The organism is Streptomyces sp. NPDC007205, assembly GCF_040634095.1.
GTDB lineage: Bacteria > Actinomycetota > Actinomycetes > Streptomycetales > Streptomycetaceae > Streptomyces.
Genome location: NZ_JBEYEW010000001.1, coordinates 1 through 114,039, shown reverse-complemented (window position 1 = coordinate 114,039; position 114,039 = coordinate 1). Strand labels below are relative to the sequence as shown.

Below are 114,039 nucleotides of genomic sequence, written 5' to 3'. Positions count from 1 at the left end.
ACGGCCTTCTCCCCGACCATGAGCACCCCGATCATCGGGTTCACGGCGGGCATGGTCGGGAACACGGACGCGTCGGCGATACGGATGCCGTCGAGACCGCGGATCTTCAACTCGGGGTCGACCACGGCGAGTTCGTCGTCCGTGGCGCCCATCTTGCAGGTGCCGGCCGGGTGGTAGACGGTGTGTGCGACCTTGCGGGCGTACTCGCTCAGCTCGGCGTCGCCGATGACCTCGGGGCCGGGGCAGACCTCGCGCTTGAGCCAGCCGGCGAGCGGCTCGGTCTTCGCGATCTCACGGGCGATGCGGATGCCGTCGACGAGGGTCCGGCCGTCGTAGTCGTCCTCGTCGGTGAAGTACCGGAAGTCCAGGGCGGGCTTCACGGACGGGTCGGCGCTGGTCAGGTACAGCCGGCCGCGGCTCTTCGGCTTGGGGATGTTCGGGGTCATGGACACCCCGAACTCCGGCCGCTCGTAGCCCAGTCGCTCGGGGTTGTCCGTGAACGGGATCTGGTAGAAGTGGAACATCAGGTCCGGGCCCGGGCTCTCGGGGTCGCGGCGCACGAACAGGCCGGCGTCGGAGTCCATCGCCGAGTTCTCCGGGATCGGGCCGTCGGTCTCCCAGACGATGACCGACTCGGGGTGGTCGAGCAGGTTCTCGCCGACGCCCGGCAGGTCGTGCACGACGGGGACGCCGAGGGCCTCCAGGTCCGCCCGCGGGCCGATGCCCGAGTGCAGCAGCAGGCGCGGGGAGTCGACGGCGCCCGCGCACAGCACGACCTCGTTACGGGCGCGGATCAGCAGTTCCCCGCCGTCCTCGGTGCGCACGTGGACACCCTCGGCGCGCGTGCCGTTCAGCTCCAGCCGGTACGCCCAGGTCTCCAGCAGGATGGTCAGGTTGGGCCGCTCGTCCATCACCGGGTGCAGGTACGCCACCGACGCCGAGGACCGCTTGTTGTTCTCGGGGTGGTAGGCGAGGTCGAAGAAGCCGACGCCCTCGGTGAACGGCTTGCGGTTGAAGCCCTCGACGCGGGGTACCCCGAGTGCCGACCGGGCGGCGTCGACGAAGTCGCGGGCGATGGCGTTCCGGTCCTTCTCGTCGACGGAGACGATGTTGTTCTTCAGACGGGCGAAGTAGGCCTCCATGGGGACGGCGCCCCAGCCCTTGGCGCCGGCCTCCTCCCACTCGTCCCAGTCGGAGGGCAGCGGCTTGAAGGAGATGAGGGTGTTGTGCGAGGAGCAGCCGCCGAGGACGCGGGCGCGGCTGTGCCGGATGTGGGAGTTGCCGCGGGGCTGCTCGACCGTCGGGTAGTCGTAGTCGAGTTCGCCGCCGAGCAGGCCCATCCAGCGGCGCAGGGTGAGGACGTCGTCGCGGCCGACGTCGCTCGGGCCGCCCTCGATGACCGCGACGGTGACGTCGGGGTTCTCGGTGAGGCGGGAGGCGATGACGGAGCCTGCGGTGCCGCCGCCGATGACGACGTAGTCGTAGACGTGGGGGGTGTGGGACATGGCGGTACTACTCCAGGGGGTGTTTCCGGGGGGAGAGGCGGGGCTCAGCCGGCGAACCAGCGCACCGGCTTCGGCGCGAGGTTCTGGTAGACGTGCTTGCTCTCGCGGTACTCGGCGAGCCCTGCGGGCCCCAGCTCGCGGCCGGTGCCGCTCCTGCCGAAGCCGCCCCACTCCGCCTGCGGCAGGTAGGGGTGGAAGTCGTTGATCCAGACGGTGCCGTGGCGCAGCCGGCCGGCGACGCGGCGGGCCCTGCCGGGGTCGGTGGTCCACACGGCACCGGCGAGGCCGTACTCGGTGTCGTTGGCGAGGAACACCGCCTCCTCCTCCGTGCGGAAGGTCTCGACGGTGAGGACCGGCCCGAAGACCTCCTCGCGTACGACGGTCATCTCGCGGTGGCAGGCGTCGAGGACGGTCGGCTCGTAGAAGTAGCCGGACTCGGGGCGCTGCTCCGACGGCTCGGGCCGCTTGCCGCCGCAGCGCAGTACGGCGCCCTCGTCGAGCGCGCCGGCGACGTACGCCTCGACCTTGGCGCGCTGCTGCTCGGAGACGAGCGGGCCGCACTCGACGCCGGCCTCGGTGCCCCGGCCGAGCCTGATCCGCTGTGCCCGGCGGGCGAGTTCGGCGACGAAGCGCTCCCGGACCGACTCCTCGACGATGAGCCGGGCGCCGGCCGAGCAGACCTGGCCGCTGTGGATGAAGGCGGCGTTGAGGGCCTGGTCGACGGCGGTGTCGAAGCCCTCCTCGGTGGCGCAGGCGTCGGCGAAGACGACGTTGGGGTTCTTGCCGCCGAGTTCGAGGGCGACCTTCTTCACGGTCGGGGCGGCGGCCTGGGCCACCCGGGTGCCGCTGACCAGCCCGCCGGTGAAGGAGACCAGGTCGACGCCCGGGTGCTCGGCGAGCCGGGCGCCGACGGTGTGGCCGGGGCCGGTGACGATGTTGGCCGCTCCGGCGGGCAGGCCCGCCTCGGCCAGCAGCTCGATCAGCGCGATGGTGGTCATCGGGGTGATCTCGCTGGGCTTGATCACGAAGGTGTTGCCGGCGGCGAGTGCCGGGGCGATCTTCCAACTGGCCTGGAGGAGCGGGTAGTTCCAGGGGGTGATCAGCGCACACACGCCGACCGGCTCATGGACGACGACGCTGTGGATGTCGGGCGAACCGGCGTCGACCACCCGGCCCGGCGCCTCGGCGGCCACCAGGTCGGCGAAGTAGCGGAAGGCGTCGGCGACACAGTCGATGTCGACCCGGCCCTCCTCGACGGTCTTGCCCGCGTCCCGGCTCTCCAGCAGGCCCAGCTCCTCGCGGTCGCGTACGAGGAGGTCGGCGACGCGGCGCAGCAGCGCGGCACGCTCGGCGACGGGGGTGCCGGGCCAGGGGCCGTGGTCGAAGGCCCGGCGCGCGGCGGTCACCGCACGCTCGGCGTCCTTCTCGTCGCCCTCGGCGACCACGGCGAAGGGCCGGGCGTCCGCGGGGTCGAGGATCTCGCGCGTCGCGCCGGAGATCGCTTCCAGCCACTCGCCTCCCGCGTGGATGGTCGCCTCGGCCTGTCGTTCCGTTCTGTCCGCCATGATCGGTGTTGCCTTCCGTTCCTGTTCGGTGCCCCTGTGTCACACGCGTGTCACGCTCGGGGACCGTCGCCGCCTGCCCAGGACCCGGTCCTCGCATGCGCAATCCATGGCCGAAAGTGCGCCGCGTCACTGAAAATGCGGTCGAAAACGGACAAAACCAGAACACCAAGCACTAGGTGTACTGACCCGCAGGGTTGTTTACGCGGGTGATGGGCGGCCGGCCGCCTCCTGGGCCATCAGCTCCCTGACGCAGCCGCGCAGCCAGGCGTGGGCGGGGTCGGCGTCGTGACGGGGGTGCCAGGCGAAGCCGACGCCGACCGCGGGGAGCGGCAGCGGGATCTCGAAGGTGACCAGGCCGAGGGTGTCGGCCAGCGAGCGGCCCCAGTGGCTGATCAGTCCGACCAGATCGGTCTCGCGCACCACGAACAGCGAAGCGGGATAGGTGCCGACGCTGCCCACCACACGCCGCTTCAGGCCGAGTTCCTCCAGCGCCTCGTCGATCGGCCCGCGCTGCCTGCCGCGCCGGGACACGATCAGATGCCCGGCCTCCCCGGCGAACCGCTCGGGGGTCAACTCCCCCGTGAGCAGCGGATGTCCGGCCCGTACGACACCCAGCATGTGTTCCTCGTACACCGTCTCCACATGCACCTCGGGCGCGGTCGTGTCGATCACCCCGACCTCCAGGTCGGCGGTGCCCTGGCGCAGGACGGGGACGTCCACATGGCTCTCGGAGAGAAACCGCAGCCGGACACCGGGGGCCTCGCGGGCGGCGCGGGCGAAGAGGGCGGCGCCGTGGGCGGCGGCGACCGAGTCGTGACCGAGGATCGTGAACGTGCGGGTCACCGTGCGCAGATCGGCGTCCCGGCCCGGCGCGAACAGGGCCCGGGCCCGCTCCACCACCGCGCTCACCTCGGCCCGTACGGCCAGCGCGTGCGGGGTGGGCACCATCCGCCGTCCGGCGCGCACCAGTACCGGATCGCCGAGCGCCTTGCGGATCCGGCCGAGCGTGCGGCTCATGGCGGGCTCCGACAGATGCAGCCGTTGGGCGGCGCCCTGCACGCTCTGCTCCTCCAGCAGCACGTCCAGCGCGACCAGCAGATTCAGGTCCAGCCCGGCGGATTGCGTCATGTGCAGGTATCCCTTGCAAAGGTTGCACTGGAAAGCAGGTCACCGGCGAGCCTACGGTGGGAGCGCATCCCACACCACCCACCGAAGCTCCCGGGAGGAGCCGTGCCCGCGCACGCCCTGAAACGCCCCACCCTGCTCGCGCTGTGCGCCTGTGTCCTGGTCGCCCAGAGCATGGTCGCCGCCATCAACCTCCTCATCCCGCAGCTGAGTTCCTCGTCCCTGCAGCCCTCGCACACCGAGATCATGTGGACGGTCGACGCCTACGTCATCGTCTTCGCGGGCCTGCTCGTCCCGGCCGGCGCCCTCGGCGACCGGTACGGCCGCAAGGGCGCCCTGCTCACCGGGCTCGCCCTGTTCGCGGCGGGCGCCGCCACCAGCGCGTGCGCGACCGGCCCGGCCTTGCTGATAGCGGGCCGGGGCCTGTCCGGCGCCGGGGCCGCCCTCGTCACCCCCGCCACCCTCTCGATCCTCATGCACCTGTCCGCGCCGGAACACCGGGCCCGCTCCATGGGCGCCTGGACGCTGTCGATCGGCCTGGGCGGCGCGGCGGGAAACCTGGGCGGCGGCATGGCCGGCCAGTTCCTCACCTGGCGCGCCCTGTTCGCGGTCATGGTCCCGCTCGCCGCCGTACTCGCCGTGGCGGTGTCGGTGACGGTCCCGCGCACCGACCGCTCCAGCCGCAGCAACCCCGACCCGCTCGGCACGCTGCTGCTGACGGCGGGCCTGGTCGCGGTCCTGTTCGGCATCATCGAGGGGCCGGCCTACGGCTGGACCTCCGCCCGCATCCTCGGCGCCTTCGCGGCGGGCGCGCTGCTGATCGCCGCCTTCACCCGGCACGCCCTGCGCTCCCCCGCCCCGCTGTTCGACCCGCGCGTCTTCGGCTCTCGCCGCCTGCGCGCGGCCTCCCTCGGCACGGCCACCGGCTTCTTCGGCCTGTTCTCGCTGTTCTTCGTCAACGCGCAGTATCTGCAGGGCGTGAAGGGCTTCGGGGCCGCCGTCACCGGGGTGGCGATCCTGCCGCTGGTGTTCGGGATGGCCGTCACCCAGAAACTGGCGACCCGCTGGGCCGGCCACCCCCGCGCGGTCATCGGCGCGGGTCTCGCCCTGATCGGCCTCGGCCTGCTCGGCGCGTCCACGGCCGACGCGGGCACGCCCTACTCGGTGTTCGTCTGCTGGCTCCTGACCATCTCGGCCGGCGCCGGACTGTCCATGCCGGCCCTGACCCTGGGCGTCGTGACATCCCTCCCGCCCCACCAGGCGGGCCTGGGCTCAGGCCTCGGCACGACCGCCCGGGAGACCGGCGCCGCACTGGGCGTGGCCGTCACCGGCACGGTCCTGTCGGCCCACACCGACCTGCTGCATGGCATGGGCCCGGCACTGCGGACGGTCGGGGTGGTGGTGCTGGCGGCGACGGCACTGGTGACAGCCGGTTACGGACAGCGCCCCCAAGGGGCACGGGGCCCTGTCGATATGCGGCTCCGCCGCGGGACGCGAGCAACCAGGACGGACCCGCACCCGACGGCAACGCCGCAGACCCACGGCGGGTAGCCGAACCGCAGACGGCAAACGCTCGGCACCCCTACGGCGGGATGCCGAGCGTCAGCTGCTCCTGCAGAACTCTCAGATGAGGCCCAGCGAGCGAACCGCCTCGCGCTCCTCCACCAGCTCGTTGACGGAGGCGTCGATGCGGGCACGGGAGAACTCGTTGATGTCCAGGCCCTGGACGATCTCGTACGTGCCGTCCTTGGTGGTGACCGGGAACGAGGAGATCAGGCCCTCCGGGACGCCGTAGGAACCGTCCGACGGGATACCCATGGAGGTCCAGTCGCCCTCGGCGGTGCCGTTGACCCAGGTGTGGACGTGGTCGATCGCGGCGTTGGCGGCGGAGGCGGCCGACGAGGCACCGCGGGCCTCGATGATCGCGGCACCGCGCTTGGCGACGGTCGGGATGAAGTCCTCGGCCAGCCACTTCTCGTCGTTCACGACCTCGGCGGCGTTCTTGCCGGCGACGGTGGCGTGGAAGATGTCCGGGTACTGGGTGGCGGAGTGGTTGCCCCAGATGGTCAGGCGCTTGATGTCGGCGACCGTCGAACCGGTCTTCTTCGCCAGCTGCGTGAGCGCACGGTTGTGGTCCAGGCGGGTCATCGCGGTGAAGCGCTCGGCCGGGACGTCCGGCGCGGCGGCCTGGGCGATGAGGGCGTTGGTGTTGGCCGGGTTGCCGACGACGAGGACCTTGATGTCGTCCGCGGCGTGGTCGTTGATGGCCTTGCCCTGCGGCTTGAAGATGCCGCCGTTGGCCTCCAGCAGGTCGCCGCGCTCCATGCCCTTGGTGCGCGGGCGGGCGCCCACCAGCAGGGCTACGTTGGTGCCGTCGAAGGCGACGTTCGGGTCGTCGGTGATGTCGATGCCCTGCAGCAGCGGGAAGGCGCAGTCGTCCAGCTCCATGGCCGTGCCCTCGGCGGCCTTCAGCGCCGGGGTGATCTCCAGGAGGCGCAGCTTGACCGGCACGTCCGCGCCGAGCAGCTGGCCGGAGGCGATGCGGAAGAGCAGGGCGTAACCGATCTGGCCGGCCGCGCCGGTGACGGTGACGTTCACGGGAGTGCGGGTCATGGCGTTCTCCGTATGACAGCTGGCGGTGGGGCGTCCCTGCCCCGGGCGGATGATCGATCTCTTGGCATCAAGAGAGATCCAGCGGTCAGGCTATCGCGCATCCGGCATGCGAGACGTCCGGGGCCGTGTGGATCAGCCCACAAGTCGGACACGTACCGGACGAACTGGCGGCCGCCCGTCCGGGAGAGGGAGGGGACGGAGCGGCCGCCAGGTGGGGGTACCGATTGCCGGACTCCCGTGGGGGTACTCCTCGCGTGCCCAGGATCCGCCCCGCCATGCGCCCGCCCCGGAATTTCTCCCGCTTACTTCGCGCACGCGGATACTTCGTGCACGCCGCTACTCGTGTGCACGCCGTTACTCGTGCACGCCGTTACTTCGTGCACCCCGTCCGCCCGGAGGCGAGGTCCGCGCAGGCCTTGGCCTCTGCCGCGTTCTTCACGGCGACCATCGGGGTGTAGGCGATGGTGTCGCCCACGGTGGTGGTCTCGCCGGTCTGCCGGACCTTGCCGGCGGTGATCCGGACCTTGTCGCCCTGGGCGGCGCCGGTGATCCGGCCCCAGGCGGTGCCGCAGGCCTTGCTGTAGCGGACCTCCAGGGTGGTGGTGCCGACGGTGACGGTCCGGGCGGTGGTGACCAGGTCGCCGCTGCAGCCCATCACCTCGGCGTCCTTGCCGTTGCAGGCGGAGCCGGTGCACTTGACCCCGGGTGGCGTGCTCGCGTTCGGGGTGGCTCTCGGGGACGGCGGCTTGGCGGTGTTCTCGTGCTTGGCGCCGCCCCGCTGGGTGAAGAAGAAGACGGCGGCGATGACGACGAGCACGCCGACGAGCCCGGCGACGAACATGACCACCCGCTGCCGCCCGGCGTTCCCCGGGGCCGGGGCGCCACCGCCGGACCGGGGGGCCGGTGCCTGCGGCTGCTGCCCGTCGTCCGGGTTCGGCGTGTCCGGGATCCGGCCGGCACCGCCGGGCAGGGCGCCGGGCCGGAAACCGTTCGCGGCGCCGGCGCCGGCACCCGCGCGCGCCCCGGTTCCGGGTGGGGCGCTCACCGGGGACGGGCCCTGATACCCGGCCAGCTTCCAGGAGTTGCCACCGGATGCCCCGCCGTCTCCGGTCCCGTCACGGTCAGCCGGACCACGCCCCGCACCGTCGTCACGGTCGCTCGGACCCCAGCCCACGCCGTCACGGTCAACCGGACCCCGGCCCCCATCACGGTCAGTCGGACCACGCCCCGCGCCGTCACGGGCGGCCGGGCCCCGGCCCGCGCCGTCCCGGGCGTCGGCGTCAGGGGCCGTCGGCTGTGGGGGAATCGTCGGGGAGACGCCCGCCGGACCGGCGATGCCCATGGCCGGACCGAGGCCCTCCCCCTTGCGGCCGGACGGGCCGCCGGACGCCTCCGCCGCGCCGAAGTCCCCGAGTGCCGCGCGCGCCTGGGAGATGCGGATCGCCTCCATGGTGCGGTCATGCCGCATCTCCGCCCGGCTCCAGGCGCGTTCGGCCAGCTCCCACATCGTCGTCAGGTGCACGGGGCTGGTGCCGGTGACCTCGGCGAGCGCGACGACCGCGCCCTTGGGCGCGAGGAGCCGGCCGCCCAGGTAACGCTCCCAGGACGTCTTGCTGTAGCCCGTGCGGTCGGCGAGTGCCGCGACGCTCATGCCGCTGCGGTCCACGAGCCGTCGCACCTGGCTGGTGAACTCCTTGATCTGCGGGTCCAGATCATCAGGCAGGTCTTTCCAGCGAGGCATCGATTCCCCCCTTGCTCTCCCCCGGGTTTCCCCGTCCTGGCTACCCACAAGGATGCCCTGCCTGAGGATCCCAGTTCCCGGGGTGGGGGCGCGCGGGAGCACGGACGGCGCGCGGACACCGTAGCGGAACGGTCACTTCCGTGCCACAGCGCATGGACAGGCGTTGAACAGGCGGTTCATGGGCGGAAGGCTGAAGGACGGCGGCGGCTCGTCCCTCCTCGGGGGAGGGGACGAGCCGCCGTGTCTGCGAGCACCTCTACTGGCTGATGGTGAAGTGCAGGGTGTCCTTCAGGAAGGGGACCTGCAGCCACGGTTTGGGCTGGGCCATCATCGCCAGCAGGACGATCGTGAGGCCGAGAACGCCGTACGTGACGATGTCCGTGAAGCGGGAGCGTACGGCGAGCATGCCGACGCCGGGCAGTATCCATCGCATGACCGCCCCCGCCAGCAGTGCGGCGCCGATCAGCAGGGTGCCGAAGCGGAACACGTCGAGCGCGGTCAGCAGCAGGCCGAGCGCGACCCCGCCGAGCACCACGAGCAGGGGCCACTGCCGCGCCGGGGCCGGGGCGTCGCCGGGCGCGGCCCGGCCGCCGCCCTCGGGCCGCGCGGTGTCCCGGGTGATCCGCGGGAAGCGGCGCGTGGTCCGCCGCGGCCGCCCCTGCGCGTCCGGGGCGCTGATCGCGTCGCGCACGGGCGGCTCGCCGCCGTGCGCCCGCTCAGCCGACACTGCGCTCCGCCGCCTCGACCACGTTGACCAGCAGCTGCGCCCGGGTCATCGGGCCCACCCCGCCGGGGTTCGGAGAGATCCAGCCGGCCACCTCGACGACGTCCGGGTGCACGTCCCCGACGATCTTGCCCTCGGCGTTGCGGGAGACACCGACGTCGAGGATCGCGGCGCCCGGCTTGACGTCCTCGGCTCGGATCAGATGCGGCGAGCCGGCGGCCGCCACGATGATGTCGGCCCGCTTCAGGTGGGCAGACAGATCGCGGGTGCCGGTGTGGCACTGGGTCACGGTGGCGTTCTCGCTGCGCCGGGTGAGCAGCAGCGGCATCGGCCGGCCGATGGTGACACCGCGGCCGACGACCACGACCTCGGCGCCCTTGATCTCCACGCCGTGGGCCCGCAGCAGCGAGAGGATGCCGTTCGGGGTGCAGGGCAGCGGTGCGGGCTCGTTGAGCACCAGCCGGCCGAGGTTCATGGGGTGCAGCCCGTCGGCGTCCTTGGCCGGGTCCATCAGCTCCAGGATGCGGTTCTCGTCGATGCCCTTGGGCAAAGGCAGCTGCACGATGTAACCGGTGCAGGCCGGGTCCTCGTTCAGCTCGCGGACGACCGCCTCGATCTCCTCCTGGGTCGCCGTGGCGGGCAGCTCGCGCTGGATGGAGGCGATGCCGACCTGTGCGCAGTCGCGGTGCTTGCCGGCGACGTACTTCTGGCTGCCGGGGTCGTCCCCGACCAGGATCGTGCCGAGGCCGGGCGTGACGCCCCTCTCCTTCAGCGCCGCCACGCGGGCGGTCAGATCGGACTTGATCGCGGCTGCGGTGGCCTTGCCATCGAGAATCTGGGCGGTCATGCACCCATCCTCGCGGATGACCCGGCCCCGGTTCCAATCCGGGTGGCGGGGCGCCGTACCGCCTTGTCGGCAGATGATCGATGATGTTGCACTTGCACAACACCTGGGGCTTCCGGCTGGACAAGTCAGTAACCGGTCAAGAACGATGAGCAGCACAGTGCAGCGGGCAGCTCGACGGGGGGACGGATTGCACCTGTAGAAACTCTCCTCCGTACAGTGCCGCGCCTCGTCCCCAGCACTCGATCCAACGGAGGAAACACCGCCATGAGCTTCGGCGACCAGAACAATCCCTACGGCGCCCCGCAGGGCCAGCAGCCCGGCTACGGCTACCCGCAGCAGCCCCAGGGCGCCGGTTACGGCTACCCGTCGGCGCCCCCCGTCCAGCAGGAGTACGGCGTCGGCGCCCCGATGGCCGCCATGCCGGGCAACGTCAGCGCGGCGCGCGTGATGTTGTGGGTGATCGTCGGCCTGCAGGTGATCGGTGTGGCGCTGTTCACGTTCTACGCCATTGCCGTGAACCACGCGAAGAACGAAAGCACCCTGCAGGACGACTCCTCCTTCCAGCGGGTCGCCGACTACGGCACCGGCATCCTGCTGGTCATGGCTGTGTTCGCGCTCGCCTGGGGCGTGTTCGCGGCCGTGCTCGCGGCGAAGTTCAACACCGGCGGCAACGGCGTCCGCATCACCACCCTGGTCTTCGGCATCATCACCGGCGTCCTCGGCCTGTACCCGTTCGTCGTGGTGGGCCTCGTCCACACGGTGCTCGCCATCCTGATCGCCTGCTTCGTCGGCGGTGCCAACGGCAAGGCCTGGTTCAACCGCGCCCGGTACTGAACCCGCCCGCGCGACGGAACAGTTCGCGCCAATTCAACATCGAGGGCCGTGTCTCACCCGTCCAGGGGGAGGCACGGCCCTGGTGTCTCCCCCTAGTCTGGCTCGGGTAGCCGTACCCGGCCGGGGTGGCCGCAAGGCACGGGGAGCCGCACCTTGTACAGCATCATCGTCGTACCTCCGCCGACCCCGGAGGACCGGCAGGACCGCACCCAGATCCGCCTCGCCCCCGGTGAGCGTCTCAGCTTCGGACGGGCGCCGGGCAACGACCTGAGGATCCCGCACGACGGGGTCTCCCGCCGGGCCGGCGAACTCGGCGCCCAGGGCGCGTTCTGGATACTGAGCAACCTGTCCGCGCGGCACACGTACGTCGTGGAGAACCCGGAGGGCGCCGGAGAGCACATCAAGGTCGGCCCGGGCAGGCTCGACGCGCCCGTCCCGTTCGAGTTCTCGCGGATCGTGCTGCCCGCCGCCGGGGAGCTGCTGACGATCGAGGTGTGGGCGCCGCGCCACGACTATCTGCGCGACGGCGCCGGTCCGGACGGCGACACCACCGCCCCGGCCTTCTCCGTCGACCGCACCAAGCGCTACTTCGCCGTCCTGGCCGCCCTGTGCGAGCCGCGGCTGCGCGGTGACCCGCACGCCCCGCTGCCCACCGTCGACCAGGTCGTCGACCGGCTGCGCCCCGCCTGGCCGGCCGCCTCACGCACCTCGGTGCAGTGGAACATCGACTACCTGGCGGTCAAGCTGCGGCTCAAGCCCGGCCCGGACACCGCGGACACCGGTCCACGCCTCAACGGCAAGAAGGAGTCCCTGGTGTCCCTGGCGCTCCGCTTCGACCTCGTACGGGAGGACGACCTGGTCGTCCTGTCCGGGTCCGGGTCCGTGAGCCGGGCGGCCCGGTGACCGAGCCGTACGCCGTACCGGTGCCCAGGGGCTACCGGGTCGGCGTCTGGGAGGTGCGCGAGCCGATCGCGACGGGTGCCTTCGGCAGCGTGTACGCGGGCCGGCGCACCGGCGACGACACTCCCGAACTGCCGCGCACCGCCGCCCTGAAGTTCCTGCCCACCGGCACCGGCACCCCGCGCCAGCTGGCCCATCTGCGCGAACTCATCGAGCGCGAGGTCGGTTTGCACCGCCGGCTCAGACGGCCGCGGCTGATCCGGATGTACGAGACCCTCGTGGTGGACGACCCGGCCCGCCCCGCCCTCGACGGCGCCACCGTCCTCGTGCTGGAGCGTGCCGAGGGCTCCCTGTCCGCCCTGCTCGCCGTCTCGCCCCGCCCGGACGCCGGGTCCGCCCTGCTCGCCCAGATCTGTGAGGGGCTGGCCCAGCTGCACCGGGCCGGCTGGGTGCACGGGGATCTGAAACCGGCCAATGTGCTGCTCATGGCGGACGGTTCGGCACGGCTCGCCGACTTCAACATGGCCGCCGAGCTGGAGGGCACCCACGCCTACACCCCGGCCTTCTCCACCCCCGACTACACCCCGCCCGAGCTGCTCTGGTCGGAGATCGGCGAACGGGGCCGCCGTATCCGCCCCTCCGCCGACGTCTGGGCCTTCGGTGTGCTCGCCCACCTCGTCCTCACCGACTCCTTCCCGCTGTCCGGCGCCACCCCGACGGCCCGCCGCGACGCGGCCGCCGCCTACGCCCGCGGCACCGACGAACTGCGCCTGTCACCCGAACTCCCGGAGGCCTGGCGGGAGATCGTCCGTGACTGTCTGGCCCGTACGCATGGCGCACGCATCACCACCGAGGCGCTGCTGCGCCGCGTCGAGACGGCGGCCGGCACGGGCCGCTCGCCGCGCCTTCCCCGGCTGTTACCGCGCCGCAGGCACCGGCAGGCGGTGATCGCCTCGGCCGCTGCCGCCACCGCCGCCGTCGCGGCCCTCGGCTACGGCATCAGCACCTGGGCGGCCGGCGACGGCACCCCGGACGCCAAGGCCACGGCCGCCTACGGCGCCTCCGAACTCCGCACCGACCAGGGTGTTCCGGCGCAGTACCGGCGGCTCATCGTGGACGCCGCCCACGCCTGCGGAAAACCGGCCGTCACGCCCCCGCTCATCGCCGCGATCCTGAAGTCCGAGAGCAACTTCGACCCCGATCTCTCCGATCCCGCCAACCAGGAGTTCGGCATCGCCCGGTGGACCCCTGGCGTGCTGCGCTGGTGGATGCGGGACGACGGCATCCCCGCCTCGGCGACCCCCGCGCCGCCCCTGACCCCCTCCGTGTCCATTCCGGCCGTGGGCCGCTACCTCTGCTACATCGAGCCACGCCTGAAGGCGGAACTTCCCGGCGACAAGCGGGTGTTGGTCGCCGCCGCCTACCAGTCCTCCTACGGGAAGGTGAACAAGGCGGGCGGCATTCCCCCGCAGCTCGGCGCCTTCTGCAGCCGTGTCGCCCACTTCCTCCAGGAGTACGCCCCTCCCGGCAGGAAGTGACCCTCAGAGTTCACAGGTACCGGGCTACGGGATACGGCGGCACGGTGGTACCACTCCGCCACGGCAGCACGGCGGAGGGACCGACACCACTCGTTCACATGGGGGAACTCGTGAACATCGCCAAGCCCGCCGCACTGCTCGTCGCGGCCACCGCCCTCCTCGCCGGCTCCACGGTCGCGGCGACCGCCGCCACCACGCCGGACGGCACCCGGGTCACCAGCGTCCAGCAGGTCGCCGACCAGGTCCTCGCCGGCCACCCGAAGCCGCTTTCGGCCTCCGCCGACCAGGTCCGGTACAACGGCCTGACCCTCACCAAGGCTCCGCGGGGGACGGCCGCCAAGAAGGACCTGGACTGCGCCTACGGGCACCTGTGCATGATCGTCCGGGGCACCAAGTTCGACTTCTACAAGTGCCAGACGTGGACCGTCTCCAACTGGACCGGCGACGGCCCGTTCACCAACAACCAGACGCCGGGCACGGTCGCCAGGTTCTACAACCAGGACGGCAGCGTCCGCTGGACCTCCACGGCGTACGAGGCCGGCACGGCGACCTGGGACCCGATCTACTCCCTGCGCCCCTGCTGAGCCGACGCCCAACGGCCGGCGCCCAGCAGGACCGGCGGTCTCCGGCTCCCTCGGGGGAGGGCCGGAGACCGTCCGCAATCACCGCTCAGTGGAAGAAGTGGCGCGTGCCCGTGAAGTACATGGTCACGCCCGCCTTCTTGGCGGCCTCGACGACCTGCTCGTCACGGATCGAGCCGCCCGGCTGGACGATCGCCCGGACACCGGCGTCGATGAGGATCCCGGGGCCGTCGGGGAAGGGGAAGAAGGCGTCGGAGGCCGCGAAGGAACCGCGGGCCCGCTCCTCGCCGGCCCGCTCGACGGCCAGCTTGCAGGAGTCGACGCGGTTGACCTGGCCCATGCCGACGCCGACCGAGGCGCCGTCCTTGGCGAGCAGGATGGCGTTGGACTTCACGGCGCGGCACGCCTTCCAGGCGAACGCCAGCTCCTTCAGCTCCTCGTCGCCGAGCGCCTCACCGCTGGCCAGCGTCCAGTGGGCGGGGTCGTCGCCGTCGGCCTGGAGCCGGTCGGTGACCTGGAGCAGCACACCGCCGTCGACCTGCCTGGCCTCGACCCGGTTGCAGGGCGCGCCCGGGGCCTTCAGCACGCGGATGTTCTTCTTCTTGGTGAGGGCCTCCAGGGCCCCTTCCTCGTAGCCCGGGGCGACGATGACCTCGGTGAAGATCTCCGCGACCTGCTCGGCCATCTCCTTGCTGACCGGACGGTTCACGGCGATCACGCCGCCGTAAGCGGAGACCGGGTCGCAGGCGTGCGCCTTGCGGTGCGCCTCGGCGACGTCCGAACCCACCGCGATACCGCAGGGGTTGGCGTGCTTGATGATCGCGACACAGGGCTCGTCGTGGTCGTACGCGGCACGGCGGGCGGCGTCCGTGTCCGTGTAGTTGTTGTACGACATCTCCTTGCCGTGCAGCTGCTCGGCGTCCGCGAGCCCGCCGCTGCCGTCGACGTACAGGGCGGCCGGCTGGTGCGGGTTCTCGCCGTAGCGCAGGGTGTTCTTGCGCTCGTAGGTGGCGCCGAGGAAGTCGGGGAACTGCGACTCGTCGACCGGCGCGTACGAGGAGGCGAACCAGGAGGCGACGGCCACGTCGTAGGCGGCGGTGTGCTGGAAGGCCTCGGCGGCCAGCCGCTTGCGGGCGGCGAGGTCGAAGCCGCCGTCCTTGACGGCCGCGAGGACGTCGGCGTACCGCTCCGGGCTGGTGACCACGGCGACCGACGGGTGGTTCTTGGCGGCGGCGCGGACCATCGACGGCCCGCCGATGTCGATCTGCTCCACGCACTCGTCCTCGCTCGCGCCCGAAGCGACGGTCTCGCGGAAGGGGTAGAGGTTGACGACGACGAGGTCGAACGGCTCGACACCCAGCTCGGCGAGCTGCTCGCGGTGGCTGTCCAGGCGCAGGTCGGCGAGGATGCCCGCGTGCACCTTCGGGTGCAGGGTCTTGACCCGGCCGTCCAGGCACTCGGGGAAGCCGGTCAGCTCCTCGACCTTGGTGACGGGGACGCCGGCGGCGGCGATGCGGGAGGCCGTGGAACCGGTGGAGACGAGTGCGACACCGGCCTCGTGCAGCCCGCGCGCGAGCTCTTCCAGCCCGGTCTTGTCGTAGACGCTGACGAGCGCGCGACGGATGCCCCGCTTGCCGCTCTCGATGCTCTCGGCGGTCACTGGATAACTACCTTTCGTCCCTCGATGCGATAGCCGTTGCGGGCGAGCCGCCCCACGACCTCGACGAGCAGCCTTCGCTCGACTTCCTTGATGCGCTCGTGCAGCGCGCTCTCGTCGTCCTCGTCCCGGACCTCGACCACGCCCTGCGCGATGATCGGGCCGGTGTCGACGCCGTCGTCGACGAAGTGGACGGTGCAGCCGGTGACCTTGGCGCCGTACGCGAGTGCGTCACGGACGCCGTGGGCCCCGGGAAAACTGGGCAGCAGGGCCGGGTGCGTGTTGACGAACCGCCCGCCGAAGCGCGCGAGGAACTCCTTCCCCACGATCTTCATGAACCCGGCGGAGATCACGAGGTCCGGCTCGTACGCGGTCACCGCTCCGGCGAGGGCGGCGTCCCACTCCTCGCGGCTCGCGTGGTCCTTGACCTTGCACACGAAGGTCGGCAGTCCCGCCCGCTCGGCGCGGTCGAGCCCCTCGATGCCGGCGCGGTCGGCCCCTACGGCGACGATCCGCGCGCCGTACCGCTCGGCTCCGGTGCGCTCGATCTCGTCCAGCAGCGCCTGCAGATTGGTGCCGGATCCGGAGACCAGCACGACGAGGCGCTTGACCGCGGGACCAGCGGGGGTGGCGGCCACGATGGGGCCCTTTCTCGGGGTGGCGATGTGTCCGGTCGGCGGCTGCCGTGCAGTTGTACGTTCGCACGAACGCTTCGCACCCCGTCATACGGGGAAGTCTACGAAGCGGCCGACCGTCAGCAACGATACCGGCACTCGGGAAGGCCCCCACGGGACGGGGGAGTGGCCGGAAGGTAGCGTTCGCAAGGAATCACGAAGGGGAAGCCTCGGGAACGCGGTCGTCGTGCGGTGCGTTGTCGGGGTGGAAGCTCATGTGGGACAGCCGTAGTCACCCAGGGGAAGACGCTCTTTTGATGCCCGATCGCAGCCCGCGACTCCTCACGTTCCCTCCGCGCCCGGCCCAGGGAGGCGAGCGTGGCGCCGTGTTGCTGCGGGAGCGGCCGGCCTCGCCTCCGGAGGCTCCGCAGGACGGTCGGGGCGGTCAGGGCGGCCAGGGCGGTCAGAGTGGCCGCGACGGCGACGGGCGGGGCGGGCAGCAGGACGACAACCCGTTCGCACCGCCGCCCGAGGGCACCCCGGACCGGCCCTGGCGGCCCCGCCACCCGCAGGGCCACCAGGGCGCCGGTCCCGGCTCCGGGGGCGGCTCCCCGTGGGGCGGCCAGTGGAGCGACCGCCAGCCCGGACGCTCCCCCGGCGGCTTCGGCGAGCGGCCCGGCGGCGGCCCCCAGGGTCCCGGTGGACCGGCCGGTTCCGGCATGCGCTGGGACCCGACCGACCCCACCCAGCGCCGCGCGCGCTTCGCCCTGCTGTCCGGCATGTGGGCCGTCTTCTTCGCCCTGTTCAGCTGGCCGTACGTGGCCCTGCTGCTGGGCGCGCTGGCCCTCTACTGGGGCGTCAGCGCACTGCGCGCCAAGCCGGGCAGGCCGAACCCGGACTCCCCGGCAGCACCGCCCGCCCCCGGCCGCCCCCAGACGACAGCGGCCATCGGCGGCCTGATCACGGCGTCCCTGGCCCTGGTCCTGGTCGCCTCGACCTTCACGGTCCAGCTGGTCTACCGCGACTACTACACCTGCGTCGGCGACGCCCTCACCCACGAGGCCAAACAGTCCTGCGACAGCCTGCTGCCGCGGGAGTTGCGGGGAGTTCTGGGGTCCGCCAACGACTGAGCCTGCGGCGCCGCGGGTGGGCCGGCGGCCCGGCTGGGCTCAGCGAGGGGCGCGCGGCTGACGGGCTCGGCGACTGGGCGCGGGCGGCCTCGCGGGGCCTGGTGATCGGCAGGGCTCGGCGATCGGGTGCGGATCGGGTGCGAGCGGCCCGGCCAGGCTCGGTGATCGGGCGCGGGCCGAGGTCGTGGTGGGTGGTCGGGGGCCATGGGGTCAGTAGGTTTCCGGCCGGGGTTCCGTGGTGTCCGTGGCCGGCTCGGCGGAGTCCGGGATGTGTTCGGTGGGGGCCGGGTGGGGGTGTTCCGGAGGGAGCGGCCAGGCGGGTGCGGTCGGCGAGGAGCCTGGCTGAGCAGCGTCCGACGTGTCGCCCGAGGCTGCGGGCTCGCGTACGGGCGTCCAGCGTGAGGCGCGCGTGAGGTCGTCGGGCCAGTCCGGAGCGAACGGGTCGTCGGCCGGGAGGATCTCGTACGGGTCCTCCTCCGCGGCACCGGTCGCGGCGGGCATGGTCTCGGGTCGGGCAGGGTTCCTGCCGGTGCCCGGTTCCTTGTCCTTGGCTTTCACAGCCGCGTCCTTGGCTTTCGCGCCCGCATCCTTGGCCTTCGCGCCCGCATCCTTGGCTTTCGCAGCCGTCTTGCCCTGGTCCTGCCCCTCCTCCTCGCTGCTCCGACCCCCCTCCTCGCCTTGGTGCTCTTCGTCGGCCTCGGCCGTGTCCTCGCTCTTCGCCTGCTCCTCCGCCCTCCCCTGCTCGTTTCCGGTTCCGTCGGCCACCGTCCCGGAGTTCGTCGCAGACACCCTGCCGTCCTGCCCCGCCCCCGTCCCCGCCCCCTGCGCCGGGATCTCCGCGCCCCGCGTGCGCCCACGCCACACTCGCCACCCCCGTACGACCAGTGCCACAGGCATCCCGAACACCACCGTCCAGGCCGCCACCGCTGCCCCGGTCCGCCACCACACCGGCCCGAAGCGGGCCAGCGCCGCCACGCCCAGCGGACCGCCCGCCAGCTCGGCGAGCAGGGCGAAGGCCGCCGCGCACACCGTCGCGGTCAGCAGCATCACCCCGGCGGTACGGACGGCCGACCACCGAGCCACGGCCGCTTCACCCGGCTGCGACCGCTCCACGGCCCCGCGCGCCACGAACCACCCCGCCGTCACCCCGGCCGCCACCGGCACCAGCCCCGCCAGCCAGTTCGGCAGCGACCCGGCACCCGCGTCCGGCACCGCCGCCAGCAGCGGGAACGGCGGCAGCAGCGGCGCCGGATCGGAGGCGAAGGGGTTCACCCCATGTCCGGCACCGAGGAGGAACCCGGGACCGAGGGCGTAGGACGCGGCCCACACCGCCGCGTTGGGAATCAGCGCGATACCGAGCAACAGCACCGCACACCGTCCCGTCCAGCCCTCGGTCAGCTGGAGGAAGGACGCCTGCGCCGCCCCGTTGTGCCACACCAGCGACACCCCGAGCACCAGCGCCCCACCGCCGAAGAGCACCGCCGTTGCGGCCCCGGTGGCCCGTACGGCCGTACCCACCCGGGTGCGCGCGTCCGCGCCGAACACCACCCGCCGCACCGGCCCGGGCAACACCGTCAGCATCTTCAGCACCGGCTCGCGGGGACGGCCGTACGCCGACCACACCCCGGCCGCCGCCGCGCCCGCCGCGACCAGCGGCAGACACGCCGTCACCCAGGGCCACGCGGGCCGCAGTTCGCCGCCCGAGCAGTACAGCGCGATCGCGCCGCCGACACCCAGATAGCCGAGGACGACCCCGGTCCACACCGTGCGCGCCGGTACGGGCGGCGGGCCGTCGGCGTCGTCGGGCGCGTCCACTGCGTCCCGGGCCGCCCGGTACACCCGCCACACGGGCAGCGCCAGCAGCAACAACGGGGTCACGCCCACCGGCATGGGCACACCCGAGAGCGTCTCGGTGCGGACCAGTTCGACGCCGTGCGCCAGCAGCCACAGCGCCGCGGCGACGTGCAGCGCACCGCCCGGACCGCTGTCGGGATACGGCGAGCTGACCCACAGCACCATCAGCAGCGCGGCGAACGAAGCGAATCCGAGTCCGGCCGCGACCGCGCCGGCCAGGAGGCTCGCGGCCAGTCCGGGCTCACGGTCTCGCATCCGGGCGAGCAGGGGCGACAGCGACGGTCGGCGAGCGGTCAGCAGAGTCACCCCGCCATGCTGCCAATGCCACCCGCTTTCCCCACGCAACAGGCGAACTTCCGATGTGTCGCCCAATATATGTTTATGTTCTTTTTCGCACGGAAGGGCGCATGGTGACGACGACTCAGAACACCGACGGCCCGATGCCGCCGCCGTCCGAACGCCGACGGCTGCGCGAGTCCCGGTCGCTGACGAAGGCTCAGGTCGCCGCGCGGGTCGGCGTCAGCCGCTCGACGATTCGGGCGTGGGAGTCCGGCCGCCGCGTTCCGCACGGACGCGAGGGCGAGGCCTACGCCAGGCTGCTGCGGACGCTCGCCGCACCGGCGGCGGCCGGGGAGACGACAACGGCCGAGCCGGCCCCGGAAGGGCCCCCTGTGGCCGCCGCGGCCCCTGCCCCTTCCCCTATCGCTGTCCCCGCCCCTACCGGAGGCACGACACCGGTCGCCGCAGCCCCCCTGACGCCGGCTCAGGCCTTCGACGCCCTGTATGCGTTCTGCGCCCCCGCCCTCGTACGCCAGACATATCTGCTCACCGGGCGGCGGGAACTGGCCCGCGAATCCGTGGAGCGAGCCTTCCAGCTGGCCTGGCAGCGCTGGCCCGAGCTGGCCCGGGACCGGGATCCGGGCGGCTGGGTGCGGGCGGTGGCGTACGACTGCGCGCTCTCGCCCTGGCACCGCTTCCGGCCCCGCTACCGGCACCCGGAGCCGCCGCCCGCCGATCCGGCCGACCGTGCGCTGCTGAACACCCTGCTGACGCTTCCGCCGTCCTACCGGCGCACGCTCGTCCTCTACGACGGTGTGGGCCTCGACCTTCCGGAGACGGCGGCGGAGACGGAGGCCAGCACGCCGGCTGCCGCGAGCCGGCTGACCCACGCACGGGATGCGGTGGCCGCGCGGCTGCCGGAACTGGCCGACCCCGCGAAGCTGCACCACCGGCTGCTCGAAGTGGCCTCGAAGGAGCGGTTGGGCGCGGGCAGACCCATGGTGATCCGCACCGGCTGCGAGCGGCGGAACGTGTTCTGGACCCGGGCGGCGATCGCGTTCACCGTGACGATCGTCGGCGCGACGACGCTCACGCTGCGGACGGCTCCGACGCACTACGAGGCCCCGATCGCTCCGGCGCAGGCGGTACAGGGAGTGCCGGCGGCGGGGGTCATGGGCCCGCTGTCGCGGGAGGAACAGGCACTGCGCGCAAAGCTGCGGGCTGCCGCGAGGGGGCCGGAACGACTGGCACCGGAACCTGGGTGAGCCGTGAGCGGCACCCACTCGGCGTGACCGCGCAAACGTCGGCAGGCCCGCCCCGGCGAACGGGGCGGGCCTGCCGACGCTCGGCTGACGTGTCTCAGCCGGCCAGGATCTCGCGGGCCAGCTTCGCCGTCTCGGTCGGCGTCTTGCCGACCTTGACACCGGCGGCCTCCAGGGCCTCCTTCTTCGCCTGGGCCGTACCCGACGAACCCGAGACGATGGCGCCGGCGTGACCCATGGTCTTGCCCTCGGGCGCGGTGAAGCCCGCGACGTAACCGACGACCGGCTTGGTCACGTTCTCCTTGATGAACGCGGCGGCACGCTCCTCGGCGTCGCCACCGATCTCACCGATCATCACGATGAGCTCGGTCTCCGGGTCGTCCTGGAACGCGGCCAGGGCGTCGATGTGGGTGGAGCCGATGATCGGGTCACCACCGATACCGACGGCCGTCGAGAAGCCGATGTCCCGCAGCTCGTACATCATCTGGTACGTCAGCGTGCCGGACTTCGACACCAGACCGATGCGGCCCGGCTTGGTGATGTCGCCCGGGATGATGCCGACGTTCGACTGACCCGGGGTGATGATGCCGGGGCAGTTCGGGCCGATGATGCGGGTCTTGTTGCCCTTCTTGCCGGCGTACGCCCAGAAGGACGCCGAGTCGTGCACGGCGATGCCCTCGGTGATCACGACGGCCAGCGGGATCTCGGCGTCGATGGCCTCGACGACCGCGTCCTTGGTGAACTTCTCCGGCACGAAGATGACGGAGACGTTGGCGCCGGTCTTCTCGATGGCCTCCTTGACGGTGCCGAAGACCGGTACCTCGGTGCCGTCGAAGTCCACGGTGGTGCCCGCCTTGCGCGGGTTCACGCCGCCCACGACGTTCGTGCCGTCACCCAGCATGAGCTTGGTGTGCTTCATGCCGGTGGCACCGGTCATGCCCTGGACGATGACCTTGCTGTCCTTGTTGAGCCAGATAGCCATGGTGTGTTGGTGTCCTCGTCCTGAGTGCTTACTTGGCGGCGGCCAGCTCGGCGGCCTTGTCGGCCGCGCCGTCCATGGTGTCGACGCGCTGAACCAGCGGGTGGTTGGCGTCGGTGAGGATCTTCCGGCCCAGCTCGGCGTTGTTGCCGTCGAGGCGGACGACGAGCGGCTTCTCGACCTTCTCGCCGCGGTCCTCCAGGAGCTTCAGGGCCTGCACGATGCCGTTGGCGACCTCGTCGCAGGCGGTGATGCCACCGAAGACGTTCACGAAGACGGACTTGACGTCCGGGTCGCCCAGGATGATCTCCAGGCCGTTCGCCATGACCTGGGCGGAGGCGCCACCGCCGATGTCCAGGAAGTTGGCGGGCTTGACGCCACCGTGCTGCTCACCGGCGTACGCGACGACGTCCAGGGTGCTCATGACGAGACCGGCGCCGTTGCCGATGATGCCGACCTCGCCGTCGAGCTTGACGTAGTTGAGGTTCTTCTCCTTGGCGGCGGCCTCGAGCGGGTTGGCCGCGGCCTTGTCGTGGAGCTCCTCGAACTCGGGGTGACGGAACTCGGCGTTGTCGTCGAGCGACACCTTGCCGTCGAGGGCGATGACGTCACCGGAGGCGACCTTGGCCAGCGGGTTCACCTCGACGAGGAGGGCGTCCTCCTTGATGAAGGTGTCCCACAGCCTCACCAGGACGTCGGCGACCTTGTCCGCGACCTCGGCCGGGAACTTGGCGGCGGCGACGATCTCCTGGGCCTTGGCCTTGTCCACACCGTCGATGGCGTCGATCGCGATCTTGGCGACGGCCTCGGGGCGGGTGGCCGCCACCTCCTCGATCTCCATGCCGCCCTCGACGGAGGCGATGGAGAGGAAGGTGCGGTTGGCACGGTCGAGGAGGAAGGAGACGTAGTACTCCTCGAGGATCTCCGGAGCGGTCTCGGCGATCATGACCTTGTGGACCGTGTGGCCCTTGATGTCCATGCCGAGGATGTCCGTCGCGCGGGCGACGGCCTCGTCCGCGGAGGCGGCCAGCTTCACACCACCGGCCTTGCCGCGACCACCGACCTTCACCTGCGCCTTGACGACGGACTTGCCGCCCAGACGCTCGGTGATCTCGCGCGCCGCCTCAGGCGTGTCGATGACTTCACCGGCCAGCACCGGTACATCGTGCTTGGCGAAGAGGTCCCTCGCCTGGTACTCGAACAGGTCCACGCGCTTCCGTCCCTATCAGTGATCTCGCGGTTCGTTGGATGCGTGGGCGTGCCGCGAAGGGCAACGTGACGTCCGCTTGTCACAAGGGAGGCGCACACGGTGTCCGAGCGCGCGGCATGTCCGTCTCGCAGGTTATCGCCGCTTGCGGGGGCTCCCTAAATCGAGGGTCACACACGAGCGGTGATACCTGTCACATGATGCCGGTTTTCCTGGCACGCCGTGCCGATGCATGCGGGCCGATCGGGGGATTCGGAGGGATGTGCGAGGCCTCACCGGGCTGAGGCTGACCGGGTGAGGCCTCCGGACGGCCCCGGTGAGACCTCTGGAGGGCCCCGGTGGCGCCGCTCGGAGCGGTCGGGGCGGTAGTCCTGCCTCTTTTCCCTGCCTCTTTTCCCTGCCTCTCCGCCTTGCCTCTCCCTTCCACCGCCCGGCGTCACGCGGTGTCCGGTATCGGCAGCGGCCGTTTTTCGAGCGCTGCGGCCATGACCTCGGGGAACAGGTCGGGCGTGCAGGCGAAGGCCGGTGCGCCGAGCGTGGCGAGCGCCGCCGCGTGCTCCCGGTCGTACGCGGGCGCCCCCTCGTCCGACAGCGCGAGCAGCGCCACGAACTGCACCCCGGACGCCTTCATCGCCGCCACCCGCTTGAGCATCTCGTCACGGATGCCGCCCTCATAGAGGTCGCTGATCAGCACGACCACGGTCTCGGCGGGCCGGCTGATCTGGGACTGGCAGTAGGCGAGCGCCCGGTTGATGTCCGTGCCACCGCCGAGCTGGGTGCCGAAGAGGACGTCGACCGGGTCGTCCAGCTGGTCGGTGAGGTCGACGACCGCCGTGTCGAAGACGACCAGCCGGGTGCTGATCGACCGCATGGAGGCGAGGACCGCGCCGAACACCGACGCGTAGACCACGGACGCGGCCATCGACCCGGACTGGTCGATGCAGAGCACGACCTCCTTCTTCACCGACCGAGCGGCGCGCCCGTATCCGACGAGCCGTTCCGGCACCACCGTGCGGTACTCGGGCAGGTAGTGCTTGAGGTTGGCCGCGATGGTGCGGTTCCAGTCGATGTCGTGGTGGCGTGGGCGGCTGATCCGCGCACTGCGGTCGAGGGCGCCGGTGAGGGTGGCCCGGGTGCGGTTCGAGAGCCGCTTCTCCAGGTCCTCGACGACCTTGCGCACGACCGCGCGCGCCGTCTCCTTCGTCGTCTCCGGCATCGCCTTGTTCAGCGACAGCAGCGTGCCGACCAGGTGCACGTCCGCCTCCACCGCCTCCAGCATCTCCGGCTCCAGCAGCAGCGAGGCGAGGCCGAGCCGGTCGATGGCGTCGCGCTGCATGACCTGGACGACGGACGCCGGGAAGTACGTGCGGATGTCCCCGAGCCAGCGCGCCACGGACGGGGCCGAGGCACCGAGCCCCGCCGAACGCTCACGCCCCGCCTGCGGCTTGTCCCCCTTGCCGTACAGCGCGGCGAGCGTGCCGTCCATCGCCGCGTCCCGTCCGGACAGCGCACATCCGGTGCCGTCGGCCTGGTCACCGCCGAGCACCAGGCGCCACCGTCGCATCCTCTCCCCCGCCGGATCGCCGGAGTCCGCCGACCTCAAGTCGGTCGTCATGCACCCACCTCCGCAAGCCTGTCGTCCTCGCTGGAGCCACACCCGGCCACATCCCGCACGGCCGCCTCGTCCAGGCCGAGCAGCAGCCGCAGCACCGGCAGCACGGCGTCGGCACGCTCGGTGTCCGGCTCAGCGGCGAAGCCGGGCGTCAGGGGCCCGTGGGCCGCCGCCCGGCCGGCCGACGGGTCTCCGGGGCCCCGCCGGAGCAGTTCACCGAGCGTTCTGCGCATCCCCGGCTCATACGCGGCGAAGGTGCGCCGCAGCAGCGGCAGTACACCCGTGAACGCCTCCGCCGGCACCCCGGTCAGCCAGGTGTCCACCAGCCCGAGCAGCCGTTCGTCGTGCACCAGCAGCAGCCCGCCCGCGCCGCCGACGAAGCCCTCGATCCAGGCGGCCGCGTCTGCGGGCGGCGTCCCCGGAGACAACGCGAGCCCCATCAGCCGCGCCGCCTCCTCCGGCCGCAACGCCCCGTCGTCCAGCAACAACCGCGCGGCCCGTCCCCGCAACACACCGGGCACGCTGTCTCGCGACGACAACGTCCGCAGCACGGCCCGCCACCGGTCCCGCAGACCGCCGCGCCCGGCTCCGGAGACGGCACGGGTGGGCGACGGGGATCCGTCCGCGCGAGCGAAGCCGAGGGCGGGGGAAGCGCCTCCACCGGTGCCGGCACGCTGATCTGCGCCCACCGCGGCCGGGCCACCGCCGAGCGCCACCGCTTCTTCAGCGCCCACGCCGGTCCCGCCGCCCTCCTCCCTGCGCGCACCGCCCCGCCCGCCGGCACCCGCCTCCCCACCGGCACCAGCGCGCGGCGTCACCCCCGCACCAGCACCAGCACCAGCACCAGCACCAGCACCAGCACCAGCACCAGCCAGCGTCTCCGACAGCAACCCCACCGCCGAGTGCACGGCGTCCACATGGCCGCGCATCTCCTCCGCGGCGGCGCTGTCGAGGGCGGCGCACGCCGGGGGCAGGCCGACGAAGACGCGTTCGGCGAGGCCCGCGGCGACGCCGGCCAGCGCACCGGTGTCGGTGCCGCGCACGTCGCCGTAGCGCAGGGAGCGGACCAGGGCCGGCAGGGCCTGGGCGAGCTGGCCGACGTCCGTGTCGAGCGCCGCCCGGTCGGCGAGCACCCGCATGACCACGGGCAGGGCGTCCGGCAGACCGGCGAGCAGGCACTGCTCGGCCAGCGCGGTGACGTCGGCCAGGGTGTGCGCGGTCGTCGCGTCCGCCTCGGCCTTGGCCTGCGCCGCCGCCAGTACGGTCGTCCCCCACACGCCCGCCTCGGCGACCCGCACCGACAGCTCCGGCTCCCAGCGCAGCCGCCAGGTCTCCCGGAAGGTGCCCGTGCTCCCCCGTGACCGCGCGGGCTCGCCCCAGCCGACGCCGAGCAGCCGCAGCCGGTGCAGCAGCCTGCTGCGGCCGGTGTCGGTGTCACCCCGCAGGTCCAGTTCCAGTTCGCGTTCCCGCGCCTCCGGTTTGATCCGCAGCGAACGCTGCTGCCGGGCCAGGTCGCGCTGCAGCGGCACCGCCGGCGCCGACTCCGGGACCTCGCCGAGCACGTCCCCGACCACCAGCCGGTCGTGCACCAGCGCCAGCGCCACGTCCGAGCCGTCGCCCATCACCGCGCGCACGGCGTCGGTGGTCTCGCCCAGCCCGGGCAGCGGGCGGCCACGCAGCGCCGCCAGCGTCTCGGCGAGCCGGACGGCCTCGATGACATGAGCGGAGGAGACCATCCGGTCCTCCTCCCGCAGCAGCCGCGCCACCTTGGTCAGCCAGCGCTCGACCGGCCGGTCGGGGGCATGGAACAGATGGCCGTACCAGCCCGGCGAGTCGATGCCCGCGCCGTACCCGCTGGACCGGGCGAGTCTGCGGTGTGTCCATGGCACCCAGGTCAGGTCCGCCTTCACCTTGGGCAGCCCCTTCAGCAGGGCCCGGTCGGCGGCGACGGTGGTCTTCACGCGCAGCGCGGGCACATGCCAGGCCCCGCAGACCACGGCCAGCCCGCCCCCGAACTCCTTGCGCGCCGCACGCAGCCGGAGCCGCATGTGCGCCTCGCGGACCAGGTCCCGGGAGTGCCCGCCGGCGCCGTAACGCTCCCGGAGTGCGCCCATGGCCTCCTCCAGTGCGGCGAACGGGGCGAAGGGGTCCCGCTCGGCCGGGCCCCGGTGCTCGACGACGTCCTCCCACCAGCGTTCGGGGTCGTCGTGTCCGGCGGCTTCGGCGAGTGCGGCGAGCGGGTCGACACGGACCTGTTCGCCGCCGTCCTGCCCGCCTCCGTCCTGCCTGCCGCCGTCCTGCCTGCCGTCGCCGCCCCTGCCATCTTCGGCGCTCTCCGGGACCGCGGCGCACCTCTCCCACGCGAGCGTGTGCGCGGCCGGCAGGTCGATGAAGTGGGCCGGGACGTCCTGTTCGAGGGCCCAGCGGATCGCCACCCATTCCGGGCTGAACTCGGCGAACGGCCAGAACGCCGAGCGGCCTGGCTCGTCCACGGCATGGGCGAGCAGGGCCACGGGAGGACGCAGGTCCGGGTCGGCGGCCAGCGGGATCAGCGCATCGGCCTCGGGCGGGCCCTCGATCAGGACGGCCGCGGGCCGGGCGGCGTCCAGCGCGGCGCGCACGGCGCGGGCGGAGCCGGGGCCGTGGTGCCGCACGCCCAGCAGGAGCGGCCCGGAGTCGCCGGGCTGGGGCCGGCAGGTGCCGGTCACGCGCTCACCTCCCGGCATGCGCGGTAGAAGTCCGTCCATCCCCCGCGCTCGCGGACGACGGTCTCCAGGTACTCCTGCCAGATGACCTTGTCGGCCGCGGGGTCGCGGACCACGGCTCCGAGGATGCCGGCGGCGATGTCGCCCGGGCGCAGCACGCCGTCGCCGAAGTGCACGGACAGGGCGAGGCCGTTGGTGACCACGGAGATCGCCTCAGCCGTGGACAGGGTGCCGCTGGGCGACTTGAGCTTGGTACGGCCGTCGGCGGTGATGCCGTCGCGCAGCTCCCGGAAGACGGTCACCACCCGGCGGATCTCCTCAATGCCCTCGGGCCCGGTCGGCAGGTCGAGGGAGCGGCCGATCTGATCGACCCGGCGGGTGACGATGTCGACCTCGGCGTCGGCGCTCTCCGGCAACGGCAGCACCACGGTGTTGAAGCGGCGGCGCAGCGCGCTGGAGAGGTCGTTGACGCCTCTGTCCCGGTCGTTGGCGGTGGCGATGAGGTTGAAGCCGCGGACCGCCTGGACCTCCTGGCCGAGCTCCGGGACGGGCAGCGTCTTCTCGGACAGGATCGTGATCAGGGTGTCCTGCACATCGGCCGGGATACGGGTCAGCTCCTCGACGCGGGCCGTCATGCCCTCGGCCATGGCCCGCATGACCGGGCTGGGCACGAGGGCGTCACGGCTGGGGCCGTGCGCGAGCAGCTGCGCGTAGTTCCAGCCGTAGCGGATCGCCTCCTCCGGGGTGCCGGCCGTGCCCTGCACGAGCAGGGTGGAATCGCCGCTGACCGCGGCGGCCAGGTGCTCCGACACCCAGGTCTTGGCGGTGCCGGGCACGCCGAGCAGGAGCAGGGCGCGGTCGGTGGCGAGCGTGGTCACGGCGACCTCGATGATCCGGCGCGGGCCCACGTACTTGGGTGTGATCACCGTGCCGTCCGGCAGGGTGCCGCCGAGCAGATACGTCGCCACCGCCCACGGCGACAGCTTCCAGCGGGCCGGGCGCGGGCGGTCGTCCTGAGCGGCGAGCGCGGCGAGTTCGGCGGCGAAGGCGTGCTCGGCGTGCGGTCGCAAGGCGTTCTTGCTCGGTTCGACAGATGTGGCGTCCACGGACACAGACATGGCTGAGGCCCCCTCCAGCTCGGCCGGTTCGGATCTGGCATCCACCGTGCACCACGCCACTGACAATCGCCGTGACCTGCACAAACGCCCACGCCGGACCGATTGTCAGTGGCTGGACCTACCGTCGGAGACATGACTGAGCAGGGGGTGCGCTGGACCGCGGAGCAGGTGTGGGCACTGGCGCCTGACGCCGCGTCACGCAAAGCGGGAGGCAAGCTCGGCACGGCCGGTCCGTGGTCCGAGGTGGGGAGCGGAGAGGGGGCGGTGTGGGGGCTGTGCAAGGGCAGCGGCAGCAGGCCGTATCAGACGGTGGTCGATCTCGCCGACGCGGCGGGACCGGCGTACAAGTGCAGTTGCCCCAGTCGTAAGTTCCCGTGCAAGCACGCGCTCGGGCTGCTCCTGCTGTGGGCAGGCGGCGACGGATCGGTGCCGGCGTCCGCCGGGCCGCCGGACTGGGCCGAGCAGTGGCTCGCGGGCAGACGCAAGCGCGCCGAGAGCAAACCGGCCCGGAGTGAGGGGAGTTCACCGGCCGGGCCCGCCGATCCCGAGGCGGCACGGCGGCGGGCCGAGCGCCGGGCCGAGCGGGTCACCGCGGGCGCGACGGAGCTGGAGCAGCGCCTCGCGGACCTGCTGCGCGGCGGCCTGGCCGCGGCCGAGCAGGCGGGGTACGGCCTGTGGGACGAGACGGCGGCCCGCATGGTCGACGCGCAGGCGCCCGGACTTGCGGCGCGGGTGCGGGAGTTGGGGGCGATACCGGGGTCCGGTGCGGGCTGGCCGGCCCGGCTGCTGGAGGAGTGCGCGCTGCTGCACCTGCTCGACCAGGGCTGGCTGCACCGCGAGCGGCTGCCGGACACCCTCGCGGCCACGGTCCGCTCCCGGCTGGGCCTGCCCGCCACGGCGGACGGCGCGCCGGTCCGCGACCGCTGGCTCGTCCTCGCCCAGTACGACACGGTGGACCCGAAACTGACGACCCGCCGGATATGGCTGCACGGCGCCGCTTCGGGCGGTACCCGGCTGCTGCTGTCCTACGGCGCGGCCGGCCGGGCCCCGGAGCTGTCGCTGCCGGTCGGCCTGGCTCTGGACGCGGAGCTGTCCGCCCATCCGGGCGCCGGTCGGCCCCGGTCCGCGCTGGGCGAGCGGTACGCCGCGCCCGCACCGGCCGCGTTCCGTCCACCGGGCACGACCACGGCCGAGGCGGCGGCCCGGTACGGCGAGGCGCTGCGGGACGACCCCTGGCTGGAGTCGGTCCCGGTGACACTGGACCGGGTGATACCGGTCCCGGACGGCGACCTGTGGCAGCTGGCCGACGCCGACACGGACTCCGCCCTGCCGCTGACCCGGGCCGCCCGCTCCCGCCCCGGCCTGTGGCGGCTGGTCGCCCTGTCCGGTGGCGCCCCGGTCACGGTCTTCGGCGAGTGCGGCCACCGCGGCTTCACACCGCTCACGGCCTGGCCGCAGGGCACGGGCGAGGCGGTGCCGCTGTGCTGACCGGCGTGCCGCCGAGGCGCCGGCGGCCCTCGGACAGACACAGGGGCCTTCGGACACACAGGGTTCGGACATCCACAGGGAAGGGAAGGCGATGAACGGGACCACCTCGGCCGACGCCACCGCGACTGCCGCAAGCTCCTGGGAAGACCTGGTCACCACCGCTCTCCTCGGCACCGACCGGCGCCCACCGGCGCACGCCGTGTCCGGCCGGGAAGCCCCCCTGGCGCTGCTCGACGAGGCCGCCGTGGCGACCGTACGGCGGCGGGCCGGGCTGCGACCCGCCCGGGTAGCCCGCCGACCGGAACCGGCGCCCGGGGATCCCCGCCCGGCCCTGCCCGCCGCGGCGGCCCGCAGACTCGCCACGCTGCTGGCCGACCGCTCCGGCGGCGGGACCGGGGGCCGCCGGGGCAGCTCCCCCGACCTCATGGAGCTGCTCCCCCAGTGGCTCGCGGCGGCCAACGCTCACGGGTACGCGGCACCCGCGCAGGCGCTGCCCGCCCTGCTGGACGCGGCCAGGGGCCGCACGGACCTGCGGCCGGCGGCGCTGGCGTTCGCGGGCCCGCGGGCGCTGTGGCTGGCCCGGCTGAACGCGGACTGGCGCTTCGCCCTGCGCGCGGCCCCCGGCGGCGGCACCGCACTGCCCGGCCCCGGGGACGACGAGGAGGTGCGGCGGCTGTGGCGGGAAGGCCTGTTCGCCGAGCGGGTGGCCCTGCTGGGCGCGCTGCGCGCCGCTGCGCCCGCGTTCGCGCGTGAACTGCTGGCATCGACCTGGCCGACGGAGCGGGCGGAGGACCGGCTGATGTTCCTCGACTCGCTGCGCACGGGCCTGTCCGCCGCGGACGAGCCGTTCCTGGAGCAGGCGTTGGCCGACCGCAGCCGCAATGTGCGGGCGACGGCGGCGGAGCTGCTGTCGGCGCTGCCCGCTTCGGCGCTCGCCACGCGCATGGCCGTACGGGCCGTGGCGTGTGTGGCACTCGACCGCACGGGGAGCTCGCCGGCGATCGCGGTGGAGGCGCCGCTCGAGTGCGACTCCGGCATGGAGCGTGACGGTGTGGTGGCCGCACCTCCCGCCGGCAGAGGGGAACGCTCATGGTGGCTGGCGCAGTTGGTGGAGGCGGCACCGCTCGGCGTCTGGCAAGAGCGGCTCGGCGGCCGGACGGCGCGGGAGATCGTGGCGCTGCCGGTGACGGACGGCTGGCAGGGCGAACTGCACGCGGCCTGGTGCCGGGCGGCTGTGCGGCAGCGGGACGCCGAGTGGTCGAGGGCGCTGCTCGGCTCGCCGTCGGCGCCGGAGGCCGGCGGGCCGGGCGCGGTGTCACTGGCCGAGCGCGCGAAGCTGCTGGCCTCCCTGGAGCCGGCGCAGCGGGCCGCGTGGGTGGCGGGATTCATCGCGACACACGGCCTGTCGGAGGCGTTCCAGCTGCTCGGGGTGTGCGCGGTGCCCTGGGCCCCGCCGCTCGGCCGGGCGGTCGTGGACGCGCTGAACATCGCGCGGGACGCGGGCAGTTACCCATGGAGCTTCAGCGGGGTGATGGGCCTGACGGAGCGCTGCCTGGACCCCGCGGAGGCCACCCGGCTGGAGGGGCTGCTGGCGATACCCGACGAACGGGAGGACGCGGCGCCGGGGGCCGGGGGTTACTGGGCAGAGGCGTTCCAGCGACTGGTCACCACGCTGCGGCTGCGGGCGGAGATGGCCGAGGAACTGATCCCGGCCGGAAGAACGGGCCGGCCCGAGGGCACCCCCTCCGGTCGCGACTGAGGACGCGGCCGTCGGGCCGACCGGGGGCCTGGGGGCGGAGCCCGCAGCGCCACCGGCCCCCGCTCACCGCAACCGTCGGCTCAACCCCCCGACGCGGCCGGCTGACGGACGTTGTTCCGCACCCACTCCACGATCGACGCGGTCGTCGCACCCGGCGTGAAGATCTCCGCGACGCCCTTCTCCTTCAGCGGCGGGATGTCCTCGTCCGGGATGATGCCGCCGCCGAAGACGAGGATGTCCTCGGCGTCGCGCTCCCTGAGCAGGTCGATCACCGCGGCGAACAGCGTGTTGTGCGCGCCGGAGAGGATGGACAGACCGATCGCGTCGGCGTCCTCCTGGATGGCGGTGTCCACGATTTGTTCCGGCGTCTGGTGAAGGCCCGTGTAGATGACCTCCATACCGGCGTCACGCAGGGCACGCGCGATGACCTTGGCCCCGCGATCGTGGCCGTCGAGCCCCGGCTTGGCGACCACCACGCGGATCGGACCGGCTGCCACACCCATCACTGCCTCCATCAAACGACCACGGAAGCGATCGCTTCCGTCCGTAACGACAAGTACCGCACTTTTGGCGCGTTCCGCCACCCGTCGCGAAGTGAACGAACGTTATCTCCAGCATCCCGCAACCGGCAGTTTTACGGTGCGCGGCGAGGGGGAAATCACATGGTGGGACATCAGGGCACACGGGGGCTCGAGCCGACCTCCGGCGTGCCGACAGGAGGTCGGCCATGAAGGTCACCGGGGTACTGCCGCTCTTTCTCCCGCTCTGCCGCCGTCTGTGGCCCGGCAGACTGGCCGGACTCTCGGTGGCGTTGCTGAAGGCGACCGCTCTGGAGGCCGCGATCCTGACCGGCCACCTCCTGCTGTATCCGACCGGCCTCACCCAGGAACGCCGCCACCCCGTCCTGCCCGCCCAGGACGGCACCGCCCAGCTTCCGGTCCGGTCCGGCCCGCCGGTGGTGCTGCTGCACGGCTTCATCGACAACCGTTCGGTGTTCGTGCTGCTGCGCCGCAGCCTCGCCCAGCACGGCAGGCAGCGTGTCATATCGCTCAACTACTCCCCGCTGACCTGTGACATCCGCGCGGCGGCCGAGCTGCTCGGCCGGCACATCGAGGAGATCTGCGAGCGCACCGGCAGCGACCGGGTCGACATCGTGGGGCACAGCCTCGGCGGGCTGATCGCCCGCTACTACGCGCAGTGCCTCGGCGGCGACCTGCGGGTGCGCACGCTGGTCACGCTGGGTACGCCGCACTCGGGGACCAGCGCGGCGCCGCTGGCCAACGCCCATCCGATCGTGCGCCAGATGCGGCCCGGTTCGGGGGTCATCGAGGAACTGGCCCGGCCCGCGCCCGGCTGCCGTACGCGGTTCGTCAGCTTCTGGAGCGACCTGGACTCCGTGATGGTCCCGCTGGAGACGGCCTGTCTCGAGCACCCCGACCTCGACACGCAGAACGTCCGGGTGACCGGCATCGGGCATCTCGCCCTGCCCGTGCACCCGGCCGTCGCGGCCGGAATACGCACGGCACTCGACACCCCGCACCCGGCGGACCGGGTCGCCGACGGTCTGACGGTGGCGTGACACCGACGCACAGGTGACAAACGGCCATCCCACGTCGAACACCAATCGAACCCTGGGCCAAACTCGTGTCCGGCACCCCCCGAAACACCGCCGAATGCCCGTTAACCGCCAACGCGAAACCAGCCGAAGATTGTCGCGCCCAGGTACCGGCGGGTACAGTCGCCGCACTGCTCTGGCAGCCCCTGTTGTCGAGGCGAAAGAGAAGTTGGTGAACGACCGTCACCCGTCGGGGACCATGACCACCCCGGCCCCGGCTTCCGACGCCTCCGCCGCGCACTACGCGGCGTACGGGACACATGAAGCCCCCTACGGCGACCTCACCACGTACGGCGGCTACGGCGCCAGCGGTTTTCCGGACGGCACCGGCTCCTTCTCCACCGACCCGCTCTTCGGCGGCCTGCCCGGCCAGCAGACCAGCAGCGCGTACGAGACCGGGCAGTGGCAGACCGGCCAGAGCCTGAACTACGACCCCTACGCGGCCCAGCACCACGCCGCCTACGACTCCGGTGTCTACGACACCACCGCCTGGACGGTCCCCGCCCAGGCGACCGGCAATGACATAAGTGGCCAGTGGGATGCGAGCGCCTGGCTGCAACCCGACCAGTCCGGTGGGGCCGACCCGACCCAGCAGTGGGAGTGGGGCACCCAGACCTTCGAGACGGGCGCGCACGACGCCACCCGGTGGAACTCCGGCGGCCAGGGCGCGACGGCGGAGCCGGACCAGTCTGGCGAACCGTTCGGCCAGCAGGCCACCGCCCTCTTCGAGCAGGCCGGCGAGCAGGTCACGGCCTTCGGGCAGGTGCCGTATCAGCACGAGGCGCCGTACGAGGACACCGCCTTCGCCGGACAGCGTTCCGCGGACTCCGCGAACGACGAGCCGGACGGTACGGGTGAACTGCCCGCGGTGACCGGCCTGCTGGACGACCAGGAAGAGACCACCCCCGCGTCCGCGACCCGCGCCGGCTCACGCAGCGCCGCGCGCTCCCGCCGTCGTACACCCGCCAAGCGCTCAGCGCTGCTGACCGTCGCCGTGCCCTCGGCCTGTGTGATGGGGGTCGCAGGGATCGCCGCCGCCTCGGTCGGCACCCTGACCGACGGCGGTGGCAAGGACACCACGGCCTCCGCCTCGGACGCGCACGCGGTCAAGCCGTCGGTCGCCAACAGCAAGCTGGACAGCCAGCTCCGGACGCTGTCCGCCGGTGCCGACGACTTCGCCGACCGGGCGAGCCGGACGCAGGAGCGGATCGACCTCAAGAACCAGCAGGAGCTGGAGAAGAAGAAGGCCGCGGCTCAGGCCGCACTCAAGGAGCGGCTGCGCCCGAAGTTCGTGCTGCCGGTCACGCAGAGGGGGCTCAGCGCCTACTTCGGCCAGGCGGGCGTGAACTGGATGTCGGTGCACACGGGCATCGACTTCCCCGTCTCCTACGGCACCACGGTGATGGCCGCCACCGACGGCGTCGTCTCCACGAAGTGGAACAGCGCCTACGGGAACATGATGATCGTGACGGCGAAGGACGGCACGGAGACCTGGTACTGCCACCTCTCCGGCTACCGCGTCGATTCCGGTACGACCGTCAAGGCCGGCCAGCCGATCGCCTACTCCGGCAACTCCGGCAACTCCACCGGTCCGCACCTGCACTTCGAGGTACGGCCTGCGGGCGGGGATGCCATAGACCCGCTGCCGTGGCTGAGGAGCCACGGACTCGATCCGACCTGAGCATCCAGTGGGCCCTCGCCGCACGGCGAGGGCCCTTCCGCTCTTACAGCTTCTCCACCGGCGCGTACCGCAGCAGCAGCCGCTTCGGCTTGGCGTCGCCGAAGTCGATCGTCGCCTCCGCGTTCGCGCCCGTGCCCTTCACACCGACGACCGTGCCGAGCCCGAACTGGTCGTGCGTGACCCGGTCCCCCACGGCCAGCGCCACCACCGGCTTCTCCGCCGTGCGCCGCGTGGCGAAGCCGGACGCGCCCGACGCCGAGGAACGCGAGCGGGTCGAGGACAGCGAGGCAGCGATCCCGGAGGCCGGGCCGGAGGACGCCGGTGCCGTCGCTCCCGTCCGCTTCCACTCGACATGGGCGGGCGGGATCTCCTCCAGGAAACGGGAGGGCGGGTTGTACGACGGCTGGCCCCAGGCGCTGCGCATCGCCGACCGCGTGAGGTAGAGACGCTCCCGCGCACGCGTGATGCCGACGTACGCCAGACGCCGCTCCTCCTCCAGCTCCTTGGTCTGGCCGAGGGCGCGCATGTGCGGGAAGACGCCGTCCTCCATGCCCGTCAGGAAGACGACCGGGAACTCCAGGCCCTTGGCGGTGTGCAGGGTCATCAGGGTGATGACACCGCCGCCGTCCTCCTCGTCGGGGATCTGGTCGGAGTCGGCGACCAGGGCGACCTGCTCCAGGAAATCGGCCAGCCCCACCGGTTCGCCCTCGCCGCGCTCCTGCTCGAACTCCAGGGCCACGGCCGCGAGTTCCTGGAGGTTCTCGATACGGGTCTCGTCCTGCGGATCGGTGGAGGCCTGCAACTCGGCGAGATACCCGGTGCGTTCGAGGACCGCCTCCAGGACGGTGGCCGGTCCGGCGCCGGACTCGGCGATCGTGCGCAGGTCCTCCATCAGCGTGTTGAACCGCCTGACCGCGTTGGTGGAGCGCGCGGCCATGCCGTACGCCTCGTCCACACGCTTCAGCGCCTGCGGGAAGCTGATCTTCTCGCGCTGGGAGAGCGCGTCGATCATCGCCTCCGCGCGGTCGCCGATGCCGCGCTTGGGGACGTTGAGGATGCGGCGCAGCGGCACCGAGTCCTCGGGGTTGGCGAGGACACGCAGGTAGGCGAGGACGTCCCGGACCTCCTTGCGCTCGTAGAAGCGGACACCGCCGACGACCTTGTAGGGCAGGCCGACACGGATGAAGACCTCTTCGAAGACTCGGGACTGGGCGTTGGTGCGGTAGAAGACGGCGACGTCGCCGGCCTTGGCATCCCCCGCGTCCACCAGGCGGTCTATCTCCTCGGCGACGAACTGCGCCTCGTCGTGCTCGGTGTCGGCGACGTAGCCGGTGATCCGCGCGCCCTGGCCGGCGTTGGTCCACAGGTTCTTCGGGCGGCGGGACTCGTTGCGCTCGATGACCGCGTTGGCGGCGGACAGGATGGTCTGCGTGGAGCGGTAGTTCTGTTCCAGCAGGATCGTCGTCGCGTCCGGGTAGTCCTCCTCGAACTGGAGGATGTTGCGGATCGTCGCACCCCGGAAGGCGTAGATCGACTGGTCCGCGTCACCCACCACGCACAGTTCGGCGGGCGGGATGTCGTACTCGCCGGGCGGGGTGTCCTCATCGTGTTCCCCGGTGCCGACGAGTTCCCGTACCAGCGCGTACTGGGCGTGGTTGGTGTCCTGGTACTCGTCGACCAGGACGTGCCGGAAGCGGCGGCGGTAGTGCTCGGCCACGTCCGGGAAGGCGCGCAGCAGGTTGACCGTCGCCATGATCAGGTCGTCGAAGTCGAGGGCGTTCGCCTCGCGCAGCCGCGACTGGTACAGGGCGTAGGCCTGGGCGAGGGTCTTCTCGAAGCCGTCGGTGGCCTGGGCGGCGAAGTCCTCCTCGTCGATCAGCTCGTTCTTCAGGTTGCTGATCTTGGCGCTGAAGGACTTCGGCGGGAAGCGCTTGGGGTCGAGGTCCAGGTCACGGCAGACCAGGGCCATCAGGCGCTTCGAGTCCGCGGCGTCGTAGATCGAGAACGACGACGTGAAGCCGAGCTTCTTGCTCTCCCGGCGCAGGATGCGCACGCACGCGCTGTGGAAGGTCATCACCCACATCGCGTTCGCGCGTGGGCCGACGAGCTGCTCGACGCGCTCCTTCATCTCGCCCGCGGCCTTGTTGGTGAAGGTGATCGCGAGGATCTGGCCCGGGTGTACGTGCCGCTCGGCGAGGAGGTGGGCGATGCGGTGGGTGAGCACACGGGTCTTGCCGGAGCCGGCGCCGGCGACGATGAGCAGCGGGGAGCCGGCGTGCACGACCGCGGCGCGCTGGTTGTCGTTCAGCCCTTCCAGGAGGGCCGCCGCGTCGAGCGCGGGGCGGGGGGCGCCGTCGCGGTAGTAGGCGTCCCGGTCCGGTGGCGCGTCGAACTTCCCGCCGAACAGATCGTCCGGAAGCGGCTCCGGACCGTGATCGTCCTCGGGCGGCGGCGGGGGCTCCTCCTCGCGCCCGCGAGGGGGCTGGAGGTCCGCCAGGAAGCTGTCGTCAAAGAGGCTGCTCATCGCTCTACGAGTCTAGGGCGCCCCACCGACAACCGGTCGCCGTCCCGAGAAGTCGGGCCCGCGGGCGGAGCGGCGACGTCCGAGGACACCGCCCTTACGCTGCGGAATCGTCCGATGACGTGAACGTGATACGGAGGTCAGATCACGAAAATGTATCGGACATATCACGCACCAACCTTCACACTAGTCACACCAGTTGGCTAGGTTGCCGTCAGGCCGCGTGCGCGGCCTCCGCCGAGTCCGGCGCGCCCGCACGGCGCCCGGAGCCGGGGACCCACCGATCCTGGGGTGAATCGGCCGACTCCCGCCCGGGACGAGGCCGTAGGGCAACCCTTCCGAACCCCCGCCCGAACCCGACAGCTAACCCGGTAGGCGGCTCACTGGAAGGAGTCGCCTCCCTTGGCGTCGCACCGCAAGACGCGTCCCGGCGGAACCATCGGGACGGGCCTCCGCACCCCCGCCCTCGCCACCGCCGCCCTCACCTCCATGGCCGTGCTCTCGCAGACCGCAGAGGCCGTCCCGAGCACCGATCGCACCAAGCCGAGCCTGGAGGAGGTCGAGAAGAAGGTCGACGACCTCTACCGCCAGGCGGAGTCGGCGACCGAGAAGTACAACGCGGCCAAGGAGCGGACAGGAAAGCAGCGGGGCCGGGCCGACGCCCTGCGCGACGATGTCGCCCGGCGCACCGAACGCCTCAACAAGGCCCGCGAGGAGCTGGGCTCCTTCGCCGCGGCCCAGTACCGCACCGGCGCCGCCTCTCCCGGCACGACCACCTTCCTGCTCGCGGACAGCCCGCAGGACTACTTCGACCAGAGCCAGCTGATGAACCGGCTGACCTCGCGGGAGAAGAGCGCGGTCGACGACTACATCGGCGAGCAGGCCGCGACCATGAAGAAACGGCGGGAGGCCGCGGAGAGCCTTCAGTCGCTGACCGACTCGCAGCACGACCTGCAGACCGCCAAGGCCACCGTCCAGAAGAAGCTCGCCTCCGCGCGCGAGCTGCTGTCGCAGCTGACGGCCCAGGAGAAGGCGCGGCTGGCCGCCGTCGAGCGGGAGAAGCAGCAGGAGGCGGCACGCAAGGCGGCCGAGCTGGCGAAGCGGCAGGCAGCCCGGCAGCAAGCCGCCTCGTCCTCGTCGCCGTCCTCGTCGTCCGGATCCGGTTCGACGGGCTCCGGCTCGACCGGGTCCACGACATCCAGTTCGTACGACACGAAGGCCGAGAAGGCGATCGCCTTCGCCCGCGCGCAGATCGGCAAGCCGTATGTGTGGGGCGCCACCGGGCCGGACTCCTACGACTGCTCGGGCCTCACCCAGGGCGCCTGGAGGGCGGCCGGAGTCACCCTTCCGCGCACCACGTACGACCAGGTCGATGCGGGCACCACGGTGTCGCTGGCCAATGCGCGGCCGGGCGACCTGGTCTTCTTCTACGACGACATCAGCCACGTCGGCGTCTACATAGGCAACGGCATGATGATCCACGCCCCGAAGCCGGGCGCGTACGTCCGTGAGGAGTCGATCTACTACGGCGGGGAGTCGATCATCCACAGCGTGGTCCGGCCAGGCTGACCGGGCCGGCTGTCCTCGCCCCACACGCGCGTACCGGCGTTTTCGCCCTCCACGCGCGCGTGCCCTTCCCCGGCGGGGACCGTGCGGCTCCCTAGCATCGGGCGCATGCCCGGCATCTCAGGTCTGCGTACGTGGTGGGCGGAGCGGCCTCCCGCGGCCGGAGCCGCCGTGATGGCGACCGGCATCCTGTCGGTGGGGCTGCATCTGACCGGCGCCGAGGCGCTCTCCCGGGTGACGCTCGCGATGACCGGCGTCGGCTGGTCGGTGCTGGCCGCCGACTTCGTCCTGCGGCTGCTCTGCGAACGGCAGCGCTGGGTGGCCGAGGCGGAGAGTCCCGGCGCGCTCACCGCCGTCGCCGCGACCACCGTGCTCGGCACCCGCATCTCGGCGCCGGGCCGGCAGGCCGTGGCCGAGGCGCTGCTGGCGCTCGCGGCACTGCTCTGGCCGGTGCTGCTGGTGCTGGTCGTCCGGCACTGGAGGCGGCGCATGCCGGGAGCGGTGTTCCTGTGTTGTGTGGCCACACAGGGGCTCGTCGTACTGGCCGCGACGCTGGCCGCGGCCGAGCGCACGGCGTGGCTCTCGCACATCGCACTGGTGCTGTTCTGGCTGGGGCTGGTGCTCTACGGCCTCGCGCTGGCCCGTTTCGACGCCCGGCAGGTGCTGGAAGGGGCCGGCGATCACTGGATCGCGGGCGGGGCGCTCGCGATCTCGGCGCTGGCGGGGGCAAAACTGCTCGTCGCCGGGGATGCGGGCCTGTATGCGGCGGGCGTGTATCTGTGGGACGAGGACGACCGCGGTGTGCTGCGCACCGTGACGGTCGCTCTGCTCGTCCTGGACCTGGCCGGGTGTCTCGTGCTGCTGGCCGCCGAGGCGGTGCGGCCCCGGCGCGGCTATGACGTGCGGCGGTGGGCGACGGTGTTTCCGATGGGGATGACGGCGGCGGCGGCGCTGACCGTCGCGACCGTCCTCGGCGTCCCGTGGCTCAGATGGCCGGGACGGGTGCTGCTGTGGGTGGCGGTGGCGGTGTGGCTCGCGGTCGCCACCGGTGCGGTGCGCGCGTTCAGGTCCACAGCACGGCGATGAAGACATTCACCGCTGTCAGCGCACCGACCAGCCCGAACTGGGTCTTGTCCACTGTCTCCTCGTCGCGCTTCACATAGACCAGTCCGAGGATCACGATCAGCAGCGCCAGCTTCACGCCGATCTTGATGGTGTTGATGTGGTGGTCGTCGGCCTGGTTGAGGCCGACCAGGGCCACACCGGTGACCAGCATGGTCAGCGCGCCGTGCAGCATCCCGGGCACGAAACGGGCCGTGCCCCGGCCCATCGCCTTCATCTGGGTGAGGAAACCGCCGAGCAGCGCGGCGATGCCGATGATGTGCAGGCCGACGAAGAGATGGATGAGTACGTCCATGGGGCCGGAGCCTAATTCGTTGGTAACAGCCCCAGGGACGGCAGGGTGCCGTTCCCGGGGTGTTCGAGTGGTGAGGGCCGCCGCATGACGCCCCAGCTCTCGGCTCTTATGTGTCACCGGGTCCGCCGGACACAGCCACGGATGTGGATATATGCGCCCCATAGCAGCCCACGGCTCCCGTCCGTCCCGTTTTCCGCACTTCGGTCACCACGCTGCGTGAAGGCGACGTCTCCGGACCGGCGACACGGTCACATACGGTCGCGTCCGGGTCCGTCGAGGCCAGTTCCGTACACCGCGTTACCCACTTGTCATCGTCGGGCCTAGCGTCCTCCCCCAGGTGACCGGCTTCCCACCGCCGCCCGGGCCAGGGGCGGCCGTCGGCCACCACCGCCGAGAAGGTCCGGCGGTGGTCCGCTCCCCCTGTGCGGGCCGCCGCCGGACGTCGTACGGACCACTCGGTCGGGCCGCCCGGCCAGACCCCTCGGTCGTACGAGTCGTACGGAAGGACGTGACGGCCCAGGTGGCAGCGCACCGCAAGCCCCGGCAACGCTCGATCGGCGGCCCTACGGCCCGGACGGCCGCCACACTCGCCCTGGCGGGCGCGGCCACCGCGGCGGGGTTCGACGGCACGGGCCACGCCGAGCCGCAGCTGACACCGGCCCAGGTGAAGGCCAAGGTGGACAAGCTCTACCAGGAGGCCGAGGCCGCCACCGAGAAGTACAACGGCGCGAAGGTGGAAGCGGACACGGCGCAGCGGCGCCTGAACGCGCTGCGGGACGAGACCGCCCGCAAACAGGAGAAGCTCGACACCGCCCGGGAGGCGCTCGGTTCGATCGCGGCGGCGCAGTACCGCGACGGCGGGTTCGCACCGGCCTGGCAGCTGGCCCTGTCCGGCAATCCCGACCGGTACCTGGACAACGCCGCGTTCGCCGAGCGGGCCGGCGACCGGCAGGCCGCCGCCCTGTCACGGGTGCGCGAACAACTGCGGGAGATCGAGCAGTTGCGCGGCGCCGCGCGCGTCGAGCTGACGTCGCTGCGGTCACGGCAGGCGCAGCTGAAACGGCAGAAGAGGACCATCACCGGCAAGCTGGACGAGGCCCGGCGGCTGCTGGGGCAGCTCACTCCGCAGCAGCGCAGCGAGGCCACCGGTGACGGCGTCGCGCCGGGACGTGCCTCCCGCTCGGCCTCCGACGCCCGTGAGGCGCTGGAGCATGCAGAGCCGGCCACGGCCCCGAACGCGCGCGCCGCGGCGGCCGTCTCCTACGCCTACGCCAAGCTGGGCAGCCCTTATGTGTGGGGCGCGTCCGGCCCGGACGCCTTCGACTGCTCGGGCCTGGCCCAGGCCGCCTACCGCTCCGCCGGCATCTCCCTGCCCCGCACCACCTACACCCAGATCAACGCGGGCCGGCGCGTGTCCCGCTCCGAACTCCAGCCGGGTGACCTGGTCTTCTTCTACTCCGGCATCAGCCACGTCGGCATCTATGTGGGCAACGGGCAGATGATCCACGCGCCGAACCCCTCGGCCCCCGTCCGGCTGGCCCCGGTCGACCTGATGCCGTTCGCGGGAGCCACCCGGGTGGCCTAGGCCTTGTCGTGGGGCGGCGCCGCAGGGGGGGTCAGACCAGCCGGCGGGCCGTCGCCCAGCGGGTCAGTTCATGGCGGTTGGACAGCTGGAGCTTGCGCAGCACCGCCGAGACATGGGACTCGACCGTCTTCACCGAGATGAACAGCTGCTTGGCGATCTCCTTGTAGGCGTAGCCACGGGCGATCAGCCGCAGCACCTCGCGCTCGCGCTGGGTGAGCCGGTCCAGGTCCTCGTCCAACGGCGGGGCGTCGGTGGAGGCGAAGGCGTCGAGGACGAACCCGGCCAGCCGCGGGGAGAAGACGGCGTCCCCCTCCTGGACACGGAAGATGGAGTCGACCAGGTCGGTACCGGTGATGGTCTTGGTGACATAGCCGCGGGCGCCGCCGCGGATCACACCGATCACGTCCTCCGCCGCGTCCGACACGGACAGCGCGAGGAAGCGGACCGGCCGCTCGGTGTCCGCCGTCAACGCCGCGCACCGGCGCAGCACTTCGACACCGCCGCCGCCCGGCAGGTGGACGTCGAGGAGGACCACCTCGGGCCGGGTCGCGGTGATGACCGTGACCGCCTGGTCGACGTCCGCGGCCTCGCCGACCACCTCGACGCCGGTCTCGGCGGTCTGCCCGATCTCGGCCTGGACGCCGGCGCGGAACATACGGTGGTCGTCCACGAGCACCACCCGTACATGCCGTCCGCCCCCGCCGCCGTCGGCGGCCCCGGACCCGGTCGCCTCGGGGGCTCCCGCCGTGCCGTTCGCCTCGGTCGCGTCGCTCATGACGTCTTCTCCGCCCTCTCCATCTCCAGCTCGACCTCCGTGCCGCCGCCCGGCACCGGCCGCAGCCGGGCCGTGCCGCCGTAGCGCTCCATGCGGCCGATGATCGATTCTCTGACACCCATGCGGTCGGCGGGTATCGAGTCGGGGTCGAAGCCCGGACCGCGGTCGCGCACGGACACGAAGACCGTCTTTCCCTCGACCTCGGCATAGACCTGTACGGCGCCGCCCTCGCCACCGTACTTGGCGGCGTTCACCATCGCCTCGCGCGCGGCCTGCATCTGTGCGCCGGTTCTCTCGTCCAGCGGGCAGTCGCCGACGATGACGACCTCGATGGGCACCCCGTGCTTGTCCTCCACCTCGGCGGCGTTGCGCCGCACGGCCTCGGCGACCGTGTCCGGCTCGTCGGCCTCGTCCTTGCCGGTGCCCTCCGGCTTGTACAGCCAGGTGCGCAGGTCGCGCTCCTGGGCGCGGGCGAGGCGGCGCACCTCGTTCGCGTTGTCGGCGTTGCGCTGGATCAGGGTGAGGGTGTGCAGCACGGAGTCGTGGACATGGGCGGCGACCTCCGCGCGCTCCTGGGCACGGATGCGCATCAGGCGCTCCTCGGACAGGTCCTGGGTCATGCGGACCAGATACGGGCCGGCGAGGAGCGTGATGCCGACGAGGACGGCGAGGGCCGCCTGGAGGACCGCGCCGAGGTGGGCGGCCGAGCCCTGCAGCACGAAGACGGCTGAGACACCGGCCGTGACGAGCAGGACACCGCCAGCCGCGCGCAGCAGGGTGAGGGTACGGCGCCGGCGGCCGACCTCGACCCAGCGGGCCCTGCGGGCGTTGTCCGCCTGGCGCCAGACGAGGGCGACACCGGCCGCGACGAGGACGGCGGGCACCAGGTACATCTTGGCGCCGTTGCCCAGATTGACGCTGCTGACGAAGACCACGGACACGACGACCATGAGGAGCAGCGCGACGATCTGGCCCTTGTCCGGCTTGCGGGCCACGAGTCTGCGGCGGCCGTCCGGCGCGGTCTCGCTGCCGAAGAGCGACTGCTTCTGCTCCACGACGCCGCCGACGCCGAGCGGGACCCAGAACCAGAACGCCGCATACAGCAGCGCGCCGAATCCGTGGGCCATGAACAGGCCGACGAAGGCGAGCCGCACCCAGATGACGGGCAGCCCGAGGTGCCCGGCGAGGCCCCGCGCCACTCCGCCGAGCCAGCGTCCGTCGCTGCTGCGGTAGAGCTTGCGCGGCGGCCGCGGGTCGTCGACTGGCAGGCTTGCGGCTTCCGGCATGCCAACGATGGTCACATGGCCGGCGGGGCCGGGCATCAGGGTCGCCCCCCGAGACGCCCCTGATCTTCGGCGGGGTCGGGTCGGGGAGCACCGGACGGCGGCGCTCCGGCGCCGTTCGAACGGTTCCCCGCCCGGTCTCAGGGCCGATTTCAGGGTTCGCCCAGGGTCGTCCCGACTGCCGCGGCGGCGGACGGGCGGTCACCATGGACGCATGACGGATCACGAGCACGCCGCGACGGGTCCGGGACCCGGCCCCGGCCCGCGCCCGGACCCGGGCACCGGACCGACGGATGCCGCGCCCGCCGCGACGGACAGGACGGGAGTGGCCGACGCCGGCACAGACACCCACGCCGACGCACCGCAGCAGGAGCAGGAACAGCCGGCCTCCGGAGCCACCGAGCGGTTCCGGCGCGACCGTCGGCACAAGATGATCGCGGGCGTGTGCGCGGGCCTCGGCCGGCAGACCGACATGGACCCGGTCATCTTCCGGATCACGCTGGCCGTGCTGTCCGCGACCGGAGGCATCGGCCTGATCTTCTACGGCTTCGCCTGGCTCCTCGTGCCGTACGGCGACGAGGAGCAGAACGAGGTCCGCAAGCTGCTGACGGGCCGGGTCGACGGCCAGGCGCTCGCCGCGGTGCTGTTCGCCCTGGTCGGCTGCGGGATCTTCCTGACCATGCTGAGAAACGGCGGGGTGCTGACGTTCGCCGTGGTGCTCTCCCTGCTGCTGGCGGGCGCCGGGTACTGGTCGCGGCGCCGTGGTGCTCCCGACACCGACCCGCTCGCCGCGCAGGCCGCCGCCGACGCCCCGCCGGAGGCGCAGGCCCCGCCGGTCGTCACCACCTATCCGTCCTGGTGGCGGGACCCGATCGTCAAGGACGGCACGCATGTCGGCGGCACCGGCTATCTGTGGGGGCCCGGCGACGCCCGCCACCGGGACCTCACCTCGGTGCTCGACGTCGGCATCGCCACCCCCTGGACCCACCACGGCTCCGTACAGCCGCGGCCCGCCGCGCCTCCGAGACCGCGCGGTCCACGCTGGATCGGCGGCTGGGTGTTCCTGCTCGCTCTGGTGGCGGGCGGCCTCGGCACCGGGCTGACATGGGACACACATCCGCTCGGCACCAGTCTGCAGACCGGTCTGGCGTGCGCGCTGGGGGTCTTCGGCCTGGGCGTCGCGGTCAGCTCGTTCCTGGGCCGCACGGGAGCCGGGACGGTGTTCCTGGCGGTCGTCACGGCAGCGCTGCTCGCCGGGGCGGCGGCGCTGCCCAAGGACATCACCACCCACTGGAGGGACGTCTCCTGGACGCCCGCCGCGACGGCGCAGGTACGGCCGGACTACGACCTCGGCACCGGGCGCGGCACGCTGGACCTGAGCCGGGTGCATCCGGGCAAGGGGCGGACGGTCACGACGGACGCCCATGTCGGTGCGGGGCTGCTGAAGGTGATCGTGCCGGCGGACGTGGCCGTGCGGATGACGATCGACGTGGGAGTGGGCGACATCCGGTCGCCCGAGGAGAGCGGGAAGGACGTGGACGTGCAGCCCGGCAGGCACACAGACATGACGCTGGCTCCGGCCAGGGGCGCCAAGGACACGGGCACGCTGGACCTCACGCTAGGGGCCGGTGTGGGACGGGTGGAGGTCAGTCGTGCTGCGTCATGAGTTCCAGCCCGGGAAGCTGGTCGCCGGGCTCTTCCTCACCGCCACGGGCGCGGTCTTCGCGGGAGACGCGGGCGGTCTGTGGGAGACACCGTGGTTCGCGGTCGTCCCGCTGGTATTGGGCGGCCTCTGTCTGGCCGGTGCCACGGCAACCGTGGCCCGGGGCATACGCAGACGGGGCGGTGCCGGGGGCTGAGCCCTCTGCTGGACGTGCCGCGATGCGCCGTCCGTCGCGCATAGCGGCGGTAGCCGCACATCGGACAAGGACCTAGGGGTAGCCGCCCAGCCGCCGGCGGCGCCGGGCTCGCCAGGCCGCGTCGAGGGAGAGGTAGGGGGCGCCGGCGAGGATCAGGGGGAGCCAGGCCATCAGGTAGGCGAGGTCGTTGCCGTAGTAGTAAGGACTCGTCGCCCAGCTCACGGTGAGCCACAGGCTGAGCGAGATCAGCGCGCCGCCGAGCGCGGCGAGCCGGCCGAGCAGACCGAGCAGGGTGCCGATGCCGACGGCCAGTTCACCGAGGGCGATGCCGTAGCCGAAGGCCACCGGGGCCTTCAGGGCCAGGTCGACCAGGGCCGGGACGGCGGCGGAGTCGCGGGCCGCGCGCATGGTGTCGCCGACGGACCCGGCGCCGCCGGACTTCATGAAGGCGCTGTCGGTGAGTTTGTCCAGGCCCGCGTAGAGGAAGGTGACGCCGAGGAAGATCCGGAGGGGCAGAAGTGCGTAGTGGGTGGCGGTGTCCCGCCAGCCGCGGCGGCCGTTCAGGCCGGTGGTGTGCGGGTCCGTCCGGATGCCGTGGGTCATCGTCGCCAGCCGCCTTTCGCCCGCCGTTGAGCCCCTCACTGACCATACGTATGAAACGGGGAAGCGGTTCAATTCCGACCCGGGTCTTTTCCGGATTTCGAGGTGGGTGGTGTGCGTCGGTCACTCGGTCACTCGGTGACCTGGACGATGCACCGGTTGGTCGCGACCCCGGCCGCGGTCACCACCTGGACCTCCACCGCCCCGGGTTCGACCTCGGCCGGTACGGGCACGGTCAGGACGCTGTCCGTGGGGTTGCGGAAGCCGCCGGCGACGGGGACCAGCGGCACGTGCACATCGACGGCGCCGATGCGGACCACCATGCGGGCCAGCCGGTCGGCGCCGCGGGCGCCGGGCGGCACGAAGCCGGCACCGCGGATCTCGATGTCGTCGCCGGTGCGGATCGGCCCGTCCAGGTCGCCGGGCTCACGGACCCGGACCACGGACAGGACGACCGGGCGGCCGCCCTCGGCGTACTTGCCAGCCAGGTAGGTCGCGGCCGAGACCAGCACCACCACGCCCAGCCCCCAGGGCAGATCGGGCAGCTGGTCGGGGCTGCGGGCCAGCCGTACGGCGGCGAACAGCAGGGCGACGGCACTGATGGCGACGTACTGGATGTCGGCGAAGGCGCCCCGGCCGGAGTCGTCGGTGAGCAGATCGGCGGCACACGGCCGGTGCGCCGGTACCTTCTGCAGCCGCTGGGCGAGAACGCGCAGGGCCACCACCCGGCGGACCAGGACGGCGATGCCGCACACCACCGCCAGGACGGTCACCACGCCGGCGCCGCGCGCGAGGCCGAGGCCGGAGATCAGCGCGTCGCGTCGGGCGTGGTCGGAGGCGGCGGCCAGCCGGGCGGCCAGCAGCAGGACGGCGTAGCCGACGAACAGCACCCAGCAGGCGGCGACGGTACGGGAAGTGGACATCCGGTTGTCCTCGCCGATCACCGGGGCCAGTGCCCCACCACGCGCCCGGTGCAGCCAGGAGGCGGCGCTGAGCGTGAGGGCGACGACCAGCGCGGCGGCCAGCGCCGCGGTGCGGGCGCCGGTCCAGCCCGCGCCGACCGCGGTGAGCGCCTCGCCGAGCAGCAGCGCGAGGACCGCGCCCCACACCGCGCACACCGTCCGCAGCCACAGCCGGGCGAGCCAGGCCTCGCCCTCGGCCCGGCCGCGTTCGGCGACGGCCTCCGCCCGCTGGGTCAGTTCCTCGGAGACCCACTGGCGGGACGCCGAGGCGGAGTGCGCCACGGCCGTCGGCAGGCCCTGCCCGGCCGCGTACTCGTCCCGCAGGCGCAGGAACGCGGCGACGGCCCGCCGGTGCCCTTCCCGGACGCCGTGCGGGCAGTCCCCGCAGGCGCAGCCGCCCTCATGGATCGCCTCGGCACCCGTACCCTGTCTCGCCTCCTGCACCGCCACGCCCGGCGCCCGCCTTCCCCACGACCTTCCGGCACGGCCGGCGGTCCCTCGTCGGAAGACCTCGCTGCCGCGCAACTGCCTTGCGTCGAAAGCGAATTGTGCCCTACGGGGGGCCGCCCGGGGCCGTCGAGCCGGGTCACGGCGGGTGAAGTACGGGCCGCCGTGTTGACCCGGCCGTGCGAATTTCCGTATGGCCGAGATCATCCGAGCTGCACCGGGAGGACGTGCTCGCGGACGAGGAGTTCGCGAGAACCGAGGCGGCGGTGCTCAGGGGGTTCAGCTGAGCAGGTCCGGTTCGGTGCGGCTGATGTCCTGCCACAGGGGCTGGTAGTTGATCCAGGCCACCAGGTCGCCGCCGAGCTGTTCGCGGGTGGCGACGGCCAGTTTGTGGTCGATGAGGACCGGGCGGCCGGCCGCCCTCGCCATCAGCTGCACCTGGCAGGACCGTTCCATGGACATGAACCACCAGGCCGCCGCGTCCACCGAGTCGCCGACGGTGAGCACTCCGTGGTTGCGCAGCACGAGCGCCTTGCGGGAGCCGAGGGCACCGGCGATGCGGCGGCCTTCCTCGGTGTCGACGGTGACGCCGGTGTAGGCGTCGTAGAGCGCGACGTCCTCGTAGAAGGCGCAGCTCTCCTGGGTGATGGGGTCGATCAGCTCACCGAGCGCGGCCAGGGCGCGGCCGTGCACGGAGTGGCAGTGGGCGACGGCGACGACGTCCGGGCGGGCGGCGTGGACCTGGGCGTGCACGGTGAAAGCGGCCTGGTTGACGTGATAGCGGCCCTCGATGACCTGCCCGTCCTGGTTGACGAGGACCAGATCGCTGACGGTGACGTGCTTGAACGGCATCCCGAACGGGTTGACCCAGAAGCAGTCGGTGAACTCCGGGTCGCGGGCGGTGATGTGCCCGGAGACCCCGTCCTCGAACCCGGCCCGCCCGAAGATCCGCAGGGCGCCCGCGAGCCGCTCCTTGCGATGCCGGCGCTCGTCCTCCACCGACTCGTGCATCGGCGGCATGGCGAACTGCAGCTGGTCGGTGGGCAGCGGCAGGGGCGGGGTGGGCCCGTGCATAGGTCCTCCAGCGGGCGGATTGCGGTACGCGCCGGAAGTTACCGCCGGTCAGCACAAAAGGGCAGAGCTGTTTTGTAAAGATGACGTACGCGACGGATTCACGACAGAGGTTGTCCGGTTTACCGGTGAGACTTGCGCGCATGAACTGGGCATCCTTCACCACCGCAGAACCCGGACTGGCAGCGATCACCGAGGAGCGGTTCGGCGCCTTCCGCCACCACGTCCTGGCCACCGTCCGCCAGGACGGCTCGCCGCGCACCTCGGGCCTGGAGGTCCGCTTCACGCACGGCGAGCTGTGGCTCGGCATGATGCCGGGCTCCCTCAAGGCCCTCGACCTGCGCCGCGACCCGCGCTTCACGCTCCAGGCGAACCCCGGGGACGGCACCGAGATGGCCGGCGGGGACGTGCGGATCGGCGGCTGGGCGTACGAGGTCGAGGACGGCGAGGCCAAGGCCGCGTACGTGAAAGAGGTGGAACCGCCGCAGCCGTTCCACCTCTTCCGCACCGAGCTGACGGAGGTCGTACGGACCTACGTCGAGGACGAGAACCACCTCGTCGTCCAGGTCTGGAAGCCCGGAGAGCCGGTGCGCACTCTCAAGCGGACGTGACCTTGGAGAACCGCGGGACTACTCCCACTCGATGGTGCCCGGCGGCTTCGAGGTCACGTCGAGGACGACGCGGTTGACGTCCCGGACCTCGTTGGTGATCCGGGTCGAGATCTTCGCGAGGACTTCGTACGGCAGCCGGGACCAGTCGGCGGTCATGGCGTCCTCGGAGGACACCGGGCGCAGCACGATCGGGTGGCCGTAGGTGCGGCCGTCGCCCTGGACGCCCACGCTGCGGACGTCGGCGAGGAGGACCACCGGGCACTGCCAGATGTCGCGGTCGAGGCCGGCCGCGGTGAGCTCCTCGCGGGCGATCGCGTCGGCGTCGCGGAGCAGGTCCAGGCGCTCCTTGGTGACCTCGCCGACGATACGGATGCCGAGGCCGGGACCCGGGAACGGCTGGCGCTGGACGATCTCGTCCGGCAGGCCGAGCTCCTGGCCGACCATGCGGACCTCGTCCTTGAACAGCTTGCGCAGCGGCTCGATCAGCTGGAACTCGAGGTCCTCGGGCAGGCCGCCGACGTTGTGGTGCGACTTGATGTTCGCGGTGCCGGTGCCGCCGCCGGACTCGACCACGTCCGGGTACAGGGTGCCCTGGACCAGGAACTCCACGGCCGGGCCCTCGTCGGCGATGATGTCCGCCTGCGCCTGCTCGAAGACGCGGATGAACTCACGGCCGATGATCTTGCGCTTCTCCTCGGGGTCGGTGACGCCCTTGAGCGCGGTCAGGAAGCGCTCCTCGGCGTCCACGACGACCAGCTTGACGCCGGTCGCGGCCACGAAGTCCTTTTCGACCTGCTCGGTCTCGCCCTTGCGCATCAGGCCGTGGTCGACGTACACGCAGGTCAGCTGGTCGCCGATGGCACGGGCGACGAGGGCGGCGGCGACGGCGGAGTCCACGCCGCCGGACAGGCCGCAGATCGCGCGCCTGTCGCCGACCTGCTCGCGGATCGCGGCGACCTGTTCCTCGATCACGTTGCCGGTCGTCCAGTCCGGCTTCAGGCCCGCGCCGCGGTACAGGAAGTGCTCCAGCACCTGCTGGCCGTGCGTGGAGTGCATGACCTCGGGGTGGTACTGGACGCCGTAGAGCTTCTTCTCGTCGTTCTCGAACGCGGCGACCGGGACGACGTCCGTGGACGCGGTGACCGAGAAGCCCTCGGGGGCGGCGGAGCAGGCGTCGCCGTGCGACATCCACACGTGCTGCTCGTCCGGGGTGCCCTCGAACAGGGTGGAGGAGTTCTTCGAGACGTGCAGGTCGGTACGGCCGTACTCGCGGGCGCCGGTGTTGTCGACGGTGCCGCCGAGGGCCTGCGCCATCAACTGGAAGCCGTAGCACATGCCGAAGACGGGGACGCCGGCCTCGAAGAGCTCGCGGTCGAGCGTGGGGGCGCCCGCCTCGTACACGGAGGAGGGGCCGCCGGAGAGGATGATCGCCGCGGGGTTCTTGGCGAGCATCTCCTTCACCGGCATGGTGCTCGGCACGATCTCGCTGTAGACCCGCGCCTCGCGGACGCGACGGGCGATGAGCTGGGCGTACTGCGCGCCGAAGTCGACGACCAGGACGGTGTCCGGAGTGGCGGCAGTGGAGGTCGCTGATGACACGGGGTGCCTTCTGGTGGTCGGGCGGGGGTCTGTGCTAACGAGTCTAACGGTGTGGGCGGGAAGGGCCTCCCCCCGGACTTCACCGTGGCATACTGACCGCATGCTTCAGCACGCGACCTTCTTTACCTATGGCATCCGGCCCGCCGGCTGCCATGGTCGTGCTGCTTAGCTCAACGCCAAGCACTTCCCAGGCGCCCCGGGCCGACAAGGCCCGGGGCGCCTGTCGTTTTCCCGGGTCGTGCCGTTCCGGGGACTCCCCTTCCGACCGAGGAGCCCCGACATGACCAGTACCGTCACCCCGGAAGAGACCATCACGGACGCCCGCGAGCGCATCGACGCGCTCGACGACCGGATCATCGGTCTCGTCCAGGAGCGGATGGCCGTCTCCGCCGTCGTCCAGGAGACCCGGATCGCGTCCGGCGGGCGCCGGGTGAACCTCTCCCGTGAGATGGAGATCCTCGGCCGCTACCGCGAGGCGCTCGGCAAGCCCGGCACCTCGCTCGCCATGACCCTGCTGGAGCTGTGCCGGGGCCGTGTCTGAGCGTCGGGTGCCGAGCGCCGCATCCGAGTTCGAACGCCGTCTCACCCGTACGGCGCGTGACCGGTCACCGCACCGCTTCGTTGAGCGGGGTGTCCGTGCCAGCCAGGGGCGGGCCCGGCAGAACCACGCGTGGCTCGCTGGAGCGATGAGGCGTACGGGTCGTGCCGTGCGCCGTGGGACCTCGCTCCAGGGAAGTGACCGGACGGCAGGGGACAGCAGCCCGGTCACCCAAGAGAACGGCCGGCTCCGGGGACGCCCGGGGCCGGCCGGCGGAAGAACCGCACACATACCCCAGAACCAGCGGCGCACTCCCCCCCGGCGCCGCCCCCAGGCACCGACGCTGCCCTGACGTCGGTGCTGACCGAAGAAGGGCCCCGCGGCCTCTCCGTCCCGCGGGGCCTTTCGGCATGCCCGTGACTCACCCCACATGAATATTCGGTGCGCCCGGAGCAACCCTTCACGGCTTTCACCGATCAAACCTGCCGAATCGAAAAAACAGAAGAACAGTGAGAGGGACCTGCCTTCGGAGGGGGATGCAGGTCCCTCTTGGTGCACTCAGCCGGGCATCCTCTTGGTGTGCTCAGCCGGGCATGCTCTTCGTGTGCCCGCCGGGCTGGTTCTTCGGTGGTACGGCCGGCATTCCCAGGAACGGCAGGCGCAGCGCCCCGAAGGCCTCCGCCGGAACCGCCGGGGCCTGCGGTTCGACCGGCTTCAGCCGCTCGTACGCCGCTCCCGGTGCCGGCCGCGGGTCCTCCTCGCCCTTGTTCGGCCAGAAGGACATCGCCCGCTCGGCCTGCGCGGTGATCGTCAGTGACGGGTTCACGCCGAGGTTCGCCGAGACCGCGGCGCCGTCCACGACCGAGATGCCCGGGTGGCCGTAGAGGCGGTGGTACGGGTCGATCACACCCGTCTCCGGAGAGTCGCCGATGGGGCAGCCGCCGAGGAAGTGCGCGGTCAGCGGGGTGCCCATCAGCTCGCCGACGTTGCTGCCCGCGAAGCCGTTGATCTCGGCGGCGAGCGCGGTGGCGGCCTGGGTGGCGGCCTTGATCTGCTTGGGGTTGGGGGCGCCGTGGCCCTGGCGGGCGGTGAGCAGGCCCTTGCCGATTCCGTCCGGCTTCAGGTACGTCGTCAGGGAGTTGTCCAGCGACTGCATCACCAGGCCGATGATGGTCCGCTCGGACCAGCGCCGGTTGGAGAGGGAGCGCAGGACCTGCAGCGGGTGCCTGGCCGCGTTCGTCAGCCAGGCCAGCGCCCGGGAGGAGCCCTCCGCGTACGGCACCTGGAGGATCGACAGGCCGCCCATGGAGTTGGAGCCCTTGCCGTAGCGGACCGGCTCGATGTGCGTGTTCTCGTCCGGGTGGATCGAGGAGGTGATCGCGACGCCCCGTGTGAAGTCGGCCTTCGGCTCGCCGGTCGCCCTGCGGTAGCGGCGGTTGTCGGTCTGCGCGCCGACCAGCGCCTCGGAGTTGGTCCGGGTCAGGTCGCCCAGCCTCTTGGACAGGTACGGCAGCTGGCTTCCGGCCTTCATCCGGTGCAGCAGGGTCTGCGTGCCGTAGGTGCCGGCCGCGAGGACGACCCTGCGGGCGGTGAAGAGCCGGCCCTCGCCCTTCTTCTTGCGGTCTGTCGGCAGGGTCGCCACCGCGTACCCCCCGCGTGAGTCGTCCGTGACGGACACGACCGTCGTCAGGGGGTGGACCACCGCGCCCGCCTTCTCGGCGAGGTAGAGGTAGTTCTCGTTGAGGGTGTTCTTCGCGCCGTGCCGGCAGCCGGTCATGCACTCGCCGCACTCGGTACAGGCGTTGCGGGCGGGGCCGGCGCCGCCGAAGTACGGGTCGTTCACCTGCCCGCCGGGCCCGGCCTTCGCCTTGCCGTCGGCGTCCTTGCCGTCGCCGAAGAACACGCCGACCGGGGCGAGGTGGAAGGTGTCACCGACGCCCATCCGCTGTGCGGCCGCCTTCAGATGCACGTCGGAAGGGGTCATCGTCGGGTTGAGCCGTACGCCGAGCATGCGCTGGGCCTGGTCGTAGTACGGCTTCAACTCCTCCTGCCAGTCGGTGATCTCCCGCCACTGCGGGTCGTCGAAGAAGGCCTTCGGCGGTACGTAGAGGGTGTTGGCGTAGTTCAGCGAGCCGCCGCCGACGCCTGCGCCGGCCAGGACCATGACGTTGCCGAGCAGGTGGATGCGCTGGATGCCGAACATGCCGAGCCTGGGGGCCCAGAGGTAGTTCTTCAGGTCCCAGGAGTTCCTGGGCAACGTGTCGCGTGTGAAGCGGCGGCCGGCCTCCAGGACGCCGACCCTGTATCCCTTCTCGGTGAGGCGCAGGGCCGTCACCGAGCCGCCGAACCCCGATCCGACCACGATGACGTCGTAGTCGTACCCGTCCTCGTCCCGGGTCTGGACAGACTTCTCCTGCGACACGTGCTCTCCTCGTTGAGAACGGGGTTCTAGCGGAACCGGAATGCCTTCATCAGGCGCAGACTCGTGCTCATGAAGCGGGCGTAGGCCTCGTCGGTCATGCCCAGCGACGGCGCCATGGGAAGGAGCCGCTGCTGGGCCACCGTCTGGGCCTCCGTGTACTTGAGGATGCCCTCGGAGCCGTGGCGGCGGCCGAGGCCGGAGTCCTTCATGCCGCCCATCGGGGACTGGACGCTGCCGTAGGCGGGTGCGTAGCCCTCGTTGACGTTGACCGTGCCGGTGCGCAGGCGGGCGGCGATCTCCCGGCCGCGGCCCGCGCTCCTGGTCCAGACGGAGGCGTTGAGGCCGTAGGGCGTGGCGTTGGCACGCTCGACCGCCTCGTCGTCGGAGGAGAAGCGGTAGACCGAGACGACCGGGCCGAAGGTCTCCTCCTCGCACACGGACATGGAACTCTCGACGCCGTCGAGGATGGTCGGCTCGAAGAAGTACCGGCCGATGTCCGGGCGGGCGGCCCCGCCCGCGATCACCTTCGCGCCCTTGGCGACGGCCTCTTCCACATGCCGCTCGACGGTCTTCAGCTGGCGCTCGCCGACCAGCGAGCCCATGTCGGCGCCGTAGGCGAGGGAGTTGCCGAGCCGCATGGCCCTGGTACGGGCGGCGAAGCGCTCCAGGAAGGCGTCGGCGATCGACTCGTGGACGTACAGCCGCTCGATGGAGATGCAGAGCTGTCCGGCGGAGGAGAAGCAGGCGCGTACGGCGCCGGCGGCGGCCTTCTCGATGTCGGCGTCGTCCAGGACCAGCATGGCGTTCTTGCCGCCCAGTTCGAGGGAGACGCCGACCAGACGGGCGGCGGCACCCTGCGCGACCTCCCGGCCGGTGCGGGTGGAGCCGGTGAAGGAGACGTAGTCGGCGTGCTTGACGACCTCGGGGCCGACGACCGGGCCCTCGCCGAGGACGACCTGGAAGACGCCCTCGGGCAGGCCGGCCTCGATGAGCAGGTCGCGGGCCCAGAGCGCCGTCAGGCAGGTCTCCGTGTCCGGCTTCATCACCACCGCGTTGCCGGCCACGAAGGCGGGCAGCGCGTCACCGACCGACAGTTCCAGGGGGTAGTTCCACGGGGCGATCTGGCCCACGACCCCGCGCGGGTGGCGGAGTTCGGTGACCTTCGTGAGCGTGGGCACGGCGCCGGTGTGCCGCTTCGGCCGCAGGTAGGCGGGGGCCTTGCGGCCGTAGTGGCGGGCCGCGACCGCGACGGCCTGTACCTCCTCGTGCGCGTGCAGGCGGGCCTTGCCGGTCTCCAGCTGGATGAGGTCGAGCACCTCGGCCTGCCGCTGCAGCACCAGGTCGTGGAAGCGGAGCAGGACGGCGGCCCGCTGCCGTACGGGGGTCTTCTCCCACACGGCCTGTGCGGTGCGGGCGGCCTCGAAGGCCTTCTGTACGTCCTCGGGGGTGGACTCGGGCAGGTCGGCCAGCTTCTCGCCGCTGAACGGGGTGTGGTTGGCGGTACGGCCGGAGCCGACGACACCCTTGGTGAGCTGGGCCACCAGTTCCGGGGTGACCACGTCGGCGGCGGTGCGGACGCCCTCGGGGGCGGGCGCGAGGGGGTTGGTGCCGGTGCTGTCCGGGGCCTGCGTGTCCGTCATGACGCGCAGGGTATGCCGGAGCCGGGTCTTTGTGTACCCGTCGGTAACGGGGATTCACCGAGTGCTCACACGCCGCCAGTGATCACTGGCAGGGAATGTGCTGATCAGGGCGTCGAGGCGGCGAGGAGCAGAGCGATCATTCGAGTCCGGCTTTTTTCGCCAGGAGCAGTCCGAGCGCGGTGCGCGGGGTGCGGCGACGGGGGTCGGGGGGTGACGGAGGGGAGGGCGAGGGTTCCGGCGCGGTGTGGGGTTCCGGCGCGGCATCCGGTTCCGGCGCGGCATCCGGTTCCGGCGCGGTGCCGGGTTCCGGTGCGGTGCCGGGTTCCGGCGCGAGTCCGAGGTAGTCGCGCAGTGCCGTCATGACCTCCTCGGCACCCGGGCGCGCCGCGGGCTCGTCGGCGTGCAGCCGGTCCAGCAGCGGGCCCAGCGGGCCGGGGTCCGCGTCCCCCAGGGCGGCGCGGAGCAGGGCGCCCAGCGACCACAGGTCGCAGGCCGGGCCGGCGCCGGGGCCCGCGGCGCGCTCGGGGGCCACGAATCCGGCGGGCGCGTCCGCCGGGTGGCCGCCGCCGGTGCCGAAGTCGGTGACGACGACCCGCCCGGTGCCGGACTCCAGCAGGACGTTGGCCGGTTTGACGTCCCGGTGCACGATGCCGACGGCGTGCGCGGCGCGCAGTGCACCGAGGACGGCGAGCCCGATCCGGGCGGCCTCGGCGGGCGGAAGGGGCCCGCGGCGCAGTACCTCCCGCAGGGACTCGCCCTCCACCAACTCCATGACGATCCAGGGGACATGGTCCTCGGCGACGACGTCGCACACGGTGACGGCGGAGGGATGGCGCACCCGTGCGGCGGCGCGGGCCTCCCGGTGGAGCCGGCGGGCGACACGACGGCTCTCCTCGTCGTCGGCCGGATCGCCGGGCAGCAGCGGCTCCTTGACGGCGACCCGGCGGCCCTGCCCCTGTTCGTCCCGGGCCCGCCAGACGGTTCCGGTGGGCCCGGACCCGAGGCGTCCGGCGAGCCGGTAGCGGCCACCGATCAGACGTGCGTCGGCCGGGTGTTCGCCGTCTCCACTCATGTCACATGAGTACCGTCTGCACCACGCCCTTGTCGAAGCGGTGCGGTCAGGCGGCCCACCGGTGCAGGGTGAAGCCGCCTCCCACCTTCCTCACCTCCACCGCGCCGGCACCGCCGAAGTGGGCCGGGACGACCAACTCCCGTTCAGCCGCCGCGCGTTCCAGGACCCGCAGCCGGGTCTCGGCCGCCTTGCGCGGGTCGAGGCAGAAGCAGCTGCTGCACTCGGGGTGCAGGATCTGCACCGGGCTGTGCAGCAGATCCCCGACGAACACGGCCCGCTCACCCCGGGACTCGACGCGCAGGACGGAGGAGCCCGGGGTGTGGCCGGGCGCGGCCTCCAGGACGAGGTGTGCGTCGATCCGGTGCTCGTCCTCCCACAGCACGGCCTGCCCGGCCCGGTGCACGGGCGCCACGCTGTCCTCGTAGACGAGCCGGTCGATCGGGCGCGCCCCGCCCGCGTAGCCGCCCGCCGGCCCGAAGTGGGCGTCGTCGGCGGCCGGGAGGAGGTAGCGGGCGTGCGGGAAGGTCGGCACCCACTCTCCGCCGGCGTCCATGGTGTTCCAGCCGACGTGGTCGCTGTGCAGGTGGGTGTTGACGACGACGTCGACGTCCCCCGGGTCGACCCCGGCTCGCGCCAGCCGGTCCAGGAAGTCCCCCTGCCGCCGGTGGAAGAGCGGATTGCCGGGCCGTTCCCGGCCGTTGCCGACGCCGGTGTCGACCAGCACCGTGCGGCCCCCGCCGCGCACCACCCAGGTCTGGACCGCCACCACGGCCCGGTCACCGCCGGCCTCCCGGTGGTCGGGGACCAGGTCCTCCTCGTACGCGCTCCACACCTCGGGAGGGCAGTCCGGGACGAGGGCGGCACCGGGCAGGTGCGGCCCCCGCCACTCGATGATGCGGAGCACCTCGACATCACCGATCCGGAGACTCTGTACTTGGTCATCAGCCATGGTGATCACCCTACGAGCAGAGGTTGAGCATTTCCATGCTCGTTCGGCTCGCTTGGATACGCTGTCGTCTCATGGATGTGGTGAGCGATGCGATCTCCACGGTCCGGGTGGGCGAGCCCTCGTCGAACCGGCTGCGGCTGAGCGGCTCCTGGTGCGTGCGCCTGTCCCCGTACGAGGGTGCCGGTTTCCATGTCGTGCTGAGCGGCGCGTGCAAGCTGCTGCCGGACGGGGGCGGCGATCCGGTGGTCCTGGACCCGGGGGACGTGGTGCTGCTGCCGCACGGCGCCGGTCATGTGCTGGCGGACCGTTCGGCGACGGAGGCCGAAGCGCGGCGGGCCGTGCCGTTCGAGACGGTGCGGGACACGGACGTACGACGTCCCGGGCCGGGCCCCGGCGTCGAGCTGCTGTGCGGCAAGTACCGGCTCGACCGCAGCCGTACCCATCCGCTGCTGGCGGAGCTGCCGCAGGTGGTGCATCTGCCCCACCGGCTCGGCGACCACCCCGAACTGCGCACGGCCGTCGACCTGTTGGCCCGTGAGCTGGACGAACGCCGGCCGGGCGGCTGCCTGGCCCTGCCGAGCCTGCTGGACCTCCTGCTGATCTACATGATCCGCGCCTGGATGGCCGGGGCGGAGACGGGTGCGTGGCCTGCGGCGCTGGGCGACCCGGTGACGACGGCCGCGCTGCGCGCCCTGCACTCCGATCCGGCGGCCCCCTGGACGGCCGACCGCCTCGCCGCCGAGGCCGGCGTCTCCCGCGCCACCCTCGCCCGCCGCTTCACCTCCCTGGTCGGCCGCCCGCCGATGGCCTATCTGACCTGGTGGCGGCTGACCCTCGCAGCGACCCGGCTGCGCGCCTCCGACGCGCCGCTCGCGGCGGTGGCGCGGGAGACCGGGTACGGCAGCCCGTACGCCCTCTCGCACGCCTTCAGCCGGGAGTTCGGGATCACACCGGGCCGGTACCGGAACGCCTCGGGGGTCAGGGCTTCGTGAGGTCCAGGTTGGCGATCGCCGCCCTGGCGACCTCCCGGCCGCGCGCCGTGAAGTCGCCCCGGCCCGGGTAGCCGATGGTGAGCGTGTACATGTCTCCGGCGCCCGTGCGGTAGTAGAAGATCTGGATCTCGCGCGGGCGCGGGCTGTCGCTGTCGTCGGTCGTGTAACCGACGGTGTTCCTCGCGGCCTGTCCGCCGTGGTAGGTGGCCGTGTCGTCCGGGTGGGTGCGCGCGCCCTTGGGCATGTTCAGGGTGTACTCGCCCTCGGTCCGGAACTTCTCGTCGTCGGCGTACATCTGGGACCGCGCGCTGTTCTTGATCTCGTGCGCGGAGTCGTCCGCCTTCCGGGCCAGATGCAGTTCGACCCAGACGCTGCCGCTCGCGTCCTCGTAGGTCACCCAGTTCCTGTCGGTGGCGTCCTTGTCGGGCCTGATCGGCCGGTACGCCGCGGGCACAGCGACGGTGGCGCCGAGCTTCGCCTCCGGCTTCTTCGCCCAGCCGTCGGGCAGCGGGCCCGCGAAGGGGTCGGCGAGGACGAGGTACGCCGCCACCGCCGCCGCGGCCAGCAGCGCGCCCGCGCCCAGCCACGCCGTGCGGCGAAGGCGCCGGGAACGGCCGGCGGGCGGTACGGCCTGGCCGGGCTGCGTCGACGCCAGAGATGCCGGAGATGCCGCGGGCGGCGGCGGGGCCGGGGGCCGTACCGCCTCCTCCAGCAGCGTCCGGACCCGGTCGGCCGGCGGCCGGTGCGCGGGGTCCTTGCGCAGCAGCCCGTCGATCACCTCGGCCAACGGGCCGGAGGCGGACGCGGGCGCGGCGGGGGCGGAGTTGAGGACCGACTGCAGGGTGGCCGGGGTGTTGCTGCGGCGGAACGGCGAGACGCCCTCGGTGGCCGTGTAGAGCAGCACGCCCAGGGACCACAGGTCGCTCGCCGGGCCGGGCCGCTGCCCCAGCACCCGCTCGGGCGCGATGTACTCGGGCGAGCCGACGAAACCACCGGTGTCCGTGAGCCGCGTGTCACCCTCGATCTGCGCGATGCCGAAGTCCGTGAGCACCACCCGGTCGTACCGGCCGAGCAGGACGTTGTCGGGCTTGACGTCCCGGTGCAGGACACCCGCCGCGTGCGCGGCCTCCAGCGCGCCCAGCACCTGAAGGCCGATCCGGGCCGCCTCGCGCGCGCTCAGCGTCCCCTCCTGCAGGACGTCGCCGAGGGTACGGCCGCGCACCAGCTCCATCACGATCCAGGGCCGGCCGTCGACGACCGCGACGTCGTGGACGTTCACCACCGCCGGGTGGTCGAGGCGGGCCGCCGCGCGGGCCTCGCGGCGCATGCGCTCGAAGGCGTTGGCGCGTTCCCGTTCGGGAAGGTCGTCCGGGACCCGGGGCTCCTTGACGGCGACCTCCCGGTCCACCGTCTCGTCCTCGGCCCGCCACACCGTCCCCATCCCGCCGTGGCCCAGCTTGCCGAGCAGCCGGTACCGGCCGGCGATCAGCCGCCCGGCTCCGGCTTCCTGCTGCGGGGGCGGGACGGGGTGCGGCTGTCTGTGCGGCTGTATGTGTGACTGCGGTTGCGGTGGTTGCGGTGGTTGCGGTGGTTGCAGAACAAAACTCGTCGTGTCGTCGGTGCCGTGACCGACTCCCCCGTCACTGCTCATGAACCATCCATATCGCGCCACCGGTGCCCGCAGCCACAGGGAACGCGAACCGGTCACACACCCGTGACCGAGCGGCAGGTCAGGAGCCCGCCCGGAAGGTGTCGACTGCCACGTCGAAGTACTCCCGCGCCTCCCGCACCTTGCCGACCGGCGCCGACACCCACACGTCGTACATCCGCCCGGCCTCCTCCCAGCACAGGTCGTAGGTGTGGCGCGGGCCCTCCGCCGCGCTGAAGCCGTCCCAGGTGAACTCCCACAGCGCGGCGGGGTGTCCGTTGTGCGTGGTGGGGGTGATCCGGCCGTCGCGGTAACCCGGGTTGGCGGCCGGGCCCTTGGCGGCCGAACGTTCCATCACGCCCTGGGGGCCGCCCGGCTGGGGACCGGTCGCCTTGACGCCGAGGCGGAAGGTCTGGCCGGGCGAGAGGTAGAAGACGCGCTCGCCCTGCGGACTGCGGGTGAAGTCCTGCGGTACGGCGAGGGAGAAGCCGGCCGGGTCGCGGGCGGTGCGGAAACCGGAGGGCGCGGTGCGCGAGCCGGTCGAGGCGGGGCCGGTCGGCGTCGGGCGTGTCGCGGTGGGGGCCGGCACGGCGGTGCCGGATGCCGGGGACGAGGCCGGCGACGACGCCGGGCGCGTACCGGTCCCGGAAGCCGGCGACGTCACCGTGCCGCCGTGGCTGCCGCCGCCCCCGCCGCCGCCCCGGTGCAGCAGCAGCGCCGCCGCCGACACGCCGGCCCCGGCCAGCGCGGCGACGAGCAGGGCGGCGATCAGCACCCCGCGCGTGGACGTCCGGGGCGGGGGCTCGGCCGCCGGCCCGGACGCGGTGGGCGGCTGTGGCCCGTGGTGCGCAAGGGCCGGCTCGGTGGGTGGGTAGGGGGCGGCAGCCTGTGGCGTGGGGGCGCTGCCCGTGGCCCCGGACCACGGCGCGCCGTCCGCCGCGGCCCCCGACCTCGGTGTACGGCCTCCCGGCGCGCCGGGCCTCGGCGTCCAGCCCCCGCCGATGCGGTGGCCGCGCCCGGCGGCCGGGGTGCCGGGCGGCCCCGGAGCCTCCGGTGTCCGGCCCGTCTCCAGGAACGTCCGCAGCATCTGCTCCGCCGCGGCGGCGCCGAGCCGCCGGTCGGGGTCGCGTTCCAGCAGCCCCCGTACGACCGGCAGCAGCGGCTCGGCCTCGGCGGGGGGCCGGATCTCGGCGGCGACGACGGCGTGCAGGATGCCGCCGAGCGAGTCGCGCCGGAACGGCGACTCGCCGCTGAGCACCGTGCACAGCAGCGCGCCCACCGACCACAGGTCGGACTCCGGCCCGGTGCGCAGCCCCGACATCCGCTCCGGCGCGGTGTATTCGGGCGAGCCGACGAAGGAGCCGGTCTCGGTGAGCGTGGTGGCGCCCTCGACCTGTGCGATCCCGAAGTCGGTCAGCACGACCCGCCCGGTGCCGGACTCGATCAGGACGTTCGCGGGCTTGATGTCCCGGTGCAGCACCCCTGCCTCGTGCGCGGTGTGCACCGCGCTGAGCAGGGCGACGCCGATCCGCGCGGCCTCTGCGGCGTCGACCGGGCCCCGCCGCGAGATCCGGTCGGCCAGCGAGCCGCCGTCGATCAACTCCATGACCAGGTAAGGGCGTTCGTCCTGCTCCACCACGTCGTGCACGACGATGATGTGCGGATGCCGCAACTGGGCGACCGCCCGCGCCTCGCGGAAGGTACGGTCCCGGCGGCGCCGCGCGTCGTCCTCGGCGAGGGAGTCGTCCGGGAGGAGTTCCTTGACCGCGACACGCCGTCCCAGCACCTGGTCGACAGCCTGCCACACGACGCCCATGCCGCCACGCCCGATGCGTGTCTCCAGGCGGTAACGGCCCGCGATCACCCGGAAGTCGGCGCCCTCGGTCCCCATGCGCCCCATCATGCCGCACCGGACCCATGCGCTCCGGGGCGCCGATCGGCCAAGCCGGGCCGATCTACCAGCGTTTTTCGGCCGTATCAGCCGTCGTTCAGCCCTCGTCCGGCTGCTGCCAGCTCTGCAGCACCCACTTGAACTGCTTGGTGGCCTCCGCCCAGTCTTCGGCCGGTGACGACACGTAGAGGGCGTACTCGGTGCCGCCGCGCGAGAAGTACGTCTCCTCGATCGCGTGGCGCGGACCGGACGGCGGGTCCTTCTTCAGCGCCGTCCAGGTGTACTCCCACAGCGAGCCCGGGCGGTCGCGGTAGATGTTCTGCTTCATGGCCACCCGTTTGTAGCCGACCAGCCGCTGCAGCTGCTGTTCCAGGTCCTTCTGGTGCTCGAAGGCGTTGGGGAAGTCCGGCGAGCTGTCGATGGCGATGCGGACGAAGTGCCGGCCGTGGTCGGGCGAGTAGTCGACCTGCCGCAGGCCGTCGGCGGGAACGCCGACGACCTTCCGGGACCAGCCCCTGGGCAGGTAGACGGTGAAACCCCAGGGGTCGTGGTACGGCTTCCACGAGGCGGGCATGGTCCGGTCGGCGCCCGGCGCGGGGCTGCCGCTCGCGGAGGGTGACGTCGTGGCCGGGCTCGCGCCCCCGTTCGACCCGGTGTTCCGCTGCGCACCGCCGCCCCACTCCTGGAAGACCACCGCCGCGCCACCGCCGAGCACGGCCGCGACGGCGACGACGAGCACGAGGGTGCGCAGCCGGCGCCGGGGACGGGGCCGTGCCGTCGCCGGGCCGCCCGCCGCGCCCGGGGGCGTGGGCGCCACGGCCGTCGGCCCGGTCGCGGAACGACCCGGGCCCGGCGCTCCGGGGTTTCCGGGGCCGTAGCCGTGGGTGGTCCCGCCGGGTTCGTAACCGGGCGCGTGGCTGGTGCGGCCGTAGCCGGGGCCGGACCCCGCGGGCTCGTAACCGGGCGCATGACCGGTGGAGCCGTAACCGGAAACGGCCCCTGTGGAGCCGTAACCGGCTGTGGCCCCCTTGGAGCCGTAGCCCGGAGTGGACTCTGCGGAGCCATGACCCGGAGTGGGCTCGGGGGAGCCGTAGCCGGCAGTGGTCCCCGGGGGGCCGTAACCCGAGGCGGCCGGGTGGCCCGTCCCCCGGGTGTGCACGCCCGAGCCCTGCGTCGGGACGAACGCCTGGGCCGGGTGCGGGCGGCGGCCCTCGGCCGCCTCGGCGAGCAGCTGCTCCGCCTCCTCCGCACCCGGCCGCCGGTCCGGTTCCTTGCGCAGCAGGGCGGCTATGACGGGGCCGAGCACACCGGCGTGGCGTGTCTCGTCGGCCTGCTCCTCGACGACCGCCTGCATGGTGCTCAGCGGTGAGGTGCGGCGGAACGGCGACCGGCCCTCGACCGCCGTGTACAGCGTGGCGCCGAGGGCCCACAGGTCCGAGGCCGGGCCCGGGTCGTGACCGCGCACCCGCTCGGGCGCGAGGTAGTCGACGGAGCCGACGACCTCTCCGGTGCGGGTGATGGTGGAGTCGCCCTCGATCTGGGCGATGCCGAAGTCGGTGAGCAGCACCCTGCCGTCACGGCCGAGGAGGACGTTGCCGGGCTTGACGTCCCGGTGCAGTACGCCGGCGGAGTGCGCGGCGCGCAGCGCCCGCAGCACCCACAGGCCGATGCGGGCGGCCTCGCGGGGCTCGACGCGCCCCCGTTCCTTGACCGCGTCGGCCAGCGAGTTGCCCTCGACCAGCTCCATGACGATCCAGGGGCGGCCGTCGTGTTCGAGCACGTCGTGCACGGTGACGACCGCGGAGTGGTTGATGCGCGCGGCCGCGCGGGCCTCGGCCCGGGTGCGGGCGAGCAGAACGGCCCGGTCGCTGTCGGAGACGTAGAGCGCGGCGGTCAACTCCTTGACGGCGACCGTCCGGTTCAGTACCTCGTCGTGGGCGCGCCACACCCGGCCCATGCCGCCGCTGCCGATGGAATCGGCAAGCCGGTAGCGGCCCGCTATGAGCAGGCCCTGCATCTGATTCACGTTGCCCCGCAATGCTCTTGACAGGGTCAGGTTAAGGACCGCCCTGCCGGCAGGGAACCAGCGGGGTACCAAGGTGACAGCACTGTGACGGTTGTCGCCGCCCCCGTGTACAGGGCGCTCAACCCGTGTAGCGGTACGTCGCCGTGGCCTGCTCGTAGAGCCGCGTCACCTCGTCCCGGTCGGCCTCCGTACCGCGGACCTGGACGACGTGGTAGCGGCCGTTCAGCAGGATCGCCATGTTCCGCACGAACAGGTCGCGCCCCTGCCCGTCGGTCCAGGTGAACTGCCCCTCGGCCATCGTCCGTCCGCCCACCTCGATGGTTCTCAGGCCAGTGGCCGTGGCCCAGCTGGTGTCCCGGTACGGCTGGAGTTCGCGCTCCTTGTCCCGCTGGTAGGCCATCGGGTCACTGCCGTACGCCGACGCGCTGTCCCTCCCGGGTACGACGATCAGCTCGAAGTTCCCGTGGGTGTACAGGACCTGGCCGCTGCCGTTCTTCGGGCTTCGGTCCCAGCCCTTGCCTACGGCCACCTGGAAGCCGTCGGGGTCCTTGCGCAGGGTGAAGCCGTCGGCGACGGACGTGTCGCCGCCGGTCTGGGTCTCGGTGGCGGGCGCGCTGCTCTTCGGCGTGCCCGGCCCGGAGGGGGGCTGCTGCCCGGTGTGCGACGGCGCGGGACTCGCCTCCCCCGCGGTCCCGGTGCGGTCGCTGCCCGCAGCCGCGTTCTCCCCCTGTCCGGGCATGAACAGCATGGCGTAGGCGATCGCGCCGGCCAGCAGGAGCAGGATCAGCAGGAGCAGCGTCCGGCCGAGACCGCGCGGGGAACGCTCCTCCTGCCGGGCCCTGGCTCGCTTGTGCCGGCCATGCGGATGGTCCTCGGGCAGCCCGGCGCGGCGGCGTCGCATCCGCACCAGCTCGCCGCGGCGCCGCACGATCGGCAGCCGGCTCGGATCGGCGGACGGCACGGGTACGACGTGGGTGCCGGCGTCCGGCTCGGGCGCGGAGCGCACCAGTGAGCGCAGCCAGCCGTTCAGTTCCTCGAAGTCCAGCCGTTCGGTGGGGTCCTGGCGCAGCAGCGACTCCACGACCGGCCGCAGCGGACCGCACTCCTCGGCGAAGGCGGGCGGCTCGGCGCACACCAGCTGCACCAGCTCGGCCGTCGAATCCTCCGGGTAGGGCGCGTGTCCCTGCACGGCCCGGAACAACAACGCGCCCAGCGCCCACAGATCGGTCGCCGGCCCGATCGGCGCCGCCAGCTGCCAGTTCTCGTGCACGGGACCGGCCTGCTCCGGCGCCCACCGCTCGGTCACCGGCCCCACGACGGTCATCCGCACCTGCCGCGCCCGCTCGACCGCCAACGCGGTGCCGGGCCCGCGCCGGGCACCGGTCAGGGCCGCACCTGAGCCGTCCCAACGGGGGCCGGCCTGGGCCTGCTGGGGAAGCAGGGAGGGCAGGTCGCCGGCCTGACCGGTCCGGTACTCCGGAGCGGACATCTGTCCGGGCACGACCGGGCCCACGGGACGCTGCCCCGCCGGGGCGAGTCCGGCCCGCTGCGAGCCGCCGCCCAGGCCGGGGGAGCCGTCGGCGGCACCGGGGCGTGGCGCGCTGTCGGGCCAGGATTCGCCCGGTGCTCCGTAGGGACCGGCGACGCGGCCGGGCGGTGTCGGGCCGCCGGGGCCGCCTGGGCCGCCGGGGTACGGCGACCGCGTCGTACCGTCGGTCCGGTCGGCACCGGCGCCGCCCTCGGCGGGCGGCCGGGCCCCGGGCAGGGCGGCGCGCCCGTTCTGCCGGGTCTCCTGCACCCGGGCAGCGGCACGGGCGCCCGCGCGGTACGCGGCGATGGCACCGGCGCGGGCGGCACGGATGTCCGCGCCGCTCTCCAGGGACCGTTGCCCCGCCGGGCCGGGCGCCCCGGTACCGCCGGGCACCCCGTTCAGCCCTCCGGCCGCTCGTGCCTGGATCGCGGCCCGGCGTGCGGCCTCGGGGTCGACGACGTCCGCGGAAGGATGCGCTCCCGCTCCGGCCGAACCGGCGCCGGCACCCGGCCCGGCCCCCACCGCGCCGGCTCCGCCCACCGCACCCGGCCCGGCCCCCGCCGCCCCGGCCCGGCCCACCACGCCCGGACCGCCGCCGGAACCAGAGGCAGCGCCCGGCCCGCCGCCGGAACCAGTGGCTGCGCCCGGCCCGGCCCCGGCCGTCCCGGTTCCGCCCACCGCTCCCGCCGTGCCCGGAGCTTCCTCCGCCATACCGTCCTGGGCCGGTACCGGGTCGTACCCGCACAACGCCTCCTCCGCGGCGCCGACGGCGAGGCCGGTCAGCATCACACGGCCGTCGTCGCAGACCAGCACCGTGCGGGCGGTGATGTTGCGGTGCACCCAGCCGTGCCCGTGCAGCACCCGTAGCGCCATGAGCACGTCGGAGGCGACCTCGGCCGCCCGGTACGGGGACAGCGGCTGCTCGGCGAGCAGCGCGGCGAGCGGGCGCGCGGCCACCAACTCGCTGACGATCCACAGCGAACCGCCCTCGGCGAACACGTCGAAGACCTGGTCGAGGCGCGGATGGTCGGGGATACGGGCCGCCGCCTGCACGGCCTCGACGGCGCGCCGTACGGCCGGGTCGGCGGGCCGCCGGGTGGCGGTCCGGGCGTCCGCCGTCCGCCGGGTCCCGGCACCGGCCCCGCGCTCACGCGCGGTGAAGCCTTCGGGCAGTCCCTCCGTGTCGAGCACCTCGGCCTCGACGACCTCCGGCAACGGCACCTGCCGGACGAGCACTTCCTGTCCGCTGTAGGTGTCGAAGGCGCGGGTCTCGGTGAGTTCGTACGCGTCGGAGGGCGGCAACGGCAGGCGGTAGCGGTCGGCGAGCACCCGACCCGCATAGTCCTCCACTGTGCCTCCCCCGGCCGCCCGGCTGGTCATATCCGTTCGCGTCACGACCCGTTCCGCACACACACCCGGCTGCGTACGGTCCGCAACCATTCACGATACGTGCCGGAGGCAACCCGCACGGAGTGGATGACGGATTCTCACGCCGCAAACCGACGTCCGCTGTCTACGACTTGGGCTCGAAGGACGCCGTCAGCGTCTTCCAGGTGTCCTTGCGCAGCGCGCTGTCCCAGTTCGCCGCCTTCGCCGTGTACATCAGCCCGTACCCGAGACGGCCGTTGACCACGAACCCGCGGTCGATGGTGCGGTACTCGGTGCCGTCGTCGTCGACGTAGGTGAACTCCCAGTCGGCCGTGTTCCAGTGGCGGTAGTCCACCTTCTCGATGCGGATCCTGTGGTACTGGGAGCGCATCATGCCGCCTTCCTGGTTCCTCCAGTCGGCCACCGGGTCGTCCTTGGGGCTGCCGGTCCAGCCGACGAGCAGCTTCTGCCCGTCGGGACCGGTGTAGCGGTCACCGGCGCCCCCGGTGGACTTGTACGACCATCCCTTGGGCAGGCCGATCGAGTAGCCCTGGCCGGCCTTGCGGGTCGACACCGCCGGCGCGCTCCCGCCGCCCTTCGCGCCGGAGGAGCCGGCCGAGCCGGGGGCGTCGGCGGACGCGCTCGCGTCGGCCGCGTGGCCGGACGCGGCACCGGCGCCGGCCGACGTCGGGCCCGCCCCGTCCGTCCGTGTCCCGCGGTTCGTGCTCTTGCCGCTCTTGTCCTGCTCGGTGGACGCACTGGCGCTCGCCGCCGCCCCGGCGCCGCTGTTCTTGCCGCCCTTGCCGTCGTCGCTCAGGGCGAAGGCCAGGACGGTGCCGAGCACCGCGAGGACGACCACTACGGCGATGATCACCAGCGTGCGCCTGGGTACCACGTCGGTCAGCGGCGCCCTCGGCACCGGCCACGGCGGCAGGTCCAGATCCGGCGGCGGCATCACGGGCCAGCCCGAACGCGCCTTGTTCGCGCTGGAGTTCGGTGCACCGGTGGCACCCGAGGCCGGGCCGCCCGGCCGTCCGACCGATCCGGCACCGGGCCCGGTGGAGGGGCCGGGCCGCGCTCCGCCGGAGGACGCCGGACGCGCGCCGCCGGGGACGGCCGGGCGTGCCCCGCCGGCCGTGGCGCCGCCCGCGCCCGCCGCTTCGCCGGCGCCCGGCGCGGCCGTGGTGCCGCCGCTCTTCGTCCGCGCCGACGCCGCTGCGGTGGCCGCCGCCCCGGCCGCCTTGCGCACCGACCGCAGCGCGCCGCGCAGCTTCTCCGCGGCCTCGTCGCCCCGCTTGGCCCCGCCCTGCTCGTCCTCGGACGGGCCGGGCTGCGTCGGCAGCGGAACCACCCGTGTGGCGTCCATGGGCTCCGGCTCGGGCGCGTGGATCACCTTGTTGAGCATCGCCCGTGCGCCGGCGTCGTCGAGCCGCTTGGCCGGGTCCTTGGTGAGCAGGCCGTAGAGGACGTCCCTGAGCGGGCCCGCGTTCTTGGGCTCGTCCAGGGGCTCGGTCATCACCGCGGTGAGCGTGGCGATCGCCGAGCCCTTGTCGTACGGGGGAACGCCCTCGACCGCCGCGTACAACAGCCCGCCGAGCGACCAGAGGTCGGCCGCCGGGCCCGGCTTGTGACCGCGGGCGCGCTCCGGGGAGATGTAGGAGGGGGCGCCGACGAGCATGCCGGTGGAGGTGATGGACGGGTCACCCTCGACCTGCGCGATGCCGAAGTCGGTGAGGACGACCCGGCCGTCCTCGGCGATGAGCACGTTGGACGGCTTCACGTCCCGGTGCAGGATGCCCTCGCGGTGCGCGGAACGCAGCACGTCGAGGATGGCGAGGCCGACCTCGGCGGCGCGCTTCGGCTCCAGCAGGCCGTCCTCGCGGATGACCTCGGCGAGGGACTTGCCCTCCACCAACTCCATGACGATCCACGGCCGGTCGTCCTCGTCGACCACGTCGTAGACCGTCACCGCGCTGTTGTTGCGGATCCGGGCGATCGCCTTGGCCTCGCGCAGGGTGCGCGTGATCAGGCGCCGCTTCTCCTCCTCGTCGATGTTCGACGGGAACCGCAGCTCCTTGACGGCGACCGTCCGGCCCAGGGTCTCGTCCTCGGCGCGCCAGACCGTGCCCATGCCGCCCCGGCCCAGCACGTCTCCCAGCCGGTACCGCCCGGCGAGGAGACGACGCTCGCTCTTGTCCTGACGAGTCCCCTGACGAGATGTACCCGCCCGCTCCGCCTCCGACATGCGTCCCCTCAAACAACCCGCCCTGACAGAGCCTCCATTGTCTCTCACTCGACAAGTGCTCGACGCCCAGGGGCCCCTTCGTCCGGGCGGGGCCAACATGCCGGAAGCCGGGCGAAGTGCGCGTTCTGCTCACGGGGGTGACGGCCGTTCGGCTGTCGGCGGCCTCAGCTGCCCGGCGTCCGCGGAACGTCCGGCTCCGCCCTCAGCCGAGCGGCACGATGTCCGGGGCTCCCAGCCGCGCCGCGTCCGCCGTCTGATCGTCGGGCTGGAGCTGGGACTCCCGCTCGGCCTCCACCCGCTTCTCGTAGTGCTCGACCTCGCGCTCGATCTGGTCCTTGTCCCAGCCGAGGACAGGCGCCATCAGCTCGGCCGCCGCACGGGCGCTGCGGGTGCCCCGGTCGAAGGTCTCGATGGAGATGCGGGTGCGGCGGGTGAGGACGTCGTCCAGGTGCCGGGCGCCCTCGTGCGAGGCGGCGTACACCACCTCGGCGCGCAGATAGTCGTCGGCTGCGGCCAGCGGCTCGCCCAGGGCGGAGTCGGCGGCGACGAGATCGAGGACCTCCTCGGCCAGGGAGCCGTACCGGTTCAGGAGGTGCTCCACGCGGGCCACGTGCAGTCCGGTGCGGGCGGCGATCCGGGCGCGCGCGTTCCACAGGGCGTAGTACCCCTCCGCGCCCAGCAGCGGGGTCTCCTCGGTCACGCACTCGGCGACCCGCATGTCCAGGCCGTGCACGGCCTCGTCGACCGCGTCCTTCGCCATCACCCGGTACGTGGTGTACTTGCCGCCCGCCACGACCACGAGTCCCGGCACCGGATGGGCGACCGTGTGCTCGCGGGACAGCTTGCTGGTGGCGTCGGACTCCCCGGCGAGCAGCGGGCGCAGACCGGCGTACACGCCCTGTACGTCGTCGCGGCCGAGCGGCACCGCGAGCACCGAGTTGACGTGTTCCAGCAGGTAGTCGATGTCGGCGCTGGACGCCGCCGGGTGGGCCTTGTCGAGGTCCCAGTCGGTGTCGGTGGTGCCGATGATCCAGTGCCGGCCCCAGGGGATGACGAAGAGGACGGACTTCTCGGTGCGCAGGATCAGGCCGGTGGTGGAGTGGATGCGGTCCTTGGGCACGACCAGGTGGATGCCCTTGGAGGCGCGGACGTGGAACTGGCCGCGCTCGCCCACCATGGCCTGCGTGTCGTCGGTCCACACGCCGGTCGCGTTGACGATCTGCTTGGCACGGATCTCGTACTCCCCGCCGCCCTCCACGTCCTGCACCCGGGCGCCGACGACGCGCTCGCCCTCGCGCAGGAACCCGGTCACGCGCGCGCGGTTGGCCGCCTTCGCGCCGTAGGACGCCGCCGTGCGCACCAGGGTGGCCACGAAGCGGGCGTCGTCCATCTGGGCGTCGTAGTACTGCAGGGCGCCGACCAGGGCGTCCTTCTTCAGGCAGGGGGCGACGCGCAGCGCGTGACGGTGGGACAGATGGCGGTGCAGGGGCAGGCCCCGGCCGTGGCCGCGGGCCATGGACATCGCGTCGTACAAGGCCACGCCCGAGCCCGCGTACAGCCGCTCCCAGCCCTTGTGCTGCAGCGGATACAGGAACGGCACCGGCTTGACCAGGTGCGGGGCGAGCCGCTCCAGGAGCAGACCGCGCTCCTTCAGGGCCTCACGGACGAGCGCGAAGTCGAGCATCTCCAGATAGCGCAGACCGCCGTGGACGAGTTTGCTGGACCGGCTGGAGGTCCCGGACGCCCAGTCGCGGGCCTCGACCAGACCGGTGGACAGGCCGCGTGTGACGGCGTCCAGCGCGGTGCCCGCGCCCACGACTCCGCTGCCTATCACCAGGATGTCCAGCTCGCGCTCCGCCATCGCCGCCAGTGCCTCGGCGCGCTGCGCCGGCCCCAGAGTCGCTGTCCTCACCGCTGCCTCCCGCTGTCGCACACTCGCTCGCGTCGGCCGCACCCGGCGGGCGAAGCCCGGTTCGTCCCCTCCTCATGCCCAAATTCTGACGGGGTTGCCCTGCTTCAGCCACCACGGACTCCCAACCTGTGGACAACTTGCGCACAACCCTGGAAGACACACGGAGACACACGGACACAATCAGACGTAACGGTCATATATGTACCTAGTCTGACAGAGCACTCGCTCACCCTGTCGGCAGCGGTTGCGTACCTGTTCCGCTTCGGCTACTGGGAAGGACGGCCCACGCATGCCCTCAGACCTCGCCGTCATCGGACTCGGCCCCTACGGTTTGCCGCTCGCCCAGGCCGCCGTCGCCGCAGGCATCGCCACCATCGGCTACGCGACCGGCCCCGAGGCGGGCTCGCTCAGCCCCGCCGAGCTGCGCCGGATGCACGCGGCGGGCTTCCGGCCCGGGACCGACCCGGCCCAGCTCGGCCGGGTGCGCACCGCGGTGATCTGCGCGTCGAGCCCGCGCGGCGCCGACGGCGGGCTCGACCTCGGCCAGGTGGAGGCGGCCGCCCGCACCCTCGCCGAGCGGCTCCGCCCGCACACCACGGTCATCCTGGAGTCACCCGTGCTGCCCGGAACGACGGAGGAGTTCCTGCGGCCCCTGCTGGAGAAGGGCTCCGGGCTCCGCGCCGGCCGCGACTTCCACCTCGCCTACTCCCCCAGCCGGGTCGACCCCGGGAACCGCGAGCACACCCCCGCCAACACCCCCAAGGTCATCGGTGGCCTCACCCCCGCGTGCACCGAGTCGGCCGCCGCCTTCTACGGCCGGCTCACCGACAAGGTGGTACGCGCGCGTGGGCTGCGCGAGGCCGAGACGGTGCAGCTGCTGGAGACCAATTTCCGGCACGTCAACATCGCGCTGGTCAACGAGATGGCCGTGCTCTGCCACGAGCTGGGCGTCGACCTGTGGGACGTGATCCGCTGCGCGGAGACCAAGCCGTTCGGCTTCCAGGCCTTCCGGCCCGGACCCGGCGTCGGCGGGCACGGCGTCCCACAGGACCTCACCGGCCACGCCACCCGCACCCTGCGCATGGTGGAGCTGGCCCAGCAGGTCAACAGCCGGATGCCGCGCTATGTCATCCAGCGCGCGGCCACCCTCCTCAACGAGCACGGCAAGTCCGCCCGGGGCGCCCGCGTGCTGCTGCTCGGCGTCACCTACAAGCCCGACCTCGCCGACCAGCAGGCAGCACCCGCCCAGGAGATCGCGATCCGGCTGATGGAGCTGGGCGCCTCCGTGAGCTACCACGACCCCTATGTGGCCTCCTGGAACGTGCTGGACCGCCCGGTCCCGCGCGCGGAGGCACTCTACGAGGCCGCCGCCGAGGCCGACCTGACGATCCTGCTGCAGCACCACCGGACGTACGACCTGCAGGGGCTGTCGGTGAAGGCCCAGCTGCTGCTGGACACACGCGGGGCCACGCCCACGGGGGCGGCGCACCGGCTCTGAGCCCGGTCACGAACGGAAAACAGCCGGGGGCGGTGTCGTCCCCGGCTGTTAGTCTCCCCCGGACTCGCCGCACACAGGCGCGCGAGCCTCTTCCGTTTCCCGTTCTTCGGTTGTGCTCCACCTCGGGGGGATTCCTGTCATGAGCCAGTCAGCTCCACCACCTCAGCCGCCACAGTCCGGTCCGGTGGCCGGCAACCCGTACGCTCAGCAGGCCCCGGCCCCGGCCCCGGGAACGCCGTACCCGGGAACGCCGTACCCGCCGCAGCCGGGCGCCTTCGCCGCGCCGCCGGCGCCGCCCGCGCCGGTCCGGAACAACCTGGTGCTCGGCCTGGTGGCCGCGCTCGCCGCCGCCGTGGCCGCCGCAGCGCTCTACGGGGTCATCGCCGGCGCCACCAAACACGAGATCGGCTACGCGGCCGTCGGCGTCGGCTTCGTCGTCGGTGTCGCGGCCGGCAAGGCGGGCGGCCGCAACCCGGCCCTCCCGGTCATCAGCGCCGTCCTGGCGCTCGGCGCGGTCTACCTCGGCCAGCTGGTCGGCGACGCGATGATCATCGCCGATCACTTCGGCGTGAGCTTCAACGAGGTCTTCTTCAAGAACTTCGGGGACCTCCAGGAGGTCTGGAAGAAGGACGCCGACGTGAAGACCTTCCTCTTCCTGGCCATCGGCGCGGCAGCCGCGTTCTCCGGCTCCAGGAAGGCCTCCCGGTAGAACTGCGCCCGCACGGGAAAGGGCCCGCCCACCGCTCTGACGGTGGACGGGCCCTTCGCCTACGACGACGGGTCAGCGGCGGTGCTGGCTGTCCGCGACCGTCACCTCGACCCGCTGGAACTCCTTCAGCTCGCTGTAGCCGGTGGTGGCCATCGCACGGCGCAGAGCGCCGAAGAAGTTCATCGAGCCGTCGGGGGTGTGGGACGGGCCGGTGAGGATCTCCTCGATCGTGCCGACCGTGCCCAGGTCGACCTTCTTGCCGCGGGGCAGCTCCTCGTTGACCGCCTCCATGCCCCAGTGGTGGCCCTTGCCGGGCGCGTCCGTGCCGCGGGCCAGCGGGGAGCCCATCATCACCGCGTCGGCGCCGCAGGCGATCGCCTTGGGCAGGTCGCCGGACCAGCCGACACCGCCGTCCGCGATCACGTGCACGTACCGGCCGCCGGACTCGTCCATGTAGTCACGGCGGGCCGCGGCCACGTCGGCGACGGCGGTGGCCATCGGGACCTGGATGCCCAGCACGTTGCGCGTGGTGTGGGCGGCGCCGCCGCCGAAGCCGACCAGGACGCCGGCCGCGCCGGTGCGCATCAGGTGCAGGGCGGCGGTGTAGGTGGCGCAGCCGCCGACGATCACCGGGACGTCCAGCTCGTAGATGAACTGCTTCAGGTTCAGCGGCTCGCTCGAGTGGGAGACGTGCTCCGCCGACACCGTCGTACCGCGGATGACGAAGATGTCCACGCCCGCGTCCACGACCGCCTTGGAGAACTGGGCGGTGCGCTGCGGGGAGAGCGCGGCCGCGGTGACCACGCCGGAGTCGCGCACCTCCTTGATGCGCGCGCCGATCAGCTCCTCCTTGATGGGCGCCGCGTAGATCTCCTGGAGGCGGCGGGTCGCCTGCTCGGCGGGCAGCCCGGCGATCTCGTCCAGCAGCGGCTGCGGGTCCTCGTGCCGCGTCCACAGGCCCTCGAGGTTGAGGACGCCGAGGCCGCCCAGCTCGCCGATGCGGATCGCGGTGGCCGGGGAGACGACCGAGTCCATGGGGGCGGCCAGGAAGGGCAGCTCGAAGCGGTAGGCGTCGATCTGCCAGGCGATCGAGACCTCCTTCGGGTCCCGCGTACGGCGGCTGGGGACGACGGCGATGTCGTCGAAGGCGTACGCCCGGCGGCCGCGCTTGCCGCGCCCGATCTCGATCTCAGTCACGTTGGTGGCCTTTCCCTATGCGTTGCAGCGCCTTCCAGTATCGCCGACGGGTACGACAACGGCGGCCCCGGATGCTCCTGGGCCGCCGTTGCGTGAGCTTCACGCGCGCGTGAGCGTCACTTTTCGCTCGTCACTTCTTGCTCGTCACCGCTTGCTGCTGTAGTTCGGCGCCTCGACCGTCATCTGGATGTCGTGCGGGTGGCTCTCCTTCAGGCCCGCCGAGGTGATCCGCACGAACCGGCCGTTGGCCTGCAGCTCGGGGACGGTGCTGCCGCCGACGTAGAACATCGACTGGCGCAGGCCGCCGACCAGCTGGTGGACGACGGAGGACAGCGGGCCGCGGTAGGGCACCTGGCCCTCGATGCCCTCGGGGATCAGCTGCTCGTCGGAGGCGACGCCCTCCTGGAAGTAGCGGTCCTTGGAGAACGACCTGCGGTCGCCGCGGGTCTGCATGGCACCCAGCGACCCCATGCCGCGGTACGACTTGAACTGCTTGCCGTTGATGAACAGCAGCTCGCCCGGGGACTCCTCGCAGCCCGCGAGCAGCGAGCCGAGCATCACCGTGTCGGCACCCGCGACCAGGGCCTTGGCGATGTCGCCTGAGTACTGCAGACCGCCGTCGCCGATGACCGGGACACCGGCCTCCTTGGCGGCGAGCGCGGCCTCGTAGATCGCGGTGACCTGCGGGACGCCGACGCCGGCGACCACGCGCGTGGTGCAGATGGAGCCCGGTCCGACACCGACCTTGATGCCGTCGGCGCCCGCGTCGACCAGGGCCTGGGCGCCGTCGCGCGTGGCGACGTTGCCGCCGATGACGTCGACGCCGGAGGAGTTCGACTTGATCTTGGCGATCATGTCGCCGACCAGCCGGGAGTGGCCGTGCGCGGTGTCCACGACGATGAAGTCGACACCGACCTCGATGAGGGCCTGGGCACGCTCGAAGGCGTCACCGGCCACACCGACCGCCGCGCCGACCAGCAGACGGCCCTCGGCGTCCTTGGCCGCGTTCGGGTACTGCTCCGCCTTGACGAAGTCCTTGACGGTGATCAGGCCCTTGAGGACGCCCTCGCCGTCCACCAGCGGCAGCTTCTCGATCTTGTGCTTGCGCAGCAGCTCCATGGCCTCCGGGCCGGAGATGCCGACCTTGCCGGTGACCAGCGGCATCGGGGTCATGACCTCGTGCACACGGCGGCTGCGGTCGCTCTCGAAGGCCATGTCACGGTTGGTGACGATGCCGAGCAGCTTCTTGTCGCCGTCGGTCACCGGGACACCGCTGATGCGGAACCTGGCGCACAGGGCGTCGGCCTCGGCGAGGGTGGCGTCCGGGTGGATGGTGATGGGGTCCGTGACCATGCCGGACTCGGAGCGCTTCACCAGGTCGACCTGGTTGGCCTGGTCCTCGATGGAGAGGTTGCGGTGCAGCACGCCGACGCCGCCCTGGCGGGCCATCGCGATCGCCATGCGGGACTCGGTCACCTTGTCCATGGCGGCGGACAGCAGCGGGATGTTGACCCGCACGTTCTTGGAGACGTACGAGGCGGTGTCGATCTCGTCGGGTGCCATGTCCGACGGGCCCGGCAGCAGCAGCACGTCGTCGTAGGTCAGCCCGAGTGTCGCGAATTTACCGGGCACTCCGTCGACGTTGGCAGTCATGACACCTTCCCCAAATGGCCTTGATCGGTGCGGATGTCCATGCTAACGGGAAGCATCGCTAGCAAATTCCACGGTACGGGGTCGCTTCAGGCTTCGTATGTTCGTACGGAAACGGCGGCGCACCTGTTCAGCGAAGGAGCTACACGGGCTCCGTGCTGGGGGATTACTGTTCGGCGAGCGCGCGGAGGCGGCTCAGCGCCCTGTGCTGGGCGACCCGGACCGCGCCGGGTGACATTCCCAACATCTGCCCCGTCTCCTCCGCGGTCAAGCCCACGGCGATACGCAGCAGGAGCAGCTCGCGCTGGTTCTCGGGGAGGTTGGCCAGCAGCTTCTTCGCCCACTCGGCGTCGCTGCTGAGCAGGGCGCGCTCCTCGGGGCCGAGGGAGTCGTCGGGGCGTTCCGGCATCTCGTCGGAGGGCACGGCCGTGGAGCCCGGGTGGCGCATCGCGGCGCGCTGGAGGTCGGCGACCTTGTGGGAGGCGATCGCGAAGACGAACGCCTCGAAGGGGCGGCCGGTGTCGCGATAACGGGGCAGCGCGAGCAGGACCGCGACACAGACCTCCTGGGCGAGGTCCTCGACGAAGTGGCGCGCGTCGCCGGGCAGCCGGGACAGCCGGGTGCGGCAGTAGCGCAGCGCCAGCGGGTGCACGTGCGCGAGCAGATCGTGCGTGGCCTGCTCGTCCCCGTCGACGGCGCGATGTACGAGCGCACCGATCACCCCGTGGGCCGTGCCCGCCTCCTCGTCGCGCATCGGTCCATGGTGCCTTGCGGCCGTCCGGTCCGTCGCATCGTGCTCGTGGTTGTGCACCGAAGCGTTATGAGCAGGTGCGCCGGCACTCATTCCCTGCGCCCTCCCCTTCCGCTCGACCGACTCGTCCCCGAGAGACTCCACATCTCAAGGATGCGGCATCCGCGCCGAAACGAGCAGCGCCCGTCCGGCGGGCCTCCTTGCGCAGCGCCCGCCGAGGCGTCCGACGGAGTCGTACGCCCAGGGCGCGAACAGCCCGACCGCGTGTGGCGCGATCCTCGTCCAGCCGTGCCGACCACGGGTGTTCACGGAGTGGATCTCCGTTCCCGGGTACGACCCCCCGCCCGGCCGGCGGCCTGCCGCACGCCTCCTCGGGTGTGACCGGGTCCACCCGTCGGCGGCGCACCGGCCGAGGCGTTTCACCGCACCGGATGCAAGTACCGCCCCGGCGGGCGAACCAGGAGGCGCCGGTACGACGCCGAAGCCCGGGGTGCCACCGCGGGGCACCCGGGTCCGTTTCCGCAGACGGCCAGGGCGTGGCGGCGCGCCCCACGACCGAGGGTCCCGTGGCAGCACGCACGCGCGCGTCCCCGCTCCCGCCCAGGACACTCCGATACGCCCCCGGAACCCCTCGTCCGGCGTCACACACGGCCGGGGCCCGGCGTGCTGCCGTGAGTGCGTCGTGGCGGGATTCGGTTCCGGTTCGGCGAACGGCCGGGCGACACCGATGCCGGCATACAGCCCGGAGCCCCCCGAAATCCCCGCACGGCCGGAAGCCCCGGAAATCCCCGCACGGCCCGGACCCACGGAAGCCGTCAGCACGCCCGGACACCCGAAAGCAGCCGCCCGGCCCGGACCCACGAAAGCCCGCAGCACGCCCGCACACCCGAAGGCCGCCGCACGGCCCGGACCCACGGAAGCCGTCAGCACGCCCGCACACCCGAAAACCGCCGCACAATCCCGACGCCCAGAAGCCGCCGCACACCCCCGACATCCGCAAGCCGGCATACAGCCCGGACACGCGGAAGTCGGCACTACACCCCGCCACACCGAAGTCGCCGGACGGCCCGAACACCCGAAAGCCGGCAGTCCGCCCGGGCATCCCGAGGAGCGTGCCGCGCCCCCTTTCCCAGGCGGTTCCAGTGCCGGCGGGGTGGCCGGCTGCTGCCAGGGGAGGCGGATACGCGTCCGGCTCCGGGAGCGTTGCCCCGGTGGCGGCCGGCCCCGCCTGCCCCGCAGGGCTGGGCACTGCCTACCGGACCAGTCCCCAGCGGAAGCCGAGCGCCACGGCGTGGGCCCGGTCGGAGGCGCCGAGCTTCTTGAACAGGCGCCGCGCGTGCGTCTTGACGGTGTCCTCGGAGAGGAACAGCTCGCGGCCGATCTCGGCGTTGGAGCGGCCGTGGCTCATGCCCTCCAGGACCTGGATCTCACGTGCGGTGAGCGTGGGCGCGGCACCCATCTCGGCCGAGCGGAGCCGACGCGGGGCCAGCCGCCAGGTCGGGTCCGCGAGGGCCTGCGTCACCGTGGCCCGCAGCTCCGCGCGCGAGGCGTCTTTGTGCAGGTAGCCGCGGGCGCCGGCGGCGACCGCGAGGGCCACACCGTCGAGGTCCTCGGCGACGGTGAGCATGATGATGCGTGCGCCGGGGTCGGCCGACAGCAGACGGCGCACGGTCTCCACTCCGCCCAGGCCGGGCATGCGCACGTCCATCAGGATGAGATCGGAGCGGTCGGCGCCCCAGCGGCGGAGGACTTCCTCGCCGTTGGCCGCCGTCGTCACACGCTCGACGCCGGGCACGGTCGCGACCGCGCGGCGGAGCGCCTCTCGGGCAAGCGGGGAGTCGTCGCAGACGAGGACGGATGTCATGACCGCCCTCCGCAGCTGATGCGCGTCACCTTGAGCCTCCAGGCTGGTACGGAATCGTCACCTGTGCGGTCGACCGTCTCGGACGCCTGCCCGAGCGCTTGTGTTTTCAACCGCCTCCGCACTCTCAACGACGGTCACTCGAAAGAGTTACGGGGCCGCGTGCCGTCTTCGGCACTCTACGTGAGGGCCTCGACACAGAGCAGACATGGACGAAAGACCCTCAACTTTTCATCACAACTATGCCCCATTCGGCCTATTTTCTTCCCGTTTCGTGGTGTCCGAGGCTAGATTCGCAATGAGTCATATTTTCATCTCCTTAGACCGGAGATGTACGGTCGTTGGCACCGTATCCGCTCAGAACGGCTACAAGGGGTCACGTAATGGCAGATTTCTCCCGCCTTCCCGGACCGAACGCGGACCTGTGGGACTGGCAGCTGCTGGCTGCCTGCCGCGGCGTGGACAGCTCGCTCTTCTTCCACCCTGAGGGCGAGCGCGGGGCGGCTCGGAGCGCTCGCGAGAACTCGGCCAAGGAGGTCTGCATGAGGTGCCCCGTGCGCGCGGAGTGCGCGGCGCATGCACTCGCGGTGCGCGAGCCGTACGGCGTGTGGGGCGGCCTGACCGAGGACGAGCGTGAGGAGCTGATGGGGCGCGCGCGCAACCGCCTGGTGACGGCGTCGGCCGTCGGCGCGGACACGGCCCCCAACCACTGAAGGAACGTTTCTGCACCCATGGCCCTCCGGGTGCGCCCTTTCCCCTTCCACCAGGGCACGCCACGCGCGTGCCCTTGATTCTGCCGCGGGCTCCTAGGCGCGCCCGGCCGCCCGGGCCAGCTGTTCCAGCGTCGCCGCCACAGCCGGCACCTGTGCCAGGTCGGGCAGGGTGAGGGCGACGATCTCGCGCCGCACCGCTGGCTCCAGCCGTACCGTGCGCACGCCCCTGGGCCGTACCGACTCCACCGCCAGTTGCGGCAGTACGGCGACCCCCAGGCCGGCGCCGACCAGGCCGGCCACCGCCGGGTAGTCGTCCGTGGCGAAGTCGATGCGCGGGGTGAAACCGGCCCCCTCGCAGACTTCGACCAGCTGGCCGCGGCAGCGCGGGCAGCCCGCGATCCACGGCTCCTGGGCCAGCTCGCCGATGGCGACGGACCGCGCCCGCGCCAGCGGGTGCCGCTCCGGGACCAGAGCGACCAGACGGTCCGTCAGCAGCGGCCGTACGACCAGGTCGTCCCAGTCCTCGGTGACCGCCGCCCCCTCGTAGCGGAAGGCCAGCGCCAGGTCGCAGTCGCCCTCGCGCAGCAGCTCGGCGGACTTCGGGGGCTCGGCCTCCTCCAGGGAGACACGGGTGCCGGGATGGGCGGCGCGCAGGGCGGCGAGGGCGGTGGGGACCAGGGTGGAGGTGCCGCTCGGGAAGGAGACCAGCCGGACCCGGCCGGCGCGCAGGCCCGCGATGGCGGCGACCTCCTCCTCGGCCGCGGTGAGCCCGGCGAGGATGCCGGAGGCGTGTCTGACCAGGGCTTCCCCGGCCTGCGTCAGTCGCATCTCGCGGCCGCTGCGGACCAGCAGCGGGGTGCCGACCGAGGTCTCCAGGGCCTTCATCTGCTGGCTGACGGCGGGCTGGGTGCAGCCCAGTTCGCGTCCCGCCGCCGAGAAGGAACCGGTGGTGGCGACGGCGCGCAGGACGCGGAGATGACGGGCCTCGATCACCCTTCAAGCATAAGGGTCACTTGGGGACTGCGCGCAATATTGGCTCGACGCTTTGAGGTGCGGTCCCGTACCGTGCGGGCATGAGGGTTCTCACGGTCAATCTGGGCCGCCCGCAGCCGGTGCCGTACACGGACCAGGCGGAGGGCGTGACGGGTATCGACAAGAAGCCGGCCGACGGACCGGTGCGGGTGACGGCGCCGGGTCCCAAGGGGGTCGGCGGCAGCGGGCTGGCCGGGGACGCGGTGTGCGAGCTGCGCCACCACGGCGGGGACGACCAGGCGGTGTACGCGTACGCGCGCGAGGATCTCGATGCCTGGGAGCGCGAACTGGGCCGCTCGTTGGCCAACGGCTGCTTCGGGGAGAACCTGACGACGGACGGGCTGGACGTCTCCGGGGCGCTGATCGGCGAGCGCTGGCGGATCGGGGCCGGGCCGGTTCTGGAGGTGACCTCGGGCCGGATCCCGTGTCGTACGTTCCAGGGCCATCTGGGCGAGCGCGGCTGGGTCAAGAGGTTCACGCAGAAGGGCGTAACGGGTGCCTACCTCCGGGTGATCGAGCCGGGTGAGATACGGGCGGGCGATGCCGTCGAGATCGTGCACCGGCCGGACCACGGGGTGACGGCGGCGATGCAGTTCCGCGCGGTCACCACCGAGCGGGAACTGCTGCCGCGGGTGCTCGCGGCGGGCGAGGCGCTGCACGCGGAGACGCTTGCCGCGGCGCGCAAGTACGTGATGTCGCAGCAGGGCTGAGCGAGCGTCGGCCGGGCTGCCCTCCGGGTCCCGCGCCAGCGGACGCGCACGCTCCGGGTCACTACCCTTGGGCCATGACAACGGCTCTGATTACGGGATCGACCGCGGGGATCGGCGCCGCGTTCGCGCGGCGGCTGGCGGCTGACGGGCACGACCTCGTCCTGGTGGCACGCGACACCACACGGCTGCGCGAACAGGCGACCGAACTGCACGACCGGCACGGCATCGAGGTGGAGGTGCTGACCGCCGACCTGTCCGAGGACAAGGGCATCGAGTCGGTGGCCGACCGCCTCGGCGACCGGAAGAACCCGGTCGACCTGCTGGTCAACAACGCCGGCTTCGGCAACAAGGGCCGCTATCTCGAGGTGCCCATGGCCGACGAGCTGCGGATGCTCAAGGTGCACTGCGAGGCGGTGCTCCGGCTGACATCGGCGGCGTCCGAGGCGATGCGCGAGCGCGGGCGGGGCGGGATCGTCAACGTCGCCTCCGTGGCCGCCTTCGTGCCGCGGGGCACCTACGGCGCCTCCAAGGCGTGGGTCGTGCAGTTCACCCAGGGCGCGGCCAAGGACCTGGCCGGCAGCGGCGTACGCCTGATGGCCCTGTGCCCCGGCTTCGTGCGCACCGAGTTCCACCAGCGGGCCGGGATGGGCACGGACAACATCCCGGGGTGGATGTGGCTGGACGCCGACAAGCTGGTCGCGGCGGCCCTGGCGGACCTGGCGCGCGGGAAGTCGCTGTCGATCCCCGACCCCCGCTACAAGGCGCTGATGGGCCTGGTGAAGGTCACCCCGCGCGGGCTGATGAGCGGGATCTCCTCCCGGACGGGACGCAAGTACGGGCCCCGGTAGCGGACGGGTGGCGCTGCCGTCCCGGTGCGAAAATGAGCGTGACGGAAACCGGGCCAGGGGGGCCGGGAGGCGGCGTCATGACCTTCGTACAGCTCATCGAGTGCAGGACGAGCCGGCTGGACGAGATGAACCGGCTCATGGACGACTGGGTCGAGCAGACCAGGGGAAAGCGGACGGCGACGCACGCGCTGGTCGGCAAGGACCGCTCGGACGCGGCGCACATCGTCGAAGTGGTGGAGTTCCCGTCGTACGAGGAGGCGATGCGGAACTCGAAACTGCCGGAGACCGACAGGATCTTCCAGGACATGGTCGCCCTGTGCGACGAGATGCCGACGTTCACCGATCTGGACGTCGTGCGGGACGAGCGGCTGGCCGAGGACACCGTGCGGCGGTTCTTCGCGGCGCTGGCGACCCCGGGCGAACTGCCGCCGCTCAACGACCTGGTGGACGAGGACATCCACAGCCGTGACCCGGTCAATCCGCAGGACACCATCGGCCTGGACAACTTCCGCGCCGAGATCCGGATGTGGCGCCGTGGCTTCGACTTCGCGTTCACGGTCGAGGACGTGTTCGCCCAGGGCGACCGGGCCTGTGCGCGGTGGACCTGGAACGCCACCCACAAGGGCGACTTCCTGGGGATCGCGCCCACCGGGAGACAGGTCACCATGTCCGGGCTGACGATGCTCCGGTTCGGCGACAGCGGGAAGTTGGCCGAGGTCTGGTGGCAGCACGACCAGCTGGGGCTGATGCAGCAGCTGGGCGCACTGGACGAGTTGGAGCAGTAGGCGCTGCGGACAGGCCGAAGGCCCGGCATCCCGAAAGGGGGCCGGGCCTCAGCTGTGAGATGCCTCAGTGGGCGTGGCCGTGGCCGTGGCCCGCGGCGGCCGGCTCTTCCTCTTCCTTCTTCTCGACGACCAGGGTCTCGGTCGTGAGCAGCAGGGAGGCGATGGAGGCGGCGTTCTCCAGGGCGGAGCGGGTGACCTTCACCGGGTCGATGACGCCGGCCTTGACCAGGTCGCCGTACTCGCCGGTGGCGGCGTTGTAGCCCTGCCCCTTCTCCAGGTCCTTGACCTTGGAGACGATGACGTAGCCCTCCTGGCCGGCGTTCTCGCCGATCCAGCGCAGCGGCTCGACGACCGCGTTGCGGACGACCGCGACACCGGTGGCCTCGTCGCCGGTCTTGTCGAGGTTGCCCTCGAGGACCTTGGAGGCGTGCACCAGGGCGGAGCCACCACCGGAGACGATGCCCTCCTCGACCGCGGCGCGGGTCGCGGAGATGGCGTCCTCCAGACGGTGCTTCTTCTCCTTCAGCTCCACCTCGGTGGCGGCGCCGACCTTGATCACGCACACGCCGCCGGCCAGCTTCGCGAGGCGCTCCTGGAGCTTCTCGCGGTCCCAGTCGGAGTCGGTGTTCTCGATCTCGGCCTTGATCTGCGCGACACGGCCGGTGAGGTCCTCGGCCTTGCCGGCACCCTCGACGATCGTGGTGTCGTCCTTGGTGACGGTCACGCGGCGGGCGGAGCCGAGCACGTCCAGGCCGACCTGGTCGAGCTTGAGGCCGACCTCCTCGGAGATGACGGTGGCACCGGTGAGGACGGCCATGTCCTGCAGCATCGCCTTGCGGCGGTCGCCGAAGCCGGGGGCCTTCACCGCGACGGCGTTGAAGGTGCCGCGGATCTTGTTGACGACCAGGGTCGACAGGGCCTCGCCCTCGACGTCCTCGGCGATGATCAGCAGCGGCTTGGAGGCGCCGGCCTGGATGACCTTCTCCAGCAGCGGCAGCATGTCCTGGATGGAGCTGATCTTGCCCTGGTTGATGAGGATGTACGGGTCGTCGAGGACGGCCTCCATACGCTCCTGGTCCGTCACGAAGTACGGCGACAGGTAGCCCTTGTCGAAGGCCATGCCCTCGGTGAAGTCCAGCTCCAGACCGAAGGTGTTGGACTCCTCGACGGTGATGACACCGTCCTTGCCGACCTTGTCCATCGCCTCGGCGATCAGCTCGCCGACCTGCTGGTCCTGGGCGGACAGCGCGGCGACGGCGGCGATGTCGGACTTCTCGTCGATCGGGCGGGCCGAGGCGAGCAGCTCGTCGGAGACGGCCTTGACGGCGGCGTCGATGCCCTTCTTCAGGGCGGCCGGGGAGGCGCCGGCGGCGACGTTCTTGAGGCCCTCACGGACCAGCGCCTGGGCGAGAACGGTGGCGGTGGTGGTGCCGTCACCCGCGATGTCGTTGGTCTTGGTCGCCACCTCCTTGACCAGCTGCGCGCCGAGGTTCTCGTACGGGTCGTCGATCTCCACCTCGCGGGCGATCGTGACACCGTCGTTGGTGATGGTGGGGGCGCCGAACTTCTTGTCGATGACGACGTTGCGGCCCTTGGGGCCGATCGTCACCTTCACCGTGTCGGCCAGCTTGTTGACGCCGCGCTCAAGGGCGCGACGGGCGTCCTCGTCGAACTTCAGAATCTTCGCCATGACAGCGGAAGCCCTCTCGGAAATCTGTGGGAGTAAAGACAACTGCGCCCCGGGCGCCCGGCTTCGTTATCGGTCGCGGGGGCCAGGGGCGCAGCTCAGGAGCAAAGGTTTGCTCGAGGTGATTACTTCTCGATGATCGCGAGCACGTCGCGAGCCGAGAGGACGAGGTACTCCTCGCCGTTGTACTTCACCTCGGTGCCGCCGTACTTGCTGTAGAGGACGACGTCGCCGACCTTGACGTCGAGCGGCAGGCGCTCGCCGTTCTCGAAGCGGCCCGGGCCCACGGCGAGGACAGCGCCCTCCTGGGGCTTCTCCTTCGCGGTGTCCGGGATGACCAGGCCAGAGGCGGTGGTCTGCTCGGCGTCGAGCGGCTGGACCACGATGCGGTCCTCGAGCGGCTTGATGGCAACCTTGGAGCTGGTGGTCGTCACGATCCGACCTCCCCCTTCGGAGATCTCACGGGGTTAACTGTCTGAGGTGGCGACCAGGTCGATCCGTCGTCGCGGGTGCCGGACCTGCCCGTCGCGTAGTTGGCACTCTCCAGTGGGGAGTGCCAGAGCCGAGACTATGACTGCGGTTAGCACTCGGTCAAGCGGAGTGCCAATGCCGTGCGGCGCGTCGGCCGAAGACGGGGCTCGTGGAGTGGGGTCGTGGCCGGTGTTCGCCCCGCCGTCCCTGGGGCTGCCGCCCCCGGACCCCCTGGCTGGATCTACCGGAGGTAGTCCTCCAGCCGGCCCACCGTCAGCCCTCGCTGCTGGACCCTGCGAAGGGCCCGGACGGTGCGGTCGCGCAGGCTGGGGCCCGTTGTCTCGTCCGGGCCGATCAGGATGATGTCGCCGGGGCGGAGGTGGTGTGCGCCGTGGGCGTAGACGAGGTCGGTGGGGGTCATGGCGGCGCGCCACAGGACGAGCGTGGAGATGCCGCAGTCGGACGCCGCGCGCAGCGTGGTGGTGTCGTACGAGCCGTACGGCGGGCGGAAGAGGCGGGGGCGCAGGCCGAGACGGGCGCCGAGCCTGTCCTGCTGGCCGCAGATCTCGGCGCGCTGGCCGGCGTAGGGCAGGCCGGACAGCGCGCGGTGGTCGAGGGTGTGGTTCTGGATGCCGGCGCCCAGCCGGTGCAGGCGGGCGAAGTGGCCGTAGCCGGGGCCGGCGACGCTGTCGGTGAGGAACATGCTGAGGGGCAGCCGGAGTTCGCGGACCATGTCGACGAAGCGGGGGTCCTTGTCGGCGCCGTCGTCGTAGGTGAGGAAGACGACCCGGTCGTGGGTGGGGACATGGTCCATGACGCGGGGCAGGGCGCGGCCGGCGGTGTGCGGGGTGAGGGCGAGCGTGCGGGCGGTGGGACGCGGTGGGCGGGCGAGGGGCTCGGTCAGGCCCCAGCGGAGGTAGGCCCGGTCGGCGGCGGGGGCGGGCGGATATACGCCCTCGGCCGCCTTCATGCCGAGGCGTTCGATGGGGTCGACGGACTGGGCGCAGCCGGTGAGGAGCAGCGCCGAGGCGAGCAGCACGCTCAGCGTCCGACCGGCACGCCACCCGGAACCCACCCACCGCCCCCCGAAGGCAACCTGCGCGCGCCCCGCCCGCCACCCACCGGAAGCAGCCCGCGCGGTCCCCGCCCGCAAACCACGGAAGGCAACCCGGACGCCCCCCGTCCGCATATCACCGGACCCAGCCTGCGCGGTCTCCGCCCGGCAACCACCAAGGACAGCCCGGACGCCCCCCGTCCGCATGTCACCGGAACCAGCCCGCACACCGCCTGCCCGCCCCCCACCGGAGCCAGTCCGCGCGGTCTCCGCCCGCGAACCACCAAAGCCAACCCGCACGCCCCCCGCCCGCACTTCACCGGACCCAGCCCGCGCGGTCCCCGCCCGCAAACCACCAAAGCCAACCCGCACGCCCCCCGCCTCCCAACCACCGAAGACAGCCCGCCCGTCCCCCACCCCCCGGTCACCAAAGTCGGCCGACGTGCCGCCCGCCCCCAAACCACCAGAACCGAGCCGCGCGCCGTCCACCATCGCACCACCAGAACCGACACGCGCGCCGCCCACCCCCGCACCACCAGAACCGACCCGCGCGCCGCCGGCCCCCGCACCACCAGGACCGACCCGCGCGCCGCCCACCCCCGAGCCGCCAGAACCGACCCGCGCGCCGCCCACCCCCGAGCCGCCGAAGGCAGCGTCCGGGTGTCGTCTCCGCGAGTCGCTGGTCGTCGCGCTTCCGGGGGTCGGCCGTGGGGGCTCGGCGCTCCCGCGGTAGCTCACAGGTAGTCCTCCAGGCGGGCCACGGCGTAGCCCTCGCGGGTGACCTTGTTCAGGAAGCGGCGCATGTCGTCGACCATCGTGCCGTTCCAGTCGGAGCGGCCGCGGAAGTGGGTGAGGACGATGTCGCCGCGGCGCATCTTCTGGTCGTCCTCGCGGTACTCCCAGTGGTCGACGAAGACCTCCTCGTTCCAGATCGGCGCGTAGCGGATGCCGCAGGCCTTGGCGGCGCGCAGGGTGTCCTGGTTGTAGTCGCCGTAGGGCGGACGGAAGACCGTCGGGCGCTTGCCGAACTGCCTCTGCATGATGTCCTGCATGCCGCAGATCTCGTCCCGCTGCTCCTCGTAGGACAGGCCCGGCAGGTAGGGGTGGTGCAGGGTGTGGTTGTTGAGGGTGTGACCGTAGGACTGCATCCTGCGGAAGTAGCCGTAGTCGTCCTCGACCAGGTAGTTGCTGAGGAAGGCGGTGTACGGGATCTTCAGCTCCCGCATCATCCGCAGGAAGTCCGGGTCCTTCTCCGAACCGTCGTCGATCGTGAGGAAGACGATCTTCTGCCGGGTGGGGATCGTGGTGAAGACGGGCGGCAGCTCCCAGTCCTCCTGGTGGTCGACCTCGAAGCCGGCCCGGGCGGTGATGTGCGGCTTCTTCACGGGCGGGGGCGGCGGCGTCAGCGGGACCTCGTCCAGTCCCCAGCGGCGGGCGGCGGCGACCAGACGGGCGTGTTCGGCGGCCTGGCGGGCCTGGGGACTCAGGGTGTGCGCGGGGCCGCCCTGACCGGGCGCGGGGCGGGTCACGTGGGGGCCGGCACAGCCTGCGAGGAGGGCGGCGCAGATCAGGGCGGCGGCTCCACGGGCGAGGACCGGACGCCTGATTCGGTTCTGATTTTTATCGTTTTGTACGATTAGTCGCATGGTGCCGGATCCTCCCAGGCCAGGGTCCGGATCCCGGGCCGACACCGCCGCCGGAGGCGCACGATCCACCGACTGGCCCACAATGACCCGGTGAACGACCTCGCTCTGCTCCTCACCACCGAAGGCCGTGCCCTCCTCGACGAGGTCCGCGACACCGCCCCGGCGGACGAACTCGCCGTCGCCACCCGGCTGCGCCGCGACCATCCCGCCGAGCTGGTGTCGGCCGCGCTCGGCCAGGCCCGGCTGCGGCAGCGTGCGGCGGCGAAGTTCGGGGCGGCGGACGCCGGGCGGATGTTCTTCACGCCGAACGGGGTCGAGCAGTCGACGCGGACGAGTGTGGCGACGTACCGCGCCGAGCGGCTCAGGGGGCTCGGCGTGACGTCCGTGGCCGACCTGTGCTGCGGGATCGGCGGGGACGCGATCGCGTTCGCCCGCGCGGGGATCCGGGTGCTCGCCGTGGACCGGGACCCGGTGACGGCCGCCGTGGCCCGCGCGAACGCCGAGGCGCTGGGGCTCGGGGAGCTGATCGAGGTGCGCGAGGCGGACGTCACGGAGGTGGACACCACCGGGTACGACGCGGTCTTCGTGGATCCGGCGCGCCGCGGGGGCCGCGGCAGGATCTTCGACCCGGAGGCGTACTCGCCGCCGCTGTCGTGGGCCGTGGGAGCCGCTTCGGCCGCCGGGACGGCCGCGCTCAAGGTCGCCCCGGGCATCCCTCACGAGGCGGTCCCCGCCGGGGCCGAGGCGGAGTGGATCTCCGACGGCGGCGATGTGAAGGAGGCGGTGCTGTGGTTCGGGACAGGGGCGCCGGGGGCGGTCCGTGCCACGCTGCTGCCCGGCCCGCGCACACTGCTCGGCCGTGGCCTGCCCGATCCCGGGGTGCGCCCGGTGGGACGGTACCTGTACGAGCCGGACGGTGCCGTGATCCGCGCCCATCTGGTCGCCGAGGTGGCCGAACACCTGGACGGCGGGCTGATCGACCCGACGATCGCCTACGTCACCGCCGACGGGCTGCGGCACACGCCGTACGCCTCCGCCTACGAGATCACCGACCAACTCCCGTTCAATGTCAAGAAGTTGAAGGCTCTGCTGCGCGAGCGCGAGGTCGGCACGCTGACCGTGAAGAAGCGCGGGTCGGCGGTCGAGCCGGAGGAGCTGCGCAGGAAGGTCAAGCCACAGGGACCGAACGCGGCGACGGTGTTCCTCACCCGGGTCGCCGGGGCGCCCACCATGCTCGTGGGCGGGCCCGCCTAGGGCCTAGGACGGCACCTCGCCGGCCCGGCGCAGCAGCAGTTCGCGTTCCCTGTCGTTGCGTGCCAGGCCGGCCGCCCTCCCGAACTCCGCGCGGGCCTCCGCCGTACGCCCGAGCCGGGCCAGCAGGTCGCCGCGGACGCTGGGCAGCAGGTGGTAGTCGCGCAGGGCGGGTGCGGCGGCCAGGGCGTCCACCAGCTTCAGGCCCTCGGCGGGGCCGTCGGCCATCGCCACGGCGACCGCGCGGTTCAGCTCGACCACCGGGGACGGGGCACGGGCGGCCAGCAGGCCGTACAGGGTGGCGATGGTCCGCCAGTCGGTCTCCTCGTACGTGTACGCGTGGGCGTGGCACGCGGCGATGGCCGCCTGGAGGGCGTAGCGGCCCGGGGCACCGGTCGCCGTGGCGCCGGCGCGGTCGAGGGCCTGGACGCCGCGGGCGATGAGCATGCGGTTCCAGCGGCGGCGGTTCTGGTCCTTGAGCAGGACGGGTTCGCCGTCCGGACCCGTGCGGGCGGCGGTGCGGGACGCCTGGAACTCCAGCAGCGCGGTCAGGCCGTGCACCTCCGGCTCCTTGGGCATCAGCGCGGACAGCACGCGGGCCAGCCGCAGCGCGTCCTCGCACAGACCGGGGCGGAGCAGGTCGTCGCCGGCGGTCGCCGCGTATCCCTCGTTGAAGATCAGGTAGATGACGTCCAGGACGGAGCCGAGGCGGGCCTCGCGGTCGGGGCCGCAGGGCACCTCGAAGGCGATGCTCTTCGTCGCCAGGGTGCGTTTGGCGCGGACGATGCGCTGGGCGATCGTCGGCTCCGGGACGAGGTGGGCGCGGGCGATCTCTGCCGTGGTCAGGCCGCCGAGGAGGCGCAGGGTGAGGGCGGTGCGGGCCTCCGGGGACAGCACCGGGTGGCAGGTGGTGAAGACGAGCCGGAGCAGGTCGTCGTCGATGGCGTCCGGGTCGCCGGGCTCGTCGTACGGCGGCGGGGACGACAGCGTGCGGTCCCGGCCGATCTCCCGCAGCTTGCGGGCGTAGGTCTCGCGGCGCCGGATCAGGTCGACGGCCCGGTGCCGGGCGGTGGCCATGAGCCAGGCGCCGGGGTTGTCGGGCACGCCGTCGCGGGGCCACTGCTCCAGGGCGGCGACCAGGGCGTCCTGCGCCAGTTCCTCGGCGATGCCGACGTCCCGGACGATCCGGGCCACGCCGGCGATGACGCGGGGCGACTCCAGGCGGAAGACGGTCTCGATGGCGTGGGCGGCGGCGGGCCCGGTGGGCTGTGGCTCGGTGGGCTGTGGCTCGGTGGGCTGTGGCTCGGTGGGCTGTGGCTCGGTGGGCTGTGGCTCGGTGGGCTGTGGCTCGGTGGGCTGTGGTTCCACAGCCCACCATGCAACACCCTCGGGCACCCCGAGGCCAGGGACGGCTCAGCCCTCGGCGATCTCCCGGACCTCACAGGTCACGGTCCAGTACGCCTCGTGGGTCTGCAGGAACCGCTTGGTCCACTCGATCGCCTCGTCCATGTCCTTGCACTGCATGAGCGCATAACCGCCGACGACCTCCTTGGACTCGGTGAACGGCCCGTCCGTGACCGTGAGCCCGCCGCCCTCCCAGCGGACCCGCTTGCCCTGGCTGTGCGGGGTGAGCCCGGCGGTGTCGAGCATGACGCCGGCCTTGGTGATCTCCTCGATCAGCTCGCCCATCCGCTCCATCAGCTCGGGGCTGGGGCCCTCGGGCGGCGCGGTGGACTCGTCGACGCGTACGAGCGAGAGATAGCGGGGCATGGTGGCTCCTTCGGCCGGGCGGCGGAGCCTCTCCCCGCCGCTCACCCATGCGTCGAACGGGAGACACCCGGATCGACACGCTCGCCGAGGTTTTTTCCACGGGTGCCGTGACGACCGGCATCAGCACCGTCTTCACATGGTCGGCGGTCAGCCCCTACCGCTACTGCGCCGGGGGCGCATCCGTGCTCGACCGCACCACCAGGCTCGTCGCAGCTCCACCCGCGTCGCCGTCCGCTCCTCCTGCGCGCGCCCCAGCTCCAGCACCAGCCGGGCCGCCGCCTCGGCCATCTCGGTCAGCGGCTGTCGTACGGTCGTCAGCGGCGGGCCGACCCAGCGGGCCACCGGCAGATCGTCGAAGCCGACGACACTGAGGTCCCCCGGGATGCGCAGTCCCCGTTCGCGCGCGGCCTCGTACAGGCCGAGCGCCTGCAGATCGTTGCCCGCGAAGACGGCCGTCGGCCGGTCGGGGCGGCGCATCAGTTCGAGCCCCAGGCGGTAGCCGGAGTCGTGGCGGAAGTCGCCGGCTGCGATCAGTGAGGGGTCGACGGGCAGGCCGGCCGTCTCCAGGGCGGCGCGGTAGCCGTCGAGGCGGGCCCGGCTGCACATCATCCGGGACGGGCCGCTGATCGCGCCGATCCGGGTGTGGCCGAGCTCGACGAGATGACGGGTGGCGGCGAGGCCGCCCTGCCAGTTGGTGGCGCCGATGGAGGGCACGTCCGGACCCGGGTCGCCGGCCGGGTCCATCACCACGAACGGGATGGACCGGCTGGTCAGCAGCGCCCGCTGGGACTCGTCGAGCCCGGACAGCACCAGCACCAGCACCACGCCGTGCGGGCGGCGCGCGGCCGAGTCCCGCCGGATCACCTTCCGCTTCCACGCCGGCCTGTCCTGCTTCACGGACCGTACGGGGCGCGAGTGGTGGAACCGGGCACGCTGGAGCTGCGGGTGGCGGCGTCGAGCGCGGAGGTACGGCACCGGGTGCGGCTGCGGCTGACGGGGCCGGTCCGGGTGGTGGGGGCCGGGCGGCGCCTGCGGTGCGAGGTGGAGGTGTCCCGGAACTGATTGAACCTCAGGGGCCGGGTGGAACGTATGGAGCCATGGCGGAAGCAGCAGAAGCACAGCCACCTCCGTTCCGCAAGACCCCTGACACGGGCGTTCAGGATCGTTTCAGGTTGCCCCTGCCAGGGTCGTCGATCATCTGACACCCCCTCACAGGAGCACCCTTGACGACCACATCCGAGACGAAATCCGTGATGAAGAAACTGCCGGAGGTGACGCTCGCGTTCTGGATCATGAAGATCGCGGCGACGACCCTGGGCGAGACCGCGGGAGACCTGTTCTCCCAGACGCTCAAGCTGGGCTACTTCCTCACCACGCTCGCGCTGTTCCTGGTCTTCGTGGTGACGCTGGTGGTCCAGCTGCGCTCGGCGCGCTACAACCCGTTCTTCTACTGGACCGTGATCCTGTCGACCTCCATGGCCGGCACCACGATGTCCGACTTCATGAACCGGGACGCCAGCGCCCAGTACCTCTCGAACGGCGCGACGCGGCTGGGCTGGGGCCCGCAGGGTCTGGGCCTCGGCTATCCGGAGGGCGCCGCGATCCTGGTCTCGATCCTGCTGCTGATCTTCCTCGGCTGGAAGCTGAGCGGGATGACGTTCCAGATCACGGAGATCGTCACCTTCCGGGGCGAGGCCCTGTTCTGGTCGGCGATCCTGGTCTCCAACACCCTCGGCACCTCGATGGGCGACTTCCTGTCCGACAGCTCAGGGCTCGGCTACCTGGGCGGGGCCGCCCTGGTGACCGGCGCGCTGCTGGTGCTGGTGGCACTGATGAAGGTCCCGGCGGTGCCGAACGTCCTGCTGTTCTGGGTCGCGTTCGTCCTGACCCGCCCGCTGGGCGCGACGGCCGGCGACTTCCTCACCAAGCCGGTCGCCAAGGGGGGCCTGGACCTGGGGACGCTCGGCTCGTCGGCCGTGCTCCTGGCGGCGCTGTTCGGGCTGATGGCGTACGCGCAGCTCAAGGAGCGGCGGGCGGCGGCGGAGTTCGACCGGCCCGCAGCCGAGCCGGTGCAGCCGCACCGAGCCGGTCGGCCGTAACGGCGAAACCCGCCCCCGGAGGACCGGGGGCGGGTTTCGGATGGAGCGCCGGGCAGGCCTTGCACCTGCATCTCCCCGCAGGAAGCGGGACGTCTTTCCTTGGACCACCAACGCACTGCGTCCGGGGCGGAGTTCCGACTTCGATGTCTCGAATTCGGCGTTCCGGCCGTTCGCTGTGTGATGATCATAGCGCAGTCCGGCCGGGACCGCCAAACTCAACTGTCCGCGACCGACTCGAACCGCCAGCGGTGCACGGCCCGGGTCACCAACTCCGCGCCGGGATCGGGCAGTTGGGGCAGCTCGGCGTCGTACGACGCGTCCCACCACGTGATGACCAGCACCCGGTCCTGCGGTGCCCGGAAGGTCTCGCGCCTGAGCGGCTCTTCCGCCAGGCGCTGTTCCCGCGCCCAGGCGAGGAGTTCCGCCCCCCGCCCGTCGGCCGCCCGGGCCTCCCACATCAGGGCGACGGTCATGAGTACAGGTTCTCCTTGCTGACCTCGTGCACATGGTCGTGGTTGCCCGGGACGTGCGGGTCCGTGACCGGCAGGGAGGAGTCGGCCGACAGATCCCAGCTGGAGGCGGCCCGGTTGCGGGCGACCATCTCGGCGCCGAGCGCGGCGACCATCGCGCCGTTGTCCGTGCACAGCTTGGGGCGCGGCACGCGCAGCCGGATACCGGCCGCCTCGCAGCGCTCCTGGGCGAGCGCCCGCAGCCGGGAGTTGGCCGCGACGCCGCCGCCGATCATCAGGTGGTCGACGCCCTCGTCCTTGCAGGCGCGGACGGCCTTGCGGGTCAGCACGTCGACGACGGCCTCCTGGAAGGACGCGGCCACATCACGGACCGGGACCTCCTCACCGGCCGCGCGCTTCGCCTCGATCCAGCGGGCCACGGCCGTCTTCAGGCCGGAGAAGGAGAAGTCGTACGCGGGGTCGCGCGGGCCGGTCAGGCCGCGCGGGAAGGCGATCGCCTCCGGGTCGCCCTCACGGGCGTACCGGTCGATGACCGGGCCGCCGGGGAAGCCCAGGTTCAGCACACGGGCGATCTTGTCGAAGGCCTCGCCCGCCGCGTCGTCGATGGTCGAGCCCATCGGGCGGACGTCGGAGGTGATGTCCTCTGACAGCAGCAGCGACGAGTGCCCGCCGCTGACCAGCAGAGCCATCGTCGGCTCGGGCAGCGGGCCGTGCTCCAGCTGGTCGACGCAGATGTGCGAGGCGAGGTGGTTGACGCCGTACAGGGGCTTGCCGAGGGCGTAGGCGTACGCCTTGGCCGCCGAGACGCCGACGAGCAGGGCACCCGCGAGACCGGGCCCGGCGGTCACCGCGATGCCGTCCAGGTCCCGGGCGCTGACCCCCGCCTCCTTCAGGGCGCGGTCGATGGTCGGCACCATCGCCTCCAGGTGCGCGCGGGACGCCACCTCCGGTACGACACCGCCGAAGCGGGCGTGCTCGTCCACGCTGGAGGCGATGGCGTCCGCCAGCAGGGTGGTGCCGTGGACGATGCCGACGCCGGTCTCGTCGCAGGAGGTCTCGATGCCGAGGACGAGGGGTTCGTCAGCCATTGATCTCGGTTCCTTGCACTGATGAGGAAGGGTCGGTCAGGCGCATGACCAGGGCGTCCACGTTGCCCGGCTGGTAGTAGCCGCGCCGGAAGCCGATCGGCTCGAAGCCGAAGCGCTCGTACAGCTTCTGGGCGCGGACGTTGTCGACCCGGCACTCGAGCATCACCTCGTGGCACTCGAACGCGGTCGCCGCCCGCAGCAGTTCGGCCAGCAGACGGGCGCCGAGACCGGTGCCCTGGACGTCGCGGGCCACGGCGATGGTCTGGACGTCGCCCTGCTCACCTGCGGCGACCAGACCGGCGTAGCCGACGATACGGCCGTCGGTCTCGGCGACGAGGTACCGCCGGGTCGCCTCGGGCCCCCGGGAGTGGGCCAGCTCGGACCAGAACATGCCCCGGGACCAGGCGTCCTCGGGGAACAGGTCCTTCTCCAGCTCAAGGACCGGGTCGATGTCCCACCAGCGCATCTCGCGCAGTCGTACGGTCACTTCGGGGTGACCACCTTGTAGTTCTTGGGGACCTGGGCGTCCGGGCGGCGCAGGTACAGCGGGCGGGGGGCCGGCAGTTCCTCGCCGGCGGCCAGCCTCTCGGCCGCGAGCGAGGCGAGGGCGGCGGCGGAGACGTGCTCGGGCTCATGGGCGCTCGGGAACGTGTCCGGGTAGAGCAGCGCACCGGCGCCGACCGCGGGGAGACCCGCGACCTGCTCGGCGATGTCGGCCGGCCGGTCCACGGCCGGGTCGGTGAGCCGGGTCCGGGAGTCGGCGTACGTCGCCCAGTAGACCTCCTTGCGCCGGGCGTCGGTCGCCACGACGAAGGGGCCCTTCTCGATGTCGGCGGCGTAGGCGAGGCCGTCCAGCGTGCACACGCCGTGCACCGGGACGCCGAGGGCGAGGCCGAAGGTGTCGGCGGTCATCAGACCGACCCGCAGACCGGTGTAGGGGCCGGGCCCGACGCCGACGACGACGCCGGTGACGGCGTCCAGTCTGAGTCCGGCCTCGGCGAGCACACGGTCGACGGCCGGCAGCAGCAGCTCACCGTGCCGGCGCGCGTCCACCTGACTCGACGAGGCGATGACATCCGTGCCGTCGTGCAGCGCGACGGTGACGGCGGGCGTTGCGGTATCCAGAGCGAGCAAGAGCACGCAAACAGCCTACGGCGCCCACGGCTCACGCATGGCCGTCCGGGTCGAACGGTCACCGGCTGCTACGGTCTGTCTGTACGAAGTACGACATATGACCCGAGGCGGAGGTGGGCGCACGTGGCAGGGACCAGCTCGGGGATCGTGGCCGCCCTCACCGCGGTGGCCCTCGGAGCCGTCGGCTTCCTCGCCTACCAGGCCCACGCGACCGCCCCGGCGAGTCTGGGCGTCAGGCCCGCGGCGGGCGCACCGCCCCTGACAGCCGCCGGCAAGGCGCCCCGCGGCCGCCGTGACCCGACCGCCCTGCCACGCGGTTCCGGCCTGGGCGAACGGGTCGTGTACTCGGTGGACGACGACCGGGTCTGGCTGGTCGGCGAGACGAACCGGGTGCAGCGCACGTTCCGGGTGAACCCGGGCAGCATCGACCCGCCGGTCGGCACGTACTGGGTCACGTCCCGTTCGAGCGCGGTCACCGGTTCCGACGGTGTTCCCGTCGAGCATGTCGTGCGGTTCACCAGCGTGGAGGGGCTGGCGATCGGGTTCAGCGCGGCGACCGCCCCGCGGGCGGCGGCCGACCCGAGTGCGCGGACCGGCGGGATTCGGGAGACGCGGGCGGACGGCGATGCGATGTGGGCCTTCGCGACCATCGGGGTGCGGGTCGTTGTGATTCGCTAGGCGCAGTGCCGGGCTGTGCCGTCGGGGCCCCGCGCCCCTTTCGTCCCTTCGGGGCGCTCAGGGGCGCGTGGGGGCCGCGAGACCTCCTTCGCCGCCGCGCATGACGCCAGCAGGTCGCGCATGGACACCCCTGCGGCTCCTGTGGAACGGGGCTCGGACATGGCGCCTCCTGACGAGCGGGGGCGGTTGTAGTTAGGTACGCCTAACTACGGGCTGGGTACCATGTGACCACGCCCGGGACGTCCTGCGCAATATGTTGCCGACGGCTTGTCGGAAAGCCGGTGCCGGTCAGGCCGTGAGCATCCCCAGACCCGCGTCCGCCCAGCGCTCCCCCAGGCCCGTCAGCGTCACGTGCCGCACCTCGTCGGTCGTGTCACCGACGGCGCGGTGGATGACGACCTGGAGGCGGTCCTCGGTCAGTTCCTCGACCTTGCCCTCGCCCCACTCGACGACGATCACCGATTCGGGCAGCGAGACGTCGAGGTCCAGGTCCTCCATCTCGTCCAGGCCGCCACCGAGCCGGTAGGCGTCCACGTGCACGAGGGGCGGGCCGTCGCCGAGGGAGGGGTGCACCCGGGCGATCACGAAGGTCGGTGAGGTGACCGCGCCGCGCACGCCGAGGCCCTCGCCGAGCCCTCGGGTCAGCGTGGTCTTGCCCGCGCCCAGCTCACCGCTGAGCATCACCAGGTCACCCGCGCGCAGCAGCTTGGCCAGTCGGCGGCCCAGCTCGCGCATCTGCTCGGGCGAGGTGATGGTCAGCCAGGTCTCAGCGGGGTGGTGCGGTGCTGCTGGTGCTTCCATAGCCAGTAACGGTAGCCCCTGCGGGGACCGCACCCGCACGGGTGAGCAGATCGGCGAGGCGGTCGGTGACCACTTCCGGGTGCTCCAGCATCACCAGGTGCCCGGCGTCCGGGACGAGGACCAGCTCGGCCTCGGGCAGCAGGTCGGCGATGGCCTCGCTGTGCTCGCTGGGCGTGACCAGATCCTGGACGCCGGCCAGTACGAGCACCGGCATGTCCTGGAAGTGGGCGAGTGCCTCGGTCTTGTCGTGGTCGGTGAAGGCCGGGTAGAACTCGGCGACCACGTCGATCGGCGTGGACTCGATCATCCGCTCCGCGAACCGCTCGACGGCCGGGTCGACGTCCCGCCCCGCGAACGAGTACCGCTTGATGATCCCGGTGAACAGGTCGGCGGTGGCCCGGCGCCCCTTCTCCACCAGCTCGGCCTGCTGTCCGAGCGCCTTGAGCACCCCGGGCAGGATCCGCCGCACCGCGTTGACGCCGGCGAGGGGCAGCCCGAAGTTGACCTCGCCGAGCCGCCCGGACGACGTGCCGACGAAGGCGGTGGCGACGACCCGCTCCCGGATCAGCTCGGGGTACTGGGCGGCGAGGGCCATCATGGTCATGCCGCCCATCGAGTGGCCGACCAGCACGATCGGTCCCTCCGGTACGGCGGCGTCGAGGACGGCCTTCAGATCGCGGCCGAGCTGGTCGATGGTGACCGGCACCCGGTCCCGGGTCTGGGCCATGCCGCGCCCGGAGCGGCCGTGGCTGCGCTGGTCCCAGTGCACGGTCCGTACGACCCCGCGCAGGGCCGCCCGCTGGAAGTGCCAGGAGTCCTGGCTGAGGCAGTAGCCGTGACAGAAGACGACGGTCACGGGCGCGGGGGCCTTGCGGCCGAAGAGGCGGCGCCGGCGCGGGGAGACGTTCGGCCCGGGGTCGGGCTCGGCCTCGTCGACCTCGTAGTACAGCTCGGTGCCGTCGTCGGCGTGCGCCTTGCCTGGGGTGCCGCGCAGGGTGCCGTAGGGACCCGCGGAGTCCAGCGCGAGCCGGGCCTTCCTGCGCATGCCGCGGCCCACCGTCATCCGCTCGATGGCGACGCCGGCCGCCGCGCCCGCGGCGAGCACGCCTATCGCGGCGCCGGCGATGCCGGTCGCCCTGCGCCAGCTCCCGGCCGCCCCCGCGGCGGAGGCGGCGGCCGCCGAGGCGACGACGTCCGCCACGGCCTCCGCACTGCTCTCGCTCACGTACCGCTCCTCTTCGCCGTACTGCAGTTCGCCTGGGTGGGTGAAACGCAATGAAATCTTTGGTGCTGGTGTGGTGCCCGATCGCTGTCGTTGCCGATGTGACCGTGTCCTCGGGGACGGGTTACCCGAGTTCTTCCCCGTTCACATAGACGCGGGGAACCCGGGTTCCGATGCGCGTGACGATTTCGTATGCGATCGTGCCGCAGGCCTGCGCCCAGTCCTCGGCGGTGGGCTCACCGCGGTCGCCGGGCCCGAAGAGGACCGCCTCCGCGCCCGCCTCCGGCTCGTCCCCGCCGAGGTCCACCACGAACTGGTCCATGGCGACCCGCCCGGCGATCGTCCGCCACTTGCCGTCGACCAGCACCGGACCGGTGCCGGAGGCATGCCGCGGGATGCCGTCCGCGTAGCCCACCGGCACCAGGCCGAGGGTGGTCTCGCCGGGGGTGACGTAGTGGTGGCCGTAGCTGATGCCATGCCCGCCCGGGACGTGCTTGACCAGGGCCAGCGAGGCGCTGAGCGTCATGACCGGGCGCAGCCCGAAGTCCGCGGGGGTGCCCAGCTCGGGGCTGGGCGAGATGCCGTACAGGGCGATGCCCGTGCGGACCAGGTCGAAGTGGGTCTCGGGGAGGGTGAGCGTGGCGGGCGAGTTGGCGATGTGCCGGACCTCGGGCCGCACGCCCTGCTCCTCGGCGTACGCCAGCATCTCCCGGAAGCGGTCCAGTTGGGCGGCGATGGACGGATGCCCGGGCTCGTCGGCGCAGGCGAAGTGCGACCACAGCCCGGTGATGCGGACCAGTCCCTCGGCCTCGGCGCGCAGGGCCTCGGCGACCAGTTCGGGCCAGTCGGCCGGCTGGCAGCCGTTGCGGCCGAGCCCGGTGTCGGCCTTGAGCTGCACGCGCGCGGTGCGTCCGGCCTCACGGGCCGCCGCCACGACCTCCCGCAGCGCCCACATCGCGCTCAGGGACACGTCGATGCCGGCCTCGACCGCCTGCCGCCAGGGCCCGCCCGGCACCCACAGCCAGCACAGGATCCGGCCCGGCAGCCCGGCCGCGCGCAGCGCGAGGGCCTCCTCGGGCGTGGCCGTGCCGAGCCAGCTCGCGCCCGCCGCGAGGGCCGCGCGGGCACACGGCAGCGCCCCGTGGCCGTAGCCGTCGGACTTGACGACGGCCATCAGGGCCGCGCCCTTCGCCCGGGCGCGCAGGGCATGCACATTGGCCCGCAGGGCGCCCAGATCGATCTCGGCGCGGGCGCGCAGGGGGGCGGTCGGCACAGTCGCAGTCTCACTCATCGCGCCCCCAGTCTCTCAGAGGGCCGTACGGGCCCCGGAGTGCAGTGTCAGGTACCCGGCCGCCGCCCCCATACGTAGACGTGGTCGCCCTTCTTCAGCACGCCCCACAGCTTGCGCGCGTCACCGAGCTTCAGATTGACGCAGCCCCAGGAGCCGACGGTGGTGTAGATGCTGCCGTAGACGGCGTGGAAGGCCTCGCCGCCGTCGAAGAACTGGGCGTACGGCATGGGCTCGTTGTACAGCGTCGACACGTGGTTCTTGTGCCGCCAGTAGACGGTGTGCCAGCCCTTGCGGGTGACGTGCCCCGCGCGTCCGCTGCGCATCGGCACCGGCCCGAACACCACCTTGGAGCCCTTCTGCACCCAGGTGAGCTGCCGGTTCAGATCGACGCAGGCGACCTTGTACGACCGGACGGGGCACCTCTTGGCGGCGTTGGGGTTCTTCTTCGCCGAGATGAGCATCATGGCCGACCAGGTGACGGGCCCGGCGAACCCGATGGCCGGCTTGATCTTGTGCTTGGTCTGGAAGGCGCGGATGGCCTTGCAGTCGGCGGCGGACTGCTTCCCGTCCGCCTTCCGCTTCAGCCAGCGCTCCACCTGCCGCTGGTAGGGCCCGGCCTGCTTGCTGCACGTCACCTTGCCGACGGCGTCGGCGAGCGGCACGTACTCGATGAGGTCGTACGTCCCTGGCGCCGCCGCCTTGGGCTCGACGGCGTCCTCGGCCGCGGTCGGCGTGTACATCTTCGGCGGCAGCGCCTGGTCGGGCGTGTCGATCTGCCAGGGCTGGGCGGGGCCGGGGGCGATGCCGGGGACCAGTTCCAGGGCGGGGGCCGGGGCCGGGGCGGGGGGTGCGGGGGCGCCGGCCGCGCGGGGTGCGGTCGTGAGGGTGGCCGCGGTGGCGAGCAGCACGGCGACGCCTCGGGACCGGATTCGTCTGCTGATCATGCGATCAGCCAAACGTGGGGCTCCGCCGGTTCAGCGGTGCCGCGCGGGAGGGTCACCCTGGGGGTGGAACCCGGTACGCCCACCGTGGCTGCGCCCACTCGCCGGGCCACGGAAGACCGTACGCGGGTGCGGGTGCGTGGGGGCTGATCGCGCGGTTCCCCGCGCCCCTTCGGGGCGCGTTCAGCTCCGCACGTCCCGCCACGCGTCCGGGATCCGGGCGGCGACGTCATGCGCCCCGACCGGTGCCCCGTCCGAGGCGAACCGGCCGGCCAGCCCGTGCAGATACGCCGCCGCACTCCCCGCGTCCACCGCCGACAGCCCCGCCGCCAGCAGCGAGCCCGCCAGCCCTGACAACACGTCACCGCTGCCCGCCGTGGCCAGCCATGAGGTCCCCGTGGCGTTCACCCGCACGGCCCCGCCCGCCGCGCCGGCCACCAGTGTCGTCGAGCCCTTCAGCAGCACGGTCGCCCGGTACACCGCCGCCAGCTCGCGCACCGCGGCCAGCCGAGCCCCCTCGACCTCCTCCCGCCGCACCCCCAGCAGCGCGGCGGCCTCTCCCGCGTGCGGGGTCATCAGGGTCGGCGCCGTACGCCCGCGCACCGCGTCCCGCCCGGCCAGCCGCAGCCCGTCCGCGTCGACCAGCACCGGCACGTCCGCGCGCAGCACCTCGGCCACGGTCGCCGCGTCGTCGCCCGCCCCCGGCCCGACCACCCAGGCCTGCACCCGCCCGGCCCCGGCCGGCCCGGAGTCGGACACGAGCGTCTCCGGGAAGCGTGCGATGACCGCATCCCCCGCGGGCCCGACGTACCGGACGGCGCCCGCCCCGCCCCGCAACGCCCCCGACACGGCGAGCACGGCGGCCCCCGGATACCGCGCGGACCCGGCGGCGATCCCCACCACCCCCCGCCGGTACTTGTCGCTCTCCGCGGCGGGCACCGGCAGCAGCCGCGCGACCTCGGCATGCTGCAGCACCTCCAGCTCGGCCTCCCCCGGCAGCTCCAGCCCGATGTCGACGAGCCGTACGACCCCGGCGTACTCCCGCGCCGGGTCGATCAGCAGTCCGGGTTTGCAGGTGCCGAAGGTGACGGTGAGGTCGGCCCGGATCGCCGCCCCCCGCACCTCCCCGGTGTCGGCCTCGACCCCGCTGGGCAGGTCCACGGCCACCACGGCGGCCCGGGACCGCTCCACCAGGCGCGCCAGCTTCTCGGCATCGGGCCGCAACCCGCCCCTGCCGCCGATCCCCACGATCCCGTCGACCACCAGATCCGCCCGCTCGATCAGCTCGTCGGCGGCATCGGACGCGGCGACGGTTCCCCCGGCCCGGCGCAGAGCGGTGAGCCCCCCGGCGTGCGCCCGTTCGGGCGAGAGCAGTACGGCCGTCACCCCGGCTCCCCGCCGGGCCAGCCGGGCCCCCGCGTACAGGGCGTCCCCGCCGTTGTCGCCGCTGCCGACGAGCAGTACCACCCGGCTGCCGTACACCCGCCCGAGCAACTCGGCGCAGGCGGCGGCCAGCCCCGCGGCGGCCCGCTGCATCAGCGCACCCTCCGGCAGCCGCGCCATCAGTGCGCGTTCGGCCGCCCTTACCGTCTCCACGCTGTACGCAGTACGCATGGCACCGAGTCTGCCCCGGAACCGCGGCCGTCCACACCCGGGGCGCTCAGCCCTCGGCGATCACCACGGCCGAGGCGACCCCCGCGTCATGGCTGAGCGACACATGCCAGGACCGCACGCCCAGTTCCGCGGCCCGCGCCGCCACGGTCCCGGTCACCCGCAGCCGGGGCTGCCCGCTGTCCTCGACGTACACCTCGGCATCGGTCCAGTGCAGGCCGGGCGGCGCGCCGAGCGCCTTCGCCAGCGCCTCCTTGGCGGCGAACCGGACCGCGAGCGAGGCGATCCCGCGCCGCTCCCCGCTGGGCAGCAGCAACTCCCGCTCCACGAACAGCCGGTCGGCCAGGCCCGGCGTCCGCTCCAGTGAGGCACGGAACCGGTCGATCTCGGCGACGTCGATCCCCACTCCGATGATGCTCATACCGGGCAGCCTACGATCGCCGGCCCCGCCACACCCGCCCACCTGCCGAAATCCCCCTGCCGAGCCGCACGTCAGCCGTCTACGCTGCGCCCCATGACGTCCCGGGCCTACCTCTCCGACCTGTTCTCGCTGGACGGCCGTGTCGCCGTGGTGACCGGAGGCAGTTCCGGCATCGGCCGGGCCATCACCGGGGCGCTGGCGCGAGCCGGTGCGCGTGTGGTCGCCGTGGCGCGCGGCAAGGAGCAACTGGCGGACGCTGTCGGTGAGTTGACGGCCGAGGGCGGCCGGGCGGCCTGGGTCGCGGCCGATCTGAGCACCCGGGACGGTGTGCGGGCGGCGGCCGAGGAGGCGGCCGGTGTCTTCGGCGAGCCCGACATCCTCGTCAACTCGGCCGGGATCAACCTGCGGCCGCCGATGAGCGAGCTGGGCGAGGACGTGTGGGACACCACCATGGCCGTGAACCTGGAGGCGCCCTTCCTGCTGGGCCGGCGGTTCGGGCCCGGCATGGCGGAGCGGGGCTTCGGCCGGATCATCCACATCACCTCCCAGCAGGCCCACCGCGCCTTCGTGCAGAGCGGCGCGTACGGCGTCTCCAAGGGCGCGCTGGAGTCGCTGGCCCGCTCACAGGCCGAGGCCTGGTCGCCGTACGGCGTCACCGTCAACACCCTGGTGCCGGGGTTCGTGATGACGCCGCTCAACCAGCGGTTGTCCTCCGACCCGGAGAAGGTGGCGGCGCTGGCCGCGCGCACGATGACCGGCCGCAACGGTCTCGCCGAGGACTTCGAAGGCGCGGCCGTCTTCCTCGCGAGCCGCGCCTCCGCCTATGTCACCGGCCAGTCCATCTTCGTGGACGGCGGCCTGTCGGTGCACTGAGCCACCGGTGCACCGCCCCCTCGGACTAGTGCACCGCCCCCTCGGACTACTCCACCGTCACCGACTTCGCCAGATTCCGCGGCTGATCCACCTCGTTCCCCCGGGCGGCGGCCAGTTCGCACGCGAAGACCTGCAGGGGGACCGTGGCGACCAGCGGCTGCAGCAGGGTCGGGGTGGCCGGGATGCGGATCAGGTGGTCGGCGTAGGGGACCACCGCCTCGTCGCCCTCCTCCGCGATCACGATCGTGCGCGCCCCGCGGGCCCGGATCTCCTGGATGTTGGAGACGATCTTGTCGTGCAGGACCGAGCGGCCACGCGGGGAGGGGACGACCACGACCACCGGCACGTCCTCCTCGATCAGGGCGATCGGGCCGTGCTTCAGCTCGCCCGCAGCGAAGCCCTCGGCGTGCATGTAGGCGAGTTCCTTGAGCTTGAGGGCGCCTTCGAGGGCCACCGGGTAGCCCACGTGCCGGCCGAGGAACAGGACCGTGCTCTTCTGCGCCAGGGTCCGTGCGAGCGCCCGCACCGGCTCCATGGTCTCCAGGACCCGCTCGACGTCCTCCGAGATCCCGGAGAGGTCCTTGATCACCGCCTCGACCTCGTCGCCCCACTTGGTGCCGCGCACCTGGCCCAGGTACAGGGCGACCAGATAGCAGGCCACCAGCTGGGTCAGGAACGCCTTCGTGGAGGCGACCGCGACCTCCGGGCCCGCGTGCGTGTACAGCACCGCGTCCGACTCGCGCGGGATCGTCGAGCCGTTGGTGTTGCAGATCGCCAGCACCTTGGAGCCCTGCTCGCGGGCGTGCCGCAGGGCCATCAGGGTGTCCATGGTCTCGCCGGACTGGGAGATGGCGATGACCAGGGAGCGGCCGTCCAGGATCGGGTCCCGGTAGCGGAACTCGCTGGCCAGCTCCACCTCGCACGGGATCCGCGTCCAGTGCTCGATGGCGTACTTGGCGATCAGACCGGCGTGGAAGGCCGTACCGCAGGCGACGATGACGACCTTGTCGATCTCGCGCAGCTCGGAGGGCGAGATACGGACCTCGTCCAGCGTCAGCGAACCCGACGGGTCGATCCGGCCGAGCAGCGTATCGGCGACCGCCTTGGGCTGCTCGGCGATCTCCTTGAGCATGAAGTAGTCATAACCCCCCTTTTCGGCAGCGGAGGCGTCCCAGTCCACGTGGTAGGAGCGGACCTCGGCCGGGCGGCCGTCGAAGCCCGTGACCGTGACGCCGTCGCGGCGCAGTTCCACCACCTGGTCCTGGCCCAGCTCGACCGCCGAGCGCGTGTGGGCGATGAACGCGGCGACGTCGGAGGCCAGGAACGCCTCACCCTCTCCAACGCCCACCACCAGCGGGGAGTTCCGCCGCGCGCCCACGACCACGTCCGGGTCGTCGGCGTGCACCGCGACCAGCGTGAACGCGCCCTCCAGCCGCCGGCACACCAGCCGCATGGCCTCCGCCAGGTCGGCGCAGGAGGAGAACTCCTCGGCCAGCAGATGGGCGACCACCTCGGTGTCCGTCTCGGAGTTCAGCTCGTGGCCGCGCTCGGCCAACTCGGCGCGCAGCACCGCGAAGTTCTCGATGATCCCGTTGTGGACGACGGCGACCCGGCCCGCGTTGTCCAGATGCGGATGGGCGTTGGCGTCCGTGGGGCCGCCGTGCGTGGCCCAGCGGGTGTGCCCGATGCCCGTCGAGCCCGACGGCAGCGGCCGTTCGACCAGCTCCTTCTCCAGGTTGACCAGTTTCCCTGCCTTCTTCACCGCGGCCAGTCCGCCGTCCGCCGGCACGGCGACACCGGCCGAGTCGTACCCCCGGTACTCCAGCCGCTTCAGCCCGGCCATCACGACATCGAGCGCCGACTGTGACCCTACGTATCCCACGATTCCGCACATGAGCCGCAGCCTACGGCTCGTCCAGCGCCAGAAACCGCTTCAGTCTGCCCGAATTCGGAAATTCCCACCGCCATACGAACCGCTCGTGGGGCCCGCGGGCGTGACGGACCCCACCCGCCGCCCCGTTCAAACTCCGTTAACAATGGACTGTGATCTCACCGGTCTCCCCGATGCCCCGGAGCGCCCACCGGCACAGGCCGGAGGCGACTCCCTACGTCGACCTCACCCGCGCCGAGTGGAGCGCGCTGCGCGACAAGACGCCGCTGCCGCTCACCGCCGAGGAGGTGGAGAAGCTGCGCGGTCTGGGCGATGTGATCGACCTGGACGAGGTGCGGGACATCTACCTCCCGCTGTCCCGGCTCCTCAATCTGTACGTGGGCGCCACCGACGGACTCAGAGGCGCCCTGAACACGTTCCTCGGGGAGCAGGGCTCCCAGTCCGGCACCCCGTTCGTCATAGGCGTCGCCGGCTCCGTGGCGTGCGGCAAGTCCACCGTCTCCCGGCTCCTGCAGGCCCTCCTGTCCCGCTGGCCCGAGCACCCGCGCGTCGAGCTGGTCACCACCGACGGCTTCCTCCTGCCCACCAAGGAACTGGAGGCCCGCGGCCTGATGTCGCGCAAAGGATTCCCCGAGTCCTACGACCGCCGGGCCCTCACCCGGTTCGTCGCCGACATCAAGGCGGGCAAGGACGAGGTCACGGCCCCCGTCTACTCCCACCTCATCTACGACATCGTCCCGGACCAGCGGCTCACGGTCCGCCGGCCCGACATCCTGATCGTCGAGGGCCTGAACGTCCTGCAGCCCGCCCTGCCCGGCAAGGACGGCCGCACCCGGGTCGGTCTCGCCGACTACTTCGACTTCAGCGTCTATGTCGACGCCGGCGCCGAGGACATCGAGCGCTGGTACCTCAACCGCTTCAAGAAGCTGCGCCAGACCGCCTTCCAGAACCCGAACTCGTACTTCCGCAAGTACACCCAGGTCTCCGAGGAGGAGGCCCTCGACTACGCGCGCACCCTGTGGCGGACGATCAACAAGCCCAACCTGGTCGAGAACATCGCCCCCACCCGGGGACGCGCCGCCCTCGTCATTCGCAAGGGCCCGGACCACAAGGTGCAGCGGCTGCGGCTGCGCAAGCTGTGACCACGCCTGTTAGATGGGCGCCATGCTGCATCTGCGCCTGATCACCCCGGCCGACCGGACCGACGACGTGGTCCGACTGATCGAGAAGACGGTCGGCACGGCCCACCTCGTCGTCCTGCCGGGGGCCGCCCGCAACCCCGCCGGTGACCTCGTCCTGTGCGACGTGGCCCGGGAGGCCGGCGACGAACTCATCGGCGGCCTGCGGCGGTTGGGGCTCGACGACACCGGTTCGATCGCCGTCGAGAACATCGATCTCTCCCTGTCCCGGCGGGCCGACAAGGCCGAGGAGGAGGCACCCGGCGAGGGTGCGGACGCGGTGCTCTGGGAGCACCTCGCCGAGGCCACGCACGAGGAGTCCACGCTGTCGGTCACCTACGTCGCCTTCCTCACCATCGCCACCATGATCGCGGCCTGCGGTGTGGTGCTGGACAACGCCATCCTGATCGTCGGCGCGATGGCCGTCGGCCCCGAGTTCGGCCCGCTGGCCGGGTTCTGCACGGCACTCGTGCGGCGTGCCCCGCGTCTCGCCCTGCGCTCGCTGATCGCGCTGCTGGTGGGCTTCGCGGTGGCGATGCTGGTGACGGTCGGCTTCAGCTACTTCATGGACGGTGTCCACCTGTTCACGAAGGTCCAGCTGGAGGCCGAGCGCCCCAACACCAACTTCATCTACCGCCCCGACACCTTCTCCTTCGTCGTCGCGGTCCTGGCCGGCATCGCCGGCACGCTCTCCCTGACCTCGGCGAAGTCCGGCGCCCTGGTGGGCGTCGCGATCTCCGTGACCACGGTCCCGGCCGCCGCCAACGCCGCGGTGGCCTTCACCTACACCGAGTACCGCCAGGCCTGGGGCTCCACGGCCCAGCTCCTGCTCAACCTGCTGGGCATCGTCCTGGCCGGCACCCTGACGCTGCTGGCCCAGAAGTGGCTGTGGGCCAGACAGCGGGAGCGTACGGCGAAGGCCGGCGGCTTCTAGAACCGCCTTTCACAGTTCCCGTTGACGGTGTCGCCGGGGTCGGCGAACACCGTGTCGGTGCCATCGCCGCAGTTCACCGTGTCACCACCGACGCCGTCCTGGACGCCGATCGTGTCATTGCCGCCATTGGTGGTCACGGTGTCGGTACCCGTACCGGCATCGACGGTGGTGTTGACGTGAACCCCGGAACCATCGAAGGAGTCGTTCCCGTCGCCCAGCGCGATGGCGAGCCGGGTCACCGTGCTGACCGGGCCGCAGTCGGCGCTGTTGGGATCGTTGGGCACCCGGGTGCAGCCCGGACCGATCGCGATGCCTGTGGTGTCGGTGAGAATCAGATGGCTCGCGGAGTTGACGGTGGCCGTGACTGTGTTGTTCACACCGGCGCGCGCCTGGAGGCCGCCGAGGCCGCCGAGGCCGCCGAGGCCGCCGAGGCCGCCGAAGATACGGAACGCCGTGGAACCCGGTGTCTGGGCGGCGGCCGGGGTGGCGGCCGAGGCGACGAGAAGACCCGCCACCAGAGCCGGACCGACCGCTCGTCTCAGTGTGCTGCTCACGATCTTCATGCTGTGCTTCTCTTTCGTCGAGGGGGGACGCCGCTCTCAGCGGCCTCGACGTCAGAGAAACAGTCAGTGACGGATCGTGCACTTTTTGCTAGGCCTGGGGGATCAACCCAGGGCCGACTTCACCGCGTCGGCCAGCCGCCCGGCCACCGACCGCGCCTGGTCGATGTCGGCCGCCTCGACCATCACCCGCACCAGCGGCTCGGTACCGGACGGCCGGAGCAACACCCGCCCGGTCTCGCCGAGTTCCCGCTCGGCCTCGGCCACAGCGGCGGCCAGGTCCGCGGAGGTCCGTACCCGCGACTTGTCGACGTCCGGCACATTGATCAGCACCTGCGGCAACCGCTCCATCACGGCGGCCAGCTCGCGCAGGCTGCGCCCGGTCTCGGCGACCCGCGCCGCCAGCAGCAGCCCGGTCAGCGTGCCGTCGCCGGTCGTCGCGTGATCGAGGATGATCACGTGCCCGGACTGCTCGCCCCCGAGGGCGTAGCCGTGCTCCTTCATCTCCTCCAGCACATACCGGTCGCCCACGGCCGTCTGCACGAGCCGGATCCCGGCCTTCTCCATGGCGAGCTTGAAGCCCAGGTTGGACATCACCGTGGCGACCACCGTGTCGGATCGCAGCGCGGAACGCTCCCGCATCGCCAGCGCCAGCACGGCGAGGATCTGGTCGCCGTCGACCTCCTCGCCGGTGTGGTCCACGGCCAGGCACCGGTCGGCGTCACCGTCGTGCGCGACACCGAAGTCCGCGCGGTGCTCCAGGACCGCGGCCCTCAGCGTCCCGAGGTGGGTCGAGCCGCAGCCGTCGTTGATGTTGAGCCCGTTCGGCTCCGCACCGATCGTGACGATCTCGGCGCCCGCCCGGGAGAACACCTCCGGCGAGACCCCCGAGGCCGCGCCGTGCGCTTCGTCCAGGACGATCTTCAGCCCGTCGAGCCGGTTGGGCAGCACCGACAGCAGATGACCGACGTACTGCTCGAAACCCTCGTCGTAGGAGCGCACCCGTCCGACCCCGGCACCGGTCGGCCGCTCCCACGGCTCGCCGTGCCGGTGCGACTCGTAGACCGCCTCGATCCGGTCCTCCAGCTCGTCGGCGAGTTTGTGGCCGCCGCGGGCGAAGAACTTGACGCCGTTGTCCGGCATGGCGTTGTGGCTGGCGGAGAGCATCACGCCGAGGTCGGCGCCGAGCGCGCCGGTGAGATACGCCACCGCGGGCGTCGGCAGCACGCCGACCAGCAGGACGTCCACGCCCGCGCTCGCCAGACCGGCGACCACGGCGGCCTCCAGGAACTCCCCGGACGCGCGCGGATCCCGTCCGACCACCGCCGTCGGCCTGTGGCCCTCGAAGGTGCCCGCCTCGGCCAGCACGTGCGCCGCCGCTACGGACAGGCCGAGCGCCATCTCGGCGGTCAGGTCCGCGTTGGCGACACCGCGTACGCCGTCCGTGCCGAAGAGTCGTCCCACTTGTCCTCCTGAGGAAGCGTCCTTGCTGCCCTGCATGGTGGCAGACGCCGGGTCATCCGATCACACCAGCCTGAGAACGTCTTGTGTCGTTATACGCCCTTGGCCGGGATAAACGAACGCCCCGACGGCACATGTGGCGTGCCGCCGGGGCGTTCGGAGTACGAGCAGGCAGCTGCTGGTTAGCGCTTGCTGTACTGCGGAGCCTTGCGGGCCTTCTTCAGACCGGCCTTCTTGCGCTCGACCGCACGGTCGTCGCGCTTGAGGAAGCCGGCCTTCTTCAGCGGGCCGCGGTTGTTGTCGACGTCGGCCTCGTTCAGGGCACGGGCGACACCGAGGCGGAGGGCTCCGGCCTGACCCGAGACACCGCCACCCGCGATGCGGGCGATGACGTCGTAACGGCCTTCCAGCTCGAGCACCTTGAAGGGCTCGTTGACTTCCTGCTGGTGCACCTTGTTCGGGAAGTAGTCCTCAAGGGTGCGGCCGTTGATCTTCCACTTGCCGGTGCCCGGAACGATCCGGACACGGGCGATGGCGTTCTTGCGGCGACCCAGGCCGGCGGCCGGCTGGGGCTCGCCGAAGCGGGAGGCCAGGGACTCCGAGGTGTACTCGCCCTCGACGGGGACCTCGGACTCGGTGGTGTAGCTCTCGATGTCGATCTCTTCGATCGGCTGCTCGGCAGTGGTCTCGGCCACGATTCTCCTCAGATTCTCTTCGGTCTTAGGGGGTGGCCGGACTTACTGCGCGACCTGGGTGATCTCGAACGGCACCGGCTGCTGGGCAGCGTGCGGGTGCTGGTCACCCTTGTAGACCTTCAGCTTCGAGAGCATCTGACGGCCCAGCGTGTTCTTGGGGAGCATGCCCTTGACGGCCTTCTCGATGGCCTTCTCGGGGTTCTTGTCGAGCAGCTCGTCGTAACGGACGGAGCGCAGACCACCCGGGTAGCCGGAGTGGCGGTACGCCATCTTCTGGGTCCGCTTGTTGCCGGAGAGGTGCACCTTGTCGGCGTTGATGATGATGACGAAGTCACCGGTGTCGACGTGGGGCGCGTAGATCGGCTTGTGCTTGCCCCGCAGAAGGGACGCGGCGGTGGTGGCGAGACGACCCAGGACGACGTCCTGAGCGTCGATGACGTGCCACTGGCGCGTCACATCGCCGGGCTTGGGGCTGTACGTACGCACGGTTCGTAGCCTTCGCTTCGAGTGAATGGTCCTGAACAGGTCACCGAAACGATCACGACAGCCTTGACCGCACCGCGGTGACGCAAACCGCGTGCTGATCGCTGGTCATCGGCCCGGTGGACCGGTGTAAGGGCCCGTCCCGTGAGAATGAGCAAGCCAATACACAACGAAGAAGCAGGTTACCTGCAGGGCCCCGGACGGGTCAAAACGAGGCCCTTCCCCCTCATGTCGGCGGACAAACACCGCATGCCGTCGCACCGGGCCCGGCACCTTGCGCGCCCCGTCTAAGATGCGCCCCATGAGTTACGGGCAGGGGGGACCCCAGTCTCAGTGGGATCCCTGGAAACCGAATTCCCAGCAGCCGTGGAGCAGCGGGGGTGACGACGGGACCCCGGACTGGGCAGCGCTCGCCGAGGCCTCGGAGAGCCGCAACAAGCGCCGCAAGCTGCTGTTCACAGGCGGCGGCGCGCTCGCCACGGTCGCGATAGGCACCGCGGTCGCCATGGCCGTCGTCTCCGCGAACGGCGACGACGGACCGCAGGCCGGCCCCAGCAACCTGCCCGCCAGCGCCTCCCTGCCCAGCGGCTCGGCCACGCCGTCCTTCGCACCCACCAGCGCCCCGCCGCCGCTGGACCCGAAGGACTTCATCGCCAGCGCCAAGAAGGACACCGCCCCGCTCAGCGCCGACACGCTCTTCCCCGGCACCCAGCTGACCATGGGCGACACGGTGTACAAGAAGGGCGCCACGGCCGACACCACCAACTGTGCCTCCGCCGCCGGCGCCAACCTTCCGAAGATCCTCACCGCCAACGGCTGCACCCGCCTGATCCGCGTGACCTACAGCAAGGGCGGCATCGCGGCCACCGTCGGCGTCGCCGTCTTCGCCGACCAGGCAAAAGCCGAGCAGGTCAAGAAGCAGGCCAAGAAGAACGCCATGGTGCGCTCCCTGCCCGGCAAGGGCGTCAAGGACTTCTGCAACGCCGCGGTCTGCCTGACGACCACGAACGCCGCGGGACGCTACGCCTACTTCACGACCGTCGGCTTCCTCGACGGCAAGAACGTCGCCAAGACGGACACGAAGGTCTTCTCCGTCGGCAACGACCTGCAGCAGTTCACCTTCGACCAGATCTACCGCCGCGGCCAGGCCCAGGCGTCCGCGGCGGCGAACCGGTAGGGCCTGTCCGGCGGATCACGTCGCGACCCGGGGCTCAGCAGCACCCCGCCGACGGAAGCGAGCGCTTGTTCCGCGCCTCCTTGTTGCGGGCGGCCAGCAGCTCGTCGGCGGGGTAGCCCACCTCCTCCAGGGTCAGCCCGTGCGGTCGTACGACATGCACGGCCGAGTCCCGCACGCCCGCGGCCAGCACCTTCCCTGGCCACTCCGGCCCGCGGTGGCCGTCCCCGACGAACAGCAGCGCGCCGATCAGCGAGCGCACCATGTTGTGGCAGAACGCGTCGGCGCGCACGGTGGCGGTGATGATCCCGTCGGCACCCTTTTCGAGGCTCAGCTCCTGAAGGGTGCGAATGGTGGTCGCCCCTTCCCTCCTCTTGCAGTACGCGGCGAAGTCGTGCTCACCGAGCAGCGCCTGCGCGGCCTCGTTCATGGCGTCCACGTCGAGCGGCCAGTCGTGCCAGAGGACGTGGCCCCGCAGGAGGGGGTCCACTCCCCCGGGGTTGTCGGTGACGCGGTACGCGTACCGGCGCCAGACGGCGGAGAAACGGGCGTTGAAGCCGCTCGGCGCCGGCCTGAGGGCCCACACCCGCACGTCCTTCGGCAACCGCCCGGCGAGCCGCTTGAGCAGCTTCTGGTTGTGCTCCCGCCAGACCCCCTCGGGCAGGTCCACGTGCGCCACCTGCCCGCGCGCGTGCACCCCGGCGTCGGTCCGCCCGGCGACGGTCAGCTCGTACGTCTCCCGTGACCGCGTCACCGTACGCAGGGCGTCCTCGATCTCGCCCTGCACGGTCCGCCGCCCTCCGGCCTGCTTGGCCCACCCGGAGAACTCGGTCCCGTCGTAGGAAAGGTCAAGACGGACACGTACGTGACCGGGCTGTACTTCGTCACTCACCCCTAGATCCTCTCAGCTACGCGAAAGCGGGCCCGCCCCGAAGGGCGGACCCGCTTCACGTCAGGCAGAGCCTCAGGCCTCCGTCGACTCCTCGGCAGCGGCCTCCTCGGCCGGAGCCTCGGTGGTCTCCGCAGCCTTGGCCTCGTCGGCCTCCTTGACCGCACGCTTGGTGGCGGCCTCGGCCTCACCCACGGCCTTCTGCTGCACCGTCAGCGCCTCGACCAGCTCGATGACGGCCATGGGCGCGTTGTCGCCACGGCGGTTACCGATCTTGGTGATGCGGGTGTAGCCACCCGGACGGTTCTCGTACCGCGGGCCGATCTCGGTGAAGAGCGTGTGGACGACGCCCTTGTCCGTGATGACCTGGAGCACCTGACGGCGGTTGTGAAGGTCGCCCTTCTTCGCCTTGGTGATCAGACGCTCGGCGTACGGGCGCAGGCGGCGGGCCTTCGCCTCGGTGGTGGTGATACGGCCGTGCTCGAACAGCGACTTCGCGAGGTTCGCGAGGAGCAGCTTCTCGTGCGCGGCGCTGCCGCCCAGACGGGCACCCTTGGTGGGCTTCGGCATTGTTCTTCTCCTGTGTGTCTGCCCCGGCCGTATCAGGTACCGGGGTCAGGAACCCGATGAGCGGATGCTCACCGGCAACGACCGATCAGTACTGCTCGGTCTCCACGAAACCCGCGTCCGCGTCGTCGTCGGCGCCGAAGGCGTCGGCAGCGGCCGTGGGGTCGAATCCGGGCGGGCTGTCCTTGAGGGCCAGGCCCATGCCGGCCAGCTTCGCCTTGACCTCGTCGATGGACTTCGCACCGAAGTTGCGGATGTCCAGCAGGTCGGCCTCGGAACGCGCGACGAGCTCACCCACGGAGTGGATGCCCTCGCGCTTGAGGCAGTTGTACGACCGAACGGTGAGCTCCAGCTCCTCGATCGGCAGCGCCAGGTCGGCGGCGAGGGCGGCGTCCGTGGGGGACGGGCCCATGTCGATGCCCTCGGCGTCGATGTTCAGCTCGCGGGCGAGACCGAACAGCTCGACCAGGGTCTTACCGGCG

General features: G+C 72.2%; 95 protein-coding genes, 2 pseudogenes and 1 riboswitch (1 of these 98 only partly in view). Of the genes and pseudogenes, 33 read left to right on the top strand and 64 right to left on the bottom strand.

Going from position 1 to position 114,039, the window contains the following annotated elements; genetic code table 11:
* From ABZ624_RS00485 to ABZ624_RS00475, 3 genes are all read right to left on the bottom strand, one after another.
* On the bottom strand, positions 1-1,505 hold the 5' portion of the coding sequence (locus ABZ624_RS00485) for a GMC oxidoreductase (RefSeq protein WP_360081359.1). Its footprint begins 25 nt before the window's first position; the window shows 1,505 of its 1,530 coding nt (coding positions 1-1,505); its start codon is at positions 1,503-1,505; its stop codon lies beyond the left edge, outside the window.
* 44 nt (positions 1,506-1,549) lie between these two features.
* Positions 1,550-3,070, bottom strand: coding sequence for an aldehyde dehydrogenase family protein (locus tag ABZ624_RS00480; protein ID WP_360081358.1), 1,521 nt, complete (start codon positions 3,068-3,070; stop codon positions 1,550-1,552).
* A gap of 198 nt (positions 3,071-3,268) precedes the next feature.
* Complete coding sequence (locus tag ABZ624_RS00475) at positions 3,269-4,198, bottom strand: LysR family transcriptional regulator (RefSeq protein ID WP_360081357.1); 930 nt, start codon at positions 4,196-4,198, stop codon at positions 3,269-3,271.
* A 102-nt stretch (positions 4,199-4,300) separates the two neighbouring features.
* On the opposite strand from ABZ624_RS00475, the gene ABZ624_RS00470 reads away from it, so the two are divergent.
* The gene (locus ABZ624_RS00470) at positions 4,301-5,746 is read left to right on the top strand and encodes an MFS transporter (protein ID WP_360081356.1); all 1,446 of its coding nucleotides are present in this window, start codon (positions 4,301-4,303) and stop codon (positions 5,744-5,746) included.
* A 72-nt stretch (positions 5,747-5,818) separates the two neighbouring features.
* Here ABZ624_RS00470 and ABZ624_RS00465 read toward each other — a convergent pair whose 3' ends face one another.
* From ABZ624_RS00465 to ABZ624_RS00450, 4 genes are all read right to left on the bottom strand, one after another.
* Complete coding sequence (locus tag ABZ624_RS00465; RefSeq protein WP_360081355.1) at positions 5,819-6,808, bottom strand: malate dehydrogenase; 990 nt, start codon at positions 6,806-6,808, stop codon at positions 5,819-5,821.
* A 370-nt stretch (positions 6,809-7,178) separates the two neighbouring features.
* Positions 7,179-8,549 carry a DUF2690 domain-containing protein gene (locus ABZ624_RS00460; protein ID WP_360081354.1) on the bottom strand — a complete coding sequence of 457 codons (1,371 nt, stop codon included), beginning with the start codon at positions 8,547-8,549 and terminating at the stop codon, positions 7,179-7,181.
* A 256-nt stretch (positions 8,550-8,805) separates the two neighbouring features.
* Positions 8,806-9,276 carry a DUF3017 domain-containing protein gene (locus ABZ624_RS00455; protein ID WP_360081353.1) on the bottom strand — a complete coding sequence of 157 codons (471 nt, stop codon included), beginning with the start codon at positions 9,274-9,276 and terminating at the stop codon, positions 8,806-8,808.
* Positions 9,266-10,120 (bottom strand): bifunctional methylenetetrahydrofolate dehydrogenase/methenyltetrahydrofolate cyclohydrolase, encoded by an 855-nt coding sequence (locus tag ABZ624_RS00450; RefSeq protein WP_360081352.1) that lies wholly within the window; start codon positions 10,118-10,120, stop codon positions 9,266-9,268. Before ABZ624_RS00450 ends, ABZ624_RS00455 begins: the two co-directional genes overlap by 11 nt.
* Before the next feature lie 264 nt (positions 10,121-10,384).
* Between ABZ624_RS00450 and ABZ624_RS00445 the strand changes: the two genes are divergently transcribed.
* The 4 genes from ABZ624_RS00445 (at position 10,385) to ABZ624_RS00430 (ending at position 13,976) form a co-directional block, all read left to right on the top strand.
* A complete protein-coding gene (locus tag ABZ624_RS00445; protein WP_360081351.1) occupies positions 10,385-10,954 on the top strand; it encodes a hypothetical protein in 570 nt (189 codons plus the stop codon).
* Positions 10,955-11,107: 153 nt separating this feature from the next.
* On the top strand, positions 11,108-11,857 hold the full coding sequence (locus ABZ624_RS00440; protein WP_360081350.1) for an FHA domain-containing protein: 750 nt from the start codon (positions 11,108-11,110) through the stop codon (positions 11,855-11,857).
* Positions 11,854-13,392: a protein kinase gene (locus ABZ624_RS00435; RefSeq protein WP_360081349.1), complete on the top strand. Its 1,539-nt coding sequence runs from the start codon at positions 11,854-11,856 to the stop codon at positions 13,390-13,392. The genes ABZ624_RS00440 and ABZ624_RS00435 overlap by 4 nt, the downstream gene beginning before the upstream one ends.
* Before the next feature lie 98 nt (positions 13,393-13,490).
* Positions 13,491-13,976 carry a hypothetical protein gene (locus tag ABZ624_RS00430; RefSeq protein WP_360081348.1) on the top strand — a complete coding sequence of 162 codons (486 nt, stop codon included), beginning with the start codon at positions 13,491-13,493 and terminating at the stop codon, positions 13,974-13,976.
* 85 nt (positions 13,977-14,061) lie between these two features.
* Here ABZ624_RS00430 and purH read toward each other — a convergent pair whose 3' ends face one another.
* Positions 14,062-15,633 carry a bifunctional phosphoribosylaminoimidazolecarboxamide formyltransferase/IMP cyclohydrolase gene (gene purH / locus ABZ624_RS00425; protein WP_360081347.1) on the bottom strand — a complete coding sequence of 524 codons (1,572 nt, stop codon included), beginning with the start codon at positions 15,631-15,633 and terminating at the stop codon, positions 14,062-14,064.
* The gene (gene purN, locus ABZ624_RS00420) at positions 15,630-16,268 is read right to left on the bottom strand and encodes a phosphoribosylglycinamide formyltransferase (protein WP_360081346.1); all 639 of its coding nucleotides are present in this window, start codon (positions 16,266-16,268) and stop codon (positions 15,630-15,632) included. The genes purH and purN overlap by 4 nt, the downstream gene beginning before the upstream one ends.
* Positions 16,269-16,561: 293 nt before the next feature.
* On the opposite strand from purN, the gene ABZ624_RS00415 reads away from it, so the two are divergent.
* The gene (locus tag ABZ624_RS00415) at positions 16,562-17,374 is read left to right on the top strand and encodes a hypothetical protein (protein ID WP_360081345.1); all 813 of its coding nucleotides are present in this window, start codon (positions 16,562-16,564) and stop codon (positions 17,372-17,374) included.
* A 210-nt stretch (positions 17,375-17,584) separates the two neighbouring features.
* Here ABZ624_RS00415 and ABZ624_RS00410 read toward each other — a convergent pair whose 3' ends face one another.
* Positions 17,585-19,483: a DUF6350 family protein gene (locus ABZ624_RS00410; RefSeq protein WP_360082107.1), complete on the bottom strand. Its 1,899-nt coding sequence runs from the start codon at positions 19,481-19,483 to the stop codon at positions 17,585-17,587.
* Between the two features lie 152 nt (positions 19,484-19,635).
* Here ABZ624_RS00410 and ABZ624_RS00405 point away from each other — a divergent pair, with 152 nt between their 5' ends.
* Positions 19,636-20,772, top strand: a complete 1,137-nt coding sequence (locus ABZ624_RS00405; protein ID WP_360081344.1) for a helix-turn-helix domain-containing protein — start codon at positions 19,636-19,638, stop codon at positions 20,770-20,772.
* Positions 20,773-20,866: 94 nt separating this feature from the next.
* Here the strand turns inward: ABZ624_RS00405 and sucD are convergent, their stop codons facing one another.
* The 5 genes from sucD to ABZ624_RS00380 all read right to left on the bottom strand — a co-directional run bounded on the left by sucD (position 20,867) and on the right by ABZ624_RS00380 (position 28,390).
* Positions 20,867-21,751 (bottom strand): succinate--CoA ligase subunit alpha, encoded by an 885-nt coding sequence (gene sucD / locus ABZ624_RS00400; RefSeq protein WP_351238925.1) that lies wholly within the window; start codon positions 21,749-21,751, stop codon positions 20,867-20,869.
* Between the two features lie 28 nt (positions 21,752-21,779).
* The gene (sucC, locus tag ABZ624_RS00395; RefSeq protein ID WP_360081343.1) at positions 21,780-22,958 is read right to left on the bottom strand and encodes an ADP-forming succinate--CoA ligase subunit beta; all 1,179 of its coding nucleotides are present in this window, start codon (positions 22,956-22,958) and stop codon (positions 21,780-21,782) included.
* 433 nt (positions 22,959-23,391) lie between these two features.
* On the bottom strand, positions 23,392-24,570 hold the full coding sequence (locus ABZ624_RS00390) for a VWA domain-containing protein (protein WP_360081342.1): 1,179 nt from the start codon (positions 24,568-24,570) through the stop codon (positions 23,392-23,394).
* Positions 24,567-27,293 (bottom strand): DUF5682 family protein, encoded by a 2,727-nt coding sequence (locus ABZ624_RS00385; RefSeq protein ID WP_360081341.1) that lies wholly within the window; start codon positions 27,291-27,293, stop codon positions 24,567-24,569. The genes ABZ624_RS00390 and ABZ624_RS00385 overlap by 4 nt, the downstream gene beginning before the upstream one ends.
* Positions 27,272-28,390 (bottom strand): AAA family ATPase, encoded by a 1,119-nt coding sequence (locus tag ABZ624_RS00380; RefSeq protein ID WP_360081340.1) that lies wholly within the window; start codon positions 28,388-28,390, stop codon positions 27,272-27,274. The genes ABZ624_RS00385 and ABZ624_RS00380 overlap by 22 nt, the downstream gene beginning before the upstream one ends.
* Before the next feature lie 132 nt (positions 28,391-28,522).
* Here ABZ624_RS00380 and ABZ624_RS00375 point away from each other — a divergent pair, with 132 nt between their 5' ends.
* Both ABZ624_RS00375 and ABZ624_RS00370 read left to right on the top strand, forming a co-directional pair.
* Positions 28,523-29,878: an SWIM zinc finger family protein gene (locus tag ABZ624_RS00375; RefSeq protein ID WP_360081339.1), complete on the top strand. Its 1,356-nt coding sequence runs from the start codon at positions 28,523-28,525 to the stop codon at positions 29,876-29,878.
* Positions 29,879-29,969: 91 nt separating this feature from the next.
* Entirely contained in the window at positions 29,970-31,637 is a 1,668-nt protein-coding gene (locus ABZ624_RS00370; RefSeq protein WP_360081338.1) for a DUF5691 domain-containing protein, read from the top strand.
* An 80-nt stretch (positions 31,638-31,717) separates the two neighbouring features.
* Here ABZ624_RS00370 and ABZ624_RS00365 read toward each other — a convergent pair whose 3' ends face one another.
* A complete protein-coding gene (locus ABZ624_RS00365; RefSeq protein ID WP_360081337.1) occupies positions 31,718-32,140 on the bottom strand; it encodes a cobalamin B12-binding domain-containing protein in 423 nt (140 codons plus the stop codon).
* A gap of 224 nt (positions 32,141-32,364) precedes the next feature.
* On the opposite strand from ABZ624_RS00365, the gene ABZ624_RS00360 reads away from it, so the two are divergent.
* Both ABZ624_RS00360 and ABZ624_RS00355 read left to right on the top strand, forming a co-directional pair.
* Positions 32,365-33,216: an alpha/beta fold hydrolase gene (locus tag ABZ624_RS00360; protein WP_360081336.1), complete on the top strand. Its 852-nt coding sequence runs from the start codon at positions 32,365-32,367 to the stop codon at positions 33,214-33,216.
* Positions 33,217-33,424: 208 nt separating this feature from the next.
* Entirely contained in the window at positions 33,425-34,933 is a 1,509-nt protein-coding gene (locus ABZ624_RS00355; RefSeq protein WP_360081335.1) for a M23 family metallopeptidase, read from the top strand.
* A gap of 43 nt (positions 34,934-34,976) precedes the next feature.
* Here ABZ624_RS00355 and pcrA read toward each other — a convergent pair whose 3' ends face one another.
* On the bottom strand, positions 34,977-37,457 hold the full coding sequence (gene pcrA, locus ABZ624_RS00350; protein WP_360081334.1) for a DNA helicase PcrA: 2,481 nt from the start codon (positions 37,455-37,457) through the stop codon (positions 34,977-34,979).
* Positions 37,458-37,679: 222 nt separating this feature from the next.
* A riboswitch (cyclic di-AMP (ydaO/yuaA leader) is annotated at positions 37,680-37,849 on the top strand.
* A gap of 7 nt (positions 37,850-37,856) precedes the next feature.
* Between pcrA and ABZ624_RS00345 the strand changes: the two genes are divergently transcribed.
* Together ABZ624_RS00345 and ABZ624_RS00340 are read left to right on the top strand one after the other, a co-directional pair.
* Positions 37,857-39,023 (top strand): NlpC/P60 family protein, encoded by a 1,167-nt coding sequence (locus ABZ624_RS00345; RefSeq protein ID WP_360081333.1) that lies wholly within the window; start codon positions 37,857-37,859, stop codon positions 39,021-39,023.
* A 105-nt stretch (positions 39,024-39,128) separates the two neighbouring features.
* Positions 39,129-40,106, top strand: a complete 978-nt coding sequence (locus tag ABZ624_RS00340; RefSeq protein WP_360081332.1) for a tellurite resistance/C4-dicarboxylate transporter family protein — start codon at positions 39,129-39,131, stop codon at positions 40,104-40,106.
* On the opposite strand, the gene ABZ624_RS00335 is transcribed toward ABZ624_RS00340, so the two are convergent.
* Positions 40,084-40,437, bottom strand: a complete 354-nt coding sequence (locus ABZ624_RS00335; protein WP_360081331.1) for a hypothetical protein — start codon at positions 40,435-40,437, stop codon at positions 40,084-40,086. The genes ABZ624_RS00340 and ABZ624_RS00335 overlap by 23 nt on opposite strands.
* Positions 40,438-40,957: 520 nt before the next feature.
* Between ABZ624_RS00335 and ABZ624_RS00330 the strand changes: the two genes are divergently transcribed.
* Complete coding sequence (locus ABZ624_RS00330; RefSeq protein WP_360082105.1) at positions 40,958-42,022, top strand: NlpC/P60 family protein; 1,065 nt, start codon at positions 40,958-40,960, stop codon at positions 42,020-42,022.
* Positions 42,023-42,053: 31 nt separating this feature from the next.
* Here the strand turns inward: ABZ624_RS00330 and ABZ624_RS00325 are convergent, their stop codons facing one another.
* Both ABZ624_RS00325 and ABZ624_RS00320 read right to left on the bottom strand, forming a co-directional pair.
* On the bottom strand, positions 42,054-42,797 hold the full coding sequence (locus tag ABZ624_RS00325) for a response regulator transcription factor (protein ID WP_360081330.1): 744 nt from the start codon (positions 42,795-42,797) through the stop codon (positions 42,054-42,056).
* Complete coding sequence (locus ABZ624_RS00320; RefSeq protein ID WP_360081329.1) at positions 42,794-44,083, bottom strand: PspC domain-containing protein; 1,290 nt, start codon at positions 44,081-44,083, stop codon at positions 42,794-42,796. Before ABZ624_RS00320 ends, ABZ624_RS00325 begins: the two co-directional genes overlap by 4 nt.
* A 211-nt stretch (positions 44,084-44,294) precedes the next feature.
* Here ABZ624_RS00320 and ABZ624_RS00315 point away from each other — a divergent pair, with 211 nt between their 5' ends.
* Positions 44,295-45,746: a PspC domain-containing protein gene (locus ABZ624_RS00315; protein WP_360081328.1), complete on the top strand. Its 1,452-nt coding sequence runs from the start codon at positions 44,295-44,297 to the stop codon at positions 45,744-45,746.
* Positions 45,733-45,939, top strand: a complete 207-nt coding sequence (locus ABZ624_RS00310) for a hypothetical protein (protein ID WP_360081327.1) — start codon at positions 45,733-45,735, stop codon at positions 45,937-45,939. Before ABZ624_RS00315 ends, ABZ624_RS00310 begins: the two co-directional genes overlap by 14 nt.
* A 72-nt stretch (positions 45,940-46,011) precedes the next feature.
* On the opposite strand, the gene ABZ624_RS00305 is transcribed toward ABZ624_RS00310, so the two are convergent.
* From ABZ624_RS00305 to ABZ624_RS00295, 3 genes are all read right to left on the bottom strand, one after another.
* Entirely contained in the window at positions 46,012-46,542 is a 531-nt protein-coding gene (locus tag ABZ624_RS00305; protein ID WP_360081326.1) for a DoxX family membrane protein, read from the bottom strand.
* 128 nt (positions 46,543-46,670) lie between these two features.
* Positions 46,671-47,951, bottom strand: coding sequence for a hypothetical protein (locus ABZ624_RS00300; protein ID WP_360081325.1), 1,281 nt, complete (start codon positions 47,949-47,951; stop codon positions 46,671-46,673).
* Between the two features lie 276 nt (positions 47,952-48,227).
* Positions 48,228-49,022 (bottom strand): class II aldolase/adducin family protein, encoded by a 795-nt coding sequence (locus ABZ624_RS00295; protein ID WP_360081324.1) that lies wholly within the window; start codon positions 49,020-49,022, stop codon positions 48,228-48,230.
* Between the two features lie 140 nt (positions 49,023-49,162).
* Here ABZ624_RS00295 and ABZ624_RS00290 point away from each other — a divergent pair, with 140 nt between their 5' ends.
* Positions 49,163-49,630 carry a pyridoxamine 5'-phosphate oxidase family protein gene (locus ABZ624_RS00290; RefSeq protein WP_360081323.1) on the top strand — a complete coding sequence of 156 codons (468 nt, stop codon included), beginning with the start codon at positions 49,163-49,165 and terminating at the stop codon, positions 49,628-49,630.
* Between the two features lie 18 nt (positions 49,631-49,648).
* Here ABZ624_RS00290 and guaA read toward each other — a convergent pair whose 3' ends face one another.
* Positions 49,649-51,229, bottom strand: coding sequence for a glutamine-hydrolyzing GMP synthase (guaA, locus tag ABZ624_RS00285; protein ID WP_360081322.1), 1,581 nt, complete (start codon positions 51,227-51,229; stop codon positions 49,649-49,651).
* A 280-nt stretch (positions 51,230-51,509) separates the two neighbouring features.
* Here guaA and ABZ624_RS00280 point away from each other — a divergent pair, with 280 nt between their 5' ends.
* Complete coding sequence (locus ABZ624_RS00280; RefSeq protein WP_360081321.1) at positions 51,510-51,770, top strand: chorismate mutase; 261 nt, start codon at positions 51,510-51,512, stop codon at positions 51,768-51,770.
* A gap of 580 nt (positions 51,771-52,350) precedes the next feature.
* Here the strand turns inward: ABZ624_RS00280 and ABZ624_RS00275 are convergent.
* The 4 genes from ABZ624_RS00275 to ABZ624_RS00260 all read right to left on the bottom strand — a co-directional run bounded on the left by ABZ624_RS00275 (position 52,351) and on the right by ABZ624_RS00260 (position 57,850).
* Positions 52,351-54,189, bottom strand: coding sequence for a GMC family oxidoreductase (locus ABZ624_RS00275; protein ID WP_360081320.1), 1,839 nt, complete (start codon positions 54,187-54,189; stop codon positions 52,351-52,353).
* A gap of 26 nt (positions 54,190-54,215) precedes the next feature.
* Positions 54,216-55,829, bottom strand: a complete 1,614-nt coding sequence (locus ABZ624_RS00270) for a succinic semialdehyde dehydrogenase (RefSeq protein ID WP_360081319.1) — start codon at positions 55,827-55,829, stop codon at positions 54,216-54,218.
* 136 nt (positions 55,830-55,965) lie between these two features.
* Positions 55,966-56,901, bottom strand: coding sequence for a protein kinase (locus ABZ624_RS00265; protein WP_360081318.1), 936 nt, complete (start codon positions 56,899-56,901; stop codon positions 55,966-55,968).
* 46 nt (positions 56,902-56,947) lie between these two features.
* Positions 56,948-57,850: an MBL fold metallo-hydrolase gene (locus tag ABZ624_RS00260; protein WP_360081317.1), complete on the bottom strand. Its 903-nt coding sequence runs from the start codon at positions 57,848-57,850 to the stop codon at positions 56,948-56,950.
* A 71-nt stretch (positions 57,851-57,921) separates the two neighbouring features.
* Between ABZ624_RS00260 and ABZ624_RS00255 the strand changes: the two genes are divergently transcribed.
* Positions 57,922-58,842 carry an AraC family transcriptional regulator gene (locus ABZ624_RS00255; RefSeq protein ID WP_360081316.1) on the top strand — a complete coding sequence of 307 codons (921 nt, stop codon included), beginning with the start codon at positions 57,922-57,924 and terminating at the stop codon, positions 58,840-58,842.
* Here ABZ624_RS00255 and ABZ624_RS00250 read toward each other — a convergent pair.
* The 6 genes from ABZ624_RS00250 to ABZ624_RS00225 all read right to left on the bottom strand — a co-directional run bounded on the left by ABZ624_RS00250 (position 58,829) and on the right by ABZ624_RS00225 (position 71,463).
* Positions 58,829-60,493 carry a serine/threonine-protein kinase gene (locus ABZ624_RS00250; RefSeq protein WP_360081315.1) on the bottom strand — a complete coding sequence of 555 codons (1,665 nt, stop codon included), beginning with the start codon at positions 60,491-60,493 and terminating at the stop codon, positions 58,829-58,831. The genes ABZ624_RS00255 and ABZ624_RS00250 overlap by 14 nt on opposite strands.
* A 79-nt stretch (positions 60,494-60,572) precedes the next feature.
* A complete protein-coding gene (locus ABZ624_RS00245) occupies positions 60,573-62,381 on the bottom strand; it encodes a protein kinase (protein WP_360081314.1) in 1,809 nt (602 codons plus the stop codon).
* A 97-nt stretch (positions 62,382-62,478) separates the two neighbouring features.
* Positions 62,479-64,398, bottom strand: a complete 1,920-nt coding sequence (locus ABZ624_RS00240; protein ID WP_360081313.1) for a serine/threonine-protein kinase — start codon at positions 64,396-64,398, stop codon at positions 62,479-62,481.
* A gap of 127 nt (positions 64,399-64,525) precedes the next feature.
* A complete protein-coding gene (locus ABZ624_RS00235) occupies positions 64,526-67,318 on the bottom strand; it encodes a protein kinase (RefSeq protein ID WP_360082103.1) in 2,793 nt (930 codons plus the stop codon).
* A 133-nt stretch (positions 67,319-67,451) separates the two neighbouring features.
* Positions 67,452-69,551: a serine/threonine-protein kinase gene (locus ABZ624_RS00230; RefSeq protein WP_360081312.1), complete on the bottom strand. Its 2,100-nt coding sequence runs from the start codon at positions 69,549-69,551 to the stop codon at positions 67,452-67,454.
* 202 nt (positions 69,552-69,753) lie between these two features.
* Positions 69,754-71,463, bottom strand: coding sequence for a glycerol-3-phosphate dehydrogenase/oxidase (locus tag ABZ624_RS00225; RefSeq protein ID WP_360081311.1), 1,710 nt, complete (start codon positions 71,461-71,463; stop codon positions 69,754-69,756).
* Positions 71,464-71,752: 289 nt separating this feature from the next.
* Between ABZ624_RS00225 and ABZ624_RS00220 the strand changes: the two genes are divergently transcribed.
* Together ABZ624_RS00220 and ABZ624_RS00215 are read left to right on the top strand one after the other, a co-directional pair.
* Positions 71,753-72,961, top strand: a complete 1,209-nt coding sequence (locus ABZ624_RS00220) for a nucleotide sugar dehydrogenase (protein ID WP_360081310.1) — start codon at positions 71,753-71,755, stop codon at positions 72,959-72,961.
* A 139-nt stretch (positions 72,962-73,100) separates the two neighbouring features.
* Positions 73,101-73,670, top strand: coding sequence for a hypothetical protein (locus ABZ624_RS00215; RefSeq protein WP_360081309.1), 570 nt, complete (start codon positions 73,101-73,103; stop codon positions 73,668-73,670).
* A 72-nt stretch (positions 73,671-73,742) separates the two neighbouring features.
* On the opposite strand, the gene ABZ624_RS00210 is transcribed toward ABZ624_RS00215, so the two are convergent.
* From ABZ624_RS00210 to ABZ624_RS00195, 4 genes are all read right to left on the bottom strand, one after another.
* Positions 73,743-74,867, bottom strand: a complete 1,125-nt coding sequence (locus tag ABZ624_RS00210) for a GuaB3 family IMP dehydrogenase-related protein (RefSeq protein ID WP_351238991.1) — start codon at positions 74,865-74,867, stop codon at positions 73,743-73,745.
* A gap of 144 nt (positions 74,868-75,011) precedes the next feature.
* Positions 75,012-76,520 (bottom strand): IMP dehydrogenase, encoded by a 1,509-nt coding sequence (guaB, locus tag ABZ624_RS00205; protein ID WP_360081308.1) that lies wholly within the window; start codon positions 76,518-76,520, stop codon positions 75,012-75,014.
* Between the two features lie 163 nt (positions 76,521-76,683).
* Positions 76,684-77,271, bottom strand: a complete 588-nt coding sequence (locus ABZ624_RS00200) for a sigma-70 family RNA polymerase sigma factor (protein ID WP_360081307.1) — start codon at positions 77,269-77,271, stop codon at positions 76,684-76,686.
* Positions 77,272-78,520: 1,249 nt separating this feature from the next.
* A complete protein-coding gene (locus ABZ624_RS00195; RefSeq protein ID WP_003948568.1) occupies positions 78,521-79,132 on the bottom strand; it encodes a response regulator transcription factor in 612 nt (203 codons plus the stop codon).
* A gap of 380 nt (positions 79,133-79,512) precedes the next feature.
* Here ABZ624_RS00195 and ABZ624_RS00190 point away from each other — a divergent pair, with 380 nt between their 5' ends.
* Entirely contained in the window at positions 79,513-79,842 is a 330-nt protein-coding gene (locus ABZ624_RS00190) for a WhiB family transcriptional regulator (protein WP_191871889.1), read from the top strand.
* Between the two features lie 93 nt (positions 79,843-79,935).
* On the opposite strand, the gene ABZ624_RS00185 is transcribed toward ABZ624_RS00190, so the two are convergent.
* Positions 79,936-80,835, bottom strand: a complete 900-nt coding sequence (locus ABZ624_RS00185) for a LysR family transcriptional regulator (protein WP_360081306.1) — start codon at positions 80,833-80,835, stop codon at positions 79,936-79,938.
* An 80-nt stretch (positions 80,836-80,915) separates the two neighbouring features.
* Between ABZ624_RS00185 and ABZ624_RS00180 the strand changes: the two genes are divergently transcribed.
* From ABZ624_RS00180 to ABZ624_RS00170, 3 genes are all read left to right on the top strand, one after another.
* Positions 80,916-81,584: an MOSC domain-containing protein gene (locus ABZ624_RS00180; protein ID WP_360081305.1), complete on the top strand. Its 669-nt coding sequence runs from the start codon at positions 80,916-80,918 to the stop codon at positions 81,582-81,584.
* A 74-nt stretch (positions 81,585-81,658) separates the two neighbouring features.
* Positions 81,659-82,432: an SDR family oxidoreductase gene (locus ABZ624_RS00175; protein WP_360081304.1), complete on the top strand. Its 774-nt coding sequence runs from the start codon at positions 81,659-81,661 to the stop codon at positions 82,430-82,432.
* A 77-nt stretch (positions 82,433-82,509) separates the two neighbouring features.
* Complete coding sequence (locus ABZ624_RS00170) at positions 82,510-83,217, top strand: ester cyclase (RefSeq protein ID WP_360081303.1); 708 nt, start codon at positions 82,510-82,512, stop codon at positions 83,215-83,217.
* A 64-nt stretch (positions 83,218-83,281) separates the two neighbouring features.
* Here the strand turns inward: ABZ624_RS00170 and groL are convergent, their stop codons facing one another.
* The 4 genes from groL to ABZ624_RS00150 all read right to left on the bottom strand — a co-directional run bounded on the left by groL (position 83,282) and on the right by ABZ624_RS00150 (position 88,075).
* Positions 83,282-84,907, bottom strand: coding sequence for a chaperonin GroEL (groL, locus tag ABZ624_RS00165; protein WP_360081302.1), 1,626 nt, complete (start codon positions 84,905-84,907; stop codon positions 83,282-83,284).
* Between the two features lie 122 nt (positions 84,908-85,029).
* A complete protein-coding gene (groES, locus tag ABZ624_RS00160) occupies positions 85,030-85,338 on the bottom strand; it encodes a co-chaperone GroES (RefSeq protein ID WP_020132158.1) in 309 nt (102 codons plus the stop codon).
* 278 nt (positions 85,339-85,616) lie between these two features.
* A complete protein-coding gene (locus tag ABZ624_RS00155) occupies positions 85,617-86,345 on the bottom strand; it encodes a polysaccharide deacetylase family protein (protein WP_360082101.1) in 729 nt (242 codons plus the stop codon).
* Between the two features lie 818 nt (positions 86,346-87,163).
* Positions 87,164-88,075, bottom strand: coding sequence for a polysaccharide deacetylase family protein (locus ABZ624_RS00150; protein WP_360081301.1), 912 nt, complete (start codon positions 88,073-88,075; stop codon positions 87,164-87,166).
* Positions 88,076-88,165: 90 nt separating this feature from the next.
* Between ABZ624_RS00150 and ABZ624_RS00145 the strand changes: the two genes are divergently transcribed.
* Complete coding sequence (locus tag ABZ624_RS00145) at positions 88,166-89,329, top strand: class I SAM-dependent methyltransferase (protein ID WP_360081300.1); 1,164 nt, start codon at positions 88,166-88,168, stop codon at positions 89,327-89,329.
* Between the two features lie 3 nt (positions 89,330-89,332).
* On the opposite strand, the gene ABZ624_RS00140 is transcribed toward ABZ624_RS00145, so the two are convergent.
* The 3 genes and pseudogenes from ABZ624_RS00140 to ABZ624_RS00130 all read right to left on the bottom strand — a co-directional run.
* Positions 89,333-90,565, bottom strand: coding sequence for an RNA polymerase sigma factor (locus ABZ624_RS00140; RefSeq protein ID WP_360082099.1), 1,233 nt, complete (start codon positions 90,563-90,565; stop codon positions 89,333-89,335).
* A 174-nt stretch (positions 90,566-90,739) separates the two neighbouring features.
* Positions 90,740-91,096 (bottom strand): YciI family protein, encoded by a 357-nt coding sequence (locus tag ABZ624_RS00135; protein ID WP_360081299.1) that lies wholly within the window; start codon positions 91,094-91,096, stop codon positions 90,740-90,742.
* 160 nt (positions 91,097-91,256) lie between these two features.
* Positions 91,257-91,942 (bottom strand): annotated as a pseudogene (locus ABZ624_RS00130) (substrate-binding domain-containing protein); the annotation flags it as partial.
* Position 91,943: 1 nt separating this feature from the next.
* Here ABZ624_RS00130 and ABZ624_RS00125 point away from each other — a divergent pair.
* Together ABZ624_RS00125 and ABZ624_RS00120 are read left to right on the top strand one after the other, a co-directional pair.
* Positions 91,944-92,158, top strand: a pseudogene (locus tag ABZ624_RS00125) (hypothetical protein); the annotation flags it as partial.
* Between the two features lie 161 nt (positions 92,159-92,319).
* Positions 92,320-93,195, top strand: coding sequence for a hypothetical protein (locus ABZ624_RS00120; protein ID WP_360081298.1), 876 nt, complete (start codon positions 92,320-92,322; stop codon positions 93,193-93,195).
* Positions 93,196-93,410: 215 nt separating this feature from the next.
* On the opposite strand, the gene ABZ624_RS00115 is transcribed toward ABZ624_RS00120, so the two are convergent.
* Genes ABZ624_RS00115 through tsaB form a run of 4 tightly spaced genes read right to left on the bottom strand, consistent with a single transcriptional unit; the run spans position 93,411 to position 95,893 of the window.
* Positions 93,411-93,668, bottom strand: a complete 258-nt coding sequence (locus ABZ624_RS00115; protein ID WP_360081297.1) for a hypothetical protein — start codon at positions 93,666-93,668, stop codon at positions 93,411-93,413.
* A complete protein-coding gene (gene tsaD, locus ABZ624_RS00110; RefSeq protein WP_360081296.1) occupies positions 93,665-94,753 on the bottom strand; it encodes a tRNA (adenosine(37)-N6)-threonylcarbamoyltransferase complex transferase subunit TsaD in 1,089 nt (362 codons plus the stop codon). The genes ABZ624_RS00115 and tsaD overlap by 4 nt, the downstream gene beginning before the upstream one ends.
* The gene (gene rimI / locus ABZ624_RS00105; protein ID WP_360082097.1) at positions 94,746-95,219 is read right to left on the bottom strand and encodes a ribosomal protein S18-alanine N-acetyltransferase; all 474 of its coding nucleotides are present in this window, start codon (positions 95,217-95,219) and stop codon (positions 94,746-94,748) included. The genes tsaD and rimI overlap by 8 nt, the downstream gene beginning before the upstream one ends.
* A 17-nt stretch (positions 95,220-95,236) precedes the next feature.
* Complete coding sequence (gene tsaB / locus ABZ624_RS00100) at positions 95,237-95,893, bottom strand: tRNA (adenosine(37)-N6)-threonylcarbamoyltransferase complex dimerization subunit type 1 TsaB (protein ID WP_360081295.1); 657 nt, start codon at positions 95,891-95,893, stop codon at positions 95,237-95,239.
* A 117-nt stretch (positions 95,894-96,010) separates the two neighbouring features.
* Here tsaB and ABZ624_RS00095 point away from each other — a divergent pair, with 117 nt between their 5' ends.
* Complete coding sequence (locus ABZ624_RS00095) at positions 96,011-96,565, top strand: hypothetical protein (RefSeq protein WP_360081294.1); 555 nt, start codon at positions 96,011-96,013, stop codon at positions 96,563-96,565.
* Positions 96,566-96,853: 288 nt separating this feature from the next.
* Here the strand turns inward: ABZ624_RS00095 and tsaE are convergent, their stop codons facing one another.
* From tsaE to ABZ624_RS00065, 6 genes are all read right to left on the bottom strand, one after another.
* The gene (tsaE, locus tag ABZ624_RS00090) at positions 96,854-97,366 is read right to left on the bottom strand and encodes a tRNA (adenosine(37)-N6)-threonylcarbamoyltransferase complex ATPase subunit type 1 TsaE (protein WP_360081293.1); all 513 of its coding nucleotides are present in this window, start codon (positions 97,364-97,366) and stop codon (positions 96,854-96,856) included.
* Positions 97,332-98,591 (bottom strand): alpha/beta hydrolase, encoded by a 1,260-nt coding sequence (locus tag ABZ624_RS00085; protein WP_360081292.1) that lies wholly within the window; start codon positions 98,589-98,591, stop codon positions 97,332-97,334. Before ABZ624_RS00085 ends, tsaE begins: the two co-directional genes overlap by 35 nt.
* Before the next feature lie 121 nt (positions 98,592-98,712).
* Positions 98,713-99,879: an alanine racemase gene (gene alr, locus ABZ624_RS00080; protein ID WP_360081291.1), complete on the bottom strand. Its 1,167-nt coding sequence runs from the start codon at positions 99,877-99,879 to the stop codon at positions 98,713-98,715.
* Between the two features lie 47 nt (positions 99,880-99,926).
* Entirely contained in the window at positions 99,927-100,823 is an 897-nt protein-coding gene (locus ABZ624_RS00075) for a L,D-transpeptidase family protein (RefSeq protein WP_360081290.1), read from the bottom strand.
* Positions 100,824-101,003: 180 nt separating this feature from the next.
* Positions 101,004-102,434: an NAD(P)H-hydrate dehydratase gene (locus tag ABZ624_RS00070; protein ID WP_360081289.1), complete on the bottom strand. Its 1,431-nt coding sequence runs from the start codon at positions 102,432-102,434 to the stop codon at positions 101,004-101,006.
* A 46-nt stretch (positions 102,435-102,480) separates the two neighbouring features.
* Complete coding sequence (locus ABZ624_RS00065) at positions 102,481-102,852, bottom strand: holo-ACP synthase (RefSeq protein WP_351239047.1); 372 nt, start codon at positions 102,850-102,852, stop codon at positions 102,481-102,483.
* A gap of 93 nt (positions 102,853-102,945) precedes the next feature.
* Here ABZ624_RS00065 and ABZ624_RS00060 point away from each other — a divergent pair, with 93 nt between their 5' ends.
* Complete coding sequence (locus ABZ624_RS00060; protein WP_360081288.1) at positions 102,946-103,725, top strand: SDR family oxidoreductase; 780 nt, start codon at positions 102,946-102,948, stop codon at positions 103,723-103,725.
* Positions 103,726-103,771: 46 nt separating this feature from the next.
* Here the strand turns inward: ABZ624_RS00060 and glmS are convergent, their stop codons facing one another.
* The gene (gene glmS / locus ABZ624_RS00055; protein ID WP_360081287.1) at positions 103,772-105,619 is read right to left on the bottom strand and encodes a glutamine--fructose-6-phosphate transaminase (isomerizing); all 1,848 of its coding nucleotides are present in this window, start codon (positions 105,617-105,619) and stop codon (positions 103,772-103,774) included.
* 170 nt (positions 105,620-105,789) lie between these two features.
* Here glmS and coaA point away from each other — a divergent pair, with 170 nt between their 5' ends.
* Together coaA and ABZ624_RS00045 are read left to right on the top strand one after the other, a co-directional pair.
* Positions 105,790-106,758 (top strand): type I pantothenate kinase, encoded by a 969-nt coding sequence (gene coaA, locus ABZ624_RS00050; protein ID WP_360082095.1) that lies wholly within the window; start codon positions 105,790-105,792, stop codon positions 106,756-106,758.
* 22 nt (positions 106,759-106,780) lie between these two features.
* Positions 106,781-107,728, top strand: a complete 948-nt coding sequence (locus ABZ624_RS00045; protein WP_360082093.1) for a DUF389 domain-containing protein — start codon at positions 106,781-106,783, stop codon at positions 107,726-107,728.
* Here the strand turns inward: ABZ624_RS00045 and ABZ624_RS00040 are convergent.
* From ABZ624_RS00040 to rplM, 4 genes are all read right to left on the bottom strand, one after another.
* A complete protein-coding gene (locus ABZ624_RS00040) occupies positions 107,725-108,282 on the bottom strand; it encodes a hypothetical protein (protein ID WP_360081286.1) in 558 nt (185 codons plus the stop codon). The two genes, ABZ624_RS00045 and ABZ624_RS00040, sit on opposite strands and share 4 nt — an antisense overlap.
* Positions 108,283-108,393: 111 nt before the next feature.
* Positions 108,394-109,752 (bottom strand): phosphoglucosamine mutase, encoded by a 1,359-nt coding sequence (gene glmM / locus ABZ624_RS00035; protein WP_360081285.1) that lies wholly within the window; start codon positions 109,750-109,752, stop codon positions 108,394-108,396.
* A gap of 179 nt (positions 109,753-109,931) precedes the next feature.
* The gene (gene rpsI / locus ABZ624_RS00030; RefSeq protein ID WP_100827765.1) at positions 109,932-110,444 is read right to left on the bottom strand and encodes a 30S ribosomal protein S9; all 513 of its coding nucleotides are present in this window, start codon (positions 110,442-110,444) and stop codon (positions 109,932-109,934) included.
* Positions 110,445-110,486: 42 nt separating this feature from the next.
* A complete protein-coding gene (gene rplM, locus ABZ624_RS00025; RefSeq protein ID WP_124439888.1) occupies positions 110,487-110,930 on the bottom strand; it encodes a 50S ribosomal protein L13 in 444 nt (147 codons plus the stop codon).
* Between the two features lie 298 nt (positions 110,931-111,228).
* Between rplM and ABZ624_RS00020 the strand changes: the two genes are divergently transcribed.
* Complete coding sequence (locus tag ABZ624_RS00020) at positions 111,229-112,104, top strand: hypothetical protein (protein WP_360081284.1); 876 nt, start codon at positions 111,229-111,231, stop codon at positions 112,102-112,104.
* A 34-nt stretch (positions 112,105-112,138) separates the two neighbouring features.
* Here ABZ624_RS00020 and truA read toward each other — a convergent pair whose 3' ends face one another.
* The 3 genes from truA to ABZ624_RS00005 form a co-directional block, all read right to left on the bottom strand.
* A complete protein-coding gene (gene truA / locus ABZ624_RS00015) occupies positions 112,139-112,993 on the bottom strand; it encodes a tRNA pseudouridine(38-40) synthase TruA (RefSeq protein ID WP_360081283.1) in 855 nt (284 codons plus the stop codon).
* A gap of 72 nt (positions 112,994-113,065) precedes the next feature.
* Positions 113,066-113,560 carry a 50S ribosomal protein L17 gene (rplQ, locus tag ABZ624_RS00010; protein WP_228621214.1) on the bottom strand — a complete coding sequence of 165 codons (495 nt, stop codon included), beginning with the start codon at positions 113,558-113,560 and terminating at the stop codon, positions 113,066-113,068.
* Positions 113,561-113,645: 85 nt separating this feature from the next.
* Positions 113,646-114,039 (bottom strand): DNA-directed RNA polymerase subunit alpha C-terminal domain-containing protein (locus tag ABZ624_RS00005; protein ID WP_030045290.1); only part of this gene is annotated, 394 nt, incomplete at its 5' end.

Excerpts from the sequence above, each read along its gene's own strand:
- ABZ624_RS00305 (WP_360081326.1), bottom strand. The coding sequence starts at position 46,542 with ATGACCCACGGCATCCGGACGGACCCGCACACCACCGGCCTGAACGGC.
- glmS (WP_360081287.1), bottom strand. The coding sequence starts at position 105,619 with ATGTGCGGAATCGTGGGATACGTAGGGTCACAGTCGGCGCTCGATGTC.
- ABZ624_RS00155 (WP_360082101.1), bottom strand. The coding sequence starts at position 86,345 with ATGAAGGCGGCCGAGGGCGTATATCCGCCCGCCCCCGCCGCCGACCGG.
- ABZ624_RS00170 (WP_360081303.1), top strand. The coding sequence starts at position 82,510 with ATGACCTTCGTACAGCTCATCGAGTGCAGGACGAGCCGGCTGGACGAG.
- ABZ624_RS00190 (WP_191871889.1), top strand. The coding sequence starts at position 79,513 with ATGGCAGATTTCTCCCGCCTTCCCGGACCGAACGCGGACCTGTGGGAC.
- ABZ624_RS00430 (WP_360081348.1), top strand. The coding sequence starts at position 13,491 with ATGGGGGAACTCGTGAACATCGCCAAGCCCGCCGCACTGCTCGTCGCG.
- ABZ624_RS00175 (WP_360081304.1), top strand. The coding sequence starts at position 81,659 with ATGACAACGGCTCTGATTACGGGATCGACCGCGGGGATCGGCGCCGCG.
- ABZ624_RS00480 (WP_360081358.1), bottom strand. The coding sequence starts at position 3,070 with ATGGCGGACAGAACGGAACGACAGGCCGAGGCGACCATCCACGCGGGA.
- ABZ624_RS00065 (WP_351239047.1), bottom strand. The coding sequence starts at position 102,852 with ATGAGCATCATCGGAGTGGGGATCGACGTCGCCGAGATCGACCGGTTC.
- ABZ624_RS00020 (WP_360081284.1), top strand. The coding sequence starts at position 111,229 with ATGAGTTACGGGCAGGGGGGACCCCAGTCTCAGTGGGATCCCTGGAAA.
- rimI (WP_360082097.1), bottom strand. The coding sequence starts at position 95,219 with ATGCGCTGGTGGGACATCGACCCGGTCCTTGAGCTGGAGAAGGACCTG.
- ABZ624_RS00450 (WP_360081352.1), bottom strand. The coding sequence starts at position 10,120 with ATGACCGCCCAGATTCTCGATGGCAAGGCCACCGCAGCCGCGATCAAG.
- ABZ624_RS00260 (WP_360081317.1), bottom strand. The coding sequence starts at position 57,850 with ATGGCTGATGACCAAGTACAGAGTCTCCGGATCGGTGATGTCGAGGTG.
- ABZ624_RS00240 (WP_360081313.1), bottom strand. The coding sequence starts at position 64,398 with ATGCAGGGCCTGCTCATAGCGGGCCGCTACCGGCTTGCCGATTCCATC.
- ABZ624_RS00070 (WP_360081289.1), bottom strand. The coding sequence starts at position 102,434 with ATGCGTACTGCGTACAGCGTGGAGACGGTAAGGGCGGCCGAACGCGCA.
- ABZ624_RS00415 (WP_360081345.1), top strand. The coding sequence starts at position 16,562 with ATGCCCGATCGCAGCCCGCGACTCCTCACGTTCCCTCCGCGCCCGGCC.
- ABZ624_RS00280 (WP_360081321.1), top strand. The coding sequence starts at position 51,510 with ATGACCAGTACCGTCACCCCGGAAGAGACCATCACGGACGCCCGCGAG.
- ABZ624_RS00235 (WP_360082103.1), bottom strand. The coding sequence starts at position 67,318 with ATGACCAGCCGGGCGGCCGGGGGAGGCACAGTGGAGGACTATGCGGGT.
- alr (WP_360081291.1), bottom strand. The coding sequence starts at position 99,879 with ATGAGTGAGACTGCGACTGTGCCGACCGCCCCCCTGCGCGCCCGCGCC.
- ABZ624_RS00200 (WP_360081307.1), bottom strand. The coding sequence starts at position 77,271 with ATGCGCGACGAGGAGGCGGGCACGGCCCACGGGGTGATCGGTGCGCTC.
- ABZ624_RS00265 (WP_360081318.1), bottom strand. The coding sequence starts at position 56,901 with ATGAGTGGAGACGGCGAACACCCGGCCGACGCACGTCTGATCGGTGGC.
- ABZ624_RS00290 (WP_360081323.1), top strand. The coding sequence starts at position 49,163 with ATGAACTGGGCATCCTTCACCACCGCAGAACCCGGACTGGCAGCGATC.
- ABZ624_RS00325 (WP_360081330.1), bottom strand. The coding sequence starts at position 42,797 with ATGAGCGACGCGACCGAGGCGAACGGCACGGCGGGAGCCCCCGAGGCG.
- ABZ624_RS00335 (WP_360081331.1), bottom strand. The coding sequence starts at position 40,437 with ATGGACGTACTCATCCATCTCTTCGTCGGCCTGCACATCATCGGCATC.
- ABZ624_RS00320 (WP_360081329.1), bottom strand. The coding sequence starts at position 44,083 with ATGCCGGAAGCCGCAAGCCTGCCAGTCGACGACCCGCGGCCGCCGCGC.
- ABZ624_RS00195 (WP_003948568.1), bottom strand. The coding sequence starts at position 79,132 with ATGACATCCGTCCTCGTCTGCGACGACTCCCCGCTTGCCCGAGAGGCG.
- ABZ624_RS00135 (WP_360081299.1), bottom strand. The coding sequence starts at position 91,096 with ATGCCCCGCTATCTCTCGCTCGTACGCGTCGACGAGTCCACCGCGCCG.
- tsaD (WP_360081296.1), bottom strand. The coding sequence starts at position 94,753 with ATGGCTGACGAACCCCTCGTCCTCGGCATCGAGACCTCCTGCGACGAG.
- ABZ624_RS00075 (WP_360081290.1), bottom strand. The coding sequence starts at position 100,823 with ATGATCAGCAGACGAATCCGGTCCCGAGGCGTCGCCGTGCTGCTCGCC.
- ABZ624_RS00375 (WP_360081339.1), top strand. The coding sequence starts at position 28,523 with ATGACTGAGCAGGGGGTGCGCTGGACCGCGGAGCAGGTGTGGGCACTG.
- coaA (WP_360082095.1), top strand. The coding sequence starts at position 105,790 with ATGCCCCGGAGCGCCCACCGGCACAGGCCGGAGGCGACTCCCTACGTC.
- ABZ624_RS00255 (WP_360081316.1), top strand. The coding sequence starts at position 57,922 with ATGGATGTGGTGAGCGATGCGATCTCCACGGTCCGGGTGGGCGAGCCC.
- ABZ624_RS00060 (WP_360081288.1), top strand. The coding sequence starts at position 102,946 with ATGACGTCCCGGGCCTACCTCTCCGACCTGTTCTCGCTGGACGGCCGT.
- groL (WP_360081302.1), bottom strand. The coding sequence starts at position 84,907 with ATGGCGAAGATTCTGAAGTTCGACGAGGACGCCCGTCGCGCCCTTGAG.
- ABZ624_RS00390 (WP_360081342.1), bottom strand. The coding sequence starts at position 24,570 with ATGACGACCGACTTGAGGTCGGCGGACTCCGGCGATCCGGCGGGGGAG.
- ABZ624_RS00370 (WP_360081338.1), top strand. The coding sequence starts at position 29,970 with ATGAACGGGACCACCTCGGCCGACGCCACCGCGACTGCCGCAAGCTCC.
- ABZ624_RS00230 (WP_360081312.1), bottom strand. The coding sequence starts at position 69,551 with ATGTCGGAGGCGGAGCGGGCGGGTACATCTCGTCAGGGGACTCGTCAG.
- ABZ624_RS00365 (WP_360081337.1), bottom strand. The coding sequence starts at position 32,140 with ATGGGTGTGGCAGCCGGTCCGATCCGCGTGGTGGTCGCCAAGCCGGGG.
- ABZ624_RS00115 (WP_360081297.1), bottom strand. The coding sequence starts at position 93,668 with ATGACCGTCGCCCTGATGTGGGAGGCCCGGGCGGCCGACGGGCGGGGG.
- ABZ624_RS00360 (WP_360081336.1), top strand. The coding sequence starts at position 32,365 with ATGAAGGTCACCGGGGTACTGCCGCTCTTTCTCCCGCTCTGCCGCCGT.
- ABZ624_RS00220 (WP_360081310.1), top strand. The coding sequence starts at position 71,753 with ATGCCCTCAGACCTCGCCGTCATCGGACTCGGCCCCTACGGTTTGCCG.
- ABZ624_RS00245 (WP_360081314.1), bottom strand. The coding sequence starts at position 62,381 with ATGGGGACCGAGGGCGCCGACTTCCGGGTGATCGCGGGCCGTTACCGC.
- ABZ624_RS00180 (WP_360081305.1), top strand. The coding sequence starts at position 80,916 with ATGAGGGTTCTCACGGTCAATCTGGGCCGCCCGCAGCCGGTGCCGTAC.
- ABZ624_RS00250 (WP_360081315.1), bottom strand. The coding sequence starts at position 60,493 with ATGAGCAGTGACGGGGGAGTCGGTCACGGCACCGACGACACGACGAGT.
- ABZ624_RS00270 (WP_360081319.1), bottom strand. The coding sequence starts at position 55,829 with ATGACGGACACGCAGGCCCCGGACAGCACCGGCACCAACCCCCTCGCG.
- guaB (WP_360081308.1), bottom strand. The coding sequence starts at position 76,520 with ATGACTGCCAACGTCGACGGAGTGCCCGGTAAATTCGCGACACTCGGG.
- ABZ624_RS00385 (WP_360081341.1), bottom strand. The coding sequence starts at position 27,293 with ATGCCGGGAGGTGAGCGCGTGACCGGCACCTGCCGGCCCCAGCCCGGC.
- ABZ624_RS00405 (WP_360081344.1), top strand. The coding sequence starts at position 19,636 with ATGGTGACGACGACTCAGAACACCGACGGCCCGATGCCGCCGCCGTCC.
- ABZ624_RS00045 (WP_360082093.1), top strand. The coding sequence starts at position 106,781 with ATGCTGCATCTGCGCCTGATCACCCCGGCCGACCGGACCGACGACGTG.
- ABZ624_RS00475 (WP_360081357.1), bottom strand. The coding sequence starts at position 4,198 with ATGACGCAATCCGCCGGGCTGGACCTGAATCTGCTGGTCGCGCTGGAC.
- tsaE (WP_360081293.1), bottom strand. The coding sequence starts at position 97,366 with ATGGAAGCACCAGCAGCACCGCACCACCCCGCTGAGACCTGGCTGACC.
- pcrA (WP_360081334.1), bottom strand. The coding sequence starts at position 37,457 with ATGAGCAGCCTCTTTGACGACAGCTTCCTGGCGGACCTCCAGCCCCCT.
- ABZ624_RS00465 (WP_360081355.1), bottom strand. The coding sequence starts at position 6,808 with ATGACCCGCACTCCCGTGAACGTCACCGTCACCGGCGCGGCCGGCCAG.
- ABZ624_RS00460 (WP_360081354.1), bottom strand. The coding sequence starts at position 8,549 with ATGCCTCGCTGGAAAGACCTGCCTGATGATCTGGACCCGCAGATCAAG.
- ABZ624_RS00315 (WP_360081328.1), top strand. The coding sequence starts at position 44,295 with ATGACGGATCACGAGCACGCCGCGACGGGTCCGGGACCCGGCCCCGGC.
- rplQ (WP_228621214.1), bottom strand. The coding sequence starts at position 113,560 with ATGCCGAAGCCCACCAAGGGTGCCCGTCTGGGCGGCAGCGCCGCGCAC.
- ABZ624_RS00215 (WP_360081309.1), top strand. The coding sequence starts at position 73,101 with ATGAGCCAGTCAGCTCCACCACCTCAGCCGCCACAGTCCGGTCCGGTG.
- ABZ624_RS00445 (WP_360081351.1), top strand. The coding sequence starts at position 10,385 with ATGAGCTTCGGCGACCAGAACAATCCCTACGGCGCCCCGCAGGGCCAG.
- ABZ624_RS00410 (WP_360082107.1), bottom strand. The coding sequence starts at position 19,483 with ATGCGAGACCGTGAGCCCGGACTGGCCGCGAGCCTCCTGGCCGGCGCG.
- ABZ624_RS00380 (WP_360081340.1), bottom strand. The coding sequence starts at position 28,390 with ATGTCTGTGTCCGTGGACGCCACATCTGTCGAACCGAGCAAGAACGCC.
- ABZ624_RS00150 (WP_360081301.1), bottom strand. The coding sequence starts at position 88,075 with ATGCGACTAATCGTACAAAACGATAAAAATCAGAACCGAATCAGGCGT.
- sucD (WP_351238925.1), bottom strand. The coding sequence starts at position 21,751 with ATGGCTATCTGGCTCAACAAGGACAGCAAGGTCATCGTCCAGGGCATG.
- ABZ624_RS00340 (WP_360081332.1), top strand. The coding sequence starts at position 39,129 with ATGCCCGGCATCTCAGGTCTGCGTACGTGGTGGGCGGAGCGGCCTCCC.
- ABZ624_RS00295 (WP_360081324.1), bottom strand. The coding sequence starts at position 49,022 with ATGCACGGGCCCACCCCGCCCCTGCCGCTGCCCACCGACCAGCTGCAG.